Genomic DNA, 98,876 nt, shown 5'->3' on the forward strand with positions numbered 1-98,876 from the left:
GAGTTGAAGCTGTTCTTGATTCGTTCCAGCGCCTCGATCAGGTCCGGGTGCCCCACCGCCAGACCGACTCGCAGCCCGGCCAGCGAACGCGACTTGGACAGGGTCTGGGTGACCAGCAGGTTGGGGAAGCGATCCACCAGCGCAATGGCCGTGTCACCGCCGAAATCAATGTAGGCCTCGTCGACCACCACCACCGAGTCCGGGCTATTGGTCAGCAGTTGCTCCACCGCCTCCAGGGTCAACAGGCAACCGGTAGGGGCATTGGGATTGGGAAAAATGATCCCTGCATTGGGCCGCGCGTAATCTTCGACACGAATCTGGAACTGCTCGTCCAGCGGCACCGCTTCGAAAGGAATGCCGTAGAGACCGCAGTACACCGGATAAAAACTGTAGCTGATGTCCGGGAACAGCAGCGGCTGGTCGTGCTGGAACAAGCCGTGGAATATGTGCGCCAGCACTTCATCCGAGCCGTTGCCCAGAAACACCTGGCGCGTCTGCACGCCATAATATTCGGCGACCGCGTGCTTGAGCAGGTCGCTGTTGGGGTCCGGGTACAGCCGCAGGCTGTCACCCAGCTCGGCACGCATGGCCTCGACGGCCTTGGGCGACGGGCCGTAGGGGTTTTCGTTGGTGTTGAGCTTGACCAGGTTGGCCAGCTTGGGCTGTTCGCCCGGCACGTAGGGCACCAGGTCCTTGACGAAGTCGCTCCAGAATTTGCTCATGTCAGTCTCCTTGTTGTTCGTCGAGGATGCGGTATTCTGCGCTGCGCGCGTGAGCGCTCAGGGATTCGCCACGGGCCAGCACCGACGCAGTCTTGCCCAGCACCGAGGCGCCCTGCGGCGAGCAGAAAATGATGGAAGAGCGTTTCTGGAAGTCATACACCCCCAGTGGCGACGAGAACCGTGCGGTGCCCGAGGTTGGCAGCACGTGGTTGGGCCCGGCGCAATAATCACCCAGTGCTTCACTGGTGTGGCGGCCCATGAAGATCGCACCGGCATGGCGGATCTGCGGCAGCCAGGCCTGGGGGTCGGCCACCGACAGCTCTAGGTGCTCCGGAGCAATGCGGTTGGCCACTTCGATGGCTTGTTCCATGTCGCGAACCTTGATCAAGGCGCCACGACCGTTGATGGACGTTTCAATGATGGTGGCGCGATCCATGGTCGGCAGCAGCTTGCTGATGCTCGCGGCGACCTTGTCGAGGAATTCGGCATCCGGGCTGACCAGAATGGCCTGGGCGTCCTCGTCATGCTCGGCCTGGGAGAACAGGTCCATGGCAATCCAGTCCGGGTCGGTGCCCCCGTCGCATACCACGAGGATTTCCGACGGCCCGGCGATCATGTCGATGCCGACCTGGCCAAACACGTGGCGCTTGGCCGTGGCGACGTAGATGTTGCCAGGACCTACCACCTTGTCCACTTTCGGCACGCTTTCGGTGCCGTAAGCCAAGGCAGCCACGGCCTGAGCACCGCCGATGGTGAACACCCGATCAACACCGGCAATGCACGCGGCAGCCAGCACCAGCTCATTGATTTCACCACGGGGCGTGGGTACCACCATGACCACCTCGGTGACGCCGGCGACCTTGGCAGGGATCGCGTTCATCAGCACTGATGACGGGTAGGACGCCTTGCCACCCGGCACATAAAGCCCCGCACGGTCCAGCGGCGTGACCTTCTGCCCCAGCACGGTGCCATCGGCTTCGGTGTAGCTCCAGGAATCCTGTTTTTGTTTCTCGTGATAGCTGCGCACGCGCTCGGCAGCCGTTTCCAGGGCCTGACGCTGCTCGGTGGTGATACGGGTCAACGCCAGTTCCAGCCGCTCGCGGGGCAGGATCAGGTCCGCCATGGAAGCCACTTCCAGGCCATCGAAGCGCTGGGTGAACTCCACCACAGCGGCATCACCGCGCTCGCGCACGGCCTTGATGATGTCGAGCACCCGCTGATTGACCGAATCGTCGGACACGCTTTCCCAGCTCAACAGATGATCCAGATGTTTCGCGAAGTCCGGGTCTGTGGCGTCGAGTCGGCGAATTGCAGTGGGAGCGGTCATAGCGGGGCCTCTAAATGGATGGCAAGTGCTCAGGCGCCCTAAATTACTACGCTATCCGCGCGGGCACCTGAGAATCTGGCTATGACACGGATAGAGGACGAGGTCTGCGCGGGCGATGCCGCGCAGGGGAGATCAGCCGCGGTGTCGGGATTCGACGGCCTGGCGCAGGGTGTCGATCAGGGACTGGATGCGCGCGTGCTGCATTTTCATCGACGCCTTGTTGACCACCAGACGCGAGCTGATCATGGCGATCAACTCCTGAGGTTCGAGGCCGTTGGCACGCAAGGTGTTGCCGGTATCGACGACGTCAATGATCTTGTCGGCCAGACCCACCAATGGCGCCAGCTCCATGGAGCCATAAAGCTTGATGATGTCGACCTGACGCCCTTGTTCGGCATAGTAACGCTTGGCCACGTTGACGAACTTGGTGGCCACGCGCAGACGGCCCTTGGGCTCTGGCACACCGACGGCGCCGGCGGTCATCAGCTTGCACTGAGCGATCTGCAGATCCAGCGGCTCGTACAGGCCCTGACCGCTGTATTCCATCAGCACGTCTTTGCCGGCCACGCCCAGGTCAGCAGCGCCATGCTCCACATAGGTCGGCACATCGGTCGCACGCACGATCAGCAAGCGTACATCGTGCTGAGTCGTGGGGATGATCAGCTTGCGGCTCTTGTCGGGATTCTCGGTCGGTACGATGCCTGCCTCTGCCAGCAACGGCAGGGTGTCATCGAGTATTCGTCCCTTGGACAACGCAATGGTCAGCATGGAAAACATCAACCCTTAAAAATAGAGCGCATCGCTGCGCTCATCAAGTCCTAGCCCGGTACGCGACGGATTTTCGCGCCCAACTGCTGGAGTTTTTCTTCGATGCACTCGTAGCCACGGTCGATGTGGTAAATGCGATCGATCAGCGTGTCGCCTTCCGCCACAAGAGCAGCAATCACCAGGCTCGCCGACGCTCGCAGATCGGTCGCCATGACAGGAGCGCCCTTGAGCTGGGCAGCGCCGGTCACCACGGCAGTGTTGCCCTCGACCAGAATCTGCGCGCCCATGCGAACCATTTCGTAGACGTGCATGAAACGGTTTTCGAACACCGTCTCGATGACCGCGCCCGTGCCCTCGGCGATGGCGTTGAGGGACACGAACTGTGCCTGCATGTCGGTCGGGAAGGCTGGATACGGTGCGGTGCGCAGGTTCACCGCCTTGGGCCGCTTGCCGTGCATGTTCAGCTCGATCCAGTCGTCACCCGAGGTGATCTCGGCGCCGGCTTCACGCAGTTTGTCGAGGACGGCCTCGAGGATGGTCGGATCGGTGTCTTTCAGCTTGACCCGACCGCCAGTAGCGGCCGCCGCCACCAGATAGGTGCCAGTCTCGATGCGGTCAGGCATGACCTTGTAGTGGGCCGAACCCAGACGCTTCACACCGTCAATGGTGATGGTGTCGGTACCGGCGCCTTGAATCTTCGCCCCCATGGCGATCAGGAAGTTGGCCAGATCGACCACTTCCGGCTCGCGCGCGGCGTTCTGCAGTACGCTGCGGCCGTTGGCCAGCGCAGCGGCCATCATGATGTTTTCGGTGCCGGTCACGCTGACGGTGTCAAAAAAGAAGTGCGCGCCACGAAGGCCACCTTCAGGTGCCTTGGCCTTGATGTAGCCAGCTTCGACATCGATTTTCGCGCCCATCGCTTCCAGGCCACGGATATGCAGATCGACCGGGCGCGAACCGATGGCGCAGCCACCGGGCAAGGCCACTTCGGCCTCGCCGAACCGCGCGACCATGGGGCCCAATACCAGGATCGAGGCACGCATGGTCTTGACCAACTCGTAGGGAGCGATCAGGGTCTTGATGGTCCGCGGGTCGATCTCCACGGCCAGCTTTTCGTCGATCACAGGCTCGATGCCCATGCGTCCGAACAGCTCGATCATCGTGGTGATGTCATGCAGGTGCGGCAGGTTGGCGACGGTGACAGGACCATCAGCCAGCAGGGTTGCCGCCAGAATCGGCAGGGCGGAGTTCTTCGCCCCGGAAATGCGGATTTCGCCATCAAGACGAATGCCGCCAGTAATAATCAGTTTATCCATAGGAATCTCGACGCCAATTGGCTCAGGAACGCTCAGCCCAGGCTGCGCTGCTGAAGAATTTCATGGTGACCGCGTGAATACTGCCATCGGCAATCCACGGGTTCAGGTGAGCATAGATCTGTTGTTGACGCTTGACCGGGCTCAGTGCAACCAGTGCGTCATCGATCACGTTCAGCTGAAAATTACAGCCTTCGCCTTCAACTTCCACCAGGGTTCCTGGCAGCTTTTCTTCAAGGAAGCTTTTAACTTCTAGGGCCTGCATGCTCAACCTCGATCGGCGCCCAGTGCGCGCGGGTCGGCCATCATACAAAAAAAGCCCCGCGCCTGCGAACCCGGCTTGCGGTGTTCCGACGTGGGGCCATGTTATCGGCGAACGATCATGCCTGGCCGAACAGATCGGTCACGCCACAGACCTGCGCGATCTTGCGCATGTCCTGAGGCAACGCGCGTACCTGTAGGGTCTTGCCGGCGGCCTGCGCATCCCGGGTGAAAGCCAACAGCAGCGAAACGCCTACGCTGCTGGACTTCTCCACAGCTGAGCAGTCCAGAACGACGGCCTGCGCCGAGGTCGCGGCAATCAGCGCCTTGCCCTGTTTGCGCAAAGCCGCCCCTGAACGGTAGTCGATCACCCCGCTCAAACGCAGTTCGCCCGGAGTGGCCTCTTGCACGGCTGCCTCCGTCATTGCGCAGCCTTGGTGCCGTTGTCGGTGGCATCCTTGGCCTTGGCGACTTCGCCAGCCCAACCGTCGATGGTTTTCTGCAAGTCGTTGCCGTTGCGCTGCATGGCGTCGGCGAACTGGTCACGGAACAACTTGCCCAGGTTGATGCCATTGATGATCACGTTACGAACTTTCCATTCGTTGTCGATCTTGGCCAGGGTGTAGGACACCGGATAAACCGCGCCGCCATTGCCTTTGACGGTCATGTCGACTGTTGTGCGGTCGCCACTTTCATCCTTGGGCGGGGAAACCGTGATGCCCTGGTTGTTGTATTCCAGCAAGGCGTTGCCGTAGAACTGGAACAGCCCGCGCTTGAAGTTATCCTGGAACTGGCTGATCTGTGCCGGGGTGGCGTTACGCGAATACTTGACGGTCATGACGCTCTTGGAAATGCCCTCTGCATCCACCACCGGCCCGACAATGCGGTTCAGCGAATCATAGAACGCGCCAGGGTCCGTCTTGTACTGATCCTTGTGGGCGGCCAGGTCGGCGAGCAACTCCTTGGTGGTGGTGTCGACCACATCGTGAGCAGAAGTCCCTGGCGCCGGCGCGGCATTGGCCCACAGGGGAACCGCGGCCAGAAGGACCAGCAGACTGCGTCGCAGAATCGTCATCATGTAACCGTTCCTCACTTGCTGTCTTTATTGACGGAGTTGAGCATGAACTTGCCGATCAGGTCTTCAAGCACCAGCGACGACTGGGTGTCGTGGATGGTGCCGCCATTGGTCAGGACCTTGTCGTCGCCGCCAACGCTCAGACCGATGTATTTCTCGCCCAGCAGACCGGCGGTGAGGATGGAAGCGGTGGAGTCAACGGGCAGGTTGTTGACTTTCTTGTCTACCACCATCGTCACCCGACCGGTGAAGTGGTCGTGATCCAGATCGATTGCCGTGACCTTGCCGATGGTGACACCGGCCATTGTTACCTTCGCTCTGACCGTCAAACCGGCGATATTGTCGAAGTAGGCGTAAAGCTTGTAAGTATCGGTCTGGGTGCTGGTGGACAACCCGCTGACGCGCAGAGCCAGCAGCAGCAGTGCCAGGATCCCGGCCAGAAGAAACAGGCCGACACCGACCTCAAGGGAGCGGTTTTGCATCAGAAATCTCCAAACATCAAGGCGGTCAGAATAAAGTCCAGGCCCAGTACGGCCAGTGAGGCGTACACCACGGTCTTGGTGGTGGCGCGACTGATGCCCTCGGAAGTGGGCTCGCAGTCATACCCCTGGAAAACGGCGATCCAAGTGACGACAAAAGCGAACACGACGCTCTTGATGACACCGTTGAGCACGTCTTCGTTGAAATTGACACTGTTCTGCATGTTGGACCAGAAAGAACCCTGGTACACACCCAGCCAGTCGATTGCGACCCAGGAGCCGCCCCAGATCCCTACCACACTGAAGATGATTGCCAGCAGCGGCAGGGAAATGAAACCGGCCCACAGGCGTGGCGAGACAATGTACTTGAGCGGGTCGACCCCGATCATTTCCAGGCTCGACAGCTGCTCGGTGGACTTCATGTTGCCGATTTCAGCGGTCAGCGCCGACCCGGCGCGCCCGGCGAACAACAAGGCGGTGACCACCGGTCCCAGCTCGCGCAGCAGCGTCAGCGCCACCATCTGGCCGGTCGCCTGTTCGGAGCCGTACTTGGCAAGAATGCTGAACCCCTGCAGGGCCAGCACCATCCCGATGAACATGCCGGAAACCACGACGATCAGCAGGGACATGACCCCGACCGAGTAAAGCTGTTTCACCAGCAGCGAAAAGCTGCCTTTGGTCGAACCACGGCCTAACAGGGCATGCACCAGGAACAACCCGGAGCGCCCCAGTACGCTGACCGTGTCGATCGCAGCGCGACCGAACAGGCGAATGCGTTCAGTAATGGATTTTCGGCGCATCAACGCGTCCCCAGCAGATCGGCGCGGAAATCGGGCGCAGGATAATGGAAAGGCACCGGTCCGTCCGGGTCGCCCTTCATGAATTGGCGGATACGCGGGTTGTCCGAACCCATCAGCTCGGCCGGCGTACCCTGCCCCAGCACCTGACCATCCCCCACGACATAGAGATAGTCGGCGATACTGGCCGTCTCCGACAAATCGTGGGACACGACGATGCTGGTAATGCCCAGCGCATCGTTGAGCAGACGGATCAGGCGCACCAGCACGCCCATGGCGATCGGGTCCTGGCCCACGAAGGGTTCATCGTACATGAGGATCTGCGGGTCCATGGCGATGGCACGCGCCAGGGCCACGCGACGCTTCATCCCGCCGGAAAGTTCGTCGGGCATCAGTTCGATGGCGCCCCGCAGGCCGACGGCCTGAAGCTTGAGCAGGACGATGTCGCGGATCATCTCTTCCGGGAGGTCGGTGTGCACCCGCAACGGGAAGGCCACGTTCTCGAACACATCCAGGTCGGTGAACAGGGCCCCGCTCTGAAACAGCACGCCCATGTGCTTGCGCGCATCGAACAGATCGCTCCGCGACAAGGCCGGCAGATTCTGGCCGTTGACCCACACTTCACCCTGGGTCGGTCGAAGCTGTGCGCCCATCAAACGCAGCAATGTGGTCTTGCCGCTTCCTGAAGGCCCCATGATCCCGGTGACCTTGCCCCGTGGAATGCGGATGTCGACGTTTTTGAAGATGCTCCGCGAACCGCGCTGGAAGGACACCCCTTTCAACTCGACCGCGTAGTCGTTCTCGGCACTCATTGGAACTCCTTGCAATACGGCCCCTTCACTCCGACAGCGCCCTCTGGAAAAGGGTTCGCTAACCAAGCGGGCCGAACGAGCCGCGCACTATATCACCGCAGGTACAGGCGGCCCAAGGACGATAAACAGCTTGTTACGCATCCAGACAGGTAAGTAGACGATGAATGCAGTGTGAGGCTTCATCGCTTTACCGCTATAATCGCCGCCTTTTCGTCAGGCAACCCGATTTTGTCCATGAGCCAGTCCAGCGAGTTGATCCAGTCCGCGCAACGCACCATCCGCTTCGAGATCGAAGCGGTTGAGGGTTTGCTCGCGCACATCAATGCCGATTTCGTGCGCGCCTGCGAGGTCATTCTCGCCAGCACTGGCCGCGTCGTGGTCCTGGGCATGGGCAAGTCAGGGCACATCGGCAACAAGATCGCCGCCACCCTGGCCAGTACCGGCACACCCTCGTTCTTCGTGCACCCGGCCGAGGCCAGCCACGGCGACATGGGCATGATCACCCGCGACGACATCATCCTCGCCCTGTCCAACTCGGGCTCGACAGCGGAAATCGTTACCTTGCTGCCGCTGATCAAGCGCATGGGTATCAAGCTGATCAGCCTGACCGGCAATCCGGATTCGCCGCTGGCCCAGGCGGCGGACGTCAATCTCGATGCCCGAGTGGCCCAGGAGGCCTGCCCGCTGAATCTGGCCCCCACCTCATCGACCACCGCCGCGCTGGTGATGGGCGATGCACTGGCCATTGCGCTGCTGGAGGCCCGCGGCTTCACCGCCGAGGATTTCGCCTTCTCGCATCCGGGCGGTGCCCTGGGCCGGCGCCTGTTGCTTAAAGTGGAAAACGTCATGCACAGCGGCGGCGCCCTGCCGCAGGTGCAGCGAGGTACCCTGCTGCGCGATGCGCTGATGGAGATGACCCGTAAAGGTCTGGGCATGACCGCCATTGTCGAAACCGACGGACGTCTGGCCGGGATCTTCACGGACGGCGACCTGCGCCGCACCCTGGACCGCGAACTGGATATCCGCAGCGCCACCATTGACGAGGTGATGACCCGGCATGGCAAGACCGCACGCCCGGAAATGCTGGCGGCCGAAGCGTTGAAAATCATGGAAGACCACAAGATCGGCGCGCTGATCGTGGTCGACGAGGCAGACCGCCCCATCGGCGCTTTCAACCTCGGCGATCTGCTGCGCGCGGGAGTAATGTAAATGAGCCTGTCCGCGGTCAATGACCACCTGCTGCAACGCGCCCTGAACGTCAAGCTGGCGATATTCGACGTCGACGGCGTGCTCACCGACGGCCGCCTGTACTTCCTGGAAGACGGCAGCGAGATCAAGACCTTCAGCACCTTGGATGGCCAAGGCATCAAGATGCTGATCAATTCCGGCGTCAGCACGGCGATCATCACCGGGCGCTCGTCGGTCATGGTCCAGCGCCGCGCCAAGAGCCTGGGCATCGCCCACCTCTATCAAGGCCGAGAAGACAAGCTGGCCGTGCTCGATGAGCTGCTGGCGCAACTGGGTCTGGGCTATGAAGAGGTCGCCTACCTCGGTGATGATCTGCCCGACCTGCCCGTGATCCGTCGTGTCGCGCTGGGCATGGCGGTGGCCAATGCCAACCATTTCGTCAAGCAGCATGCCGCCGGCGTGACCGCTGCCCGCGGCGGCGAAGGGGCCGCCCGCGAGTTCTGCGAACTGATTCTGTGCGCCCAAGGCAACCTCGATGCTGCCCTGGCTGCCTACCTCTAGAGTTGAAACATGTCGACCAAGAAACTTCGCAATATCCTGCTGCTGGCCGTGCTCGCCGCGCTGTTCGCGGCAGTGGGTTACTGGAACATCAGCCCCGAACGCTTCCAGGCGCGCCCTCCGGTGGTCATCGACCCGACGGCTGTGGACTACTACGCCATCAATGCGCACGCCAAGCAGTTCCTGCCTGACGGCGGCATCCAGTACGACCTGGTCGCCGATGAAGTCCATCACCTGCAGGCCAGCCAGGTCTCGTTGCTGACCAACCCGGACATGAACCTTTACCGCGGCACCGTCTACCCTTGGCACGTGACCAGCAAGCGTGGCGAAGTGAACCCCGACGGCACTCAGGTCGAGCTGATCGACTCGGTTCGCGTGGCCCGCACCGACCAGAAAGATCGCCCGACCGTGATTACCTCGTCGCGCATGACGGTATTCCCGCAGAAGCAATATGCGCAGACCGATCAAGACGCTAGAATCGACGGCGCCGGCGGGACTTCCACCGGTAAAGGCATGAAAGCGTACCTAAAAGAGAGCAAGATTTTCTTGTTGTCCAACGTAAGAGGACTGTATGAGGCTCGTTAAAACCCTCCCCTATTTGCTCAGCCTGGGCGCAGCACTGGGAAGCGCGAGCGCCTGGGCATTGCCGACCGACCGCGATCAGCCTATCCACATCCAGTCCGACGATGCTCAACTCGATGACAAGCAAGGTGTCGCTACCTACAGAGGTAACGTGATCATGACCCAGGGCACGATGAAGATCACCGGTAACACGGTGACCATCACGCGCAACGCCCAGGGCGACATCGACACCTTCACGTCGGTGGGCAACCTGGCCTACTACGAACAGAAACCGGCGATCGACAAGCCGATCGTGCAGGGTTGGGGGGTGACCATCCAGTATTTCGCCGCCCAGAACCGCATCATTCTGATCGACCAGGCCAAAGTGGTGAACGACGGCAACACCTCACAGGGCGAGAAGATCGTCTATGACACCGTCAAGCAAGTGGTCAACGCTGGCCGTGCCAATGGCACCAAGATCACCGCACCTCGTCCGCGGATCGACATGGTGATCCAGCCGAAAAGCAAAACAGACGCACAGAAGGCTCAGTAATGGCAATTCTCAAGGCACAGCACCTGGCCAAGGCCTACAAGGGCCGACAGGTGGTGCGCGACGTCAGCCTGTCGATCGAAAGCGGGCAGATCGTCGGCCTGCTGGGGCCTAACGGCGCCGGCAAGACCACCTGCTTCTACATGATCGTGGGGTTGGTGCAAGCCGATCAGGGCCGTGTCCTGATCGATGACCTGGATGTGAGCTACCAGCCGATGCACGGCCGGGCCAAATCGGGTATCGGCTACTTGCCCCAGGAAGCCTCGATCTTCCGCAAGCTGTCGGTGTCGGACAACATCATGGCCATCCTCGAGACCCGCAAGGAGCTCGACGCAGCCGCGCGCCGCAAGGAACTGGAGGGGCTGTTGCAGGAATTCCACATCACCCATATCCGCGACAACCTGGGTATGAGCCTGTCAGGGGGGGAGCGTCGCCGGGTAGAAATTGCCCGAGCGCTGGCGACTTCGCCCAAGTTCATCCTGCTCGACGAGCCGTTTGCCGGTGTCGACCCGATCTCCGTCGGCGACATCAAGCAGATCATCCACCACCTCAAGGCCAAGGGCATTGGCGTGCTGATCACGGACCACAACGTCCGGGAAACCCTGGACATCTGTGAAACCGCCTACATCGTCAGCGATGGTCGGCTGATTGCAGAGGGTGATTCGGCCACCATTCTTGCCAACGAACTGGTGAAAGAGGTTTACCTCGGCCATGAGTTCCGTCTGTAAGAGCGAATTGGACTGCCGTTGGGTGTAATTAATCCTACGCAGGTCTAGGCAAACGCTCGGGTTTCAGGCATATAATTTGCTTACGACATAAGTGTGGCGCTCCGGCGCCCCGTAGTGGATGGCGCATCGCGCCGGCGAACAAGGTGTTAAGCCCCTGCCATGAAACCATCGCTAGTCCTGAGAATGGGCCAGCAACTGACGATGACTCCTCAGTTGCAACAGGCCATCCGTCTACTCCAGCTGTCGACCCTGGACCTTCAACAGGAAATCCAGGAAGCGCTGGAATCCAATCCTATGCTCGAGCGTCAGGAAGAAGGCGACGACTTCGACAACAGTGATCCGCTGGCTGACAACATCGAGCACAAGGCTGCTCCCGAAGTTCAGGAGCCCAGCTTCCAGGAATCATCCGCCCCTACGGTGGACAACCTCGAAGAAGGAGATTGGAACGAACGCATTCCCAACGAGCTACCGGTCGATACCGCCTGGGAAGACATCTACCCGACCAGTGCCAGCAGCCTGCCCAGCAACGACGATGATGAGTGGGACTTCACTACCCGCACCTCCGCCGGCGAAAGCCTGCAGAGCCACCTGCTGTGGCAACTGAACCTCGCGCCGATGTCCGATACCGATCGACTGATTGCCGTGACGATCATCGACTGCATCAACAATCAAGGCTACCTGGACGAGACCCTGCAGGAAATCTGCGACTCTTTCGACCCCGAGTTGGATATCGAGCTGGACGAAGTCGAAGCCGTACTGCGCCGGGTCCAGCAATTCGAGCCGGCCGGGATTGGCGCCCGCGATTTGAGCGAGTGCCTGGTCCTGCAACTGCGGCAGATGCCGCCCAAGACCCGCTGGCTGGCCGAAGCCCAGCGCCTGGTGCGCGAGTTCATCGACCTGCTCGGCGCGCGCGACTACAGCCAGCTGATGCGACGCATGAAGCTCAAGGAAGACGAGCTGCGCCAGGTCATCGAGCTGGTCCAAAGCCTCAACCCGCGCCCGGGCTCGCAGATCGAGTCCAGCGAGCCGGAATACGTGATTCCCGATGTCATCGTGCGCAAGGACAACGAGCGCTGGCTGGTGGAGCTTAACCAGGAGTCGGTGCCGCGTCTGCGGGTCAACCCGCAATATGCCGGTTTTGTCCGTCGCGCCGACACCAGCGCCGACAATACCTTCATGCGCAACCAGTTGCAGGAGGCCCGCTGGTTCATCAAGAGCCTGCAAAGCCGCAATGAAACCCTGATGAAGGTGGCCACGCAGATCGTCGAGCACCAGCGCGGCTTTCTCGACTATGGTGACGAGGCCATGAAGCCGCTGGTGTTGCATGACATCGCCGAAGCTGTGGGGATGCACGAATCGACGATCTCCCGGGTCACCACCCAGAAATACATGCACACCCCCCGTGGCATATACGAGCTGAAATACTTTTTTTCCAGCCACGTCAGCACGGCCGAAGGCGGTGAATGCTCGTCTACAGCCATCCGCGCGATCATCAAGAAACTGGTCGCTGCCGAAAATCAGAAAAAGCCGTTGAGTGACAGCAAGATCGCTGGTTTACTGGAGGCACAAGGCATCCAGGTAGCCCGTCGCACCGTCGCCAAGTACCGCGAGTCCCTCGGGATTGCACCGTCCAGCGAGCGCAAGCGATTGATGTAAGCAGGCTCACCTTGATGCCATCACCAGCGTTCCAGTGGCAGGTTTCACCTGCCTCTTTATGCACTGGCAATAAGGAGAAGCGGTATGCAAGTCAACATCAGTGGGCACCAACTGGATGTGACCGACGCCATGCGTGACTACGTCGGGGAGAAACTCGCCCGACTCGAGCGGCATTTCGACAAGATTACCAATGTTCAGGTCATCATGGAGGTCGAAAAGCTCAAACAGAAGATCGAAGCCACCTTGCGTGTACCGGGTGGTGAGGTCGTCGCAAATGCCGAGCACGATGACATGTATGCCGCTATTGACCTGCTCACCGACAAGCTAGACCGACAATTGCTCAAACATAAGGAAAAACAGCAGAGCCACCTTCAAGGTGCTGCTGCTCGCTGACACTCCCCTCTCATGATCCGACTCGAAAATATCCTGACCCCCGGCCGTTCCCTGGTGAACGTGCCGGGCGACAGTAAACGACACGTACTCGAACAGATTGCCCAGCTCATTGGCCGAGAAGTGCCCGAACTGGACAAGGACAAAGTGTTCGAAGCTCTGCTCGCCCGGGAAAAACTGGGCTCGACAGGGTTCGGCAACGGTATTGCCATTCCTCATTGTCGCCTGACCGGTTGCATGTCGCCGATCAGCGCACTGCTGCACCTGGCGCATCCGGTGGATTTCGATGCCATCGACGGCGCGCCTGTAGATCTGCTGTTCCTGCTGCTGGTTCCGGAAGCAGCCACTGATGCACATCTGGAGCTGCTTCGTCAAATTGCGAGCATGCTCGACCGCAAGGATGTACGCGACAGCCTGCGTTCGGCCAGCAGCAACGAAGCGCTTTATCAAGTCGTTTTGGACGTGCAAAAAGGGCATTGAGATCATGCGCTTGATCATTGTCAGTGGACGCTCCGGCTCCGGTAAAAGCACCGCCCTGGATGTGCTGGAAGACAACGGGTTTTATTGCATCGACAATCTGCCGGCCGGTTTGCTGCCTGAGCTTGCCGAACGCGCCTTGATCCACACCGAACTGGCTCAGCCTTTGGTGGCGGTGTCCATTGATGCACGCAATCTGCCCAGCCACCTGTCACGTTTCCCGCAATTGCTGGAAGAAGTGCGCAGCCGTCATATCCAATGCGATGTGCTGTTTCTGGATGCCGATGAAGCCACCCTGCTCAAGCGCTTTTCAGAAACCCGACGCCGCCATCCACTGAGCAGCACCAGCCGCTCGCTGGCCGAAGCCATTCGGGTCGAGAGCGTATTGCTGGGACCGATCACTGATCTGGCCGATCTGAAAATCAACACCACTCACCTCAACCTGTACCAGCTGCGCGACACCCTCAAGCTGCGGCTGCTCAACAAACCCGAACCGGGAACCGCTTTTCTGGTCGAATCCTTCGGGTTCAAGCGCGGGATGCCCGTTGACGCCGACCTGGTGTTCGACGTGCGGTGCCTGCCCAACCCCTACTGGAAGCCGGACCTGCGCGACCAGTCCGGGCTGGACCAGCCGGTGGTCGACTATCTGGCATCACAACCTGATGTCGAAGAAATGTTCCAGGATATCTCGGGCTACCTGCTCAAGTGGCTGCCACGCTTCGCCGCCAGCAATCGCGCCTATGTCACTATCGCCATCGGTTGCACCGGCGGCCACCACCGCTCCGTCTACCTGACGGAGCGCCTGGGCCAACTACTGCAACAGACACTCAAGAACGTTCAGGTCCGTCATCGCGACCTCAGTTGAAAGGATCATCCGCGCAATGCCCGCTTTGGAAATCACAATTATCAACAAGCTCGGTCTGCATGCGCGCGCCGCCGCCAAATTCGTTGGTGTGGCCGGCCGTTTCCCCTGTCAGGTCAGGATCGGCCGCTCACCGGAAACCCTGGTGGACGGCAAAAGTATCATGGCCGTCATGATGCTGGCGGCGGGCAAAGGGACGCTGGTGCACCTGAAGACCGAGGGTGACCAGGAGCAGGACGCGTTGAATGCCATCGTCGAGTTGATCAACAATCGCTTTGACGAAGGCGAGTAGCCCTGTCCTATGCAGCAGGACAAGGCGTTATGGCGAGGTGCCTACCAGGCATGCTCGGCAAACCGAACCAGCAGCAACGCCAGCCCGGTGACCAGCACCAGAGCACCCACCCTCTTGCGCAACCACCGAGCGGAAAGCTGTGAGGCCATGACCGCCTCTATCAAGCCAGCGCAGCTTGGTAGCGACGCTCAACCTCGGCCCAGTTCACAACGTTGTAGAAAGCGTTGATATATTCCGGGCGACGATTCTGGTATTTCAGATAGTAGGCATGCTCCCAGACGTCCAGCCCGAGGATTGGGGTGTTGCCGTTCATCAACGGGCTGTCCTGATTGCCACTGCTTTCCACCACCAGCTTTTTCGCCTTGGTCACGCTCAACCAGGCCCAGCCACTGCCAAAGCGGCTCAGTGCAGCCTTGGTGAAGGCCTCCTTGAAAGCACCGAAACCGCCCAACTGCTCTTCAATGGCCGCAGCTGTCGCACCTTGGGGCAGACCACCGCCCTGAGGCGACATCACCTCCCAAAACAGCGAATGGTTGGCGTGACCGCCACCTTGATTGACAACAGCAGCCTGCAGGTTTTCCGGTAGCTGTTTGACACTGCCTACCAGTTTCTCGATCGGCCAAGCGGCATATTCGGTGCCTTCCACGGCGGCGTTCAGGTTGTTGATGTACGTCTGGTGATGCTTGGTGTGGTGAATTTCCATGGTCGCGGCATCAATATGCGGCTCGAGCGCATCGTAGGCATAGGTCAACGCGGGCAGAGTAAAAGGCATCACGATCTCCTGAAGACGGGCAAATGATACTCATTATTAATTGATATTGAGAATCATGACAACAGGAGATGTGTACTGTCAGGACCCGGTGCAGGCATCAGCTGCCGGCGACGGTCATCCGCTCGATCAAGACAGAGCCCGTACGGATGTTGCTGCGCAGCTCAAGGTCATTGCCCACGGCAACAATCTGCTTGAACATGTCACGCATGTTCCCGGCAATAGTCACTTCCTGCACCGGGAACTGGATCTCCCCATTTTCGACCCAGAAACCCGCAGCGCCTCGGGAATAATCCCCGGTGACCATGTTCAGGCCCTGCCCCATCAGCTCGGTGACCAGCAGCCCGCGGCCCATCTGTTTGAGCAACGCAGCCTGATTTTGGTCGCCGTGGCTGACAAAGAGGTTATGCACCCCGCCCGCATTTGCGGTGCTGGGCAAGCCCATCTTGCGACCGGAATAAGTGCTCAGGATGTAGGACACCAATACACCGTCCTTGATGAAGGGTTTGGCGTAAGTGGCCAGGCCGTCACCGTCGAACGCCGAACTGCCCATGGCATGTTGCAGATGGGGGCGCTCGTCCAGGGTCAGCCACTCGGGGAAGAGGGTCTGACCCATGGAGCCTTCCAGAAACGACGACTTGCGATACAGGTTGCCGCCGGAAATCGCGCCCAGGAAGCTGCCGAAGAGCCCCCCGGCCAATTCGGCGGAAAACAGCACAGGCACTTCGCAGGTCGGTACCGGGCGGGCACCCAGGCGGCTCGCAGCACGCTCGGCGGCGCGCTTGCCGATCGCCACCGGATCGGCCAGCAGCTCGCCTTTACGGTTGACGTCATACCAGTAATCGCGCTGCATCTGCCCCTCGCCCTCGGCGATCATCACGCAGCTGAGGCTGTGGCGAGTCGATGCGTAGCCACCAATGAAACCATGGCTGTTGCCGTACACCCGGCAGCCCTGATGGGTGTTCAGGGTCGTGCCATCGGCATTCTTGATCCTGGCGTCGGCGTCAAAGGCCGCAGCCTCGCATAGCAGGGCTTTTTCCACGGCCTGCTCGGGGCTGATGCTCCACGCGTGGTAGAGGTCGAAGTCGGGCTGCTCGCGGGCCATCAATGCCGCGTCGGCCAGGCCCGAGCAATCGTCTTCGGATGTGTGCTCGGCAATCGCCAGAGCAGCCGCGACCGTTTCGCGGATCGCGTCGGCGCCACTGGCCGAGGTGCTGGCCGAGCCCTTGCGCTGGCCCACGTACAAGGTAATGCCAAAGCCCTGGTCGCGGTTGAACTCGACGGTTTCAACCTCACGCTGACGCACCGAGGTGGACAGCCCCTGTTCCAGTGACACGGCCACTTCGCAGGCACTGGCGCCCTGACGCCGGGCTTCGGCGATGATCTGCTCGACTTGTTCCTGCAGGGCGGGCAACGCCTCTGGGCCGACGCTCTGAGCTGCGTTCATGCTGTTCTCCACTCAAAATCTGCTTTCGGCAAGGGGTCGATCTACGACCGGGCCGGACAAGTGGCCCCCGACTGGTTATCATGGCGGCGATTATTTTCGGACTGCCCCCATGGTTGATTCTTACGACGACTCCCTCGGCGAGGGAAAAAGCAAAACTCAGGTCAAGCGCGAGCTGCATGCGCTGGTGGATCTGGGCGAGCGCCTGACAACGCTCAAGGCCGACATGCTGGCCAAGCTGCCACTCACCGATGCGCTGCGCAAGGCGCTGGCCGATGCACCCAAGCACACTGCGAACATCGCCCGCAAACGGCACATCCTGTTCATCGGCAAGCTGATGCGCGACCAGGACACCGACGCGATTCTGGTGTTGCTCGACCAGCTCGACGCCTCCACCCGGCAATACAACGAACGCTTCCATAACCTGGAACGCTGGCGTGATCGCCTGGTGACAGGCACCGATGCGGTCCTGGACGCATTCGTCATCGAATACCCGGATGCCGACCGTCAGCAACTGCGCTCGCTGATCCGCCAGGCGCAGCACGAAACGGCGCACAACAAGCCGCCGGCCACCACTCGCAAGATCTTCAAGTACATCCGCGAGTTGGACGAGACCCAGCGCGGTCTGCGCTAAGTCCGCCGGTTGCGCCCGGGTGCCGATCACGCGCCCGTGCCACCGACCGTGATGGCATCGATCTTCAAGGTCGGCTGACCGACCCCCACCGGCACTGACTGACCGTCCTTGCCGCAGGTGCCGACCCCGCTGTCCAGCGACAGATCGTTGCCGACCATCGACACCTTGCTCATCGCCTCGGGACCGTTGCCGATCAAGGTCGCCCCCTTCACAGGTACGGTGATCTTGCCGTCCTCGATCAAGTAGGCTTCGCTGGTGGAGAAAACGAACTTGCCGCTGGTAATGTCTACCTGCCCACCACCCAGGTTGGCGCAGTAGATGCCCTTCTTCACGGACGCGATGATCTCGGCCGGGTCACTCTCGCCAGCCAGCATGTAGGTGTTGGTCATGCGCGGCATCGGCAGGTGCGCGTAGGACTCGCGGCGGCCGTTGCCCGTGCAGGCGACGCCCATGAGGCGGGCGTTGAGCTTGTCCTGCATGTAACCCTTGAGCACGCCGTTCTCGATCAAGGTGGTGCATTCGGTCTTGGTGCCTTCGTCGTCGACGCTCAAAGAGCCGCGACGGCCGCTGAGGGTGCCGTCATCGACGATGGTGCACAGGCTCGACGCGACCCTATCGCCGATGCGACCGCTGTAGGCCGAACTGCCCTTGCGGTTGAAGTCGCCTTCCAGGCCATGGCCCACCGCTTCGTGCAGCAGCACGCCGGACCAGCCGGAACCGAGCACCACGGGCAAGGTGCCCGCCGGGGCCGGGATCGCTTCGAGGTTGACCAGCGCCTGACGCAAGGCTTCACGGGCATAACCCATGGCGCGGTCATCTGAAAGGAAATAGCGGTAATCGGTACGCCCACCACCGCCATGGCCACCGCGTTCGCGGCGGCCGTTCTGCTCAACGATCACACTGACATTGAAGCGCACCAGCGGCCGCACATCGGCGGCCAGGCTGCCATCGGCAGCCGCCACAAGGATGCGTTCCCAGACGCCGGCCATGCTCACCGAAACTTGCTGGATACGCGGATCAAGCAAGCGGGTGGCGGCATCGACACGTTTGAGCAGGTCGACCTTCTCGGCGCGGGTCAGCACTTCGAGCGGGTTGTCCGGGCCATACAACTGAGTCACGTCGGTGCTGCGAAACGCCTGCACTCGCCCATTCTGGCCGGCGCGGGAAATCGAACGGGCCGCCCGCGCCGCTTGCAGCAAGGCGTCTTCGGTGATGGCATTGCTGTAGGCAAAACCGGTTTTTTCACCCGACTGGGCTCGTACGCCTACGCCTTGATCGAGGTTGAAGCTGCCTTCCTTGACGATGCCGTCTTCCAACGCCCAGGACTCGGAGATCTGCCCCTGGAAATACAGGTCGGCGGCGTCGATACCGGGGCCGGCCAGGTCGCCCAGCACGGACTGCAGACTGTCGAGGGTCAAACCGCCCGGCGCCAGCAGGTGTTCACTGACTGTGGATAACAACTCGCTCATGTGTACTCCAGGTTATTCGCAGGCCGCTGTCCACAAGCCATAACGGGCTCGATACAACGGCACTCAATACTGCTGTTCAATAAACAACCAGATCGCTGGCAAAGCGCCGATGACTGGCCACTGGCATCCGCGCCCGGATGGACGCCTGTTCGCTGCTGTCTCGCTCGGCCAGCAACACCGCCTCCCCTTGTTCCTGTTGTGCCAAGATCCCGCCCCAGGGATCGACAATCGCCCCATGCCCCCAGGTTTCCCGAGGCCCCGGATGCGTGCCGCCTTGAGCGGCTGCCAGCACGTAGCACTGGGTCTCCAGGGCGCGCGCACGGATCAGCAGATCCCAGTGGGCGGCGCCGGTCACTGCCGTGAACGCCGAGGGTGCGGTGATCAATTCGGCACCGGCATCGCGCAAGGCGGTGTACAGCTCGGGAAAGCGCAGGTCGTAACACACGCTCAAACCCAGCCGCCCGACGGGCGTATCCGCCACCACCACGGCCTGCCCATGAGCATAGTCGTCTGATTCACGATAACGCCCGCGAGCATCCGCCACATCGACGTCGAACAGATGCAGCTTGTCGTAACGCGCCACCGTCTGACCCTGAGCGTCGACCAACATTGAGCAGGCCCGAACCTTTTCATCGGGGCGGCCTTCGGGTGGCAAGGCGATCGTGCCGGCCACAATCCATAAGTTGAGGTCACGGGCGGTCTGTTTCAACCATGGCAGGATCGGACCTTCGCCCAATGCCTCAGCCCGGCCAATGGCCGCGGCATCCTTACGGCCCATGGCGGCGAAATTTTCCGGCAACACGGCCAGCTGCGCGCCGCTTTCGGCGGCCGTGGCGAGTAATCGCCCGGCCCGGTCAAGGTTGGCGAAAACATCGCTCTGACTGACCATCTGTATCACGGCAAAGGACATTGGCGGCTCCCGGTGACAGCGCTACTGGCGCGTTGGATCGGCAGGTTTATCGAAGGGTTTGTCGAAGGTGATCTTCGGCTCCTTGATCGGCCCTTCTACACGGTACTGTACACTGGCCAGTCGCGCGACCCGGTCACCCAGTAGTTTGTCGACGATGAACAAGGCGCCACCGATGGCCGGAGCGCCCACCAACAAGGCCGCAATCGGCAAATTGGTGGTCAGTGGCAAGGTCACCCGCAGCTTGGCATCCACCCGGTCACCCGCCATGTCAACGGTGCCGTTGAGGTCAAAGTTGCTCGACGGGCCGGTCATGGTGATGGGTTCACGGGTCACATACACGCCGTTGCTGGCCACCAGCAATCCCTTCACTTGATCGTAGCCCAGGCCTTTGCCCAACAGGTCGGAAAAGTCCAGGCGCAGACGTCGGCCGATGGAATTGAAATTGAGCAAGCCAAACACCCGCAGCGCCTGAGCACCGCCATCCACTTCAACCAGCTGGCCGTGCTCCATGCTGGCGTCGAAGCTGCCCGAGTAGCGTTTGAGCGATACCCAGGCCGGGGAGCCTGGCCAGCGCCCATCGGCATCCAGATCGAATGTCTGACTGGTCACCGTCGGGGCGAAATTCCACGCTTTGAGCACATCGCCCAGGTTCTTGCCGGACAGGTGGCCCTTGAACCAGCTGGTGCTGGCACCCGGGGTGCCCTCCCAACTGCCCATGCCTTGCAGCTGCAAGCCTTTGAGTCCCATGTCGATGTCACTGAAAGCCAACCCCTTGGGCGTGGGGCGCAGCTTGAGCGACCAGGTGCCAACGGGGTCGTCGCCCTGGGTGACCTGAGCGATCTTGACGTTCACCGCCGGGATCTTGGTCGGGTCGACTGTGGCCAGCGGGTCAGGATTGTCCGGCGGGTTCTCCACGGTCACGGCCTTGGGGTCGGCCGGCGGCAGACGCAGAGTCTGCAGATTGATATCGATGGGCGCAACCTTGTCATCGGGCACAGCCACAGTGCCGGTCATCTGCTGGCTGGTAATGCCCAGATTCCAGGCACTGGCCGCGCGTTGCAACTGCACGCGGACCTGGTCCAGATCGAGCCCGAAGCCCTTGAGATGGCCGACCTTGAGATCGACACCGCTAATGATCTGTCTGGCGCTGCCGCCTGGGTCGCCACCGGCATACTGATCCACCTGCTGCTTCCAGGGGCCCAGGTCCAGTTGGTCAAGCTCGCCACGCACCCGCAGGCCCTTGCTGTCAGGCAGTTGCACCGTCGCATTGCCCAGCAGCAACTCGCCGCTGCCGTCGGCCAGGTTGGTGGCCGGCGCACTCCACACCAGCCGGGCCAGGTCGGCATAGCTGACATCGACTCGCCGTTGCGGCCCTGACAGGCCCATGCTGAACGTGGTATTGCGGGTATCGTCGGCGGCTTTGCCATAGGGCGCCGGCAGATTGACCACCAGCCCTTTAAGGTCGGAGTCGACAGACAGGCGCGCATCACTGCCCAGCGACACCTGCAACTGATAGGGAATGTCGCCCGTGGCCGGCAAAGTCTGCTTGATCTGCAGCCAGTCGGTCAGGCTCTTGAGGGCGATCTTGCTCTTGGCGGTGATCCGGGTCAGTGGCGTGCCAGGCTTGCCTTCGGCAAATATCTGCGCCGCCACCGGCTGACCGAATGCCTGGGCCGTGACCGCCGGGCTGCTCAAGCCCTTGTCGTAGTCAAAGCGCATGGCGGCCTTGAGCTGAGTCAGTTCCAGTACCGGATTGCTCAGCTTGAGCCGGGCATTCTCGGTGTTGAAGTCCACCACCACCTTGGGTTGATCGCCTTTGACCAGCGGGATGTCCAGCTTCAAGTGCCCGATCAGTGGCCCCTCGCCTTCCCAGCCGGCAAAGATCGGACCCGTGCCGATGGGCGCTTGCTGCAGGATCTTGAAGCCGTCGCCCAGGCTGCCGGTAAATTGACCGTCCACCAACAGATGGCTGTGCTCGCCCTCGGTCACCCGCGGCACATCCACGTCAACGTCATGCACCTGGGTGTCGAGCATCTGCCCCTTGTCGGCCAACACCCGCACACCGCTGTCATCCACATAGACGCGCCCATCGATCGCCGACAGCGAAGGCCAACCGGGCTGGAAGTTCAGTTGCGCATCGCGCACCTTGAAAAACAGGCTGATGTTGCGACTGTGGTCGGGGGCTGCATGGGCCAGGGACCCCTGGTACTGGAAATAGCCTTCATCGACCTTGCCGGCAACGATCGCGGTGCGCAGCCAATGGTCCAGCGACGGACTGAGTACCGCCGGCAGGTACTTGCCGGTGTAGCTGCCATCGCCTTCGGTCATGCCGACCCGAAGGTCCATGTAGGGCTCGACCGTGGGATCGAACGGCAGACGGATCAGAAAGTCCGCCGCCACTTTGCCTTCATCCCCCAACACCTTGATGTAGGGTGCCACCAGGGTGAAAGCGTCCTTGTTCAGGGTCCAGGTCAAACGGGCGTTGGCCTGCTTGTAATACCAGGGGTTGGCGAAGATCGGGTCCAGATGCAGCATGAAATCCTGTGTGGCCAAGCGCAGCTCGCCATGTCCCAGGTCACCGCTGATGGCGCCGCTGACATTGGCCGCAGCCGGGGCACCGTGGAAAGCGCTGAACGCCACCTTGTCGAGGTTGGCGGCGAAACTGACGCGCTGATCACCTTCGGTCTGCGGGCGCACTTGCAGCTGCAGGTTATGCAGGCTGCCCTTGGCTTGCAGGTGATCGAGAGTGCTCGCCAGGCCGGCCGGCAGTGGCGCCAGGGCATCGAGCAGCGGCGTGATCGGATTCAGGTCCAGGCGGTCGGCCGAAATGTTCCACGTCAACGGTCGGTCGCCACCGGGCAACTGCTGGCGCGCAGTGAGCCGGGTTTCCCAGCGCCGTTTTGCATAGGTAAACGCCAGCGAGTCGGCCGTGATCTCCAGACCGTCATCATGGCGTTGCAGCCAGGTATTGACGGCGACATCTTCCAGCGTCGCGGCGGGCTTGTCGGCATAGTGGGCCGTCACGCCCGGGGCGTTCAAACGCAACGCGGCGCTCTGCACCATGCCCTGGCGCCAATCGAGCCACGCTTCGCCGCCGGCCAGGACCTTGTTCAGGTGCCACTGCCCGGTCAGGCTGGGAGGCAGCCACCGAGCCCAGTCGCTCTGGGGCAGGCTGAGGTAGATGTGCGCACTGGCATCACGCCATTTATCCGGGGTGGCACGGGCCAAGGCACTGACGGCCACCAGCTGCCCGTCGGGGAGGGTCAGACGCAAGTCCAGGCGCTGGCGCCCAGCGATATTGCGCAGGCTGATCTGGGCATAAGTGAACGTCAGCGGCGCGTGATTCTGCGGTTCGAGGGTGAGCTGGCTATCCAGCACCGTCAGGTGTTGAACTTGTTGCAGCTGACGCAGGGTCTGCTCGGGATCGAACGGCTGGTCATCCTTGCTCGGCAGGCCCTTCAGCTGCCAATGGCCTTGCGCGTCCTCGGCCAGGCTCAGTTGGACGCCATCCAGTTCCACATGGGCCAGACGCACACGGCGGGCCATGAGGCTGTCCCAGAGCGCAGGCACCACGCGCACCTGATCCAGGCGCAAGACGCTGCTGCCCTTGCCGACCATCACATCATGGGCCAGCAGAATCGGCGCCAGACCGCTCCAGCGGCCTTCCAGGCTGCCGATGCTCAGCGGCAGACCGAGGGCTTGTTCGGCCTGCTGTTCGACCTCGGCACGGTATTCGGCGATCAACGGGGTCAATTCGCGCCCCAGGCTGACGTACAGGGCGAGCAGAATCAGCAACAGCGCGCAGAGACCGAAGCCCCAGCGCGTCACAATGGACAGCAAGCGTTGAATGGGCTGATTCAGAGGAGCACCACGTCATATTGTTCCTGGGAATACATGGACTCGACCTGAAAGCGAATGGTTCGCCCGATAAAGGCTTCCAGCTCGGCGACATTGCCCGACTCTTCGTCAAGCAACCGATCGACCACTTTCTGATTGGCCAGCACACGATACCCCAAGGCCTGATAGGCGCGGGCCTCTCGCAGGATTTCACGGAAAATTTCATAACACACCGTTTCGGCGGTCTTCAGCTTGCCGCGCCCCTGGCAGCAGGCGCACGGCTCGCACAGGACCTGTTCGAGGCTCTCGCGGGTGCGCTTGCGGGTCATCTGCACCAGGCCCAGTTCGGTGATGCCAATGATGTTGGTCTTGGCGTGGTCCCGCTCCAGCTGTTTCTCCAGCGTGCGCAGGACCTGGCGCTGGTGCTCCTCGTCTTCCATGTCGATGAAGTCGATGATGATGATGCCGCCGATGTTGCGCAGGCGCAGTTGCCGGGCAATGGCGGTGGCGGCCTCCAGATTGGTCTTGAAGATGGTCTCTTCAAGGTTGCGGTGGCCGACGAACGCACCGGTGTTGACGTCGATGGTGGTCATCGCCTCGGCCGGGTCCACCACCAGATAGCCGCCCGACTTGAGCAGGACCTTGCGGTCCAGCGCGCGCTGGATCTCGTCTTCCACCCCGTAAAGATCAAAGATGGGCCGCTCGCCAGGGTAGTGTTCGAGGCGGTCGGCAATCTCAGGCATCAGCTCACCGACAAATTGCGTGGTTCGCTGGAAGGTCTCCCGGGAATCGATGCGGATCTTCTCTATCTTCGGGTTGACCAGGTCACGCAGAGTGCGCAGGGCCAGGCCGAGGTCTTCGTAAATCTCGGTGGGCGCGCCCACGGTCTTGATCTGTGCGGCGATCTGGTCCCACAGACGCCGCAGGTAGCGAATGTCCATGAGAATCTCTTCGGACCGCGCGCCCTCGGCAGCCGTGCGCAGGATAAAACCACCGGACTCGGTGATCCCTTCGGCCGCCACGCAGTCACTGACGACCTTCTTCAGGCGCTCGCGCTCGGCTTCGTCTTCGATCTTGAGGGAGATACCCACGTGCCGGGTGCGCGGCATGTACACCAGATAGCGCGAAGGGATCGACAACTGCGTGGTCAGGCGCGCGCCCTTGGTGCCGATCGGGTCCTTGGTCACCTGCACCACCAGGCTCTGGCCTTCGTGGACCAGCGCACTGATGGTCTCCACCGCCGAGCCCTCGCGCAGCGAGATCTCCGAGGCGTGGATGAAGGCCGCGCGTTCCAGACCGATGTCGATGAACGCCGCCTGCATGCCCGGCAGCACGCGGACCACCTTGCCCTTGTAGATGTTGCCGACGATGCCGCGGCGCTGGGTGCGTTCGACATGCACTTCCTGCAGTACCCCGTTTTCAACCACCGCCACCCGCGATTCCATCGGGGTGATATTGATCAGGATCTCTTCGCTCATGGCTGGGTCTCGTCAAGGGTGGCGGGGATGTGGGAAAGCGTCTGGGACCATCTTGTCAGCCACACGGGGCGACGTCACGCCTGCCAGCAGGGTATGCCGAAATCGCCCAACAGTTCTGCTGTTTCACACAGCGGCAAGCCGACCACGGCCGAATAGCTGCCAGTCACGCGTTGCACGAACACCGCGCCCAGCCCTTGAATGGCATAGCCGCCGGCTTTGTCCCGGGGTTCACCACTGGCCCAATAAGCGCGAATTTCACCCTCGGACAGCGGGCGAAAAGTCACCTGGCTGCTGACGCTGAGGACTTGCCGACGTTCGCCGTCCACCAGCGCCACCGCCGTGAGCACTTGATGCTCGCGGCCGGACAGTGCTGCCAGGGTCGCGGCCGAATCGGCCTGATCCAGCGGCTTGCCGAGGATCCGGCCGTCCAGGATGACCGCCGTGTCAGCGCCCAACACGACGCCAGCGCCTGTCAGCGAACGGGCACCCGCTTGCGCCTTGCCCAGGGCAAGACGTTCGACATAGGCACGAGGGCTTTCATCGGGTAAAGGGGTTTCGTCGATGGGGGCCGCGATCACGCTGAAAGCGACGCCGATCTGTTCCAGCAATTCACGCCGGCGGGGCGACCCGGAGGCCAGGTAGAGCGGATTCATCGGACGTCTCCTTGTCGTCGACACGCGCCTGGCGGCGCGCACCGTCAATTGATTTTCAAACGCACGATCAAGCCGCGCAGCCCGTAGCTGACCCACGGCCACAACAAGGCACTGACCAGTGCCGGGAGCAACAGGGCAAGGGTCGGCTGACGGTTGCCGGTCAGCGCGCTGAGCCACAATTGCACCAATTGTGACAGGCCCAACACCACCAGAATCACCAGGCTCTGCTGCCACATCGGGAAACTGCGGACCCGTGGGGCCAGGGTAAGGATCAGGAACGTCACCAGGCTCAGCACCAAGGCGTTCTGGCCCAGCAGTGTGCCATACAGCACATCTTCAGCCAGCCCGAGAATGAACGCCGTGGTCATGCCGATCCGGTTCGGCAGGCTCAAGGCCCAGAATGACATGAGCAAGCCCAGCCACAGCGGCCGCAGGATTTCCATGAACTGAGGGAGGGGCGAAACGCTGAGCAACAGCCCGGCGACAAAGGTGGCCCAGACCACCCAGCCATAGTTGCGGGTACGAATACTTACCATCGGCGCTCACTCCGGGAACCGGGCATCAGTGCTGCTCCTTCGGTTTGGCAGGTGTTGCCGGGTGCGTCGTGGCCGGGTGCGCAGCACCACCGGCTGGCGCGGCGGCGGCTGGTGTGGTGTGGGTGGTGCTGGCCGGATGACCATTACCGGCTGCATGAGCCGGGCTGGCTTTGGCCGGCGCGGCGTTGGCCGGCGCTGGCGAGGTGGGCGCCACCGGGGCGGCCGCTGCCGGGGTCGCAGGGGCCGCCTGGCCTTTGAGGTCGGCCGCCTCCTGGGCCTGAGCGGCGTCCGTGGCACGCTGCTCGGGGGTGCGGCTGTCGGTAAACACCAGCAACAGGTAGCGGCTGCGATTAAGGGCCGCGGTCGGCACGGCGCGCACCACGGCAAAAGGCTGACCCGAATCATGGATCACTTCCTTGACCGTGGCCACTGGATAGCCCGCCGGGAAGCGTTGGCCAAGCCCTGAGCTGACCAGCAGATCGCCTTCCTTGATGTCGGCGGTGTCCGCGACATGTCGCAATTCCAGCCACTCCGGGTTGCCCGTGCCACTGGCAATGGCGCGCAGGCCATTGCGATTGACCTGCACCGGAATGCTGTGGGTCGAGTCAGTGAGCAGAAGTACCCGCGAGGTATAAGGCATCAACTCGACGACCTGGCCCATGAGCCCGCGCGCATCAAGAACAGGTTGCCCCAACACGACGCCGTCACGCTCGCCCTTGTTGATCAGGATGCGCTGGGTAAAGGGGTTGGGGTCCATGCCGATCAGCTCGGCCACCTCGACTTTCTCGTTGACCAGCGCCGAAGAGTTCAGCAGCTCGCGCAGCCGCACATTCTGCTCGGTCAAGGCGGCCAGCTTCTGCAGACGACCTTGCAACAACAGGGCTTCGGTCTTGAGTTTTTCGTTTTCGGCGACCAGCTCGGTGCGGCTGCCAAACTGGCTGGCAACACCTTGCCACAAGCGTTGCGGCAGGTCGGTGATCCAGTAGGACTGCATCAGGACGAGGGACATTTCGCTGCGTACAGGCTTGAGCAGCGTGAAGCGAGCGTCGACCACCATCAGGGTGACCGACATCACGACCAGCACCAGCAGACGTACGCCCAGCGAAGGGCCCTTGGCGAAAAGCGGTTTAATAAGCCGCTCCTCCCAGGCAAATGTTCAAGAGGTCATTCATCGGACAGCAACCGGCTGAAATAGACAGAACGCATACAGGTAGCACCCTGAGTGCTACCTGTAAACGCCTTTGCAGACAACTCGTGGCGAGGTTATTCGCTCGAGAGCAGGTCCATGGTGTGCTTGTCCATCATCTCCAGGGCGCGGCCGCCGCCGCGAGCGACGCAAGTCAGCGGATCTTCGGCGACGATGACCGGCAGGCCGGTCTCCTGGGCCAGCAGCTTGTCGAGGTCGCGCAGCAAGGCACCACCGCCGGTCAACACCAGACCGCGCTCGGCTATGTCGGAAGCCAACTCGGGCGGCGACTGCTCCAGCGCGCTCTTGACCGCCTGGACGATGGTCGCCAGGGATTCCTGCAAGGCTTCCAGAACTTCGTTGGAGTTCAGGGTAAAGGCCCGTGGCACGCCTTCGGCCAGGTTGCGGCCGCGCACGTCGACCTCACGCACTTCACCGCCCGGATAGGCCGTGCCGATTTCCTGCTTGATGCGCTCGGCGGTGGACTCGCCGATCAGGCTGCCGTAGTTGCGCCGCACGTAGGTCACGATCGCTTCGTCGAAACGGTCGCCGCCGACACGCACGGATTCGGCATAGACCACACCGTTGAGGGAAATCAGGGCAATTTCAGTGGTACCACCACCGATATCCACCACCATCGAACCGCGCGCCTCTTCCACCGGCAAGCCGGCACCGATCGCAGCGGCCATCGGCTCTTCGATCAGGAACACTTCACGGGCACCGGCACCGAGGGCCGACTCACGAATGGCACGACGCTCCACCTGGGTGGATTTGCAAGGCACACAGATCAGCACGCGCGGGCTGGGCTGCAGAAAGCTGTTCTCGTGCACCTTGTTGATAAAATATTGCAGCATCTTTTCGCAGACGCTGAAGTCGGCGATGACGCCGTCCTTCATCGGACGGATGGCGGCGATGTTGCCGGGAGTACGGCCCAGCATGCGCTTGGCTTCGGTACCGACCGCCACGACACTTTTCTGATTTCCGTGGGTCCGAATCGCCACAACCGATGGCTCATTCAGGACGATACCGCGCTCACGCACGTAAATAAGGGTGTTGGCAGTGCCCAGGTCGATGGAAAGATCGCTGGAAAACATGCCACGCAGTTTCTTGAACATGGGAAAAGGACCCTAGGGAACGCGTGGGTAAAAAAGTGCGGCAAACTCTAACAACGGCGGGGATTTTGGGCAAGGCGCCAATATGCTAAATTGGCTGTTTTTCCGAACGCCTCCTCGCCGGTTCGCGGCCATCTGACCGTAGAATCGCTGAAGTGTTCCGCAGCCTAACACACGGACAGCCTCCGTTTTTGTCTTCCACTGGAGATACCCATGGCGCTTGATCGCTCCGACGTGGAAAAAATCGCTCATCTGGCCCGCCTCGGGTTGAATGAAGCCGATCTGCCACGCACCACCGATGCACTCAACAGTATTCTGGGCCTGGTCGACCTGATGCAGGCGGTCGACACTACCGGCATCGAACCGCTGGCGCACCCGCTGGAAGCCAGCCAGCGCCTGCGCATCGACCAGGTCACCGAGCACAATCAACGCGACACCTATCAGGCCATCGCCCCCGCGGTCGAGAACGGCCTGTACCTGGTTCCGAAAGTCATCGAGTAAGGGAATAGAGCCTGCCATGCATGAATTGACCCTGGCCGAGATCGCCCGCGGACTCGCCGACAAGAAATTTTCCTCCGAAGAGCTGACCCGCGCACTGCTGGCCCGTATCCATCAGCTCGATCCGCAGATCAACAGCTTCATCAGCATCACCGACGACCTCGCCATCGAGCAGGCCAAGGCCGCCGACGCACGCCGCGCACAAGGTGAAGTCAACCCGTTGCTGGGTGCCCCGTTGGGCCACAAAGACCTGTTCTGCACCCAGGGCATTCGCACCAGCTGCGGCTCGAAGATGCTCGACAACTTCAAGGCGCCCTACGACGCCACCGTGGTTTCCCGCTTGGCTGCCGCCGGCGCCGTGACCTTGGGCAAGACCAACATGGACGAATTCGCCATGGGTTCGGCCAACGAGAGCAGCTGGTACGGCGCGGTGAAGAACCCGTGGAATCTGGCGCACGTGCCCGGCGGATCGTCGGGGGGCTCGGCCGCCGCCGTGGCCGCGCGCCTGCTGCCGGTCGCCACCGCCACCGACACTGGCGGCTCGATCCGCCAGCCTGCCGCATTCACCAACCTCACGGGGCTGAAGCCGACCTATGGCCGGGTGTCGCGCTGGGGCATGATCGCCTATGCCTCCAGCCTTGATCAGGGTGGCGTGCTGGCCCGTACGGCTGAAGACTGCGCGCTGATGCTGCAAGGCATGGCTGGTTTCGACCCGCTGGACTCCACCAGCATCGACGAGCCCGTGCCGAACTACCGCGCCAGCCTCGAGGGCTCGCTGCAGGGTCTGCGCATCGGCTTGCCCAGAGAGTATTTCAGCGCCGGCCTGGACCCCCGCATCGCCGAGCTGATCCACACCAGCGTCAAGGAACTGGAAAAGCTCGGCGCCGTGGTCAAGGAAATCAGCCTGCCGAACATGCAGCACGCGATTCCAGCCTACTACGTCATCGCCCCGGCGGAAGCCTCTTCCAACCTGTCGCGTTTCGACGGCGTGCGCTTCGGTCATCGCTGCGAAGACCCGAAAGACCTCACCGACCTGTACAAGCGCTCCCGCGCCGAAGGCTTCGGGCCTGAAGTGCAACGCCGTATCCTGGTCGGCGCCTACGCGCTGTCGGCCGGGTACTACGACGCCTACTACCTGCAAGCGCAGAAAATCCGGCGCCTGATCAAGAACGACTTCGTCGCAGCGTTCCAGGACGTGGATGTGATTCTCGGCCCGACCACGCCGAACCCGGCCTGGAAACTCGGCGCCAAGAACAACGACCCGGTCGCTGCATACCTCGAAGACGTCTACACCATTACCGCCAACCTCGCGGGCCTGCCGGGCCTGTCGATGCCGGCCGGTTTCGTCGACGGTCTGCCGGTGGGCGTGCAGTTGCTGGCGCCGTACTTCCAGGAAGGTCGCCTGCTGAACGTAGCCCACCGCTACCAGCAAGTAACTGACTGGCACACCCGCACCCCGGTCGGTTTCTAAGGAGAAAATGCAATGAAATGGGAAGTCGTCATCGGGCTGGAAATTCACACCCAGCTCAGCACCCAGTCGAAGATTTTCTCCGGCAGCTCCACCACCTTCGGTTCCGAGCCCAACACCCAGGCCAGCCTGGTCGACCTGGGCATGCCCGGCGTGTTGCCCGTGCTCAACCAGGAAGCCGTGCGCATGGCCGTGATGTTCGGTCTGGCGATTGATGCCGAGATCGGCCAGCACAACGTGTTCGCGCGCAAGAACTACTTCTATCCCGACCTGCCCAAGGGCTACCAGATCAGCCAGATGGAACTGCCGATCGTCGGCAAGGGCCACCTGGACATCACTCTGGAGGACGGCACGGTCAAGCGCATCGGCGTGACCCGCGCGCACCTGGAAGAAGATGCTGGCAAGAGCCTGCACGAAGATTTCAGTGGCAGCACCGGTATCGACCTCAACCGTGCCGGGACGCCGCTGTTGGAAATCGTTTCCGAGCCGGACATGCGCAGCGCCAAGGAGGCCGTGGCCTACGTCAAGGCCATGCACTCGCTGGTGCGTTATCTGGGCATCTGCGACGGCAACATGGCCGAGGGTTCGCTGCGCTGCGACTGCAACGTCTCGATCCGCCCGGTCGGCCAGAAAGAATTCGGTACCCGCTGCGAGATCAAGAACGTCAACTCGTTCCGCTTCATCGAACGGGCCATCAACAGCGAAGTGGCGCGCCAGATCGAACTGATCGAGGACGGTGGCAAGGTCATTCAGCAGACCCGCCTCTATGATCCGAACAAGGACGAGACCCGCGCCATGCGCAGCAAGGAGGAGGCCAACGACTACCGTTACTTCCCCGATCCGGACCTGCTGCCCGTGGTCATCGAGAACGCCTTTCTCGACGCCACCCGCGCCACCCTGCCGGAACTGCCGCCGCAGAAACGCGAACGCTTCCAGAGCCAGTTCGGCCTGTCGGTGTATGACGCCAGCGTGCTGGCCTCCAGCCGCGAACAAGCCGACTATTTCGAACAGGTGGTGTCCATCGGCGGCGACGCCAAGCTGGCGGCCAACTGGGTGATGGTGGAGCTGGGCAGCCTGCTCAACAAGCTCGGACTGGAGATCGATCAGGCACCGGTCAGTGCCGAACAATTGGGTGGCATGTTGTTGCGCATCAAGGACAACACCATCTCCGGCAAGATCGCCAAGATGGTCTTTGAGGCCATGGCCAATGGTGAAGGCAACGCCGACCAGATCATCGAAGCACGCGGGCTCAAGCAAGTGACTGACAGCGGCGCCATCGAGAAGGTGCTGGACGAAGTGCTGGCAGCCAACGCCGAGCAGGTCGAACAATACCGTGCGGCGGATGAAGCCAAGCGCGGCAAGATGTTCGGCTTTTTCGTCGGCCAGGCCATGAAAGCCTCCAAGGGCAAGGCCAACCCCGGGCAGGTCAACGAATTGCTGAAGAGCAAGCTCGAAGGCTGATGGGTCCTCGCGGACAGGCCCTGTGGGAGCAGGGCGTGCCCGCGATGGCATCGGCGCGGGCTCCTGCAGACCGCGTCGCCTGCATCGCGGCCAAGGCCCGCTCCGACAAAGCCAGCCCATGCCCACAACACTCCTTGAATTTTCTGCTGCTTTGTACAGGCTTTCATTGCATGAACATCCGAAACCTGTGGCATCCGATTTCGCTTTTTCTGCTCTTCGCCCTCCTCGCCGGCTGCGCTGGTCAGGAAGCAACCATTGACCCACGCGGTTACAACGAAACCGGCACCGCCTCCTTCTATGGCGCCCAGCATCAGGGCAAACGCACCGCCAGTGGCGAGCGCTTCGACCAGGCCGATCTGACCGCCGCCCATCGACGCCTGCCGTTCGGCACGCGGGTTCAGGTGACCAATCTGGGCAACGGCCGTTCGGTGGTGGTCCGGGTCAACGACCGCGGCCCGCACACCCGCTCGCGCCTGATCGACGTCTCCCGTGCTGCCGCTGAACAACTGGGCATGATCGGTAGCGGAACGGCGCAAGTCCGGGTACAAAGTCTCTCCGACTGATCAGCCAGGGCATTAGATCATCTTCCAGCTTGCCACTTCTCTCGCACCCGGCCTGATGCAATGGGCTGCCGGCTTGCTGCTGCTTGTGGGCGGCGCTGACCTGCTGGTGCGCGCCGCCGTTTCGCTGGCCGGGCGCTGGCGGGTGCGCCCCTTGATCATCGGCCTGACCATGGTTGCCTTCGGCAGCAGCGCCCCGCAGCTCGTCGTCAGCTTGCAAGCGGCCTTCACCGGTGCGCCGGACATTGCGGTCGGCAGCGTGTTCGGCAGCAATGTCTTCAACATCCTGATGACCCTGGGCCTCAGCGCTCTGCTGGTGCCCCTGCGGGTATCGCGTCAGGTTGTCCGCCTGGACATTCCGCTGATGATCGCCGCCAGCCTGCTGGTGTGGCTGCTTTCGCTCAATCAGCAGTTGGGGCGGCTGGAGGGTGTGCTGCTGCTGGCCGGGCTGGCGGCCTACCTGTACTTGATCAAGCGTCAGGCGCATCACCCTATCCGGCCCTTGCCGGAGACACTCAGGGCTTCCAGCAAGCACACCTGGGCACTGGCGCTGACACTCCTGGCGGGACTGGGGTTGTTGGTCGCTGGCGGCCATCTGTTACTGGATGCGGCAATCGATGTGGCCCAGGACTATGGTCTGTCAGACCGCATCATCGGCCTGACCATTGTCGCGGTGGGCACCTGCATGCCTGAGCTGGCCACTTCGCTGATTGCCGCGCTGCGCGGCCAGCGGGACATGGCTGTGGGCAACGTGATCGGCAGCAGCCTGTTCAACCTGCTGGGTGTGCTGGGCTTCACGGCGGTGGTCGCCCCCGAACCGCTGACCATCTCGCCCAACGCCTTGACCTTCGACCTGCCGGTGATGGTGGCTGTGGCCGCGCTGTGCTTGCCGCTGTTTCACTCCAACTATCGCCTGACCCGCGCCGAAGGCCTGGCACTGATCGGCTTGTACCTGACCTACGGCGCACATGTCCTGGCCTTCAGCACCGGGCTGGCATTGGCCACTCGGCTGGAGCACTGGATGCTGTTCTATGGCTTGCCCGTGCTGGCGATGACCTGGGTCATCGCCAGACTGCGCAGTTGGCGTCGCCGTCAGTGACGGGCGCGCTTGCGCTTGAGCACGAAGGCCACGCCCAGGACTGCCAGCCACAGCGGGATCAGGATCACTGAAATGCGAATACCCGGCGTCATGTACATGATCACCAGAATGCCCGCCAGGAAGGCCAGGCACAGGTAATTGGTCAGCGGGTAGCCCCAGCTCTGGAAGAACGTGACATGCCCTTCACGGTGCTTGGCGGCGCGAAACTTCAGATGGGTGATGCTGATGATGCACCAGTTCAACACCAGCGCCGACACCACCAGCGCCATCAACAGGCCAAGGGCTTCGCCCGGGATCAGGTAGTTGATCACCACGCACAGGCCAGTCGCCAAGGCCGAAATACCCAGCGCCGCCAAAGGCACGCCGCGACGGTTGACCTTGAGCATGGATTTGGGCGCGTCGCCTTGGCGAGCGAGGCCGAACAGCATGCGGCTGTTGCAGTACACGCAGCTGTTGTACACCGACAACGCTGCCGTCAGCACCACAAGATTGAGCACGGTAGCCACCACATTGCTGTCCAGCGCGTGGAAAATCAGTACGAACGGACTGCCCCCCTGCACCACTTTCTGCCACGGGTACAGCGACAACAGAATGGCCAGAGCACCCACATAGAACAGCAGAATGCGGTAGATCACCTGATTGGTCGCCCGCGGGATGCTGCGCTTGGGGTCATCGGCTTCGGCCGCGGTGATGCCCACCAGTTCCAGGCCGCCGAAGGAAAACATGATCACGGCCATGGCCATGGTCAGACCGCCTATCCCGTTGGGGAAAAAGCCGCCGTACTGCCACAGGTTTGCGACACTGGCATCCGGCCCGCCGCTGCCGCTGAGCAGCAACCAGGCACCGAAGGCGATCATGCTGACGATGGCCACGACCTTGATCAGGGAAAACCAGAACTCCATCTCGCCGTAGACTTTCACCTGGGTCAGGTTGATCAGGTTGATGAGGACGAAGAAGACAGCAGCCGATGCCCAGGTCGGCACATGGGGCCACCAGTACTGGATATAGATGCCCACGGCCGTGAGTTCGGCCATGCCCACCAGGACATACAGCACCCAATAGTTCCAACCGGACATGAAACCGGCAAACTCGCCCCAGTAACGATGGGCAAAGTGGCTGAAAGTCCCGGCTACCGGTTCTTCGACCACCATCTCGCCCAGTTGGCGCATGATGAAAAACGCGATGATGCCAGCGATGGCATAGCCGAGAATGACCGCAGGGCCAGCCATGGCGATAGTCTGGGCAATGCCCAGAAAGAGCCCCGTGCCGATGGCGCCGCCCAGAGCGATCAGCTGGATGTGGCGATTTTTCAGGCCGCGGTGCAGGCCCGAGGGCGCCGATTGGTCAACCATGGACGGGTCCTTCGTTAAGATCAGGGGCGCACAGGATCTAGATCCAGCCGCCCCACTGCAAGAGGAAAATGCCGATATTGGTGGTCACGGCAGCGGCCACGGTGGTGATGACGATAATTGCGGCGGCCAGCTGATGATTACCGTTGGCCGCGCGGGCCATGACATAGCTGGCTGCGGCGGTGGGCGCACCGATGTACAGAAACAGAATGCCCAATTCCGCGTGACGAAACCCCAGCAGCCAGGCAATGAAGGTGAAGATCAGCGGCAGCCAGACCATTTTCACCAGGCTGGCGTCGATGGCCATCATGCCGCTCTCGCGCAAGGCGGCCAGTGACAAGGTGCCACCAATGCAGATCAGCGCCAGCGGCAGGGTCATCTGCGCGACATAATCACCCGAAGAAAGAATCCAGTTGGGCAGCGGCACCTGCCAGATGGCCATGGGGGTCGCGGCAATCACACTGATGATCAACGGGTTGGCCACTACGCTTTTGGCGATGCTCCAGGGGTCGGACTTGATTACCGGGCTGTAGATCGCCAGCACCACGGTGGACAGCGAGTTGTACAGCACGATCACCAGGCCGGCGAGGATGGCGCCCAGCGAGATTCCGTAATCACCGTACATGCTCGCCGCCAGCGCCAGACCGATCACACCGTTGTTGCCGCGAAACGCCCCCTGCGTGTAGATGCCGCGATCGGCCAGCGGTGCGCGCCAGATGGCCATGCCCCAGCTGATGGCGAAACTGGCGACGGTGGCGAACACGAAATAGAGCAGCAAGCCCGGCTTGATCGCGGCACGCAGGTCGGCGTGATAGATGCCCAGAAACAGCAGCGCCGGCATGCACACGTTGAACACCAGCGCCGAGGCGGTGTGGATGAAGTTGTCGTTGATCCAGTGGATGCGTTTCAGAAACACACCGAGGAACAACATGGCAAACACCGGTGCGGTGATATTCAGCGTCTGCAGGAAAATCGCCAGCATGCCGGTGGCATCCTTGTGGTCAGGCTTGGCCCTGGGCTTCTTCGTGAGCCTGACGCAAGCGCTCGCGGCTGTTGGTCAAGTGCAGGCGCATGGCGGCGCGGGCGGCATCGGGGTCTTGACGAGCGATAGCCTCGTAGATTTCCTCGTGCTCGCGGCTCAGGCGGTTCATGTAGTGCTGCTGGTCATCATGGGCCAGACGCGCCGAGTTCAGCCGCGTGCGCGGAATGATGCTGGTGCCCAGGTGGGTCATGATGTCGGTGAAATAGCGGTTGCCGGTGGAGTAGGCGATCTGCAGGTGGAACTGAAAGTCCGAGGAAACCGCGTCCGTGGCATGCGCCGCGCTTTCCTGCAGCGCATCGAGGGCAGCGCGCATGGCAGCCAGCTGTTCGGGTGAACGGCGCTGGGCCGCCAGCCCGGCAGACTCGACCTCCAGGCTGATGCGCAATTCGAGCACCGCCAGGACTTCACGCAAGGTGACGATGGTGGCCGGGTCGATACGAAAGCCGCTGGGGCTCGGTGTGTCCAGCACAAAGGTGCCGATGCCGTGACGAGTTTCCACCTGCCCGGCTGCCTGTAACCGCGAAATGGCCTCGCGGACCACCGTGCGGCTGACGCCCTGCTCTTCCATGATGGCCGACTCGGTGGGCAATTTGTCACCACGCTTGAGTTGGCCGCTGACAATGCGTTCAGTCAAAACCGTGACCAGTTCCTGGGCAAGGCTGCGGGGCTTTCTGCGCGCGCGAGGCGGTGCGCTCTGGTTTTCCATATCGGACATCGATCTCGGTCTGACGGTTATAGGGTCATCATAGCGCAAGGCAGTTGTACGATCACTACGTTGCGACTGTCTCGGGCAGCGCTAGCAACCGGCCATCCTCGATCCGCACCTGACGGGTGTGGAAACGCTTGAGGCTGCTGCGGTGGCCGACGCTGAGCATGGTCAGGCCCGGCAAACGGTCGATCAGGGCTTGGTACAGGACTGCTTCGTCTTCTTCGTCCATGGCCGAAGTGGCTTCGTCCATGTACAGCCATTTAGGTGCGAACAACAGGGCGCGGGCGAAGGCCAGGCGTTGTTGCTCGCCAGGGGAGAGCAGCCGTTGCCAGTGATTGCTTTCGTCGAGGCGCTCGATCAGCGCATCCAGACGGCAAGCGTGCAATACGTCTTCATAGCGTTCGGCACTGTACGTATCGCCCGGCTGTGGATAACTCAAGGCTTCGCGCAGCGAGCCTATGGGCAGATAGGGCTTCTGCGGCAGGAACAGCGTACGTTGCGCCGGCACCTGGATGTCGCCCTTTCCCGCCGGCCAGAGATTGCCCAATGCGCGCAACAGTGTACTTTTTCCCGATCCGGAGCGGCCACTGAGCAAGACTCGCTCACCACTGGCGACGTCCAGCGCGGCACCGCTGAGCAGACTCTGACCGCTGGCCAGGTTCAAGCTCAAATCCGCTACTTTGAGCGCTTGGCCTTGCTGTACGACTGTCACACCGCCGACGCGCTCTTCGTTACGGTCCATGACCGCACGGAAACTCAACAGACGATCACACGTGGCGCGCCAACTGGCGAGGCTCACGTAAGCATCAATGAACCAGCTGAGGCTTTCCTGCACATTGCCGAAGGCCTGGGAGATCTGCATCAGGCTGCCCAGGTCGATCTTGCCGGAGAAATAGCGCGGCGCGGCAACAATGAACGGAAACACGTTGGCGATCTGCGAGTAGCCACTGGTGAAGAAACTCATGCGCTTCTGCACGCGCATCATGTCCCAGTAGTTGTTCCAGACTCGCCCAAAGCGCTGGCTCAGACGCTGGTTCTCATTGTCCTCGCCATCGAACAGGGCGATGCTCTCGGCGTTTTCGCGCACGCGGACCAGGCTGAAACGCAGGTCCGCTTCAAAACGTTGTTGCTGGTTGCTCAGGCCGATCAGGCGGCGGCCGATCACATGGGTGATCCAGCTGCCCACCAGCGCATAGAACAATGCAGCCCAGAACATGTAGCCGGGAATGCTGATGCCCAATACCTCGATCGACCCGGACACCCCCCAGAGGATCACCGAAAACGACACCAGGCTCACCAGGTTGCGTATAAAGCCCAGGCCCAGGGACAGCGTGTCCGAAGTGAAGCTATTGAGGTCCTCGGAAAGACGCTGATCGGGGTTGTCCGTGGTGCCGCGCTGTTCGAGCTGGTAATAGTTCTTGTGGGCGAGCCACTTGGCAAAGTGCTTCTCGGTCAGCCAGCGCCGCCAGCGGATGGTCAGCATCTGTGTCAGATAGGTGCGAAAAACGCCAGCAATGATGGCCACCACGGCGATGCCGCAGAAGTAGAGGATCAGATGCACGAAGGCATCGTAGTTCTTGTGCTCGAGCGCATTGTAGAAGTCACGATTCCAGCTGTTGAACCACACCGACATCGCGACGCTGATCAGCGACAGGCCGATCACGGTCAGCAACAGCGCCCAGGCCCCGACTTTCTCCTCACTGCGCCAATAAGGCGTAATCAGCTTCCACACCCGCGACAGGAAGCGATCGTGCACGGCATCGTTGACCGCGGAATTTTCAGCGTTCTGATTCATCGTTCAGGCTCAATGGTGGCAAGCGCGCCCAGGGACAATCCCGCTCCCGGGCGCGACGAAAAAGACGAATGGCCGGCGCTCAGCGTCGAACCGGGCGCTTTTGCAGCTTGCGCTGCAAGGTGCGGCGGTGCATGCCCAGGGCACGGGCGGTGGCCGAAATGTTGCCTTCATGCTCGGTCAGCACGCGCTGGATGTGCTCCCACTGCAGGCGGTCAACCGACATCGGGTTTTCCGGCACCAGGGTGTCCAGGTCCGCGTGCTCGGAGAGCAACGCCGCCAGCACATCGTCGGCGTCGGCGGGTTTGCACAGGTAGTTGCAGGCGCCTCGCTTGATCGCCTCGACCGCCGTGGCGATGCTGGAGTAACCGGTGAGGATCACCACGCGCATTTCCGGGTCCAGTTCGAGCAGCTTGGGCAGCAGCACCAGCCCCGAATCGCCTTCCATTTTCAGGTCCAGCGCAGCGAAGTCCGGCAGGTCCTGTTGCGCCAGCGCCAGCCCTTCGTCGGCCGAGGCCGCCGTGCTGACGCGAAAGCCGCGGCGGGACATGGCGCGGGCCATCACCCGGGTGAAGGTTGCATCGTCATCCACCAGCAACAGGTGGGGCAGGTCTTCGCTTTCGACCTGGGTTTCGTCACTCATGTCCGTCTCCTCGGGCGTCACGGGGCAAGCGCAGCTCGGTGAGCGTGCCGCCATCCTCATGACTATAGAGTTTCACCGAGCCGCCGGCACGTGTCACGCTGGCCTTGCTCAGAAACAGGCCCAGGCCGAAGCCTTTGCCTTTGGTGGTAATAAAGGGCTTGCCGATCTGTTCGGCGATAGCCAAGGGTACACCCGGACCGTGATCGCGGATGCTGATGAAAATATTTTCAGTGTTCCAGTCAACCTGAACTTCCAGCCCTTCCGGGCAGGCATCGGCCGCATTGTTGAGCAGATTGAGCAGTGCCTGGGTCAGATCCGGCGGCGGCGCCAGCCATGGCACGCTGCCGGGGCTCAGGCACTCGAAGCGGTAGGTGCTTTCCGGGCGCATCAGGTGCCAGCGGTCCAGTGCCTCGGAAAGCCAGTCGGTCACCTCGCGGTTGACCACGGCCATGCGCCGGTTGGCCTCGGCTGCGCGCACCAACTGCTGCAGGGTTTCCTTGCACAGCTTGACCTGGTCCTGAAGGATCCCCAGGTCTTCCTGCAACGCAGGGTCGGTGTGGTCCTGGCGCATTTCCTTGAGCAACACGCTCATGGTCGCCAGCGGCGTACCCAGTTCATGGGCCGCACCCGCGGCCTCGGTGGCCACGGCGAGCAGTTGCTGATCACGCAAACCTTCTTCACGCCGCTCGGCCCGCAGTTGCTCCTGACGGCGCAGCTCTTCAGCCATGCGCGCGGCAAAGAAGGTGATGACGCCGGCCGCCAGGGCAAAGCTCAGCCACATGCCGTAGATCTGCATGTTTTCCCGGGCGATGATCGGGAAGGTGTCCAGTGGGTAGAAGCGCACCAGCAAGGTGGTGTAGCACACCAGGGCCAGGCCCGAGAGTGCCACCGAATACACCCAGGGCAAGGTCACCGCGGCAATCGTCAATGGCACCAGGTAATAGGAAACGAAGGGGTTGGTCGAGCCGCCCGAGTAATACAGCAGCACGCTGTGGATCAGCAGATCGCAGGCCAGCTGCAAGGCATATTCAAGCTCGGTGACCGGCAGCGAGGCACGCAGGCGCATCGAGGTGATTGCACACAGCACCCCCGAACAGGCCAAGGTAATGCTCAGGGGCAGCCATGGTAGCGGCAGCAGGTGGGTCAGGTAGGCGAAGCCCACCGAACCGGCCTGGGCGGCCAGCACAAGGATACGAACGAGGGTCAGGCGCCAGAGGTTCTGGCGAGTCGCGGAAACGGGCAATACCGAGGCGAGCATGAGCTCTCCAGTTGGGCGCAACGGACGGATCGTCGCAAGTATACGCAAATGTTGTGGAAAACCGCCAAATCTGCGGCAAAGGGCCACAGCCGGAGAGGTCGAGCCATCGGGCCATAAAAGTGATTCATGGTTTTTCCAACCAACCCGAGACCCCCTACCACCCGCTACAGTCTGAGTCAGCGCCACAAACGTCGTCCCTCAAGGAGCCTCACATGCCCCGCCTCAGTCGCAGCGCCCTGTTCCTTTTCGCTGCCGGCACTCTCGCCAGCCTGCCCGTGCTTGCCGATGAAACCCGCTACAACCAGATATCCCTGCGCACGGAGGTGAGCCAGGAAGTCCCGCGCGACCTGATGATGGTCACCCTCTACACCGAGGCTCAGGACAGCGACCCGGCCAAGCTTGCCGCGCAGATCAGCGACACGGTCAACAAGGCGCTGAGCCAGGCGCGCCAGGCTCAGGGCGTGACCCTGCGCCAGGGCACGCGCAACAGCTACCCGGTGTACGACGACAAAGGCCAGAAAATCACCGGATGGCGCGAGCGGGCGGAAATCCGCCTGGAAAGCCCGGATTTCGCGACGCTGTCGACACTGACCGGCGAACTGCTGCAAAGCCTGAAAATGGGCAGCCTGGACTTCACCATCTCGCCCGCTTCACGCAAGCTCAATGAAGATGCCCTGCTCAAGGAAGCGGTGGGCGCCTTCAAGGGCCGCGCGGCGCTGGTCACAGAGGCCATGGGCGGCAAGAGTTACAAGGTGGTCAACCTGAATCTCAATACGTCGGGCTTCAACCCTGGCTTTGCGCGCGCACCGATGATGATGAAGGCGGCCCGCGCCGACAGCGCACCGGTGACGCCGGACGTGGAAGCCGGGACCAGCGCGGTGAGCATCACGGCGGACGGAACCATTGAGGTGATAATGCCGTAGGGGCTGCGTCGTGCTTGCTCGCGATGGCCGTAACGCGGTACACCTGCCGGGCTGCATGATCTCAACTGCCCAGAGGCCCCCATGGATCGATCCGCCTTCAAACCTTTGCTGCTGGCTGCCCTGCTCTGCACGACACCGCTGGCCCAGGCGGCCAGCACCCTGGTCTACTGCTCGGAAGCCAGCCCCGCCGGCTTCGACCCCAGTCAGTACACCAGCGGGACCGACTTCGATGCTTCGGCTGAAACCGTCTTCAATCGCCTGACCCAGTTCAAGCGTGGCGGCACCGAAGTCGAGCCGGGGCTCGCCACCGCCTGGGATGTCTCCAGCGACGGCCTGACCTACACCTTTCACCTGCGCCAGGGCGTGAAGTTTCACACCACCGACTACTTCAAGCCGACCCGCGACTTCGACGCCGACGACGTGCTGTTCACCTTCCAGCGTCTTCTGGACAAGGACATGCCGTTCCGCAAGGCCTACCCTTCCGAGTCGCCGTACTTCACCGACATGGGCCTGGACAGCACGATCAAGTCCGTGAGCAAGACCGACCAGCAGACCGTGGTGTTCCAGCTCAACAACGTCGACGCTGCATTCGTGCAGAACCTGGCCATGAGCTTCGCCTCGGTACAATCCGCCGAATACGCCGCCCAGTTGCTCAAGGAAGGCAAGGCGGCCGATTTGAACCAGTTGCCCATCGGCACTGGCCCCTTCGTGTTCAAGCGCTACCAGAAAGATGCCCAGATCCGCTTCGTCGCCAACAAGGCCTACTGGAAGCCCGAAGACGTCAAGATCGACAACCTGATCTTCGCCATCACCCCCGATGCCGCCGTGCGCTTGCAGAAACTCAAGCGTAACGAGTGCCAGGTCAGCGGCTACCCGAGGCCTGAGGACATCGAAGTGGCCAAAGAGGACCCGGACCTCAAGGTGCTCAGCCAGCCCGGTTTCAACCTGGGCTTTCTCGCCTATAACGTGACCCACAAGCCCCTTGACCAACTCAAGGTACGTCAGGCGCTGGACATGGCCATCGACAAGCCGGCCATCATCAAGGCGGTGTACCAGAGCGCAGGGCAACTGGCCCAGAACGCATTGCCGCCAGGCCAGTGGTCATTCGATCCGAGCATCAAGGACGCCCCCTACGACCCGACCAAGGCGCGCCAGTTGCTCAAGGAGGCCGGCGTAAAAGAGGGCACCGAGCTCAACCTCTGGGCCATGACCGTGCAGCGCGCGTCCAACCCCAATGCCCGCATGTCGGCACAGATGATTCAGAACGACTGGGCCAAGGTCGGCATCAAGGCCAATATCGTCAGCTACGAATGGGGCGAATACATCAAGCGCGCCAAGCAAGGCGAGCACGATGTGATGATCTACGGCTGGACCGGCGACAATGGTGACCCCGACAACTGGCTGGGTGTGCTCTACAGCTGCGCAGCCGTCAAGGGCAGCAACTATGCCAAGTGGTGCGACCCCGCCTACGACAAGCTGATCCAGCAGGCCAAGCTCTCCAGCAACCGCGACGAGCGCGTGAAACTGTACCAGCAGGCGCAGAAGATATTGAAGGAACAGGTGCCTATCACCCCGATCGCCAACTCCACGGTGTTCCAGCCGATGAGGAAGGAAGTCCAGGACTTCAAGATCAGCCCCTTCGGCCTCACGCCGTTCTACGGTGTCAGCCTGAGCAAGTGATACCGAGCGCCCCAATCGAGTGCGCATATTCACTCGATTCGGGGGTTGTGGTGCGCCCTCTGCACTGAAATATTCAGTAGCAAACGTTCAAATGAAGGATTTTTTATATCCATGCGACATTTTTGGACGCGCGTACCACTCTGTCGCTAGCTATTTTCTCCAGAACCTTGATTTGGGTATGCGGCCTGCATAAGTATCGGCAGGTCGACTCACGAGGTCGTCCTCAATTCAAAATGACAACAATGAGGCCACCATGCTCAAACACGCAGTCATTCCGTTTCTGGTAGGAGCAAGCTTGCTGGCCAGCGCCCCCTTTGCGCACGCGGCCAGCAATCTGGTGTTCTGCTCCGAAGGCAGCCCGGCGGGTTTCGACCCGGCCCAGTACACCACCGGAACCGACTTCGATGCTTCGGCTGAAACCATTTTCAACCGTCTGACCCAATTCCAGCGCGGCGGCACTACGGTCATTCCAGGCCTGGCGACCAGCTGGGACGTTTCCCCCGACGGCCTGACCTACGTTTTTCACCTGCGTGACGGCGTCAAGTTCCACACTACCGACTACTTCAAGCCGACCCGCACGTTCAACGCCGACGACGTGCTGTTCACCTTCGACCGCATGCTCGACAAGAACATGCCGTTCCGCAAGGCGTACCCCACCGAATTCCCTTACTTCACCGACATGGGCATGGACACCAACATTGCCAAGGTGGAGAAAGTCGACGACCACACCGTCAAGTTCACCTTGAACGGCGTCGATGCGGCGTTCATCCAGGACATGGCCATGAGCTTCGCGTCGATCCAGTCGGCTGAATACGCAGCCCAGCTGCTCAAGGAAGGCAAGCCCGAGGACATCAACCAGAAGCCCATCGGCACCGGCCCGTTCATTTTCAGCAAGTATCAGAAAGATGCGCAGATTCGCTACAAGGGTAACAAGGACTACTGGAACCCTGATGACGTCAAGATCGACAACCTGATCTTCGCCATCACCACCGACGCCTCGGTGCGCATGCAGAAGCTCAAGAAGAACGAGTGCCAGGTCACTGCCTACCCGCGCCCGGCCGACATCAAGCCGCTGAGCGAAGACAAGAACCTGCAGATGCCTAATCAGGCGGGCTTCAACCTCGGTTACATTTCGTACAACGTCACCCACAAGCCACTGGACAACGTCAATGTCCGTCGCGCCCTGGACATGGCGGTGAACAAGCAGCAGATCATCGATGCGGTGTACCAGGGCGCGGGCCAACTGGCGGTCAACGCCATGCCGCCGACCCAATGGTCGTATGACACCACCATCAAGGATGCCGGCTACAACCCCGAGAAAGCCAAGGAGCTGCTCAAGGCTGCCGGCGTCGCCGACGGTACCGAGATCCAGCTGTGGGCCATGCCGGTCCAGCGCCCGTACAACCCCAATGCCAAGCTGATGGCTGAAATGCTGCAATCGGACTGGGCCAAGGTCGGAATCAAGGCCAAGATCGTTACCTACGAGTGGGGCGAGTACATCAAGCGCGCGAAGGCGGGCGAGACGGACGCCATGCTCATTGGCTGGAGCGGCGACAACGGTGACCCGGATAACTGGCTGGGTACCCTGTTTGGCTGCGATGCCATCAACGGCAACAACTTTGCCAAGTGGTGCAATGCCGACTACGACAAGCTGATCAAGGCCGGCAAAGGCACTTCCGATCAGGCCAAGCGCACCGAGTTCTACAAGCAGGCGCAACATATGCTCAAGGACCAGGTACCGCTGACGCCGATCGCACACTCCACGGTGTATCAGCCCATGCGCGCCAATGTAGTGGACTTCAAGATCAGCCCGCTGGGCCTGAACTCCTTCTACGGCGTAGGCATCAAGTAAGGCTTTCTGTGGCGGTGCTTTCGAGCGCCGCCACGGCGGCTGTCGCAACACCTGGAAATAGAAGATCGTCTCCTACGGCATGGATCAGCCTACCGGGCGCACTTTCGGAAATTTCCTTCACACAATTCGGAACTCGTCGTCTGTACGGGCATGACCTGAAGCTTTAGCTTCGGGCTTGTCACGGCCACGCGTATTCGACGCCGATCAACCCCAGGCACGCTGGAGCAGGCATTTCGCCAGCTGTGGCTACGCTCGCGCCGCTTTCACCGAAAGGGGCGCGCCCCTCCCGCTGCAAACACTTGCAGCGGCCCACTGCAACACAGGCAACACCACAATTAAGCAGGCTCACTCGATGGGATCTGCGAAAACAAGGAGCTTCAAATGAGCATCAAAAAGACGTTGTTGGCACTTTCCATAGGCAGCATCAGCGGCCTGGCGAACGCGGAAATTGTCAGTCAGGAATTCATCTCCACCAAGCGCGCCGGCACCAGTGCCCAGGCCAACGCCAAAGGTTTCATTGAAGGGCAGACACTGGGAGGCAGCACGCGTACCTGGTACTCCAACGAAATGACACGCCGAGACTTGCGCTTCAGCTACAACAAGGACGGTACACAGGTGCCCACTTCGCGAGCGATTCAAGCCGTGCAGGGCACCATCCTCACCTACGGCTCCGGTTACACCCAAGGTACTGTCGGCGTGAGCACCGAGATGGCGCTGTATAACGCGGTCGCTCTGGACCGTAGCCGGCGTGACCTTGCCGGCGGACGCTTCAACCGCACCCTGGTCGATAACAGCGGCGATGCTGTGGGCCAATGGAGCAAGCTGGGGCTGGGCAACATCAAGTTCCGCGTGTCCAACACCACGTTGACCGCAGGCCGCCAGAACATGGATACGCCCATGGTCTCCACCATCGGCAACCGCGCCTTGCCTTCCAGCTTCCAGGGCCTGGCCATCAACAGTGCCGAGTTCAACAACCTGTCCTTCGACCTTGCCACCTTCGACCGCCTCTCGCCTCGCAGCGAACAAGGCCTGAGAAAGTTCGTTTCCGAGTACGGCAGCCGCGCAGTCAGTGCCGATCACGTGCACACCGCCGGCCTCAACTATCAGCCGCTCGAGAGTCTGTCCACCAGCCTGTACGCCACTCAGGCGCAGGACCTGTGGAACCAGTACTACCTGGGCGCCAAGCATGAATTGGGCGACCCCCAAGTGCTCGGCCTGACCACCAACCTGAACTACTACAAGACCAAGAACACCGGCAAGAACCTGCTGGGCGCGATCGACAACAACACCTACAGCCTGGCATTCACCGCGACCCACAAGGCCCACAGCCTGACCCTTGCCTATCAGGAGAACTCGGGCAACGAGTACTTCGACTACCTGAACGAAACCAACGGCATCTTCCTGGCCAACTCCCTGATGTCGGATTTCAACGGACCGAACGAGAAATCCCTTCAAGTGGCCTATGGCCTGAACATGGCCGAGTACGGCGTGCCCGGCCTGAAGTTCAGCCTGTATCAAGCGCGTGGCTGGGGCATCGACGGTACCCACTACAAGGGCACAGGCTACAGCGGCCTGAACGCGATGAAAGGCGAGCACCACTACGAATACGGCGTGGGCACCTCCTATGACGTGCAGACCGGGCCGCTCAAGAACAGCGTGGTTCGCGCCACGTACTCTGCCCACCGCGCCAGCGCCAACCAGATCGACGGCAGCCTCAACGAGTTCCGCCTGGTGACCACGATTCCATTCACCCTCTTGTAATGCCGTAAACCAACGCCATGGCCGGTTCGAAGAATCGGTCATGGCAATCCCGCTCACTAGACCGCAGAGGTGCCTGATGAAAACGCTAAAACTCGCTGCATTGGCCGCAGCCTTGCTCGGAGCCAGCATCGGCGTTCAAGCCAAACCGCTGGTGGTCTGTACAGAAGCCAGCCCGGAGGGTTTCGATATTGTGCAGTACACCACTGCCACCACCGCCGACGCTGCTTCGGAAACCATCTTCAACCGCCTCGTGGATTTCACCCCCGGGACTACCGACACCCAACCGGGCCTGGCCGAACGCTGGGAAATCAGCCCGGACGGCACCCAATACACGTTTCATCTGCGCCACGGGGTGAAGTTTCAGACCACCGACTACTTCAAGCCGACCCGCGAGATGAACGCCGACGATGTGCTGTGGAGTTTTCAGCGCCAACTGGACCCCAGGCATCCGTGGCACGACAAGGCCCCGCTGGGCTTCCCCTATTTTGAATCCATGGGCCTGCAGAACCTGATCACGGCCATCGACAAGCTCGACGACTACACCGTGCGCTTCACCCTCAAGCGCGCCGAAGCGCCGTTCCTGCGCGACATGGCGATGGGCTTCGCCTCGATCTACTCCAGCGAATACGCCGATCAATTGCTCAAGGCCGGCAAAACCGACGAGATCAACAGCAAGCCCGTGGGCACTGGGCCATTCATCCTGGTGCGTTATTCCAAGGATGCGCAAGTGCGCTACAAGGCCAACCCCGACTACTACAAAGGCAAGCCGCCCGCCGACCCGCTGGTGTTTGCCATCACCACGGACAGCAACGTGCGCCTGCAAAAACTGCGCGCCAACGAATGCCAGGTGATGGTCTATCCCAAGCCCGAAGACGTCGCCAGCATCAAAGCCGACCCGAACCTGCACCTGGATCAAATGGATGCGCTGATGACCAGCTTCGTGGCCATCAATACCCAGCACAAATGGTTGAGCGACGTACGCGTGCGCCGAGCCCTGCAGATGGCGCTGGACAAACCCAACCTGGTCAACAACCTGTTCGGCAAAGACAACGCTACCTTGGCCACCAACCCCTACCCTGCGACGCTGCTGGGCTATGACAAAAGCATTGTCGATACACCTCATGACCCGGCCAAGGCTCGGGAGCTGCTAAAGGAAGCCGGCGTACCGGAAGGCACCACGTTCACCATCTTCACCCGCAATGGTGGTGGCGCGACCAATCCCAATCCCACCTTGGCGGCGCAATTGTTGCAAGCGGATCTGGCCAAGGTCGGCCTCAACGGCGATATCCGAGTCTTCGAATGGGGCGAGCTGAACAAACGTGCCAAGTCGGGCGAACATGACCTGCTGTTTTATGGCTGGGCAGGGGATAATGGCGACCCGGACAACTTTCTCACGCCCAACCTCAGTTGCGACGCTGCCATCACCGGAGAAAACTCCGCACGCTGGTGCAACAAGGACTTCGACGCCTTGATTACCAAGGCGCGCGGCGAAAGTGAACCGGCCGCCCGTGCGGCGCTCTACCAACAGGCTCAGGTGGTGTTCCACGACCAACAGCCATGGCTCAGCCTGGCCCACCCGAAACTGTTCAGTGCAACACGCAAGAATGTCGAAGGCTTCCACACCAGCCCGATGACCAATAATAACTTCGCTACCACCCAGGTGAAGTAAAACAACGTCCGCCCCAGTGCCTGAACCGGCACGGGAGGCGGGCTTGCCTAACCGGCTGATGAACCGAGGTACTCCCCAGGATGTTTAGCTTTATTGCCCGCCGATTGGGATTGTTGATCCCTACCTTCTTCGGCATCACCTTGTTGACCTTTGCGTTGATACGCCTCATTCCCGGCGACCCTGTGGAAGTGATGATGGGCGAGCGCCGGGTAGACCCCGAAATGCATGCACAGGCCATGGAACGACTGGGCCTGAACAAACCGCTCTACGCGCAGTACATCGATTACGTGGGCAACCTCGCCCACGGCAATCTGGGCGAGTCGCTGCGCACCCGTACCAGTGTCTGGACGGAATTTACCACCCTCTTCCCGGCGACCCTGGAGTTGTCCATCGCAGCACTGATCTTCGCCGGCATCTTCGGCCTGCTGGCCGGGGTGATCGCAGCGCTCAAGCGAGGATCACTGTTCGACCATGGGGTCATGGGCATCTCCCTGGCGGGGTATTCGATGCCGATCTTCTGGTGGGGCCTGATCCTGATCATGTTCTTCTCGGTCAAGCTGGGCTGGACCCCTGTGTCCGGGCGCATCGACCTGCTCTACGACATCGAGCCGAAAACCGGCTTCATGCTGATCGACACCCTGCTCAGCGACCAGGAAGGCTCGTTCCTCGACGCCCTGCGCCACCTGATTCTGCCGGCCATCGTACTGGGTACCATTCCCCTGGCGGTCATCGCCCGCATGACCCGCTCCTCCATGCTCGAAGTGCTGCGTGAAGACTATGTGCGCACCGCCCGGGCCAAAGGCCTGTCGCCGGCCCGGGTGGTCTTCGTGCACGGCCTGCGCAACGCGCTGATCCCGGTGTTGACGGTGTTCGGCCTGCAAGTGGGCACGCTGCTGGCTGGCGCAGTCCTGACCGAAACCATTTTCTCGTGGCCGGGCGTCGGCAAGTGGCTGATCGAAGCCATTGGCGCGCGCGACTACCCCGTCGTGCAGAACGGCATCCTGTTGATCGCCTGCCTGGTGATCCTGGTCAACTTCGTGGTGGACATCCTCTACGGCCTGGCCAACCCACGCATCCGCCATCAGCGCTGAGGATCGATCGATGAGTACCCCTACCCCCGCTGTGGCCGTTGATCAAAGCCTGCTGTATCCGTCCCCCTACAAGGAATTCTGGCAAGCCTTTGCCAAGAACAAGGGTGCCGTTGCCGGCCTGGCCTTCATGCTGTTGATCGTCTTCTGCGCGTTGTTTGCCCCCTGGGTGGCGCCCCACGACCCTGCCGAACAGTTTCGTGATTTCACCCTGACGCCGCCAGTGTGGCTGGAAGGCGGCCAGTGGAAATTCCTGCTGGGCACCGACGAACTCGGCCGGGACCTGCTGTCACGCCTCATCCAGGGCTCGCGGCTGTCGCTGCTGATCGGCCTGTCGTCGGTGGTCATGTCGTTGATTCCGGGCATCCTGATGGGCCTGCTGGCCGGTTTCTTCCCCAGGGTGCTCGGCCCCTCGATCATGCGCCTGATGGACGTGATGCTGGCGCTGCCCTCGCTGCTGCTGGCCGTGGCCATCGTCGCCATCCTTGGCCCTGGGCTGATCAACACCGTGATTGCCATCGCCATCGTCTCCCTGCCGTCCTATGTGCGCCTGACCCGTGCAGCCGTCATGGGTGAACTGAACCGCGATTACGTGACCGCCGCACGCCTGGCCGGTGCCTCGCTGCCGCGCCTGATGTTCGTCACCGTACTGCCCAACTGCATGGCACCGTTGATCGTGCAGGCTACCTTGAGTTTCTCCTCGGCCATCCTCGACGCGGCGGCATTGGGCTTCCTCGGTCTGGGTGTGCAACCGCCCACGCCTGAGTGGGGCACCATGCTGGCCTCGGCGCGTGACTACATCGAGCGTGCCTGGTGGGTCGTCAGCCTGCCCGGCCTGACCATTTTGCTCAGCGTGCTGGCAATCAACCTGATGGGTGACGGCCTGCGCGATGCGCTGGACCCGAAACTCAAGAACGCCGCCTGAGGAGATTCCCATGTCACTGCTTGAAATCAAGAATCTCAACGTTCGCTTCGGCGACAGCAAGGCCGTCCCTGTGGTCGACGGCCTGGACTTGAGCGTGGAAAAAGGCGAAGTGCTGGCCATCGTCGGCGAGTCAGGCTCTGGCAAATCCGTGACCATGATGGCGCTGATGGGCCTGATCGATGCCCCCGGCATCGTCACCGCCGACGCGCTGCAGTTCGATGGGCACGACATGCTCAAGCTCAATGCCCGACAACGACGCAAGGTAGTGGGCAAGGACCTGGCGATGATTTTTCAGGACCCCATGACCGCCCTCAACCCCAGCTACACCGTGGGCTTCCAGATCGAAGAAGTGCTGCGCCAGCACCTGGACATGTCCCGCAAGGCCGCCCGTCAACGCGCCCTTGAGCTGCTGAAAAAAGTCGAAATCCCGGGAGCCGAGAGCCGTCTGGATGCCTACCCCCATCAACTGTCCGGCGGCATGAGCCAGCGTGTGGCCATCGCGATGGCCATCGCCGGGGAACCCAAGCTGCTGATCGCCGACGAGCCGACTACCGCCCTGGACGTGACCATTCAGGCACAGATCATGGAATTGCTGCTCAGCCTGCAGCAGGAACAGAACATGGGCCTGATCCTGATCACCCACGACCTCGCCGTGGTTGCCGAAACCGCCCAGCGCGTCTGCGTGATGTATGCCGGGCAAGCGGTGGAGGTCGGGCACGTGCCGCAACTGTTCGACGTCCCGGCCCACCCCTACAGCGAAGCGCTGCTGATGGCGATCCCCGAGCACAGCGAGGGCGCCGAGCGCCTGGCCACGCTGCCCGGCATCGTTCCTGGCCGTTATGATCGACCGCAGGGTTGCCTGCTGTCGCCGCGCTGCCCGTACGTACGTGAAGACTGCCGCAGCCAGCGCCCGGCCCTGGACCCCAAAGCGCAGAGCCTCGCGCGCTGCTTCTACCCGTTGAATCAGGAGGTGGCGTAATGAGCGTCGTTCTGACCGCCCGCGACCTTACCCGTCACTATGAAGTTTCCCGTGGCCTGTTCAAGGGCCACGCCCTGGTGCGCGCCTTGAATGGCGTGTCGTTCGAACTGGAGGCCGGCAAGACCCTGGCCGTGGTCGGTGAGTCCGGCTGCGGCAAGTCAACGCTGGCCCGCGCCTTGACCCTCATCGAGGAACCTTCCTCCGGTTCGCTGAAAATTGCCGGCCAGGAAGTGGCGGGGGCCAGCAAAGATGAGCGCAAGCAACTGCGTCGCGACGTACAGATGGTCTTCCAGAGCCCCTACGCCTCCCTCAACCCGCGGCAGAAGATCGGCGATCAACTGGGCGAGCCCTTGTTGATCAACACCACCCTGTCCAAGGCCGAGCGCCGAGCCAAGGTGCAGGCGATGATGCAGCAGGTGGGGCTGCGCCCGGAGCATTACCAGCGCTACCCGCACATGTTCTCCGGCGGCCAGCGCCAGCGTATCGCCCTGGCACGGGCCATGATGCTGCAGCCCAAGGTGCTGGTGGCGGACGAGCCGACCTCGGCGCTGGACGTGTCGATCCAGGCGCAGGTGTTGAACCTGTTCATGGACCTGCAACAGGAATTCAACACGGCCTATGTGTTCATTTCCCACAACCTGGCGGTGGTGCGCCATGTGGCGGACGATGTGTTGGTGATGTACCTCGGTCGCCCAGCGGAAATGGGGCCCAAGGAGGACCTCTATACGCGCCCGCTGCACCCTTACACCCAAGCGCTGCTGTCGGCCACGCCGACCCTGAAGCCCGACCCGCTGAAGCCGAAGATCAAGATCGTCGGCGAGCTGCCCAACCCGCTCGATCCGCCCAGCGGCTGCGCCTTCCACAAGCGCTGCCCCTATGCGACCGAGCGCTGCGCCACGGAGATACCGGCACTGCGACGAGTGGATACGCGACAAGTGGCTTGTCACTATGCAGAGCAGTTTTTGTAAGGTTCTGAATGGAGGGAGCCCGTTCCCGAGCACGCTCGGTCCAGAAGCAGTACGTAGGGCCGTGCTTGCTCGGGAACCGCTCGATACCGTAGATTTCAGCGTTCTGATCCCGCTGTTCAGGAAGTCTCGAATGCCCCGTCGGCTCCTCGCTGCGCTATTGCTGGCCCCCTGCCTCGGCCAGGCTGCTGAAACGGTCAAGATCTATAACTGGAACCAATATATCGCCCCCGACACGCTGGCCAACTTCCAGCGTGACACCGGCGTTCACCCCACTTATGAGACCTACGACACCAACCACACCCTGGACGTGCGGCTGCGCACCCATGCCAGCGGCGACGACGTGGTTTTTCCGTCCATCCACTTCATGACCCGACAGATTCAACGCAAAGACCTGCAACCTCTGGACAGGCAGCAGTTGCCCAACTGGAAATACCTCAATCCGCTGCTCCTGCATGTGCTGGAAAAAAACGATCCGGGTAATCGCTATGGTTTTCCCTATCTCTGGGGCAGTACCGGGATCGGCTATGACCGCACCAAGGTTCGCGCCGTTTTGGGCGAGGAGGCGCCAGTGGATTCCTGGGACCTGATCTTCAAACCGCAATACCTGAGCCGACTCAAGCAATGCGGCGTCGGCGTCATCGACAGCGCGGCGGCGATGATTCCCTCGGCACTGAGCTACTTGGGCCTGTCGCCCAACAGCACCGACCCCGAGGACTACGCCAAGGCCCAGGCGCTATGGCTCAAGGCACGGCCCTATATCCGCTACTTCGACTCAGGCAAATACACCACGGACCTGGCCAACGGCCGGATCTGCGTCGCGATCGGTTATTCCGGTGATGTGTTGCAGGCGCGAGCCACGGCCGGCGCCCAGCACAATGGCATCGACATCGGCTACTCGGTGCCACGGGAAGGCTCCAGCCTGTGGTTCGACATGGTGGCCATGCCAGTCAATGCCCCGGACCCCAAGGCAGCCTATGCCTACATGAACTACCTGCTGCAACCCAAGGTGATCGCCGACATCACCAACCATGTCGAATACGCCAACGGCAACGAAGGCGCCGACGAGTGGGTCAAGCCGGCGATCAAGGATGATCCCACCATCTATCCGAATAACCAGTTGATGGGCAAGCTGTTCACCCTCGATCCTTTGCCACAGGACATCGATCAACTGCGCAACAGCGTATGGCAGAAGGTCCGCAACGGCGGCTAATCGCCTCCACGGCCCAACACCAGCGTCACCCGCAGGCCTCCTTCGCGCAGGTTCTGCAGGGTCACTTCGCCGCCATGGCTGTGAGCGATGTTGCGCGCGATGCCCAGCCCCAGGCCGTAGCCCTGCTGTTGCCCAGCCAGGCGAAAGTGCGGCTCGAACACCTGTTCCTGGCGTTGCTCCGGCACACCGGGCCCTTCGTCATCCACATGCAGCACGAAGGCATGGCGGTTGTCCTCCACGAACAGGTGCGCGGTGTTGCCATACTTGAGCGCATTGTCCACCAGATTGCCGATACAACGCTTGAGGGCCAGCGGCTTGCCGGGATAAAGGCGTCGCGCATCGCCGTGCAATGTGACGCGACCGCTGGCCAGGAACGGCTCGATCAAGTGGTGCATGAGCTGGTTAAGGTCCACCGGTTCGATGTTCTCGTGGATATCGGTGTCCTTGACGCACTGCAAGGCGCCTTTGACCAGCAATTCGAGTTCGTCCAGGTCGCGACTGAACTTGGCCTGCACCTCTTCATCCTCAAGCAGTTCCACACGCAGGCGCAGGCGAGTGATCGGCGTGCGCAGGTCATGGGAAATGGCGCTGAACAACTGGCTGCGCTCGGTCAGGTAACGACTGATGCGCGCGCGCATGGCGTTGAACGCCCGGCCCACTTCCACCACTTCGCTACCACCCCCCTGTACCACCGGCTCCTCCACCACCGCGCCAAGGGACATGTCCCGGGCGGCTCGGGCCAGACGCTTGAGCGGCCGGCTTTGCCAGTGCACCAGCAAGCCGATGAACAGCAACAGGAATGCACTGGTGATGATCAGAAAACCGACCTGTTGTGCCGGCAGTCCGCCCTCTTCCAGGGTGGTGTAGGGATCCGGCAACAGGGACGCGATGTACAGCCATTCGCCCGGCGCCAGCTGGATCTGCGTGACCAGCACCGGTGGGTTGACGGGTTCCAGGGTCAACGCATAGTGCGCCCAGGAGCGCGGCAGCTCGTCCAGCTTCAGGCCACTGTTGAAAATCCGCAGGTCATCGGGGCTGACGAAGGTCACCAGGATGTCCATGTCCACGCCCAGCTTCTCGCGCAGCACCTGCTCCACCGCCTGGGTGACTGCGTGCTTGCGCGGCGTGTCCGGCAACGCGGGCATGCCCAGCGGCTTGTCGTTCAACGACACGAAAAAGCGCGTACCGCCCATGCTGCGCAACTGGTCGAGCACCAAAGGCCGATAGGCCAGTGGCAGGGAGCGGAAATAGCTGACGCTGGCCCCCATGGAATGGGCCAGGCTGCGGGCGCTGGTGACCAGCCCCTCCAACTGAGTGGCACGCAACTGTGATACCCAGATCACACTGGAGAGGCTCTGGGCCAGGGTCACCACCAGCAACGTCAGCAGCAGCATGCGCCCGAGCAGCGAGCGCGGCATCGGCAGGCGTCTAGGCAGGCGCAACATGGGCGGCCAACAGGTAACCGCTGCCACGCACGGTGCGTATCAGACGTGGAGGTTTATCGGTGTCGCGCAGGCGCTGGCGCAGGCGACTGACGGCCATGTCGACGATACGGTCCAGCGGCATGGGTTCACGGCCGCGGGTGGCATTGCCGATAGTGTCACGGTCGAGGATCTGTTGCGGATGGTCGAGAAACAGTTTGAGCAGGGCAAAGTCGGCCCCCGAGAGAAACACCTCTTCACCGTCAGTGTGAAACAGCCGATGGCTGACGATGTCCAGCCGCCACTCTTCAAAGGCCATGATTTCAGTGGCGCTGCGCTCCTGACCGAACTGCGCGCGGCGTAACAAGGCCTTGATCCTGGCCTGCAATTCACGCGGACTGAACGGCTTGCCCAGATAATCATCGGCGCCCAGTTCCAGGCCGATGACGCGGTCTGCCTCGTCGGAACTGGCGGTGAGCATGATGATCGGCACCTGGGCCAGGCGCGGATGCTGGCGCACCCAACGGCACAGGCTGAAGCCATCTTCATCGGGCAGCATGACATCGAGAATCACCAGATCGGGGGATTCTTCGTTGAGGGCTTCGCGAAACTCACGACCATCCCCGGTGGTGCGGACGGCAAAGCCGGCTCGCGTCAGGTAGGCCTGCAGCAGTTCGCGAATTTCCTGGTCGTCGTCGACCAGCAGAATCGACTTACCCGCGGTGCTCATTGGCGTCCTTTATTGTTCTAGGTTCGAAGGCCGTACCTGCATGCGCAAGGCCCGGCCGTTTCAAACGCAGATTAGACGCCTACCGAGCCCCTTGCTGCAAGGCGACACCCGCACCCAGCAGGCCGGAAAACTCGGCGGTGACCACCCAGACCGGAATACCGCTGAAATAATGGCTCATGCAGCCCTTGTCGCCGAAGCTTTCGGAAAAGCCGCTTTGCAGGAACAATTCGAGAAAGTGCGGAATGACCCCACCGACGATGTACACACCGCCACGCCCGCCCACGGTCAACACGTTGTTGCCCGCCACGCGTCCCAGGAAGCGGCAGAACTGGTCGATCACGGCCCGTGCCAGCGGGTCACCGGCAAGGCCGGCCTTGGTGATGTCGGCCTGGTTCTGCAAGGTCGGTGTGTGGCCATCCAGCTTGCAGAAGGCGTGGTACAGACGCAGCAGGCCGCCGCCGCTGAGGATGGTCTCGGCACTGACATGGCCGATCTCGTCGGCCACGCATTGACGAAGTTGCGCCTCGCGCGCAGTGCCGACGGGCAGGTCGACATGGCCGCCTTCGCCTGGCAGCGCCATCCATTGCGCCTCGCCCAGGCGCAGCAGCGTGCCCACGCCAAGGCCGGTGCCAGGGCCGATCACCACGGCCGGCCGGGTCAGGTCGGGCTCGCCTGGGCAGACGGTCTGAAATTCACCGTCCTGCAAGCGCGTCATGCCCAGCGCCATGGCCGTGAAATCGTTGATCAGCAGCAGTTCATCGACCTTCAGCGTGGCGCAAAACGCCTTGCGGCCAAGGCGCCAGTGGCTATTGGTAAAGCGAAACTCGTCACCGTCCACCGGCCCGGCCACGGCCAGGCACACCGAACCGATATCGCCGAGTACCAGCCCCAGGTCATGCAGGTAGATCGCGATGGCCTGCTCCGGGCTGCTGTAGTCCGCCGTGGGGAAGACCCGCACCGAGTGCAGGTTCTCCTCTTCCCAGAGCGCGAAGCGCGCATTGGTGCCACCGATATCACCGACCAGCGCCAGTTTCATTTGAGTCCCTCGAGTGCGGAAGTAAAGGCGCTGGCGCCCTGCTCCGCCGAGCTGAAGGCCACGCGCATGAAACCGAACAGCTCGCGACCACAGCCAACGCCGTTGGCCAACGTGCCAATGGCGGGGGTGCGCGCGTTCAATTCAGCGGCATCGACGAGCACCTCGAGGGTGCCATTGATGCCGTCGACGCGGATGATATCGCCATTTTGCAGCAATGCCAGTGGTCCGCCGCTATGGGCCTCGGGATTGACGTGAATGGCCGCAGGAATTTTCCCCGACGCACCGGACATGCGCCCGTCGGTAATCAACGCCACTTTGAAGCCGCGATCCTGCAGAACACCCAGAAACGGAGTCATTTTGTGCAGCTCGGGCATGCCGTTGGAACGCGGGCCCTGGAAGCGCATTACCGCCACGAAGTCACGCTCCAGTTCGCCGGCCTTGAAAGCATCGGCCAGTTGCTGCTGGTCTTCGAAGACAATCGCCGGGGCCTCGACCACGCGGTGCTGTTCGGCCACGGCCGAAACCTTCATCACGCCACGGCCCAGGTTGCCTTCCATCACGCGCAAGCCGCCTTCGCTGGAGAACGGGCGAGCGACCGGGCGCAGGATGGTCTCATCCAGACTTTCGGTGGGGCCGTCGCGCCAGACCAGCTTGCCGTCCACCAGGAACGGCTCCTGGGTGTAGCGGCTCAGGCCACGGCCGGCCACGGTGTTGACGTCTTCATGGAGCAGGCCGGCTTCCAGCAGTTCGCGGATCAGGAACGACATGCCGCCCGAGGCCTGAAAGTGGTTGATGTCAGCCTTGCCGTTGGGATAGACATTGGACAGGGTCGGCACCACCTCGGAGAGGTCGGCCATGTCCTGCCAGGTGAGGATGATGCCCGCCGCCATGGCGATGGCCGGCATATGCAAGGTATGGTTGGTCGAGCCGCCAGTGGCATGCAGGGCCACGATGGAGTTGACCAGCGACTTCTCGTCGACGATTTCACCGATGGGGGTGAAGTTTTCGCCGCTGACCTTGGTCAGGCGGGTGATCTGATACGCGGCTTCGCGGGTCAGGGCGTCACGCAGCGGGGTGTTGGGGTTGACGAACGAGGCGCCGGGCAGGTGCAGGCCCATGACTTCCATCAGCAGCTGGTTGGTGTTGGCCGTGCCGTAAAAGGTGCAAGTGCCCGGGCTGTGGTAGGACTTCATCTCCGATTCCAGCAACTCGTGGCGAGTGGCCTTGCCTTCGGCATATTTCTGCCGTACGTCGGCTTTTTCCTTGTTGGAAATGCCCGATGGCATCGGGCCGCCCGGGACAAAAATCATCGGCAGGTGGCCAAACCGCAGGGCGCCCATCATCAAGCCAGGGACGATCTTGTCGCAGATACCCAGCATCAGGGCGCCATCGAACATGTTGTGGGACAAGGCCACGGCGGTCGACAGCGCGATCACCTCACGGCTGGCCAGGCTCAACTCCATGCCCGCTTCACCTTGGGTCACGCCATCGCACATGGCCGGCGCGCCACCGGCGAACTGCCCGACCGAACCGATCTCGCGCAGGGCCTGCTTGAGCTGTTCCGGGTAGGTTTCGTAGGGCTGGTGCGCGGAGAGCATGTCGTTGTAAGTCGAGACGATCGCCACGTTGGCGGCGTTCATCATGCGCAGACTGTGCTTGTCTTCGGTGCCACAGCCGGCAACAGCATGGGCGAAGTTGGCACATTGCAGCTTGCCGCGCGTCGGGCCATCGCTGGCGGCGTCACGGATCAGTTGCAGATATCGCTGACGCGTGGCGCGACTACGGGCAATCAGTCGCTCGGTGACCTCAAGGACGCGGGGGTGCATGGCAAAACTCCAGGCTATGGGGGGCGACCTCTGCGTCTATGCTCAATCTGCCGTTCGGCGCTCCGTTTGAACAGGGGGGCGTCTTGAGACTCGACAAATTGACGACGTACCGGTCGCTCGTTGTAGATAAAACAAAATATTGCCACTAAAAAGGCTTGTTTTCTATTTCTATGCGAATAATCTTGTAATTCCAACAACAAAACAGATTCCGTGACCGCCATGTCCTGACCTCGACACCACGAGGACATCACATAATCTGACAGCAGGTACTGCTCATGACGCTTCGCATCGCAATCAACGGCTTCGGTCGGATCGGCCGTAACGTACTCCGTGCACTGTATACCCAAGGCTATCGCCAGGACCTGCAGGTCGTCGCCATCAACGACCTCGGTGACAGTGCCATCAATGCCCATCTGCTCAAGTACGACAGCGTCCACGGCATTTTCGACGCCACCGTGGACCACGATCAGGAAGGCCTGATCGTCAATAATGACCGTATCACTGTTACCGCTATTCGCAACCCGGCCGAACTGCCCTGGAAAGATCAGCAGATTGACGTGGTGTTCGAATGCACCGGTCTGTTCACCGACCGCGAGAAGGCCAGCGCCCACATCAAGGCCGGCGCGCGCAAAGTCATCATCTCCGCACCGGCCAAGGGCGCTGATGCCACTGTGGTGTATGGCGTCAACCACGACGTGCTGCGCCAGTCCCACGAGATCATCTCCAACGCCTCGTGCACCACCAACTGCCTGGCGCCGGTGGCTCAGGTCCTGCATCGTGAATTGGGTATCGAACAAGGTCTGATGACCACGATCCATGCCTACACCAACGACCAGGTGCTGACCGACATGTACCACAGCGACCCATTCCGGGCGCGCTCGGCCACTCAGTCGATGATTCCGAGCAAGACCGGTGCCGCCGAGGCCGTGGGCCTGGTGCTGCCGGAACTGGCGGGCAAGCTGACCGGCATGGCGGTCCGGGTCCCGGTGATCAACGTATCGCTGGTGGACCTGACCCTCAACGTCAGCAAGGAAGTCAGCGCGGCCGAGGTCAATGCCCTGCTCAAGGCTGCCAGCGAAGGTTCCAAGGTGCTGGGCTACAACACCCTGCCGCTGGTGTCGATCGACTTCAACCACAACCCGCTGTCGTCGATCTTCGATGCAAACCACACCAAGACCAACGGCAAGATGCTCAAGGTCATGGCCTGGTATGACAACGAATGGGGCTTCTCCAACCGCATGCTGGACAACTGCCTCGCGCTGGTGAACGCCAGCTGATCCGGCGGATATTTGCCTGCTCCTGCGGGGCAGGCAAATATCTTGGAACACTCCTTTCGAGAAAGTAGCAAACGAGAAACATTACCATCGGCATTCTCCTCTGCCGGTTGTTTCCCGTGGTTCGCCCAGCTTTCGACGCCCTGTTCATCCGCCATCGCCGCCCCCTGCTGCGCACACTGCAACGCATGGTCGGCAACCCCAGCACGGCCGAAGACCTGTTGCAGGACACCTGGCTGCGGGTGACTCGGGCCTTGGCCCGAAGCCCTATCGAACATCTCGAGCCCTTCCTCTTCCAGACTGCGCGCAATCTGGCACGGGATCACCTGCGTGCACGCCGTCTGCGCGAGCACACCTTGATCGAGGATGTGCCCGACACCGTCTTGCATGACATCGCCCAATCCGGGAGCACCCTGGACCAGGCTGCACATGCCGAGCGCCTGCTCCTGCGCTTGAGTGCGGACATCGCCCGACTGTCCAGGCGCCAGCAACAGGTGTTCTCCCTCAGTCGCCTGCACGGCCATAGCTGCGGGGACATTGCCGAGTATCTGGAGGTCTCGACCAGTACGGTGCAGAAAGAGTTGAAGTTGATCACCGAGGTCTGTGCCCAGATAGCACAACGTCTGAACCAGTGAACCCTTTCCGGGGTTATTTTTACGCGTTCTGCTTTCTGATCCGTCTAGTCATAGCAAACGCAAGTAATTCCCGTTTGGTAATAGCTTGCAATAATATGATTTGCCGTCAGGGAGCGTCTATCGATGCCTTACGCCTTACCCCGCCCGAACACCCCTTATGCCCTGTCCCTACTGGCCGGAGCCATGCTGTGCACGCTGCCTGCGGAGGAGGCGCTGGCGACAGAAGCGACCGAGCGCAAGACGAGTCCGGCCCTCGACCTGCAACCCATCAGCATCACCGCCACGCGCCAGGCCGAGGCGGTGGATAAAGTGCCCAGCACCGTCACTGTCACCGAGCGCAGCGAGCTGGACCGGGATAACGTCAACTCCATCCAGGACCTGGTGCGTCATGAACCCGGCGTCTCGGTAGGTGGTACGGGCCAGCGAAGCGGTCTGAGCGGTTTCAACATCCGTGGCATCGACGGCGATCGCATCCTGACCCAGGTCGATGGGGTCGAAGTGCCCAACAGCTTCTTCAACGGGCCCTATGCGCAAAGCTCGCGCAACTACGTCGACCCGGAAATCATCAAACGCGTGGAAATACTGCGTGGTCCGGCTTCGGTGCTGTATGGCAGCAACGCCATCGGCGGCGCGGTGAGCTATTTCACCCTTGACCCTGGTGACATCCTCAAGCCCGGGCAGGACGTCGGGGCACGCCTGAAGACCGGCTACAGCTCCCAGGACCGCAGTTGGCTGAACTCCGCGACCCTGGCCGGTCGCCACGGCGACTTCGATGCCCTGCTGCATGTGAGCCAGCGCAACGGACGGCAGACCGAATCCTACGGCGAGACCGGCGGCACCGGTCTTAACCGCAGCGCCGCCAACCCGGAGGAGGTGCGCACGACTAATATTCTGGCCAAGACCGGCTGGGATTACGCCGATGACGGTCGCCTCTCCCTGACCTATGAAAACTACAGAGACCGGCGCCAATCAGACCAGAAAAGCGCTGTCGGTGGCCCATTCGGCGCCGGGGTCGGTCGTAACATGTATGAGGCCCGTGAAGCCTGGGACACCATCAGTCGCGAGCGCTTCGGCATCGCCCATGACTTCACGCTGCTGAGCCCCTTGGCTGATCATGTGACGTGGCAGCTCAACTACCAGATTGCCAAGACCGACCAGCACACCGAAGAACACTATGTCGTTCCACGCACCCGCGACGTGCTGCGGATACGCGACACCCAATACCAAGAGCGCCAGTGGATATTCGATACCCAACTGGACAAGGCCTTTGCCATCGGGGACACCGAGCACCTGCTGACCTACGGCGCCACCTTCAAACGCCAGCAAGTGACCGGTGCCCGCAGCGGCTATGGCACCTGCCTCAACGCTGGACGCAACTGTGTTGGAGTGGGCGCCGACAGCCCGGATGATCGCCTGCTCAAATCCAGCGACTTCCCCGACCCCACGGTGTACACCGCCAGCCTTTTCGCCCAGAACCAGATCAGCTGGAACCACTGGACTTTCCTGCCTGGTGCCCGCTACGACTACACGCGGATGAACCCGCGCATCACTGAGGAGTTTCTGCGTACGGTCGACAAGGAGGGCGGTGCCACCGTCAACGATGACAGCAAGGTCTGGCATCGTTTTACCCCGCGCCTGGGTGTGACCTACGCCTTCGACGAGCATTACACCGGCTACGGCCAGTACAGCCAGGGCTTCCGCACCCCGACGGCGAAAATGCTCTACGGCCGTTATACCAATGACGGCGCAGGCGTCAGCGTCGAACCCAACCCCGACCTGAAACCGGAACGCAGCCAGAGCTACGAGACCGGCCTGCGCGGTCATTTCGATGCCGGCCACTTCGACCTCGCACTGTTCTACAGCCAGTACCGTGACCTGATCAACGAAGACGCCGTGGCCCCCGGTTCCGACATGGTCACCTTCAAGACTCACAACATCGCCCGGGCGACGATCTTCGGCACCGAGCTCAAGGGCCGCTTGAACCTCGACCACTTCGGTGCGGCCGAAGGCCTGTACGGCCGTGGCTCCCTGGCCTGGCTTAGCGGTCGCAACGACGACAGCGGCCAGCCGCTCAACAGCGTCAACCCGCTGACCGCAGTATTGGGCCTGGGCTACGAGCAGCGCCAGTACGGCGGCTTGCTGAGCTGGACCCTGGTGCAGAAAAAGAACCGCGTCGACGACACCACCTTCTTCGCCCCCGACGGTACCAGCAAACAGTTCAAGACGCCCGGATATGGCGTTCTCGATCTGACCGGCTTTTATAAAGTCCGCGATGACATTACCCTCAACGTCGGGCTATACAACCTGGCCGATAAAAAGTACTGGCAATGGGACAGTGTCCGCGGCTACGACGGCGTCGGCGAGGCCGGCGTACTCGCCCCCGCCAACCTGGACCGCCTGACCCAGCCGGGCCGCAACTTTTCGCTCAACGTGGTCTGGGACATCTGACCCGCGCCCCTTTCCATTGGCTTTTCCAGGAACCGACAATGACCAGCAACAACACCCCGCAGCCTCGCTCCGCCCGCCTGCGCACCATCAGCCAGAGCCTGCATGACAGCCTCGAACAGACCGTCGGCGCCCATGCCCCGTTCGAAAGTCGTGAAAGCTACGGGCGTTTCGTGCAGATGCAATACCTTTTTCAGTCCGAGTTGAAGGGCCTGTACCAGCATCCCGAATGGGTCGCACTGTTTCCGGATTTGCCCGAACGTTGCCGCAGCGAGGCCGCCGCCGCCGACCTCGCCGACCTTGGCGTGCCCGTGCCTTCGGCCGTCGCCGGAGCACCGAGCGGACTGAACCGCGCTCAGGCACTGACCTGGATCCGCGTCTCGGAAGGCTCAAAGCTCGGCGCCGCGATTCTGATCAAGCGCGCCAACGCCATGGGTTTCGATGAGCATTTCGGCGGCCGCCATCTGGCCGAACCTGAAGGCGGCCGCATGCCGGCCTGGCGGGCATTCAACGCGATTTTCGATGCATTGTCCTTCAGCCCGGAGGAAGAGGCTCAGGCCGACCAGGCCGTCATCGATGCCTTTTCACGCTTGCAGGTACTCTTGCAAGACACCTACGCCGGTTAGCCTGAAATGGCCTGATCCTCTTTCACCCGGCGGCCGAGCGCCGCCGGATGAAGTTCATCACCGCAGTGAAACCATGGACATTCAACCTCCACAACGCTCCCGGACTGCCCGGCTACTGTATGCCGCACTGGCTTACACCAGCCTGGCAATCGGTCTGGTGGCCATTGTCATCCCCGGCCTGCCGACCACCGAGTTCATCCTCCTCGCGGCCTGGGCGGCGACCCGCAGCTCACCGGCCCTGAGCGCCTGGCTGGAAAACCACAAACTATTCGGCCCCATGATCCGTAACTGGCGCAACGGCAAAGTGATCACCCGCAAAGCCAAGCTCAGCGCGACCCTCAGCATGCTGGTGTGCTCGGTGGTGATGTGGCTGACCCTGCCTCATCATTGGTTCATCTATGCGGCCATCGGCGGCATGGTGCTGGTCAACCTGTGGATCTGGTCCCGGCCCGAGCAGGTCGCCGTCACGGATTGACACTTAGATGAAAGTCCCGACATAAAGGGATCGCTGCCGTCCTGCGACGGTCTACCCCAGATCGTCAACCATCCGGAGCGCTCCCCATGTTCGAACCTGGCCACCTGCACATCACTCACAGCGCCATCTCCAAGCCCGACGTGAGTTACCGCATCGACCTGCGTTACGAAACCTGCACCGATCCGGCTGAAGGCAGCTGCATGCTCTTCAAGCTGGCAGGCGACATTGCCGGCAAAAACTTTGAAGACCAATTCCAGCTGACCCGCGACAGCGCATTCAACTTCGCCAGCAAGGTCGACCGTATCGCGCGCAAGCACGGCCTGCCCGCCAGTCAGGCGCTGCCGTTGATCGAACACCATCAGTACGATGCCATGTTTGCCGATATCCGCCAGCAGCTGAACCTGCACAGTGGTGAACCGATGCAGCCGGAGCATATTCGCTGAGTCGAAGCATCCAGATGGGGATCAATATTCAATTTGATCCAGAACCAGGATGCGTCGTCGACATTGCTGATGTGTGTCGATGTCTGGACGGAGTAAGGGACGGGCACAGAATGCCTGGCAGCGTTTCGCTCCTGCTGTGAGCCTCCCGGTGTGGGGGGCACACGGGCGCTCGCGATGGAAGGGTAAAACCCTGAGGATCTAACAGGCCATGAAAATCCAGCCACGTCATGGGTCACAGCGGGACTTGCAGGCCGAAGCGATTTCGTCAACCTCCGTACCAAGGCATACTGCGCGCCTCCATTGCCCGGAACCTCTTCACGCCCCATGCGCATCCACGTCAGCTTTATCGACCGAGTCGGTATCACCCAGGAAGTCCTGGCGTTGCTCGGTGCTCGCAACCTGAACCTGGACGCGGTGGAGATGGTGCCACCCAACGTTTACATCGATGCGCCGGAGCTGAGCTCGCAGGTGCTCGACGAGTTGCGCGGTGCGCTGCTGGGGATTCGCGGTGTGCAGGCGGTGACCGTGGTGGATATCCTGCCGGGGCAACGGCGACATCTGCAATTGGAGGCTTTGCTGGCCGCCATGACCGATCCGGTACTGGCCCTGGACAGCGCTGGGCATGTGTTGCTGGCCAACCCGGCTTTGGTGGCGCTGTATGGCCACCAGCCGGAAGGGCAATCGGTGGCCGAGCTGTTTGCCGAGCCCGCGTTGCTCGACGCCCTGCTGGAACACGGTTTTCGCCTGCCCCTGCGCGAGGTCACACTGGACGGCCAGACCTTGCTGCTGGACGCCACCCCGATCACCGATGCCGGCGCGTTGCTGACGCTGTATCCGCCCAACCGAATGGGCGAACGCCTGGCCGCCTTGCACCATGACCACGCCGAAGGCTTCGACTCGCTGCTGGGCGAATCGCCCGCCATCCGCCATCTCAAGGCCCGCGCCCAACGCGTCGCAACACTGGATGCGCCGCTGCTGATCCAGGGCGAAACCGGGACCGGCAAGGAATTGGTGGCACGGGCCTGTCATGCCATCAGCAGTCGTCACAACGCTCCCTTCCTGGCACTCAACTGCGCGGCGCTGCCGGAAAACCTCGCCGAGAGCGAGCTGTTCGGCTACGCCCCTGGCGCCTTCACCGGTGCACAGCGTGGTGGCAAACCTGGGTTGATGGAGCTGGCCAACCAGGGCACGGTGTTTCTTGACGAGATCGGCGAGATGTCACCCTACCTGCAGGCCAAGCTGCTGCGTTTTCTCAACGATGGCAGCTTCCGGCGGGTGGGCGGCGATCGCGAGGTCAAGGTCAACGTGCGCATTCTCAGCGCCACTCATCGCAACCTGGAGACCATGGTCACGGAGGGCAGCTTTCGCGAAGACCTGTTCTATCGCCTCAACGTGCTGAACCTCGACGTGCCGCCTTTGCGCGAGCGCGGTCAGGACATCCTGTTACTGGCCCGTTACTTCATGCAGCAGGCCTGTGCGCAGATCCAGCGACCCGTGTGCCGTCTGGCACCGGGAACCTACCCGGCGCTGCTAGGCAATCGCTGGCCAGGGAACGTTCGGCAACTGCAGAATGTCATCTTTCGCGCCGCTGCCATCTGTGACAGCAGCCTGGTGGACATCGGCGACCTCGACATCGCGGGCACCTCCGTGGCGCGGCAGAGCGAGGGCGAGATCCTCAGCCTGGAACAGGCGGTGGACGGCTTCGAACGCGAACTGCTGGAAAAACTGTACGTGAACTACCCCTCCAGTCGACAACTGGCCGCGCGGCTGCAGACGTCCCATACCGCCATCGCCAATCGGCTGCGCAAATACGGCATTCCCGGCGAACGCTAGCGGGCATGCAAGCCTGCTGCGCATTGCGCCATAATGCCGGCTCGATCCTTATCGGCTGTCCCCATGAAACAAATTACCCGTGACGCCCTTTCCGACCTCGCCGCCAAGGCCCAGCAGTCCCCTCGCCTGCGCGCCAACCTCAACCTGCACGAAGAATTGAGCGACCCGATCCAGCGCCTGGCCATCGCCATGGAGCCTGGCACCTACATCCGTGCGCAGTTTCACGCACACACCTGGGAGTTGCTGTTTGCCTTGAGTGGTCGTTTCGTGGTGCTGATCTTCGACGACGCTGGCGTGGTCATCCGACGCACAGTGCTCGGCGAGGAAAGCACGGTGGTGGAAATTCCGGCCGACTGCTGGCACGCCGTGCTGTCCCTGGATGCGGGCGGCGTGATCTTCGAGGTCAAGCATGGCCCTTACCTGCCGATCCCGGAAGGCAACTATGCCGACTGGACTGTGCCAGAAAATGCACTGGGCACCGCCGAGCTGATGGCCTGGTATTCCGTGGCGCAGGTCGGTGACTGCTACCGGCAAGCCTGAACCGATTGACTGCTTTTAATGATGGGCGCAATGTAAAAGACCACTTGCCCATCATTCGAAGCCGATCAGCTTGACCCTGCCGGGAATTACCGGCGCAGTCGTTGTCGTAGAAGGATGGGCCAGCAACGCGACGATTTTGCGCCCGGCTCGATACCTTCAGGAGGACTGCATGACTTATCCGATCACAGCACAACGCATCGTGCTCGCCGCACGCCCCGACGGCGAACCGACTGCGCAGGACTTTCGCCAGGAAAGCCTGGCGCTCCAGGCGCCCCAAGCGGGCCAGATGCTCCTCAAGACCTTGTACCTGTCCCTGGACCCTTACATGCGTGGGCGCATGAATGACAGCAAATCCTATAGCCCGCCGGTGCAGCTCGGCGAAACCATGGTCGGCGAAGTGGTTGCCCAGGTCGTGGACTCGAAGGTGGAAGGCTTTAACGCCGGCGATATCGTCCTGGCCCACAGCGGCTGGACCAGCCATGGGCTGTCCAACGGCGAAGGCGTGCGCAAGATCGATCCGGCCACGGCTCCCATCGAGACGCGCTTGGGCGTACTCGGGATGCCGGGCTTCACCGCCTACGCGGGCTTGCGGGAAATCGGCAAGCCCCGAGCCGGCGAGACCGTGGTGGTGGCCGCCGCCAGTGGGCCGGTAGGCTCGCTGGTCGGGCAGCTGGCACAACGGGCCGGCGCCAGGGCCGTCGGTATCGCCGGTGGCGTCGAGAAGTGCGCCTTCGTCAAGGACGTGCTGGGCTTTGACGTGGTCATCGACCACCGCGCCGAAGACTTCGTTGACCAACTGGCCACTGCCTGCCCGGACGGCATCGACGTCTATTTCGAAAACGTCGGCGGGCCGATCTGGCAGGCCGTGTTTCCCCTGCTCAATCAATTCGCCCGAGTGCCAGTGTGCGGCCTGATTGCCGACTACAACGGCACATCGACAACGGACGCAGGCCTGAGCGTTGCCGGCCTGATGCGCGGCATCCTGACCCGAAGCATCACCCTGCGCGGGTTCATCAACTACGACCTCAACCACTGTTTTCCAGACTTTATTCGCGAGATCGCGCCCGCCATCAAGAACGGCGAAATCAAGCACCTGGAAGACGTGGTCGACGGTCTGGAAAACAGCCCCCAGACCTTTATCGGCATGCTCAAGGGGCGAAACTTCGGCAAGGTGCTGATCAAGGTGGCGGATGCCTTTCGCTGACCTCGAACCAGCCTTCAGGCCCGCTTGGTGGACGGCAACAGTACCGTGAGAACGCCGAACAGCGGCAGAAACGAGCAGAGGGTGTAGACGTATTCGATCCCGCGGATATCGGCCACGTGCCCCAGCAGCGCTGCGCCGATGCCGCCGAAGCCGAACATCAGGCCAAAGAACACCCCGGCGATCATGCCGACGTTGCCGGGTACCAGTTCCTGGGCAAACACCACGATGGCCGAAAATGCCGAGGCCAGGATGAAACCGATGATCACGCTCAATACGGTCGTCCAGAACAGATCCACATAGGGCAGCGCCAGAGTGAACGGCGCGACGCCGAGGATCGAGAACCAGATGACGGCCTTGCGCCCGATGCGGTCGCCGATCGGGCCACCGAAGAAGGTACCGGCCGCTACCGCACCGAGAAACAGAAACAGATGCAGCTGCGAACTGGCCACCGACAGGTGGAATTTTTCGATCAGGTAGAACGTGAAGTAACTGGTGAAACTCGACATGTAGAAGTATTTCGAAAACACCAGCAGCGCCAGCACCACCAGTGCCCAGGTGACGCGACGCCTGGACAGACCATGGGTCGCTTCGCGGCCACCCTTGAGCTTGAACAGGTTGAGGTGTTCGCGGTACCAGCGGCTGATACCGTATTGCACGCCAATGGCGAACAGGGCCACGACACCGAACCAGGCTACGTGGGTCTGCCCGAAGGGAATGATGATTGCCGCCGCCAGCAATGGGCCGAACGCCGAACCGGCATTGCCGCCGACCTGGAAGGTTGATTGCGCCAGACCGTAGCGGCCGCCGGAGGCCAGTCGCGCCACCCGAGAGGTTTCAGGGTGGAAGGTAGAGGAACCGATGCCGATCAATGCAGAGGCCAGCAGAATCATCGGGAAGCTGCCCACCACCGACAGCATCAAGATGCCCACCAGTGTGCAGACCATGCCCAGCGGCAACAACGCCGGCTTGGGATGGCGGTCGGTATAGAAGCCGATCCAGGGCTGCAGCAGCGAGGCGGTGATCTGGAACGTCAGGGTGATCAGGCCGACCTGGGTGAAGCTCAGGCCGTAGTTGGCCTTGAGCATCGGGTAAATCGACGGCAGGACCGACTGGATCAGGTCATTGATCAGGTGCGCCAGAGCACAGGCGCCGATGATGCGCATCACCAGCGGGCTGGTCTGAGGGGCGGTCGGAGTGGGCGCGGTGGCGCTTGGAGCGGTGCTGGACATGGGCAGTTCCGAACGGTTCGTTTTTGTACGTGGGCCGCCAATGTGCCATTTTTTTCGAGGGCAGCGCCATTGTCTTGCGGGATTCCGGCGGTGCCGTCCGATACAACCACGTTTCTGCACGCACATTGCGCAGGCGATCCAGCCTTTAACGCCTCAAAACAGTGCATAAAAACCCTCGGCAAGCCCCCGTGCACCGCCTGCATGACACAGCCTGCTTGGCCTGTCGAACGTTGGCCCACATCCTGCTAAGCGCATCAGGACAAAATTGACCGAGCGGTTAGTTTCTACGCCCGTCGAGTTCAATTACGCCGCACGCCGGACCTTCATTTCAGGGCGCCATGCGCCAACGGGGAGCACCATGCTGGACTCGCTATTCAAACTCAGGGTGCACAACACCAACGTGCGCACGGAAATACTCGCCGGGGTCACCACCTTCCTGGCCATGGCCTACATCCTGTTCGTCAATCCGAGCATTCTCGGCGACACGGGCATGGACAAGGGCGCACTGTTCGTCGCTACCTGCCTGGCCGCCGCCATTGGTTCGGCCATCATGGGCATGATCGCCAACTACCCGATTGCCTTGGCACCCGGCATGGGCTTGAATGCCTTCTTCACCTACACCGTCGTGCTGCACATGGGCCACACCTGGCAGGTGGCGCTGGGCGCGGTGTTCATTTCGGCGGTGTGTTTCTTCCTGTTGTCGATCCTGCGGATCCGCGAATGGATCATCAACAGCATCCCCTTGCCGCTACGCTCGGCCATTGCCGCGGGTATCGGCCTGTTTCTGGCCCTGATCGCCTTGCACAACGCCGGTATCGTCGTGGCCAACCCGGCCACGCTGATAGGCCTGGGCGATCTGCGCCAACCGGCGCCGGTGCTGGCCACGCTGGGCTTCGTGCTGATCGTCGCACTGGAAGCCCTGAAGGTTCGCGGCTCGGTACTGATCGGCATCCTCGCCGTCACCGTGATCTCCATTGTGCTGGGCTTCACGCCGTTCGGCGGCGTAGTGTCGATGCCCCCGTCTCTGGCGCCAACCTTCCTGCAGCTGGACATCGCCGGGGCGTTCAATGTCGGCATGGTCAGCGTGATCTTCGCGTTCCTCTTCGTCGATCTGTTCGATAACTCCGGCACCCTGATCGGCGTCGCCAAACGCGCCGGCCTGATGGACAAGACCGGCCACATGCCGAAAATGGGGCGCGCGCTGATTGCCGACAGCACGGCGGCGCTGGCCGGCTCCCTGCTGGGGACGTCCACCACCACCAGCTACATCGAGTCGGCCGCCGGTGTGAGTGCCGGGGGACGCACGGGCCTGACAGCCATGGTGGTCGCCGTGCTGTTTCTGCTGTCGCTGTTTTTCGCTCCCCTGGCCGGCAGCGTGCCCGCCTTTGCCACGGCACCGGCCTTGATGTTCGTGGCGGTGCTGATGGCCTCGGGCCTGGCTGAAATCAACTGGGAGGATGTGACCGAAGCGGCGCCCGTGCTGATCACGGCGCTGATCATGCCGTTTACCTACTCCATCGCCAACGGCATCGCGTTTGGCTTTATCAGTTGGACCCTGATCAAGCTGATATCGGGCAAATGGCGCGAGCTGAATGTACCGCTGGTGGTACTGTCGATCCTGTTCGTGATCAAGCTGGGCTGGTTCAACAGCTAACCTTTTGATCATGTGCAGTATTTTTTTGAAAAGGCGCTTGACACATTATCGTTACCGGCGAATAATGCGCGCCACTTGGCTACATAGCTCAGTTGGTTAGAGCATAGCATTCATAATGCTGGGGTCCGGGGTTCAAGTCCCTGTGTAGCCACCAAGTACCGGTTTACAGATGTCTACAGCAGTCTATAAACCACCTCAAGAAGCCCGCCCTGTGCGGGCTTTCTTGTTTCTGGCTGTATCACCTTATCTCCCCCTATATCTTCCCTCCGTGTATCCCTTCGTGTACCTTGGCTAGAAATTGAAACTGGGGGATACAAGGAAAATGAAGCGCAGCGACATAAAACGCCGCCCTTTGGCTGATACCGTGCTCGCCACCCTTGAGCCAGAGGCCAAGGAGTACCGCGAATTGGACGGCAATGCCTTGTATCTCCGCGTGCGCCCTGACGGCAGCAAATCGTGGCAACTGCGCTACAAGAAGCCTGACGGCAAGTGGTCATGGCTTGGCCTGGGCGGCTACGGCAACGGCGACCATCAGTTGACCGGATCACAGGCCAGGCAAAAGGCTGCCCTGTTGCGAGAGGACGCGGCCAAGGGTGGCAACCCACTCGCCACCAAGCGAGCCAGGAAGGCGGCAGAGATCGAGGCGACCAACAACACATTCGAGCATCTGGCCCGGGAGTGGCACGCAGCCAAACGCAAGAGCTGGACTGAAGGAACGGCCACCCGGACCATCGGAGCCTTGGAACTTCACGTATTCCCCGTGTTTGGTAAGCGCATCTATACCGAGATCCTGCCCATGGAGTGGATGGAATTCCTTCGCGGCATGGAGCAAACGGGCATCATCGAGCAGACGAGCCGGGTACGTGCTCGATGCCAAGAGATCTACGACCTCGCCCGCGTCACCGGCCGGGCCACCCACAACCCGCTGGAAGGTCTCCACAAGTTCCTCCAGACCAAGCCCTCTGAAAACTACGCCCATGTGCCTGTGGATGAGCTGCCGCCACTGCTGCGCGCCATCCGTGCCTACCCGAGCGCCATAGACGTTCGGATCGGCCTCCACCTGCTCTCCATGCTGGCCTGCCGCCCTTCAGAGATAAGAGAAGCGCGCTGGGATGAGTTCGATTTAGATAAAGCGCTGTGGACCATCCCCGCCGAGCGGATGAAGCGCCGTCGCGAACACTTGGTGCCCCTGCCACGCCAGGCCGTAGAGTTGCTGAGCGAACTGCGCAACCTCACCGGTCGGTATCCGCTGCTGTTCCCTGGGCGCAGCGACACTACCAAACCGCGCAGCAACACCGTGTTTCTGATGGCCCTGCGCCGCTTGGGTTATGAGGGCCGGCAGACGGGCCACGGATTCCGCCACATCGCGTCTACGGTCCTCAACGAGCATGGCTTTGATGAAAACCACATCGAGGCGCAGCTATCGCACGTCAAGGAAGGCGTGGCCGGCATCTACAACAAAGCCCAGTACCTGACCCAGCGCGCCACCATGATGCAATGGTATGCGGACCACCAAGACACCTTGGCCAAGGGCAATGTGGTGTCGATCAAGAGGGCCTGACGCGCCCCTTCCAATGCTCACATAGACGGATATAGACTGGAAACCATTACTGTTCGGATACCCAGTGTCCGGACGGACAGCGGTTTTGGCTGGCCTAGCTCGACGGAGCGAAAAGCGGACTTCCCATCTGCCTGGCTGGCCGATCTATTCAAGTGGGACGCCTGGGAGGGCGTGGATGTGAAAACAGTTCCTTCACCAGAACAGTTCGAACGGCTTTCGCAGGCAGCAGAAATCTACACCTCGGATTTTTCCGCCTACTTAGACGAAATTGTCCGTGGCTTTCCTGAGGGCAAGATTCCTTTGAGCGAAGCGCCTAGGCTGATCAAGCTTGCAGTGGAAGGAGTTGAGGTTTTCGGAAAGTCGGCATTAGGAGAGGACGGCGCAGCGTGTCTCGAATGGCTGGCAAGCGAACCTGCATATGCCATGGCGATCAAGGAGGTTGGCTTCTACATGGTGGAACCTGGGCACTGGGCCGGAGTGTTCGAAAAGACCATTTCGAACTGGATTCGCAGTGGCGCACGGACAACCGCTCTCCCCTACAGATTGGCTCGAAACTCGAATAAATTTATGGCTTATGTGTCGAGGATCGGCGGCGCTATTCACAGTTATATGACGGGAATCGGGCATCGTGCTGCAATCGACGGCCCCGCAACAATCGCCAAGCTAAGACAGCTGTTGTTAGAGTTTGAGCAGCTCGCGGGTGTGGACTGGATGCCAGCTGAAGCAAAGAAGCGACTCGCATATATGGTAAAGACGCAAGCTGCGCTTCGATTTCTGGACAGCGATATTTTGGCTCAACCAGTAAGCAAAAGGAATGATGTAGATCTACCTGCTCGACTGCTCGCTTCTGAGCTGCTTCGTCTGAACTACAGTACTTACCGCAACCACCATAAACGCGCAGTGTTCCATCTGATGGGGCTTTCCATCATTGAGAGGCCTCTTGAAATGCGAACCATTGAGAGACTGGCCAAAATCGAGCTCGACGCAGAACGAAAGCATATAGCAAAAGAAATTGCCGACAGAAAAGGCCTCGAATACGGAGACGTTCTGACGACACTAAAAACGAACAAAAGCCTTACCTTGCCGCGCGAGAATATCGACTGAAATAGTGGCGCTTTGTCGTGATCAAAGAGCCAGCGAATTGCGAACCTGTCTCCCGTCATCTACTACGGGATACGCCAATATGCACACCACCCCAGATCACTTGCAGTCAGTCGCTGCGACCATCCACCAGTTCGACCCCTCTACCTTCATCATCCGCATACCCGAGCTGTGCGCTATCACCGGTCTCGCCAGGCCGACCGTCTACAAGCGTCTCAAAGACGATCTGACTTTCCCTAAGCCGGTGCCGCTGAGCGACAGCAAGTCGCGCGGCGCGCCTGTCGGGTGGGTTCTGGCCGAGGTGCAAGCCTGGGTGCGACAGCGCATCGCATTGCGCGAGGTGGCTTAAATGAAAAAGAGCCAGCCCCAAAGTAAGCAGGCCAGCCCGTCGCAAGGGGATATTACCACCGGCAAAGCCCCGAGCAAGATTGCCCGGGTTCTGCAACACATGCTGTATGACGGCAGCCTCATCCGTTTCGAAGCCGAGCGCCTGGGCGACCATTGCTTGCACTCCACCATCAGCAGCTTGGCCAACAGCTACGGCCTTAAATTCCAGCGCCAGCTTGAGCGCGTGCCGAACCACTGGGGCGAGCCTTGCACCGTGACCCGCTACACCCTCCCACCAAGTGAACACCGCCGCGCCCGTAACGTGCTGTCAATGCTCTGCAAGCCTATCAGCCAGCGCCAGCAGGTGGTGGCATGAGCGCCCGCATCGTTCCACTCGACTACGAAGGCCAGGCCGTGCGGTTCAGCGGTGACGGCTGGATCAATGCCACCGAGGCAGCGGCGCGGTTCGGCAAGGTGCCGCATGACTGGCTGCGCCTGCCCGAAACTATTGCTTACCTGGAGGCCATGGCTAAATACGGGAAAATCCCGCAATTAGTAAAAACCCAACGTGGGCGCAACGGCGGCACCTGGCTCCACCCCAAGCTAATCGTGGCCTTTGCCCGGTGGCTGGATGTGAGCTTCGCCGTCTGGTGCGATGAGCAGATTGACGCCCTGCTGCGCGGCGATTCGAAACCCTGGGCCAGCGCCCGGCGCGAGGCAGCAATCGGCCACAAGGCCGTTTGCGATGCCGTCGCGCTCAACTGCGAGGCCCAAGGCAAAACACCGAAGCCCCACCACTTCATCAATGAGGCCCGGCTGATCAATCAAGTCATCACCGGATCGTTTGCCGGCCGGGACCGTGACCAGTTGGATACGGCTGAGCTAGAGATCGTCACCCTGGCCGAGCTGCGCGACTCAGGGTTGCTCTGCGCGGGTATGACCTATGCCGAGCGCAAGGCAAACCTGGTCGCCTACGTCACCAAGCTGCAAGGCAAGCACAAGCGGAGGATTGCCGCATGATGGCCTTGTGCAATCACGATGAGCGGCAGATACTTCCGCTTGCTCGCAGTCGTTATCGCGGTTATCGTGCCCACCTCTCTGTAAATCCAGAGAGCGGGCGTAGGAACCCGATGAGAAATTGGCGCAACAGCGCCCAGATCACAACTGCCGGCGTTTTTTTTCGTCTGCGGTTCAGTGTTATGGCGGCTGTGTGCGGGCAGGCTTCGGCCTGGTCGGGTTCCAATTTCCCCGGCATTCCTACCCCGCGCACGGCTGCCACCCAATCCCGTAGGAAGGATCGTGGCAGCTCCAAACTGAAATTGGAGTTCACCATGACCGCCCTCAATCCGTCCGCAATTTCCCCCGAGCTGCAAAAAGAGTATTGCGCCCGCCTGCTCAAGGTCCTCATGCGCTACTCCGAACCCTCGGATATTTGCCGCATCATGCGCGCCATCGAGGCCGAGGTATCTACCACCCTCGCCACGCGGTTCTGCCCTGGTCTCAACGACGCCAGCTACAGCGTTTTTCGCAGCTACTGGCTCAAAGGGGGTGCCGTATGACCGCCCTTTCTCGCTCAATTCGCGCACTGGCTCACCGCCGTATGGCCCTGAGCGCCCTCCGCGCAAACTCGTCCCTTTCCGTTCGCCTTGCCCGCTACAACGCCCACATGGCGGTCGTGCGCACCCTCGAAACCGCTGGGGGTGCCGTATGAACCTCCCTGCCCAGTTCACCCCATTGAGCGCAGATGACCAGATCCAACACCTGCGCGATGTTCAAGACGTCCTCACCCTGCTCAGCGTGGCGCTGGCCATCATTGCCGCGCCCCACACGTCGCTTATGGTCGCTCGCGTTACCGCAGTGGTCGCGCAGCACACGGCCATGGCCTGGGCGGAACTGCTCGGCGGTTTCATCGCGGAGCATGGGGGTGCGCAATGAATATCGCCATCGATCCCAACTCCTTTTTCATCATCCAGGTGTGGGACGGGCGCGGAGCTTTTGGCTTTCAAATCTGCCTAACTGACGACTGCTTAGCCCGGCAACTTTTGGAGACATTTGGCCGCGACCTGCTCGGCCGGCGCATCGCCCTTTACAGCTTGGATGAGCCGCCGGTGGACGCAGATAAGCTCGCCGCATTCAGATCGATGACAAAGCGCATGGGGCAGATTCTGGAGCGCTGCCAGAGCGAGCCTTCGCCAGGGCGGGCGTTCTTGGTTGCGTACGTCGAACAGTGGCGCGAACAGACCCCGCTGAGCGTGATCGCTTCATTTCTGGAGCACGCCAAGTATGAGCCAGACCATGACGAGTTCGACTATGTCCCGCTCCACCAGTCTGCTATCGGGAGGGCCTATCCATGAGCAACGGCCTCGCAACTTTTGATGCTAACGCTATCCAGGGCGAAATGGTTTCAGACAATGCCATGCTCGATGGCCGAGCTATGTGCTCGATGAACTTCGCCCGCCAAGAGCACGACAAGCTGGCGAAAATACTGCTCACATTCGTCATTCCGGCGATGGGTGGCTACGCCAACGAGCTGGCTGCAGACATCGCGCGTCACCTGGAGCAGATCCAAATATTCAGCGGCAATTACTGCTGGCGCCACCGGCACGTTGGCGCAGCGTGGGGTGAAGTCGGCAAGCGCCCCGGGGTAGACGACTAAAAAGACATTGGCAGTAGTTCTGCTAGAGACGCCCGCCCCAGGCCCGTCCCCCGAATTAACTGATACTTGGTAAAGGCTTAGAAGATGAAACTTATTCAAAACGACGCATTAGCGCCGACGGGATCGGCTTGCCCGGAAAAAGCCACAGATCTGTTTTACGTGACCCACCACGCCGCGCCATGGGATCTGTCAGGCCCGTACCTGACAGAGGGAGACGCTGAGCTTTCCCTGGCGTCCACCCTGTGCCCAGGGGCCGTGGTGAGCCGCCGAGCCGTCGAAGCGCTGGACGAGCGCACCCATGCTCTGGCTGTACGCAACGGAACCGTGGTTCGGGCCTTCGCATCAGGCAGATGCCAGGAGCCTGACCATGAATAACGTGGCCACCCTCAGACGGAAAGGGCGCGGCGGCCCTCCACCGGCCGCTGCCTATATCGACGGTGCCAGCTATGTGCTGCTGTTGGAAATTACGGCCGGCTATCTGGCCCTGGGCAAGGCATCCGAAGGCGCCAGCCAGCAGCCGGGCGAGCTGTTACGTCTCAACGGCGAACTCCAGGCCCTGACTGAGCGGTTCACGCCACCACAGGGGGCCGCATGACAGATCCCTCGATCCTGTTTCGCGAGGCTCTCCAGGCCGCCTATGGGCCGCTGGACTGGCTGCCCGTGGCTGATGGCGACATTCACCGCTTCCACGTCCCTGGCGACAAGTCCGGCACGCTGAATGGCTGGTACACCCTGTACGCGGACGGCATTGCATCCGGCGCCTTTGGTAGCTGGAAGGCTGGTGGTACCAACACTTGGTGTAGCCGTGAGCCGGCCGACTATCGCGAGGCCGAGCAGGTGCGCCAGCACATCGAGCAGGCCAGGCGCCAGCGGGAAGCCGAGCAGCAGCGACGCCAGCACAAGGCGGCGACTCTTGCCCAACGGTGGTGGAAGGCCGCCCGTCGCGCAGATCCCGCCCACGCCTATCTGGTGGCCAAGGGTGTTCGCTCCCACAGTCTGCGCCAGCACGGTGACGAACTTCTGGTGCCGCTGTATGCCGGGGGCGTACTGGTCAACCTGCAACGGATCGCCCAGGACGGCGGAAAGCGGTTCCTGTTCGGGGGGCGCATCAAGGGCGCCTATTCCCCGCTGGGCCACATCACAGCCGGCAAGCCGCTGTGCGTCTGCGAGGGCTGGGCCACGGGCGCCACGCTCCACGAAAGCGGCTACACCGTCGCCTGCGCCATGAACGCCGGCAACCTCAAGCCGGTGGCGCTGGCGCTCCACGGTGGCCACCCCACCACTGGAATCATCATCGCGGGCGATGACGACCGCCAGACCGATGGCAACCCGGGCCGGACCGCCGCGAATGCTGCCGCTGTCGCAGTGGGCGGCCTGGTCACGTTCCCCGAATGGCCACCCGGCGCCCCAGAATCGCTTTCCGACTTTAACGACCTCGCCACCTGGAGCCGCGACCATGCGCACGCCTGACAACAACGTCATCAATCTGCGCCCCGAAGCCCCCATGGTCGAGCCTGAGCGTCCTTGCTGGGGTGTGTACGAAACCTGGGTGACCAATGAGAAAGGCCGCCGGCTGCGCCCGGGCGTGTACTGGCATGGATTTAAGCGCAGCGCCGCCGACGATGACAGCGACGACGACAAATCCGACCGCCCGATCACTGATGAGTGGATCGCCACCCCTGTGACCGTGGCCGCACGCACCACCAACAGCGACGACGGCAGCGAGGGGCGTTTCCTGCGCCTGATCACCGAGGGCGGCATCAAGGAATGGATCATCCCCATGGAGGTGTTCGGCGGTAGTGGCGAGGACGCCAGGCGCACGCTGTTCGGGATGGGCGTCATCATCGCGCTCAAGAAGCGCGGCCAGTTCATGGAGTACCTCCTGGAGCAGCACCCCGCCGAGGTGTTCGCCACCACCTGCCGCCCGGGCTGGCACGAATCGGGCGCCTTTGTGCTCCCCGGGCGCACGCTGGGCAGTGACAAGGTGCGGTATCAGGCCAGCGCCAAGGGGCAGAACCTATTCCGCGTGCGCGGGAGCCTGGAGGGATGGCGGGCCGAAGTAGCGGCCAAGTGCCAGGGTAACCCTGTGCTGACCCTGGCTATCGGTTGCGCCCTCGCCGGCCCGCTGCTGAGCCTGGTGGGCGTGCTGGGCGGTGGTGTTCACCTGGTGGGCGACAGCTCAAGCGGCAAGTCGCTGGCGCAGTTGATCGGATCGTCCGTGTGGGGCGACCCCGGCATCTTCGCGGCGAGCTGGGATATGACCAAGGGCGGCCTGGAGATCGAAGCATCGAGCCGCAATGACACCATGCTGCCGTTGGACGAGATCAAGCGGGCCGACCCCAAGCGCGTTCAAGAGATGGCCTATTCCCTCGCTAACGGCCAGGGCAAGGGCACCATGACCCGCGACCGGGAGGCACGGGGCAAACTGAGCTGGCGCCTGCTGGCGCTCTCCAGCGGCGAGCGCTCGCTCTCCGAACACGCGGCCATCAGTGGCAACGCCGCCCACTCTGGCGCTGAGCTGCGCATGGTGGACGTAAACGCCGGCACACGCACACACCGAGCCTTTGACGAGTTGCATGGCATGGAGGGGGCCGACTTCCACCGCCAGCTCACCGTCGCGGTGGGCGCGCACCACGGGCACATCGGCCCAGCGTTCGTGGAAAAGCTGCTGGCGGACCATGACCGCCCCGGCCTGCTGGAAGACTTCGCCGGCATCCGTGCCCAGTTCACCGAGGACAACGCCCAGGCCGGGCGCGTGGCGGATCGGTTCGCTGTGATCGCCCTGGCCGGCGAGATGGCCATTGCCTATGGTCTGCTGCCGTGGGAGCCGGGCACCGCCCTGGCCGACTGCCAGCTCCTGTATGGCGAGTGGCTCAGCCGTGTGGGCAGCGGCAATGCCGAGGATCGCCAGATCCTGTCGGGGATTCTGGACTTCATCGACAAGCACGGCAGCAGCCGATTTTCGGACGTGAATGACCAGACGCCCGACACCAAGGTATTCAACCGGGCCGGGTACTGGAAGCTGTCTGGGGGCAAGCAGTTGTACCTGTTCAACAAGTCAGCGCTGATCGAGGCGGCGCACGGGTATGGCCTGAGCCGCATCATCAAGGCGCTGGAGGGCGCGGGCGCCATTGCCGAGCGCGGTGCTGATCGAAAACGACATGCCAAGAAGTACCGCGTCCCTGGTGGCGGCTCCCCATGGCTGTATGTGATCGACGCTGACGCCGTGGACGGTGAAGGCGGTGCGGTATGACCCCCACAACTCCAAAAAGTGATTGCCCATATCCACAGGAACCTAGAATCGGTGGGAACAGTGGGAACAGTGGGAACAACCAGGCGGGCCGGGGCTTTCAGGCGTTCCCACCTAATAAAAAGAGTGGGAACAAGTGGGAACACACAATCGCTTTCCAATATAAGTGGGCGGCACGTCTGCCTGTTTCAGTTATCACTGTTCCCACAAAATCCGGTGTGGGAACAGAATGGGAACAGAAAAACGCCTCTGGGAGCCCCGGTTTATATGGGTTGTTCCCACTGTTCCCACTGTTCCCACCGTTTTTGAATTCACAGGAACATTTGGTAGGTAGCTTTCAGAGCGTGGTGGCGCCATGAGCCTGCTCTCGGATCTGCTCAATCACATGCCGCCGACCGTCGCCAACTCTGAAATCCCGGGCCGCACAGAGCGCGCCCCCGACCACCCACGGCTGGGGTTGGTCAAGCGCCCCGCCGCCAAGCCGGCCACCTATACCAACGCCGCCAGCGCCACGCCGGAGTGGCGTCAGGCTCGGGACCAATACATCAACCACGTCATGGCGTGCCCGGGCTGCCACGCGCCCACCGCTCGCCACTGCGCGGCTGGCGCTGGCCTGCGCACCACCTACGACAACACCCCCATGGAGAATCGGCCATGACGCCTACCGTGACCACGCGCCTGTGCAACATCGCAATGAAGCCCGGCGTAAGCGCCAGCACGAACCTCATCACCACTCGCCGCATCCTGCGCAGAGTCGTGGAGCAACTCGACTCGATCAACGCCGAGCGCCGCGCCCTACGCCGCCAGGCGGCCAAGCTCAAAGCGTTTCTGCCGTTCACCCAGCAGACCATCGAAAGCCTGGAACAGCAGGCGCAGGAGCACCGCGAGGACGCCCGCAGCGGGGCAAGAACAGTGCTGGCCGGGTTCGGGCAGTCCGTGATGTTCGACCGTGACGGCTTGGCCGCCGCCCTGGGGTTCGACCGTATGTGCGACCTGATGAGCGTGAACCCGGTACACCGCCAGCAAGCGCACGAAGACGGGGATACATCCCTTCGCGGGCTTGCCTACATCTCCCGGCTGGAGGACAGCGCCGCCGGCTACGGCGATGACTGGGGCGCCGGCGGCCCGCTATTTCGCGCCTGCCATGCCGCGATGATTCAGTTCATCAAGGAATGCCCCGAGGACCAGTTGCCAGATCCATTCGCGCCTGGAGAGGTGCTCGGGCCGAAGCCGCCACCAGTTCTACGGATCGTGACCCAGTAACTGCCAGCCCCGCGCCACATTTCGGCAGCCCGCAAATCGTGGCGCGGCCCGGGCATCCGTTAACCCTCACAGCAAACGGGAAAAACCATGACAGCGCTCTATGGCCGCTACTACGAATTGACGCTCTACTCAGCGACGGGTAGCCAAACCCTGTCGATCAAGGCACCCGTGCAAATCCAATTCAGGGTGACTTATTACGCGGGCAGCGGTGCCATCAAGGGCACCGCCGAAATCACGATCTATGGGCTGAACCTCGCCTCTATGGACCAGATCATCAATAAATACGACCGCATCAAGCTGGTGGCGGGCTATGTCGGGGGCTCCGAAGCCATCTTCGACGGAGCAATCTTCACACCGAGCAAGGGGAAGGCTGGCATGGAGCAGTACCTAGCGCTGTATTGCACCATCATGGGCAAAGACGAGAGCCAAGCCACGATCAACAACACTTGGGGCAACGGCACGCGGGTGTGCGACATCGTGAAAGAGATCGCTTCCAACCTTGGCGTCCCTGTCACGTTTCTGCCGGCCATCGATGCCCCAGATAGCACATTCTGGTCAGACCTGGGCCGTGTGCGCACGCTTTCGCTTTCGACCAAGGCATACACCGCGCTAGATGACCTGGGCCGCTCCTACGGGTTCGTTGTGTATCGCCTGCTGGACAAAGTGCTAATCCTGCCCCGCACGGCGGTGGGCAGCGGCACGTCTCATGTGATTTCCGCTGATACTGGCATGGAAGGATCACCGCTATTCAGCGCCGGCCCCACGGTGAATGTCGTAACCCGGCTGAATCCCAAGATCATGCCTGGTGATGAGATCTTGGTAAAAACCCGTTACAGCCTGGTGGTACCCGACATTTCGTCCAACTTCAATGATCAGACCCGGTTCACCCAGGCCAAATCGGGCAGGTATTTCGCCAGCTCGATCATCCACTATGGCGACTTCTACTCCGACACCTGGTCAACCTCGATCCAAGGTTACGCACTGGGCGTCGATCACGATCCGATCACTACTGGGGATTACCTCTACTGACGGACCAGATGCGGGCCGATGCGAGACAGACCAAAACGTCCCACTGAGACTGTATCGTCTGTCCCGCCGAGGGAGCACCGCACCCCGGGAGTCGATATGGCAGGTAACCATCAAGACCATCTGCGCAAGCTATGGCGTCAACACCACGAGGCCTACGAAGCCATGAGCAAGAAATGGGCGGAACGGAGCTACCAACACCCTCCGCCAGCCTTCCCATCCCTACCTGACGAATTGCACGGCTTAACCTGTGGCGCGAAGACCCGGGCGGGAGAGCCATGCAAGCGACGTGACCTGTACATCTCCGGGCGGTGCAAATTGCATGGAGGGCTGTCTACCGGGCCGAAAGGGGACGGCCAAAGCCCGGAGGCGGTCTCCCTGAAAACCTAACCCCATGAGAGGTTGATAAAACCTTACATTGGCGCTGCTTCCGGGCGGCCATGCCCGTGGGCTCCCAGGGCCTGTGGGGGCAGTGCCTGTAATCTGTGCCCTGGTATCCACGCTGGTATCCACGGTTTCACGGGGTGCGATGACTGGTTACCACGCGCTGGTTACCACTGTGGTTAACACGGTTTCGCGCAGCACCTGGCGCAGAGCTGGCGCCAGCAATAGGCGTTACAAGTCGGCCTGTAACAGGGGCTGTAACAGCGAAATCCGATATTTTCGCGCAGTGTTTCACGCAGTGATTTCACGCATTGGAAGTGCGCGGAACCCGCCAAGTGCGCAGTCAGGTACGCACGAAAAGTACGCGCGGGGCTCGCGGGCAAGACAGGTTCGCACTAGGGGTTCGCACGTCTGGTTCGCACGTAGAAGCGCGAACCTTGATCGCAGTGACCAGCCAAGTGACCACCTGTGGTGACCGGCACGCATGGTTTCCAAACGTAGGTTTCCACCATGGTTGCCACGGTTTGGCAGTGTTTTTCACTGGAAACCTTTTGACGATCAAAAGATTTCAATCGACCTCGCCATCTGTGGGCAATCCATTGATGGAAGCTCTGGACTGCTACGCTCATCAGGACAAGAAAAAATGCCAGATGGGAGTTACTGATGAATCGATCTGCTTGGGCACTCACTATGATTCTCCTGAGCGCTTGCGCTGCGCAGCCTAGCGTCCACCAGTCCTCGGGCGCACTTCCGCTTGCCATTTCCCAGCTCACCTATCAAACAGACCCCGCCACCGGCCAGGTGGATATTAACCTCACGATCAAGAGCGAGTATCGAGAGCCGTTGAAAACGGTTCGGGTTGAAGTGGCCGCCTACGATGCCAATGGGCAAAAGCTCAGCGCCAGTGATGAAAGCATTGAAGTCCTTGGGCCGATAGTGCGAGGCCAGAGCATTGGCCCCCTAGACAAGGTGATCGGCATCCAAAATGCAACTGTTGCTTGCATCGAGGTCGTGCGTGTCCAGATCGTCAAACTGGATTACACCTTGGATTCCGTATGGGGTAAGGAGGCTCAAGGCTTGGTCAGCGGCGGGCATCCGCAGTGTCACAAGTAGCTTCGCCTCAGGACGACCCCGAGGCTGTGATCAGTTCAAGCGTGTTGAAAACGCCACACTGTGTTGGAATCTACACGGTGGCGGTCACTCAAACCTCGCCTCGACTACTCCCAATCAGGTAGAGCGTCGAGCGGGTCGAGACAGGATCTCCCACGCAATTCGTTTACAGCCGAAAGAACGACAGCCCTGAATACCTCATGACAGTCCCTCTGGTAAACAGCGATGGTCCGTTGTGCCATTGCGGACGAAGAACCATCAATCACCAAAAGGGAGATATTGCTACCGGACTGAGTCAGGTCATGCGTAGCGGAAGGAGTCAAGCCAGCTAGGACCTGGGCTAAAGTGGCCATGATATTCCGGCGCTAACCGTCATCCATTTCTCACCAGCGATCCGCCTGACGCAGTACCCTCCCTGGGCGTCGCGAACGATCTCGACGAAGGCTCGGTAACTGGTACGATGAGGAGGCAGGTACTCATCTATCAGAAACTGAGAATTTTTCCTCCCTCTCTCGCTGAGGAAGATGGTGATTACACCCTGCGAATTGACCTCACACTTGCAAGTCGTAGGTAAAAAGGTTGCCTCAATCAGATTCTGCATTTCCCGGGCGGAAAGCATTAGCGGCTCCACGATCCTGGCCGGGGCGGCCAAGACTGCGCTATTGCTGCGCAGAGCACTAACCATAGTCCTGTCTGACCTCGGCACCACCGATGGATGCTTAACTTGGTCAACCGAATCGCAATATCGGAGTGCCGTAAGCTGCTATTTAGGAGCAGTGCACATCCGCATCTCGCCTAATCAGAGCTGCTATCAAATCCCGGCCACCCCTAACAAGCTCAACTCCATGACGCCCCGTTTAATGGCAGCAAAGTTTTCATCCAAGGTTTCAAGTGCGCTACGCACGTTCCCGGCCACTTCTTCAGCTCCGCGCTGCTCCACCCACACCGTGAGCTCCTCGACAGCCGCGCCCAGGGCGAGCTGGTTTTCATTGAGCCTGTTGAGCAGGCCCGCAATCAGAGCATTACTCATCGTGTCTCTCCCATGGTCGAGCGGACAGAGTAGCAAGGCCTGGCCATCTCCACGGCCGGCGAGCCATTCTTGCCGACCCCTGCCATACCGAAACGGGAACCTTGGTGGGGGTGGGGTAGCCGATCCGCGAAAGTGTCGCGACCTAGAGGATTATTGACCTCTGATCGGATAGATTTTGACCCTCAAAGCACCGACCGGTCATACGTCCCGCACCGATAAAATTACCCCAGCACCGAGCACCTTGTATCCCCTGGTGTATCCCTAACCAAAATACCCCCAATAAAACCGTTTAAAAACAATATATTGATGGACCAGTTCAAGGGACTGTGTAGCCACCAAGTACCGGTTTACAGATGTCTACAGCAGTCTGTGACCCACCTCAACAAAGCCCGCCTTGTGCGGGCTTTGTTGTTTCTGGCTTTCGGTGAACGGCCTTTGCATCCCGTCAAAATTATGAAACCTTGCCTCAAAGCCGTGTTCTAGAGCTTTCAACGTGTTCTCATATGCGTCCTTTTGACACATGGAGCCCCCGATGCGAAATCTTTCTCTGCTCACAGGATTGGGCATCAGCCTACTCATGTCCGGTGTCGCCGCTCACGCCGCCGGGCTCACTCAGCAACGCAGTGATTTCGGCAAATTGACCGATGGCACGCCTATCGAGAAGTACACCCTGAGCAACAGCCACGGGATGCACGTCAGCGTCATCACCTACGGTGCGGTGCTGCAATCGGTGATCGTGCCGGACAAGCACGGCAAGGCCGACGATGTGCTGCTGGGGTTCGATGACCCGCAGAGCTACCAGAAAAATGCCGATCCGCATTTCGGCGCCACCATCGGCCGCTACGGGAACCGCATTGCCAATGGCACCTTCTCGCTGGATGGCCAAGTCTACAAGATTCCGCTGAACGCTGGCCCCAATGCCATGCATGGCGGCCCGAAAGGCTTTGATACCCATGTCTGGAAAGCCACACCGACCCAGAGCAAAGGCTCGGTGGGCGTGACCTTGAGCTACGTCAGCCCCGATGGCGAGATGGGCTTCCCCGGCACCTTGAAGACCGAGGTGACCTACAGCCTCAACGAACGCAACGAGCTGCGCATCCACTACCACGCCACCACCGACAAGCCAACCGTGTTGAACCTGACCAACCACGGTTATTACAACCTGGCAGGCGCCGGCAACGGCACGGTGCTCGACCAGGTCGCCACACTGCATGCCAGCCACTACACGCCGGTGTCGGCCAAGCTGATCCCCACCGGCGAGCTGGCGGCAGTGGCCGGCACGCCGATGGACTTCCTCAAGCCCACGGTCATCGGCACTCATATCAAGGATGACAATCAGCAGCTCAAGTATGCGGAGCCGGCCAAGGGCGGTTTCGACTTCAACTATGTGCTGGACACCAAGGGCGACTTGAGCAAAACCGCCGTGGAGATCAGCGATCCGGTGTCGGGACGGCATCTGCAGTTGTTCACCACCCAACCGGCGGTGCAGCTCTATACCTCGAACTCGCTGGACGGGACGATCACCGGCAAGGGCGGCAAGGTCTATCAGCATTGGGGGGCCGTGGCCCTGGAGGCCGAGCATTTTCCTGACTCGCCTAACCAACCGGCCTTCCCCACCACGCGTCTGAACCCAGGCCAGGTGTACGCGCAAACCACGGTACTGAAGTTCAGTCACGACTGAGCACGGAGAGGCGCGGCGGCTAATTGATCGCCGCGCCTTGTCGCCGCCGTACAGGGTTATCTAAGCTAATGGCAGGCCTGAGAGCCGAAATCCAATAGCCTGGAGCCATCATGCAAGCTGCCGACCCTGCTTTCTCTGTTGATGTCGACCCCGGCAACATCAAGATCAATAAGCTCTTCATCACGCCCTTGGCCGAAATCGTTCATCCCGAAGCCGAGACGCTGAACACGGCCTTGAAAGCCATCATTCAAGCGCGACGCGCGGCTGACCAGAGCGGCCTGCAACGCAGCAACGAAGGCGGCTGGCAATCCACACCCGACTTTGCCGAGTGGGCCGGCGAGCCCGGGCAGGCGTTGTTGAAATTCGCCATGGCCTTTGCCACCCAACTGACCGCCCAGCACAGCAACGAGCGGGGCCTGTTCGAACCGGAATTCACCTGGCAATACAACGCCTGGGCCAACGTCAATGAAGCCGGCGCCAGCAATGCCTTGCACGGACATGCAGGCGCGTATTGGTCGGCGGTGTACTGGGTGGACGACGGCGGTCGCAGCGACGACCCCAGCGTGGGCGGCGACCTGGAATTTCCCGACCCCCGCGGCATGATTGCATCGGTGTACAACCCGGCCCTGCGCATGCGCATCGAGGGTTGTGTCGCCGCCGGCTATAGCAGCACCGTGGCGGCGCGCAGCGGAACCTTGATCATGTTCCCATCGTGGCTGTTGCACTCGGTGCGGCGCTTTGAGGGCAAGCGGCCGCGGATTTCCATTGCTTTCAATTTCGGCGTGGCGAATCTGTAACATTTCGGTCATCTGCGCTTGCTAGCGTCCCCTGATTCAAACGTTACCGACAGGACGCCGTGATGACTGGCAAGCGCGAAGACGATCAGCCCCAAGCCCCGACCGAACTACCTGCCAACAGTGACCGGCGGCGCTTCCTCGGCGGTGTCGCAGTATTGGGCGCCGCGGCCACCCTGGCCGGCCACTCCGGGGCCAGCGAAGCAGCGCCCGCGCAAAAGGAACGCCACCTGACACCCGCCGAACTGGACAAGGCGCTGGACGAGCACGTGAAGACGGTGGTGGTGATCTACGCCGAAAACCGCAGCTTCAACAATCTGTTTGCCGACTTCCCCGGCCTGCAACAGCCCATGGCGTCGCTCAAGCCCGAGCAATTCCAGCAGCGTGATCGCGATGGCAGCGTACTCAAGAGCCTGCCACCCGCCTGGGGTGGCGTATTGCAGGCCGGTCCTCAGACCGTCGATGGCGTCACCTACGCGGCCGGCGTGCAATACCAGGAAAACCTGCCCAACGCCCCCTATCCGCTCAGGGGACCGAGCCAGGAAGACCTGCCCCTGAGCCTGGTGACCCGTGACCTGTGGCACGTGTTCTACCAGAACCAGATGCAGATCAACGGCGGCAAGAATGATCAATTCGTCGCCTGGGCCGACTCCGGCGGCCTGACCATGGGGTATTACGCCCAGACCCAGTACTCCCTGCGGCTGTGGGACGTCGCCCGGGAGTTCGTCCTGTGTGACAACTTCTTCCAAGGGGCTTTTGGCGGCTCGTTCCTCAATCACCACTACCTGATTTCAGCGCGCCCCCCCTTCTATCCGGACGCCGCCACTTCGGTGGCCAAGGATCAGATCGCCCAACTGCAGAGCGACGACCCCGCCGACCCGCGACTCAAACCGCTGGAAAAATCACCGGCCAGCGCCATGACTGGCGCGCCACAATTCGGCCCCAGCGCCCTGACCCCCGACGGCTATGGGGTCAACACCCTGGCCCCGCCCTACTGGCCAACCTGGATTCGCGACCCTGAGCGCCCAGACTACTCCAAGCCCGACCTGCCCAACGTGCTAGTGCCTCAGAGCCATGAACACATCGGCGACAAGCTGTCGAAAAAGCACATCGACTGGGCCTGGTACGCGGGCGCCTGGCAGGCCACCCTGGACCAGTTCAAGGATTCGGGCGGAATTCCGAAAATCCCCAATTTTCAATATCACCATCAGCCCTTCAACTACTTCAAGCAACAAGGGCCGGAGAACCCGCAGGAACGCCGGCGGCGCTTGCGCGACGGCGGTCTGGGAGACGAATCGAGCACCAACCACTTCCTGGCCGACGCCCAAGCCGGCAAGTTGCCAGCGGTGACCTTCTACAAACCCCAGGGCAACCTGAACATGCACGCCGGTTACGCCGATGTGGCCTCGGGGGACCGCCATATCGTTCGCGCGCTCAAGGTGCTGCAAGCCAGCCCTCAGTGGAAGAACATGGTAGTGGTGGTCACGGTGGACGAGAACGGCGGCTGGTGGGACCACGTGGCCCCGCCAATGGGCGATCGCTGGGGCCCGGGGACGCGGATACCGGCACTGATCGTATCGCCTTTCGCCCGCAAGGGCAGCGTCGACCACACGGTGTATGACACCGCCTCGATCCTGCGTCTGATCACGCGGGTGTTCAAGCTCGAGACCTTGGAGGGTCTCAAGCAGCGCGACGACGCCATGCGCGCCCGTGGCCAGGTGCCCATGGGCGACCTGACTAACGCATTGCGGTTCTGAGTCGGCGCGCCCGACGTCGATTCAGCCCCTGCCCGATGCCCAGCACCAGCAGTGCTCCGGCGCTGCTGGCGACGTAGTGGAGCCAGGCGCCCGACGGCATCCAGTCGTCCAACGCATTGTCGGTGACCGCCATCCCCCCCGCGATCCAGCCGATCAACGCGCCACCCAAGGTTACCAATGCCGGGAAACGGTCCATGGCCTTGAGCACCAGCTTGCTGCCCAGCACGATGATGGGAATGCTCACCAACACCCCCACAGCTACCAGATAGAGGTTGCCGCCCCCGGCACCGGCGACCGCCAGTACGTTGTCCAGCGACATCACCACATCGGCAACGACAATCGTGCGGATGGCCTGCCACAGATGGCTGCTGGCCTTGATCTCGGTCGGTGCCTCGTCGTCGTGGATCACCAGCTTGATGCCGACCCATAGCAGCAGGAGGGAACCGGTCAGCTTCAGGTAAGGAAGGTCCAACAAGCGCATGGCAAAAAACAGCAGGACGATGCGCACTGCAATGGCCCCGGCCATCCCGCCCCAGATGGCCTTGGGCCGCTGGGCGAGCGGCAGACGGCGACAGGCCAGGGCAATTACCACGGCATTGTCACCGCCCAGCAGCAGGTCGATGGCGATGATTTGCAGCAAGGCGGTCCAGATGGCCGGATCGGTTAACCAGGGCATGGCGATTCTCGTAAGGCAAAGGCAGCGCTAAGATGCCCCATTAAACCCATTCGTTCCACTCGGAGAACTGCATGAGCGCCACCGTCCTGGTCCTGGTCGAAGCCGTTAACGACTATCTGCCGATTCTCGAACACATGGGCTTTACCTTGATCCGCGCGCCCTCCCCGGCCTTGCGCGCCCAGGCCATTGCCGCGCACGCGGACCAGATAGACGCGGTACTGACCCGGGGCCCGCTGGGTTTTTACGCCGAAGAAATGGCCGCCTTGCCCAAGCTGAAGATCATCTGCGTGATCGGCGCCGGCTACGAGCATGTCGACCTGGTGGCCGCCAAGACCCATGGCTTGACCGTGACCAACGGTGCCGGGGTCAACGCCTCCTCGGTGGCCGATCACGCCATGGCCCTGCTGCTGGCGCTGGTGCGTGATATCCCCCGGGCTGACGCCTCGGTACGCCGTGGCGAGTGGGCCAAGATTTCGCGCCCGACCCTGAGCGGCAAACGCCTGGGTATCCTCGGCCTGGGGGCGGTGGGCGAAGCCATCGCCAAGCGCGGCTCGCTGGGGTTTGACATGTCGGTGAGTTATCACAATCGTCGCCCTCGCGCAGATTTGCCTTATGCCTACTGCAGCAGCCCGCTGGAATTGGCCAAGGCCAGCGATTTTCTGGTCGTGGCCACGCCGGGCGGGGCGCAGACCCGTCATGTGATCGACGCGCAGGTATTGGCCGCGCTGGGGCCTGAGGGTTTTGTCGTGAACATCGCCCGGGCCAGCGTGGTGGACACCGTAGCGCTGGTGGAGGCCTTGCAGAACCAGCAGATCGCCGGTGCCGCACTGGATGTCTTCGATGAGGAACCGCAGGTGCCCGATGCGCTGAAAGCGCTGGACAATGTGGTGCTGACACCCCATGTAGCGGGGTTGTCGCCGCAAGCCAGTGAAGCCACGGTGCGCATGGTCGGCAACAACCTGACCGCGTTTTTCAGCGGCCAGCCTGTCTTGACCCCTGTGGCGCTTTAAATCACTCCGCACGCCACCCGCGCACCGCCACCGCCCAAGGGCATCGGCATGTCGGAGTGGTTGTCGCCGCCGGCATGCACCATCAGCGCGTGGCCGGTGATTTCACTGATTTTCTTGATGCGCGGCGCCAGCACCGGATAGGTGGCGGTGCCGTCGGCGTTGACGTAGATCGCCGGCAGATCGCCCAAGTGACCGTTGCCGTAAGGGCCAAGGTGCTTGCCGGTTTTCTGCGGGTCAAAATGGCCGCCTGCTGCTTCGGCGGGTGACATTTTGCCGTCTTTCATGGCCGCATCGCAGCTGCCGTTCTGGTGCACATGGAAACCATGCACACCCGGCGGCAGGGATTTGAGCGCTGGGGTGAACACCAACCCGTATTGGGTTTCCTCGATGGTGACCGTACCGATAGGTTGCGGCGCACCGCTGGCACTGACCAGGTTGATCGTCACTTCCTTGCTGGCGGCCTGAGCACTGCCCACAACCGCCAACGCCACCAAAGCAAACCAGCCATAGGCTCTCATTCGCACTTCCTCGCTCTTCGATTGAACAGCAAGGGTAGGCCAATTTCAGCGTGATCAGTCGATGGCGCGCAAACGATACTGTGGCGGCAGTTGTTCAAAGCCGCTGATGGTGGCGTTGAGGCTCTTCCAGCGACCGTCCTTGATCCCGTAGATGCAACCGTGGATCGACAGGTTCTGCCCGCGATGCCAGGCGTTCTGCACGATGCTGGTATGCCCGACGTTGGCCACCTGCTGGATGACGTTCAACTCGCACAGACGGTCCACCCGTTCTTCTTCGGTGGGCAGCTCGGCCAGTTCGTGACGCTTTTCGTAATACAGATCACGAATCGACCGTAACCAGCCATCGATCAGGCCCAGTTGCCGATCCTGCATCGAAGCGCGCACGCCACCGCAGCCATAGTGACCGGTGACGAGGATGTGTTTGACCTTGAGCACGTCCACGGCGTACTGAATCACCGACAGGCAATTGAGGTCGGTGTGCAGCACCACGTTGGCCACATTGCGGTGGACGAACAGGTCACCGGGTAACATGCCGACGATTTCGTTCGCCGGCACACGGGCATCCGAACAGCCGATCCAGAGGTATTCCGGGGTCTGTTGGCGCGCCAGCTTGGCGAAGAACTCCGGGTCTTCCTGCTTGATCGCCTCCGCCCAGCGCGCGTTGTTATCAATCAGTTCCTGTAAATCGTGCATATGCTCAGCCTCTTGAAGTTGCGAGGGTATGACTGGCCATTGGTCCGCCGGGTCACAGCGGCGGATTATTGAATCTTTGCTCGGTGCGGCCGGTCCACCCTTCATGCCCTACAGCAAGGAGACGGATCATGACACAGCCACAACGCCCCATGAATGCACCGCAACCGGAAGAGATCGACGACATTGAGGACCGCATGGGCTCGATGGAAGAATTGCACCTGGACGAAGACCAGCCCACTGCGAAAATCGGCGACGAGATGCCCGAGGATGAGCTGGCCCATGACCTGCCGCCGGAGCGCGTGCGCGAAGCGGGCATGACCGGCGCCTCGACCGACGATCATGAACCGACCGATGATGACATGAGCCCGGAAACGTTGATCCATGAAGACGGTGCCCGATCGGCCCGTGAAGGAGGCGCCGACGACGCCATGGATGGCGAACTGACCGTAGTGGATGAAGATGACATCGGTGGTGGCAACGGGTTGGACGAGGCTGAACTGGCCCGGCGCGACCCGCTGGATGGCAAGCGCTGAACCATCCTGCTCCCGAGCAGCAGAGCGGGCTACCCGAGCGCCTGCTCGGGCAGTGTTACTCGAAAAGTGTACAAGCCATCACGATCGCATCCTCGCGGCCACCCACCACCGGATAGTAATCGCGCCGACGGCCAATCTCGTTGAAGCCGAAGCGTTCGTAGAGTCGATACGCCGACCGATTGCTGTCGCGCACTTCCAGAAAACATTCCCGGCCGTTCATCGCATAGGCTTCGGTCATCAGGTGCTCCAACAGCTTCAAGCCCAGCCCGCGGCCCTGGCTCTCCGGCTTGACCGTGATGTTCAACAGATGCGCCTCGTCGATGATGACATTGATCACCCCATGCCCCACCTGCTGGCTGCCGACGAACATCAGCCAGATGGCGTAGGACTTCATGCCGTCGGCAAAGATACCCCGGGTCCAGGGATGACTGTAGGCCGCGTATTCGATCTTGAGAACGGCGTCGAGGTCCGCCTCGGCCATCAAGCGGAAAGTTACTGCATCACTCATTTCGTTTTCACTCTTCTCGATGCTTCCAGCGCGGCATCAATCGGCGCATGGCTCGCCATAGGCTGGCCTTGCGCTGGGGCTCGTCCATCAACAGTTCCAGGCTCGGCAGCGCCCAGGCATTGCCCAGGCTCTCGACCTGCAGCTCGCAGTCATAATCCTCGGCATTGCCCTCACCGGCAAAGCGTACGGCAGGCAGCCCCACCAGCCACAGACACAGGCACGGCGCCAGTTCCAGCTGGGCCTGAACGAAGCCTTGAACGAAATCCCGAGCGGCGTCCGGGCCCTGGTCCAGATTGCCGCGTTGCAGCAATGGCCAGCGCACCGGCTCACCGATGATCTGGGGGCTGTCGGGCAGGCCGGCGGCGCGCAGCAGGTCCTTGAGCAACAAGTAGCTGGGGTCGCGGCTCTGGAACGGCTGGCCGGTAGGCAGTTCGGCCAGGATCAGGCAGACCCCGGCACGCAGCAGCTGCAGGGCAAAGCGCGGCGCGGGAACGGCCGGGGCCTTTTCCACCACAATGGCTCCGACCACCGGCTCGGCGACCGACTTGGGCGTGGGGCGCGGCACCTCGATCCTGGACCGCTCCACGGTGCGAGCAGTGCCCGGCGCAGGTACCGCAGGCAGGGCAGGCGCGCTCGGCAACGCCGTCTCGGGTTGCACGAGCGGCTCGAGCAACCAGGCGCGGGACGGGGCCGCAAATGGCAATTCGGTGCGTGGCAACCAGGGCACCACTTGCATGGCATCCAGGTAGGCGCGTCGGCGGGGCTCGTTCAGCAAGGGGCGGCCATCTGTGGGGGTGGGGAAAGGCGCAATTCTACCGCTGTTCTTGCGCCTGCGCCGCCCCTGATCGCGACAAAAGCACAGACGCGCGATGACAGGGCCGATAGGGCAGCGAATGATGCAGTACAATCGGCGCTTTTCCTTGGCAATCAAGTCGGCCATCCAATGATCGAACCCAAGCGCGTGTTGCGCGCCCTCGCCGAACACTGGGCATTACTCGAACCGCTGTGCGAGCACTTCGACCAAGGCACGCTGAGCCTTGGCGAGCTGCGCTTGCAACTGGCAGCCCGACAAGCGGACAGCACGCCGCAGGACATCACCCACCTGCTGGACGTGTGGATTCGCCTGGACATCCTCGTGCCCGTGGCCAAAAGCCCGAACCGCTTCGAGTTCAACGCCCAGATCCATGATTTTCTCGCCTACCTGCGCCGCGAACACCGTCTCGGTCTGTGCCTGGAGATCGAAGCCTACCTGCGGCACCTGGAGCGTCTGGCCGGGCATATTCAGGAAGCCTTCGATATCCGCGACGGCGCTGATCTGGCGCGGCAACTGCGGCTGCTGGACATACGCGTACGCGATGTCCTGAAAAAGCTCGCCAATGACGAGCAGGCCTTGCAAGGCGTAGCCGAACGGGCCAAGACCAGCGACCGGCAGATCCCCTTGCGCCAGCGCTATGCCGAGGTGCTGGCCACCTGGGATGAGTACGTCGAGCCGATGATCCAGCTGGTCAACGCCGACGGCGCGTTCGAACAGGGCGTGCGCAAGGTCGAAGTGGTGCTGCTGCGCCTGCTGAGCGAGCAACAGCGGCTCGGCCACCTGGTGGATGACGACATGCTGCTGCGCACCCATGCGCGCATCCTCGAAATGCAGACCAGCGCGCAATTGACCCTGCGACATGCCCGCGAACTGCTGTTGCCCTTGCGCGAAGAAGCGCGGCGCCACAACGCCGTGACCCGCGGCGCCGCTCTGGCCTTGTCGGCCATCCGGCGCAAGGGTCTGGATGCCGTCCCCCATGCCGCTCTGCCCTTGTTTACCCGACCGCAAAGCACTTTTCTGGGCAGTGCCAGTCAGGTGGAAGCCTATGTCTACGCGCTGGCCCGCTTCGAATCGCGGCCGGCGCAGTTTCCAAAGTCGCACAAGCAGCAACGCAGCGAACCAGGCCGTGCGCCACGCACGGTCAAGGAAATGCTCGAGCGTTGCGAGGACGCCCTGCCTCTGCCCGACCTGATGGTCTGGCTACTGGAGCAGGAACCCGACGGCGCCACCGACGAATTGCTCTACTGGTTCTCGCGCCTGTCCCGGGACAAGCGCTTTGCCCGCGAGCGTCTGGAACGCCGCGACTATCACACCCGCGAGCATCAGGTCAGCCTGCGCTCCTTCGCCCTGCTTTCCGGTGCTGCCGAGGCCATCGCCCCGGACCTGGAACCCTCTGCGAGCACGTCCCATGCATCTTGATCTATCCGAACTGTCGCAACTGGCGCCGATCTTTCGCGAGTTGTTCAAAGGTTTCCACATCAGCCGCCGTGACCCTGAGTTGTATGCGCAGCTGTCCAACTTCCAGGACACCTATCGCGGCCTGTTCAAGGCCCTGGGCTTCGAGCTGGTGTGCGATACCCGTGGCTTCTATTACTTCGTCCCCGAGCTGGCGGCCGCGCAGGTCAACAAGACCGCTCAGCGCCTGTCGCTGTTCACCTTCATCCTGGTCGAGCACCTTGCCGATCAGGGCCGTGACCCGATCGCCGTGCTGGATGGTGGCAGTCTGGGCCGCGACGAGCTGCCGTCACTGCTGGACAAGTACAAGGACCTGTTTCTGCAGGCTGAAGTACAGACCCAGGACGAGCTAGAGGAGAAAATTCTGCGCCGTATGACCCAGCTGGGTTTTGCCGGAGAAGAAAACGGTATTTATCGCTTCCTGCCGCCCATGCACCGCTTCCTCGATGTTTGCCTCTCGGTACAACAGGACCGCGACCTGGCGGCCAGCCTGCACAGTGCCTTGCCGTTGCCGACGCCCGTACTGATCGACGAAGACAGCGACGACAAGCTGCTGCAGACCGATGATCCACTGGATCTGACGCCCTTTGAAGAATCCGAAGCAGAGGCCTTGGCCCGCGCCATTGCCGCCGAACAGCAGGAAATCGACGCATGAGCCAGGAACGCTACGGTATTCGTCGCTTCGCCCTGTTGAACACCGCAGGTTACAGCCTCGGCCTGTTTCCGTTGGAGCATCCGTTGTCGGTGTACGGCGCCAACAACCTGGGCAAGAGTGCCTCGATCAACGCGCTGCAGTTTCCGATCCTGGCCCGCATGTCCGACATGAGCTTCGGCAAGTACAGCCTGGAGCAGTCGCGGCGCTTCTATTTTGCCAGCGATACCAGCTACATCCTCTGCGAAGTGTCGCTGCCCCATGGTCGTCATGTGATCGGCGTGGTCGGTCGCGGCCCGGGCGGTGGTTTCGGCCACCAGTTCTTCGCCTATGCCGGCGACCTGGATCTGGCCCACTACCAGAAGGAGGGTACCTGTCTGCGACAGAAGGAGCTGTTCAGCAACCTGGAGCGCAACGGCCTCAAGGCCTACGAACTCAAGCCTGATGAACTGCGGCGTCTGCTGGTGGGCGGGCACACGTCCATTCCGCTGGACCTGACACTGATCCCGCTGCGGTCCACGAGCGAACAGAGCCTGAAAACATTCCGTGCCTTGTTCATCAATTTGTTGCACATGCGCGAGATCACGGCGGCCAAGCTCAAGCAACTGTTTCTCGACGCCTTTGAACATAGCCTGCGCTCGGGCAGCGTCGATTACATTGCCGCCTGCGAGGAAGCCTTCCGTGACGTGCGGCGCATGGAGCAGGACTATAACTCGCTGGTGGCCGCCGGGCCTCTGGTGGAGGCACTGGCCAATGGCGTAAAAACCCGCGATATCCTGCGGGGGAAGTTGCATCGCCTGTCGCCATTGCTCGACTCGCTGTTGGGCACTTGGCAGGACTACGCCGGGGCGCGTCGGGAAGAGCTGGTTATCCAGGCCGAGCATTACCGAGGCGAACAGGATTCGCTGCAAAACGACCAGCGCGGCGGCACGCAGGAGTTGATGCGACTGGAGCGGGAAATTTCCGGTATCCAGCGCTGGCTGGGCGAGTTGTCAGTACTCAAGCACCGCTTTGCGCTAGTGACCGACGTCAAGGTACTGGAGCAGCAGTTGCTGGCGGCAAAAGATGCTCACGATGAACTGGCCGGTGCCCTGGCACAGTCGCGCCAGTTCAGCGCCGAGGATCTTGACGAGCGCCTGCGGGATCTGGAGAAGCGCGTGAAGACGGTGCGTCAGCAGCTCGACCATGCCGACAACAACAGTTATGCGCGATTGCGTGAGGAGTTCTCGCAGCCAGACGTCGAGCGCCTGATGCGCCTGTTCAACAGTGCGCTGTTCAGCTTGCCGCTGGGCGAGAACGGCATCGCGCTGGACGATGGCGATGCCTGGGTCAAATCTCTGGAAGCGATCCTCGATGGCTTCAAGGGCGAGCGTTTCGAAGTCCCCGGCCTGTCCATTGACTTGTCCCATATCGAGCCACCGGCCCTGCAGGCGCTGGCCGACCGGGCGGCATTGCGTGATCAGAAAGAGCGTCTGGAGAAAGAGCTCAAGCAGCTCAAGACCCAGCAGGCCGTAGCCGCCGACCGTGCGGCCAGCAAGCACCAGAGCGAAGCGTTGTACCAGCAGGTGCTGGATGCGCAGAAGGCGCTGGAAGACTTCCGTCGCTGCCAGACCTTGGGTGCCGAGGAAGAGGACAAGCTGGAGCAGTTGGCCCAGATGGAAGCGGCACAGGATGAGCTCAAACGCTCCAGTGACGCCTTCACCGAGCGGGTCCAGCAACTGTCGGCCAAGCTACAATTAGTGGGCCGTCAGCTCTCGGACCTCGAAGCCAAACAGCGCACCCTCGATGACGCCCTGCGCCGTCGGCAACTGCTGCCGGCTGATCTGGGCTTCGGTACGCCATTCATGGACCCGGTCGACGACTCGATGGACAACTTGCTGCCGTTGCTCAACGATTACCAGGACAGCTGGCAGGGCCTGTTGCGCGCCGACGGTCAGATCGAGGCGCTGTATGCTCAGGTGCGCCTCAAGGGTGTGGCCAAGTTCGACAGTGAGGACGATATGGAGCGGCGTTTGCAATTGCTGATCAACGCCTATGCGCACCGTACCGACGAGGCACTGACTCTGGGCAAGGCACGCCGCGCGGCGGTGACCGACATTGCGCGAACCTTGCGCAACATCCGCAGCGACTATGACAGCCTCGAGCATCAACTGGCGTTGTTCAACCGCGAGATCAACAAGCGTCAGGTCTCAAACTTGCAGAGCTTTCGCATTGTGCTGGCGCCGAACAAGGAGGCGCTCAAGCACATCGATCAGATCATCCACAGCGCCGGGCAATACGAGGAGGGTGAGACCCTTTCGGTGTTTGACCTGAGTCAGAGTGCTGATCAGGATAATCGCAACGAAGAAGCGAAAGAGTATCTCGCACGCCTGGTGGCCGCCAACCACAACCAGTTGGGGCTCAAGGATCTCTTCGAGCTGGCCTTCGAGATCACCAAGGTCAACGGGCAGCCGGTGATTCACACCGATATCGACGGGGCGGCCTCCAACGGTACGACCATGACCATCAAGGCACTGACCAACATGTACCTGTTGCTGCACTTGATGGACCGTGACCTGGCCGGGCGTATTCGCTTGCCTTACTACCTGGACGAAGCGGCCGACATCGACGAGCGCAATCAGGCAGCATTGCTTGAAACCAGCTTGCAACTGGGCTTTGTGCCGATTCTGGCGAGTGTGAAGCCGCAGGTGTCGGCACGGGTAGCTATCGACCTGGAAGGTGGTAGCGGGCCTGAAGGGATCTATATCGATGAGGCGGACTGGAAGATCATCCGTCGGCATGACGAGATGACCCAGGCAGTCGAGAAGCTGGAAGCTGAGGTAAGCTGATAGTGACGTGCGAAAAAGCCGCGACTGGATCGCGGCTTTTTTTTGCGCTGGGCATGTCAGAAATTCGTGGCGGTAAAATGCTGGAGATTTTATTTGCGCC

The 98,876-nt window shown here is 61.5% G+C and carries 97 protein-coding genes, 1 tRNA gene and 1 pseudogene (1 of these 99 only partly in view); 62 read left to right on the forward strand and 37 right to left on the reverse strand.

Annotated elements, in window-relative coordinates:
- From hisC to HB675_RS15210, 10 genes are all read right to left on the reverse strand, one after another.
- A protein-coding gene (gene hisC, locus HB675_RS15165) for a histidinol-phosphate transaminase (RefSeq protein ID WP_213879147.1) crosses the window boundary here: on the reverse strand, positions 1 to 722 show its 5' portion. Its footprint begins 322 nt before the window's first position; the window shows 722 of its 1,044 coding nt (coding positions 1-722); the start codon lies at positions 720 to 722; its stop codon lies beyond the left edge, outside the window.
- Position 723: 1 nt separating this feature from the next.
- Entirely contained in the window at positions 724 to 2,049 is a 1,326-nt protein-coding gene (gene hisD / locus HB675_RS15170; RefSeq protein WP_213879148.1) for a histidinol dehydrogenase, read from the reverse strand.
- 132 nt (positions 2,050 to 2,181) lie between these two features.
- Positions 2,182 to 2,817, reverse strand: a complete 636-nt coding sequence (gene hisG, locus HB675_RS15175) for an ATP phosphoribosyltransferase (protein ID WP_213879149.1) — start codon at positions 2,815 to 2,817, stop codon at positions 2,182 to 2,184.
- A 50-nt stretch (positions 2,818 to 2,867) separates the two neighbouring features.
- Positions 2,868 to 4,133: a UDP-N-acetylglucosamine 1-carboxyvinyltransferase gene (gene murA, locus HB675_RS15180; protein ID WP_213879150.1), complete on the reverse strand. Its 1,266-nt coding sequence runs from the start codon at positions 4,131 to 4,133 to the stop codon at positions 2,868 to 2,870.
- A 22-nt stretch (positions 4,134 to 4,155) separates the two neighbouring features.
- Entirely contained in the window at positions 4,156 to 4,395 is a 240-nt protein-coding gene (locus HB675_RS15185) for a BolA family protein (protein WP_213879151.1), read from the reverse strand.
- Between the two features lie 115 nt (positions 4,396 to 4,510).
- Positions 4,511 to 4,816: an STAS domain-containing protein gene (locus tag HB675_RS15190; RefSeq protein ID WP_213879152.1), complete on the reverse strand. Its 306-nt coding sequence runs from the start codon at positions 4,814 to 4,816 to the stop codon at positions 4,511 to 4,513.
- Positions 4,813 to 5,469 (reverse strand): ABC transporter substrate-binding protein, encoded by a 657-nt coding sequence (locus HB675_RS15195; protein WP_213879153.1) that lies wholly within the window; start codon positions 5,467 to 5,469, stop codon positions 4,813 to 4,815. The genes HB675_RS15190 and HB675_RS15195 overlap by 4 nt, the downstream gene beginning before the upstream one ends.
- Positions 5,470 to 5,480: 11 nt before the next feature.
- Positions 5,481 to 5,948, reverse strand: coding sequence for an outer membrane lipid asymmetry maintenance protein MlaD (mlaD, locus tag HB675_RS15200; protein WP_213879154.1), 468 nt, complete (start codon positions 5,946 to 5,948; stop codon positions 5,481 to 5,483).
- Positions 5,948 to 6,745, reverse strand: coding sequence for a lipid asymmetry maintenance ABC transporter permease subunit MlaE (mlaE, locus tag HB675_RS15205; protein WP_213879155.1), 798 nt, complete (start codon positions 6,743 to 6,745; stop codon positions 5,948 to 5,950). Before mlaE ends, mlaD begins: the two co-directional genes overlap by 1 nt.
- Complete coding sequence (locus tag HB675_RS15210) at positions 6,745 to 7,554, reverse strand: ATP-binding cassette domain-containing protein (RefSeq protein ID WP_213879156.1); 810 nt, start codon at positions 7,552 to 7,554, stop codon at positions 6,745 to 6,747. Before HB675_RS15210 ends, mlaE begins: the two co-directional genes overlap by 1 nt.
- Positions 7,555 to 7,788: 234 nt before the next feature.
- Here HB675_RS15210 and HB675_RS15215 point away from each other — a divergent pair, with 234 nt between their 5' ends.
- From HB675_RS15215 to HB675_RS15260, 10 genes are all read left to right on the forward strand, one after another.
- Positions 7,789 to 8,763, forward strand: a complete 975-nt coding sequence (locus HB675_RS15215; RefSeq protein WP_213879157.1) for a KpsF/GutQ family sugar-phosphate isomerase — start codon at positions 7,789 to 7,791, stop codon at positions 8,761 to 8,763.
- Positions 8,764 to 9,303, forward strand: coding sequence for an HAD family hydrolase (locus tag HB675_RS15220; protein ID WP_213879158.1), 540 nt, complete (start codon positions 8,764 to 8,766; stop codon positions 9,301 to 9,303).
- 9 nt (positions 9,304 to 9,312) lie between these two features.
- Positions 9,313 to 9,885, forward strand: coding sequence for an LPS export ABC transporter periplasmic protein LptC (gene lptC, locus HB675_RS15225; RefSeq protein ID WP_213879159.1), 573 nt, complete (start codon positions 9,313 to 9,315; stop codon positions 9,883 to 9,885).
- The gene (gene lptA / locus HB675_RS15230) at positions 9,872 to 10,414 is read left to right on the forward strand and encodes a lipopolysaccharide transport periplasmic protein LptA (RefSeq protein WP_213879160.1); all 543 of its coding nucleotides are present in this window, start codon (positions 9,872 to 9,874) and stop codon (positions 10,412 to 10,414) included. The genes lptC and lptA overlap by 14 nt, the downstream gene beginning before the upstream one ends.
- The gene (gene lptB / locus HB675_RS15235; protein ID WP_213879161.1) at positions 10,414 to 11,139 is read left to right on the forward strand and encodes an LPS export ABC transporter ATP-binding protein; all 726 of its coding nucleotides are present in this window, start codon (positions 10,414 to 10,416) and stop codon (positions 11,137 to 11,139) included. The genes lptA and lptB overlap by 1 nt, the downstream gene beginning before the upstream one ends.
- 159 nt (positions 11,140 to 11,298) lie before the next feature.
- A complete protein-coding gene (locus tag HB675_RS15240) occupies positions 11,299 to 12,795 on the forward strand; it encodes an RNA polymerase factor sigma-54 (RefSeq protein ID WP_213879162.1) in 1,497 nt (498 codons plus the stop codon).
- 84 nt (positions 12,796 to 12,879) lie between these two features.
- Positions 12,880 to 13,188, forward strand: coding sequence for a ribosome-associated translation inhibitor RaiA (gene raiA, locus HB675_RS15245; RefSeq protein WP_213879163.1), 309 nt, complete (start codon positions 12,880 to 12,882; stop codon positions 13,186 to 13,188).
- 12 nt (positions 13,189 to 13,200) lie between these two features.
- Complete coding sequence (gene ptsN / locus HB675_RS15250; RefSeq protein WP_213879164.1) at positions 13,201 to 13,665, forward strand: PTS IIA-like nitrogen regulatory protein PtsN; 465 nt, start codon at positions 13,201 to 13,203, stop codon at positions 13,663 to 13,665.
- Between the two features lie 4 nt (positions 13,666 to 13,669).
- Complete coding sequence (gene rapZ / locus HB675_RS15255) at positions 13,670 to 14,527, forward strand: RNase adapter RapZ (protein ID WP_213879165.1); 858 nt, start codon at positions 13,670 to 13,672, stop codon at positions 14,525 to 14,527.
- A 16-nt stretch (positions 14,528 to 14,543) separates the two neighbouring features.
- The gene (locus HB675_RS15260) at positions 14,544 to 14,816 is read left to right on the forward strand and encodes an HPr family phosphocarrier protein (protein ID WP_213879166.1); all 273 of its coding nucleotides are present in this window, start codon (positions 14,544 to 14,546) and stop codon (positions 14,814 to 14,816) included.
- A 160-nt stretch (positions 14,817 to 14,976) separates the two neighbouring features.
- Here the strand turns inward: HB675_RS15260 and HB675_RS15265 are convergent, their stop codons facing one another.
- Together HB675_RS15265 and pmbA are read right to left on the reverse strand one after the other, a co-directional pair.
- Positions 14,977 to 15,588 (reverse strand): superoxide dismutase, encoded by a 612-nt coding sequence (locus tag HB675_RS15265; protein WP_213879167.1) that lies wholly within the window; start codon positions 15,586 to 15,588, stop codon positions 14,977 to 14,979.
- Between the two features lie 97 nt (positions 15,589 to 15,685).
- Positions 15,686 to 17,032, reverse strand: a complete 1,347-nt coding sequence (gene pmbA / locus HB675_RS15270) for a metalloprotease PmbA (RefSeq protein ID WP_213879168.1) — start codon at positions 17,030 to 17,032, stop codon at positions 15,686 to 15,688.
- Positions 17,033 to 17,141: 109 nt separating this feature from the next.
- Here pmbA and yjgA point away from each other — a divergent pair, with 109 nt between their 5' ends.
- On the forward strand, positions 17,142 to 17,663 hold the full coding sequence (gene yjgA / locus HB675_RS15275) for a ribosome biogenesis factor YjgA (RefSeq protein WP_213879169.1): 522 nt from the start codon (positions 17,142 to 17,144) through the stop codon (positions 17,661 to 17,663).
- 26 nt (positions 17,664 to 17,689) lie between these two features.
- Here the strand turns inward: yjgA and tldD are convergent, their stop codons facing one another.
- From tldD to mreB, 8 genes are all read right to left on the reverse strand, one after another.
- Positions 17,690 to 19,132, reverse strand: coding sequence for a metalloprotease TldD (gene tldD / locus HB675_RS15280; RefSeq protein WP_213879170.1), 1,443 nt, complete (start codon positions 19,130 to 19,132; stop codon positions 17,690 to 17,692).
- A 76-nt stretch (positions 19,133 to 19,208) separates the two neighbouring features.
- Entirely contained in the window at positions 19,209 to 20,042 is an 834-nt protein-coding gene (locus tag HB675_RS15285) for a carbon-nitrogen hydrolase family protein (protein WP_213879171.1), read from the reverse strand.
- A gap of 21 nt (positions 20,043 to 20,063) precedes the next feature.
- On the reverse strand, positions 20,064 to 23,891 hold the full coding sequence (locus HB675_RS15290) for a YhdP family protein (RefSeq protein WP_213879245.1): 3,828 nt from the start codon (positions 23,889 to 23,891) through the stop codon (positions 20,064 to 20,066).
- 8 nt (positions 23,892 to 23,899) lie between these two features.
- Positions 23,900 to 25,357: a ribonuclease G gene (rng, locus tag HB675_RS15295; RefSeq protein ID WP_213879172.1), complete on the reverse strand. Its 1,458-nt coding sequence runs from the start codon at positions 25,355 to 25,357 to the stop codon at positions 23,900 to 23,902.
- A 74-nt stretch (positions 25,358 to 25,431) separates the two neighbouring features.
- A complete protein-coding gene (locus tag HB675_RS15300; protein WP_213879173.1) occupies positions 25,432 to 26,010 on the reverse strand; it encodes a nucleoside triphosphate pyrophosphatase in 579 nt (192 codons plus the stop codon).
- 44 nt (positions 26,011 to 26,054) lie between these two features.
- Complete coding sequence (mreD, locus tag HB675_RS15305; RefSeq protein ID WP_213879174.1) at positions 26,055 to 26,546, reverse strand: rod shape-determining protein MreD; 492 nt, start codon at positions 26,544 to 26,546, stop codon at positions 26,055 to 26,057.
- A 25-nt stretch (positions 26,547 to 26,571) separates the two neighbouring features.
- Positions 26,572 to 27,678: a rod shape-determining protein MreC gene (gene mreC, locus HB675_RS15310; protein WP_213879246.1), complete on the reverse strand. Its 1,107-nt coding sequence runs from the start codon at positions 27,676 to 27,678 to the stop codon at positions 26,572 to 26,574.
- A gap of 131 nt (positions 27,679 to 27,809) precedes the next feature.
- Positions 27,810 to 28,847, reverse strand: coding sequence for a rod shape-determining protein MreB (mreB, locus tag HB675_RS15315; protein ID WP_008371426.1), 1,038 nt, complete (start codon positions 28,845 to 28,847; stop codon positions 27,810 to 27,812).
- A 210-nt stretch (positions 28,848 to 29,057) separates the two neighbouring features.
- On the opposite strand from mreB, the gene gatC reads away from it, so the two are divergent.
- The 5 genes from gatC (at position 29,058) to HB675_RS15340 (ending at position 33,930) form a co-directional block, all read left to right on the forward strand.
- Positions 29,058 to 29,345 carry an Asp-tRNA(Asn)/Glu-tRNA(Gln) amidotransferase subunit GatC gene (gatC, locus tag HB675_RS15320; RefSeq protein ID WP_213879175.1) on the forward strand — a complete coding sequence of 96 codons (288 nt, stop codon included), beginning with the start codon at positions 29,058 to 29,060 and terminating at the stop codon, positions 29,343 to 29,345.
- Positions 29,346 to 29,361: 16 nt separating this feature from the next.
- The gene (gene gatA, locus HB675_RS15325) at positions 29,362 to 30,813 is read left to right on the forward strand and encodes an Asp-tRNA(Asn)/Glu-tRNA(Gln) amidotransferase subunit GatA (RefSeq protein WP_213879176.1); all 1,452 of its coding nucleotides are present in this window, start codon (positions 29,362 to 29,364) and stop codon (positions 30,811 to 30,813) included.
- A gap of 12 nt (positions 30,814 to 30,825) precedes the next feature.
- Positions 30,826 to 32,271, forward strand: a complete 1,446-nt coding sequence (gene gatB / locus HB675_RS15330) for an Asp-tRNA(Asn)/Glu-tRNA(Gln) amidotransferase subunit GatB (RefSeq protein ID WP_213879177.1) — start codon at positions 30,826 to 30,828, stop codon at positions 32,269 to 32,271.
- Positions 32,272 to 32,441: 170 nt separating this feature from the next.
- The gene (locus HB675_RS15335; RefSeq protein ID WP_213879178.1) at positions 32,442 to 32,834 is read left to right on the forward strand and encodes a septal ring lytic transglycosylase RlpA family protein; all 393 of its coding nucleotides are present in this window, start codon (positions 32,442 to 32,444) and stop codon (positions 32,832 to 32,834) included.
- 55 nt (positions 32,835 to 32,889) lie between these two features.
- Complete coding sequence (locus tag HB675_RS15340) at positions 32,890 to 33,930, forward strand: calcium/sodium antiporter (RefSeq protein ID WP_213879179.1); 1,041 nt, start codon at positions 32,890 to 32,892, stop codon at positions 33,928 to 33,930.
- Here HB675_RS15340 and HB675_RS15345 read toward each other — a convergent pair.
- From HB675_RS15345 to HB675_RS15370, 6 genes are all read right to left on the reverse strand, one after another.
- Positions 33,924 to 35,282, reverse strand: a complete 1,359-nt coding sequence (locus tag HB675_RS15345; protein ID WP_213879180.1) for an amino acid permease — start codon at positions 35,280 to 35,282, stop codon at positions 33,924 to 33,926. The two genes, HB675_RS15340 and HB675_RS15345, sit on opposite strands and share 7 nt — an antisense overlap.
- Before the next feature lie 37 nt (positions 35,283 to 35,319).
- On the reverse strand, positions 35,320 to 36,261 hold the full coding sequence (locus HB675_RS15350) for an AEC family transporter (protein WP_213879181.1): 942 nt from the start codon (positions 36,259 to 36,261) through the stop codon (positions 35,320 to 35,322).
- A 19-nt stretch (positions 36,262 to 36,280) separates the two neighbouring features.
- A complete protein-coding gene (locus HB675_RS15355; protein ID WP_213879247.1) occupies positions 36,281 to 37,027 on the reverse strand; it encodes a FadR/GntR family transcriptional regulator in 747 nt (248 codons plus the stop codon).
- Between the two features lie 64 nt (positions 37,028 to 37,091).
- Positions 37,092 to 38,825: an ABC transporter ATP-binding protein/permease gene (locus HB675_RS15360; RefSeq protein ID WP_213879182.1), complete on the reverse strand. Its 1,734-nt coding sequence runs from the start codon at positions 38,823 to 38,825 to the stop codon at positions 37,092 to 37,094.
- Positions 38,826 to 38,904: 79 nt separating this feature from the next.
- On the reverse strand, positions 38,905 to 39,465 hold the full coding sequence (locus HB675_RS15365; protein ID WP_213879183.1) for a response regulator transcription factor: 561 nt from the start codon (positions 39,463 to 39,465) through the stop codon (positions 38,905 to 38,907).
- Entirely contained in the window at positions 39,458 to 40,723 is a 1,266-nt protein-coding gene (locus HB675_RS15370) for an ATP-binding protein (RefSeq protein WP_213879184.1), read from the reverse strand. The genes HB675_RS15365 and HB675_RS15370 overlap by 8 nt, the downstream gene beginning before the upstream one ends.
- A 212-nt stretch (positions 40,724 to 40,935) precedes the next feature.
- Here HB675_RS15370 and HB675_RS15375 point away from each other — a divergent pair, with 212 nt between their 5' ends.
- The 10 genes from HB675_RS15375 (at position 40,936) to HB675_RS15420 (ending at position 53,778) form a co-directional block, all read left to right on the forward strand.
- Complete coding sequence (locus tag HB675_RS15375; protein WP_213879185.1) at positions 40,936 to 41,646, forward strand: SIMPL domain-containing protein; 711 nt, start codon at positions 40,936 to 40,938, stop codon at positions 41,644 to 41,646.
- An 81-nt stretch (positions 41,647 to 41,727) separates the two neighbouring features.
- The gene (locus tag HB675_RS15380; protein WP_213879186.1) at positions 41,728 to 43,326 is read left to right on the forward strand and encodes an ABC transporter substrate-binding protein; all 1,599 of its coding nucleotides are present in this window, start codon (positions 41,728 to 41,730) and stop codon (positions 43,324 to 43,326) included.
- Positions 43,327 to 43,579: 253 nt separating this feature from the next.
- On the forward strand, positions 43,580 to 45,178 hold the full coding sequence (locus HB675_RS15385) for an ABC transporter substrate-binding protein (RefSeq protein ID WP_213879187.1): 1,599 nt from the start codon (positions 43,580 to 43,582) through the stop codon (positions 45,176 to 45,178).
- Between the two features lie 381 nt (positions 45,179 to 45,559).
- Positions 45,560 to 46,939 (forward strand): OprD family outer membrane porin, encoded by a 1,380-nt coding sequence (locus tag HB675_RS15390; RefSeq protein WP_213879188.1) that lies wholly within the window; start codon positions 45,560 to 45,562, stop codon positions 46,937 to 46,939.
- Positions 46,940 to 47,015: 76 nt separating this feature from the next.
- The gene (locus tag HB675_RS15395) at positions 47,016 to 48,608 is read left to right on the forward strand and encodes an ABC transporter substrate-binding protein (protein ID WP_213879189.1); all 1,593 of its coding nucleotides are present in this window, start codon (positions 47,016 to 47,018) and stop codon (positions 48,606 to 48,608) included.
- An 80-nt stretch (positions 48,609 to 48,688) separates the two neighbouring features.
- Positions 48,689 to 49,699 (forward strand): ABC transporter permease subunit, encoded by a 1,011-nt coding sequence (locus tag HB675_RS15400; protein ID WP_213879190.1) that lies wholly within the window; start codon positions 48,689 to 48,691, stop codon positions 49,697 to 49,699.
- A 10-nt stretch (positions 49,700 to 49,709) separates the two neighbouring features.
- On the forward strand, positions 49,710 to 50,621 hold the full coding sequence (locus tag HB675_RS15405) for an ABC transporter permease subunit (RefSeq protein WP_213879191.1): 912 nt from the start codon (positions 49,710 to 49,712) through the stop codon (positions 50,619 to 50,621).
- Positions 50,622 to 50,631: 10 nt separating this feature from the next.
- Positions 50,632 to 51,600, forward strand: coding sequence for an oligopeptide/dipeptide ABC transporter ATP-binding protein (locus tag HB675_RS15410; RefSeq protein ID WP_213879192.1), 969 nt, complete (start codon positions 50,632 to 50,634; stop codon positions 51,598 to 51,600).
- Positions 51,600 to 52,568, forward strand: coding sequence for a peptide ABC transporter ATP-binding protein (locus HB675_RS15415; protein ID WP_213879193.1), 969 nt, complete (start codon positions 51,600 to 51,602; stop codon positions 52,566 to 52,568). The genes HB675_RS15410 and HB675_RS15415 overlap by 1 nt, the downstream gene beginning before the upstream one ends.
- Before the next feature lie 130 nt (positions 52,569 to 52,698).
- Positions 52,699 to 53,778: a polyamine ABC transporter substrate-binding protein gene (locus HB675_RS15420; protein ID WP_213879194.1), complete on the forward strand. Its 1,080-nt coding sequence runs from the start codon at positions 52,699 to 52,701 to the stop codon at positions 53,776 to 53,778.
- On the opposite strand, the gene HB675_RS15425 is transcribed toward HB675_RS15420, so the two are convergent.
- The 4 genes from HB675_RS15425 to edd form a co-directional block, all read right to left on the reverse strand.
- Positions 53,775 to 55,223 carry an ATP-binding protein gene (locus HB675_RS15425; RefSeq protein WP_275957928.1) on the reverse strand — a complete coding sequence of 483 codons (1,449 nt, stop codon included), beginning with the start codon at positions 55,221 to 55,223 and terminating at the stop codon, positions 53,775 to 53,777. The genes HB675_RS15420 and HB675_RS15425 overlap by 4 nt on opposite strands.
- The gene (locus HB675_RS15430) at positions 55,207 to 55,929 is read right to left on the reverse strand and encodes a response regulator transcription factor (RefSeq protein WP_213879195.1); all 723 of its coding nucleotides are present in this window, start codon (positions 55,927 to 55,929) and stop codon (positions 55,207 to 55,209) included. The genes HB675_RS15425 and HB675_RS15430 overlap by 17 nt, the downstream gene beginning before the upstream one ends.
- 79 nt (positions 55,930 to 56,008) lie before the next feature.
- A complete protein-coding gene (locus HB675_RS15435) occupies positions 56,009 to 56,965 on the reverse strand; it encodes a glucokinase (protein ID WP_213879196.1) in 957 nt (318 codons plus the stop codon).
- On the reverse strand, positions 56,962 to 58,791 hold the full coding sequence (gene edd, locus HB675_RS15440) for a phosphogluconate dehydratase (protein ID WP_213879197.1): 1,830 nt from the start codon (positions 58,789 to 58,791) through the stop codon (positions 56,962 to 56,964). Before edd ends, HB675_RS15435 begins: the two co-directional genes overlap by 4 nt.
- Before the next feature lie 275 nt (positions 58,792 to 59,066).
- Here edd and gap point away from each other — a divergent pair, with 275 nt between their 5' ends.
- The 9 genes and pseudogenes from gap to HB675_RS15485 all read left to right on the forward strand — a co-directional run bounded on the left by gap (position 59,067) and on the right by HB675_RS15485 (position 68,266).
- Positions 59,067 to 60,068: a type I glyceraldehyde-3-phosphate dehydrogenase gene (gene gap, locus HB675_RS15445; RefSeq protein ID WP_213879198.1), complete on the forward strand. Its 1,002-nt coding sequence runs from the start codon at positions 59,067 to 59,069 to the stop codon at positions 60,066 to 60,068.
- A gap of 116 nt (positions 60,069 to 60,184) precedes the next feature.
- The gene (locus HB675_RS15450) at positions 60,185 to 60,700 is read left to right on the forward strand and encodes a sigma-70 family RNA polymerase sigma factor (protein WP_213879199.1); all 516 of its coding nucleotides are present in this window, start codon (positions 60,185 to 60,187) and stop codon (positions 60,698 to 60,700) included.
- A gap of 150 nt (positions 60,701 to 60,850) precedes the next feature.
- Positions 60,851 to 63,148 (forward strand): annotated as a pseudogene (locus HB675_RS15455) (TonB-dependent hemoglobin/transferrin/lactoferrin family receptor); the annotation flags it as partial.
- A gap of 38 nt (positions 63,149 to 63,186) precedes the next feature.
- Positions 63,187 to 63,771 (forward strand): biliverdin-producing heme oxygenase, encoded by a 585-nt coding sequence (locus HB675_RS15460; RefSeq protein ID WP_213879200.1) that lies wholly within the window; start codon positions 63,187 to 63,189, stop codon positions 63,769 to 63,771.
- Positions 63,772 to 63,844: 73 nt separating this feature from the next.
- Positions 63,845 to 64,246, forward strand: coding sequence for a YbaN family protein (locus HB675_RS15465; RefSeq protein WP_256737566.1), 402 nt, complete (start codon positions 63,845 to 63,847; stop codon positions 64,244 to 64,246).
- 86 nt (positions 64,247 to 64,332) lie between these two features.
- On the forward strand, positions 64,333 to 64,689 hold the full coding sequence (locus tag HB675_RS15470; RefSeq protein ID WP_213879202.1) for a DUF5064 family protein: 357 nt from the start codon (positions 64,333 to 64,335) through the stop codon (positions 64,687 to 64,689).
- A gap of 324 nt (positions 64,690 to 65,013) precedes the next feature.
- Positions 65,014 to 66,522, forward strand: coding sequence for a sigma-54-dependent transcriptional regulator (locus HB675_RS15475; protein ID WP_213879203.1), 1,509 nt, complete (start codon positions 65,014 to 65,016; stop codon positions 66,520 to 66,522).
- A 63-nt stretch (positions 66,523 to 66,585) separates the two neighbouring features.
- On the forward strand, positions 66,586 to 67,062 hold the full coding sequence (locus HB675_RS15480; protein ID WP_213879204.1) for a WbuC family cupin fold metalloprotein: 477 nt from the start codon (positions 66,586 to 66,588) through the stop codon (positions 67,060 to 67,062).
- 169 nt (positions 67,063 to 67,231) lie between these two features.
- Positions 67,232 to 68,266, forward strand: coding sequence for an NADP-dependent oxidoreductase (locus HB675_RS15485; RefSeq protein WP_213879205.1), 1,035 nt, complete (start codon positions 67,232 to 67,234; stop codon positions 68,264 to 68,266).
- Positions 68,267 to 68,280: 14 nt separating this feature from the next.
- Here HB675_RS15485 and HB675_RS15490 read toward each other — a convergent pair whose 3' ends face one another.
- Positions 68,281 to 69,495 carry an MFS transporter gene (locus HB675_RS15490; protein WP_213879206.1) on the reverse strand — a complete coding sequence of 405 codons (1,215 nt, stop codon included), beginning with the start codon at positions 69,493 to 69,495 and terminating at the stop codon, positions 68,281 to 68,283.
- A 358-nt stretch (positions 69,496 to 69,853) separates the two neighbouring features.
- Between HB675_RS15490 and HB675_RS15495 the strand changes: the two genes are divergently transcribed.
- The 19 genes from HB675_RS15495 (at position 69,854) to HB675_RS15580 (ending at position 83,830) form a co-directional block, all read left to right on the forward strand.
- Positions 69,854 to 71,149 (forward strand): NCS2 family permease, encoded by a 1,296-nt coding sequence (locus tag HB675_RS15495; protein ID WP_213879207.1) that lies wholly within the window; start codon positions 69,854 to 69,856, stop codon positions 71,147 to 71,149.
- Positions 71,150 to 71,226: 77 nt separating this feature from the next.
- Positions 71,227 to 71,303, forward strand: a tRNA-Met gene (locus HB675_RS15500).
- A 168-nt stretch (positions 71,304 to 71,471) separates the two neighbouring features.
- Positions 71,472 to 72,710 carry a tyrosine-type recombinase/integrase gene (locus tag HB675_RS15505; RefSeq protein WP_213879208.1) on the forward strand — a complete coding sequence of 413 codons (1,239 nt, stop codon included), beginning with the start codon at positions 71,472 to 71,474 and terminating at the stop codon, positions 72,708 to 72,710.
- Positions 72,711 to 72,887: 177 nt separating this feature from the next.
- Positions 72,888 to 73,814, forward strand: a complete 927-nt coding sequence (locus HB675_RS15510) for a hypothetical protein (RefSeq protein ID WP_213879209.1) — start codon at positions 72,888 to 72,890, stop codon at positions 73,812 to 73,814.
- A gap of 79 nt (positions 73,815 to 73,893) precedes the next feature.
- A complete protein-coding gene (locus HB675_RS15515; RefSeq protein ID WP_213879210.1) occupies positions 73,894 to 74,160 on the forward strand; it encodes an AlpA family phage regulatory protein in 267 nt (88 codons plus the stop codon).
- Entirely contained in the window at positions 74,161 to 74,514 is a 354-nt protein-coding gene (locus tag HB675_RS15520) for a hypothetical protein (protein WP_213879211.1), read from the forward strand. It abuts the gene before it with no gap.
- Entirely contained in the window at positions 74,511 to 75,158 is a 648-nt protein-coding gene (locus HB675_RS15525) for a KilA-N domain-containing protein (RefSeq protein ID WP_213879212.1), read from the forward strand. Before HB675_RS15520 ends, HB675_RS15525 begins: the two co-directional genes overlap by 4 nt.
- 311 nt (positions 75,159 to 75,469) lie before the next feature.
- Complete coding sequence (locus HB675_RS15530) at positions 75,470 to 75,697, forward strand: hypothetical protein (RefSeq protein ID WP_213879213.1); 228 nt, start codon at positions 75,470 to 75,472, stop codon at positions 75,695 to 75,697.
- A 148-nt stretch (positions 75,698 to 75,845) separates the two neighbouring features.
- Positions 75,846 to 76,073: a hypothetical protein gene (locus tag HB675_RS15535; protein WP_213879214.1), complete on the forward strand. Its 228-nt coding sequence runs from the start codon at positions 75,846 to 75,848 to the stop codon at positions 76,071 to 76,073.
- Positions 76,070 to 76,492, forward strand: coding sequence for a hypothetical protein (locus HB675_RS15540; protein ID WP_213879215.1), 423 nt, complete (start codon positions 76,070 to 76,072; stop codon positions 76,490 to 76,492). Before HB675_RS15535 ends, HB675_RS15540 begins: the two co-directional genes overlap by 4 nt.
- Entirely contained in the window at positions 76,489 to 76,794 is a 306-nt protein-coding gene (locus HB675_RS15545) for a hypothetical protein (protein WP_213879216.1), read from the forward strand. The genes HB675_RS15540 and HB675_RS15545 overlap by 4 nt, the downstream gene beginning before the upstream one ends.
- Before the next feature lie 367 nt (positions 76,795 to 77,161).
- Positions 77,162 to 77,389: a hypothetical protein gene (locus HB675_RS15550; protein ID WP_213879217.1), complete on the forward strand. Its 228-nt coding sequence runs from the start codon at positions 77,162 to 77,164 to the stop codon at positions 77,387 to 77,389.
- A complete protein-coding gene (locus tag HB675_RS15555) occupies positions 77,386 to 78,264 on the forward strand; it encodes a toprim domain-containing protein (protein WP_213879218.1) in 879 nt (292 codons plus the stop codon). Before HB675_RS15550 ends, HB675_RS15555 begins: the two co-directional genes overlap by 4 nt.
- Complete coding sequence (locus HB675_RS15560) at positions 78,251 to 80,047, forward strand: DUF927 domain-containing protein (RefSeq protein ID WP_213879219.1); 1,797 nt, start codon at positions 78,251 to 78,253, stop codon at positions 80,045 to 80,047. Before HB675_RS15555 ends, HB675_RS15560 begins: the two co-directional genes overlap by 14 nt.
- 352 nt (positions 80,048 to 80,399) lie before the next feature.
- Entirely contained in the window at positions 80,400 to 80,702 is a 303-nt protein-coding gene (locus tag HB675_RS15565; RefSeq protein ID WP_213879220.1) for a hypothetical protein, read from the forward strand.
- Positions 80,699 to 81,307 (forward strand): hypothetical protein, encoded by a 609-nt coding sequence (locus HB675_RS15570; protein WP_213879221.1) that lies wholly within the window; start codon positions 80,699 to 80,701, stop codon positions 81,305 to 81,307. Before HB675_RS15565 ends, HB675_RS15570 begins: the two co-directional genes overlap by 4 nt.
- Positions 81,308 to 81,394: 87 nt before the next feature.
- Complete coding sequence (locus HB675_RS15575; protein ID WP_213879222.1) at positions 81,395 to 82,336, forward strand: hypothetical protein; 942 nt, start codon at positions 81,395 to 81,397, stop codon at positions 82,334 to 82,336.
- A gap of 162 nt (positions 82,337 to 82,498) precedes the next feature.
- Positions 82,499 to 82,723 (forward strand): HGGxSTG domain-containing protein, encoded by a 225-nt coding sequence (locus tag HB675_RS26085; RefSeq protein WP_275957929.1) that lies wholly within the window; start codon positions 82,499 to 82,501, stop codon positions 82,721 to 82,723.
- A 657-nt stretch (positions 82,724 to 83,380) separates the two neighbouring features.
- Positions 83,381 to 83,830: a hypothetical protein gene (locus HB675_RS15580; protein WP_213879223.1), complete on the forward strand. Its 450-nt coding sequence runs from the start codon at positions 83,381 to 83,383 to the stop codon at positions 83,828 to 83,830.
- An 808-nt stretch (positions 83,831 to 84,638) separates the two neighbouring features.
- On the opposite strand, the gene HB675_RS15585 is transcribed toward HB675_RS15580, so the two are convergent.
- Complete coding sequence (locus HB675_RS15585; protein WP_213879224.1) at positions 84,639 to 84,857, reverse strand: hypothetical protein; 219 nt, start codon at positions 84,855 to 84,857, stop codon at positions 84,639 to 84,641.
- A 532-nt stretch (positions 84,858 to 85,389) separates the two neighbouring features.
- On the opposite strand from HB675_RS15585, the gene HB675_RS15590 reads away from it, so the two are divergent.
- The 3 genes from HB675_RS15590 to HB675_RS15600 all read left to right on the forward strand — a co-directional run bounded on the left by HB675_RS15590 (position 85,390) and on the right by HB675_RS15600 (position 89,089).
- A complete protein-coding gene (locus tag HB675_RS15590; RefSeq protein ID WP_213879225.1) occupies positions 85,390 to 86,538 on the forward strand; it encodes an aldose epimerase family protein in 1,149 nt (382 codons plus the stop codon).
- 110 nt (positions 86,539 to 86,648) lie between these two features.
- The gene (locus tag HB675_RS15595; RefSeq protein WP_213879226.1) at positions 86,649 to 87,335 is read left to right on the forward strand and encodes a TIGR02466 family protein; all 687 of its coding nucleotides are present in this window, start codon (positions 86,649 to 86,651) and stop codon (positions 87,333 to 87,335) included.
- Positions 87,336 to 87,397: 62 nt separating this feature from the next.
- Entirely contained in the window at positions 87,398 to 89,089 is a 1,692-nt protein-coding gene (locus tag HB675_RS15600) for an acid phosphatase (RefSeq protein ID WP_213879227.1), read from the forward strand.
- Here HB675_RS15600 and HB675_RS15605 read toward each other — a convergent pair.
- Complete coding sequence (locus tag HB675_RS15605) at positions 89,070 to 89,765, reverse strand: TerC family protein (RefSeq protein ID WP_213879228.1); 696 nt, start codon at positions 89,763 to 89,765, stop codon at positions 89,070 to 89,072. The genes HB675_RS15600 and HB675_RS15605 overlap by 20 nt on opposite strands.
- 71 nt (positions 89,766 to 89,836) lie before the next feature.
- On the opposite strand from HB675_RS15605, the gene HB675_RS15610 reads away from it, so the two are divergent.
- Complete coding sequence (locus HB675_RS15610) at positions 89,837 to 90,775, forward strand: 2-hydroxyacid dehydrogenase (protein WP_213879229.1); 939 nt, start codon at positions 89,837 to 89,839, stop codon at positions 90,773 to 90,775.
- On the opposite strand, the gene sodC is transcribed toward HB675_RS15610, so the two are convergent.
- Positions 90,772 to 91,293 carry a superoxide dismutase family protein gene (sodC, locus tag HB675_RS15615; protein WP_213879230.1) on the reverse strand — a complete coding sequence of 174 codons (522 nt, stop codon included), beginning with the start codon at positions 91,291 to 91,293 and terminating at the stop codon, positions 90,772 to 90,774. The two genes, HB675_RS15610 and sodC, sit on opposite strands and share 4 nt — an antisense overlap.
- 54 nt (positions 91,294 to 91,347) lie before the next feature.
- On the reverse strand, positions 91,348 to 91,986 hold the full coding sequence (gene can, locus HB675_RS15620; protein WP_213879231.1) for a carbonate dehydratase: 639 nt from the start codon (positions 91,984 to 91,986) through the stop codon (positions 91,348 to 91,350).
- 128 nt (positions 91,987 to 92,114) lie between these two features.
- Here can and HB675_RS15625 point away from each other — a divergent pair, with 128 nt between their 5' ends.
- Entirely contained in the window at positions 92,115 to 92,519 is a 405-nt protein-coding gene (locus HB675_RS15625) for a serine kinase/phosphatase (protein ID WP_213879232.1), read from the forward strand.
- A gap of 55 nt (positions 92,520 to 92,574) precedes the next feature.
- Here HB675_RS15625 and rimI read toward each other — a convergent pair whose 3' ends face one another.
- Both rimI and HB675_RS15635 read right to left on the reverse strand, forming a co-directional pair.
- The gene (gene rimI / locus HB675_RS15630; protein ID WP_213879233.1) at positions 92,575 to 93,027 is read right to left on the reverse strand and encodes a ribosomal protein S18-alanine N-acetyltransferase; all 453 of its coding nucleotides are present in this window, start codon (positions 93,025 to 93,027) and stop codon (positions 92,575 to 92,577) included.
- A 7-nt stretch (positions 93,028 to 93,034) separates the two neighbouring features.
- A complete protein-coding gene (locus tag HB675_RS15635) occupies positions 93,035 to 93,802 on the reverse strand; it encodes an energy transducer TonB (protein ID WP_213879234.1) in 768 nt (255 codons plus the stop codon).
- A gap of 168 nt (positions 93,803 to 93,970) precedes the next feature.
- Here HB675_RS15635 and mksB point away from each other — a divergent pair, with 168 nt between their 5' ends.
- The 3 genes from mksB to mksF are packed head-to-tail and all read left to right on the forward strand — an operon-like array spanning position 93,971 to position 98,776.
- Positions 93,971 to 95,260, forward strand: a complete 1,290-nt coding sequence (gene mksB / locus HB675_RS15640; RefSeq protein ID WP_213879235.1) for an Mks condensin complex protein MksB — start codon at positions 93,971 to 93,973, stop codon at positions 95,258 to 95,260.
- Positions 95,250 to 95,951 (forward strand): Mks condensin complex protein MksE, encoded by a 702-nt coding sequence (gene mksE / locus HB675_RS15645; protein WP_213879236.1) that lies wholly within the window; start codon positions 95,250 to 95,252, stop codon positions 95,949 to 95,951. The genes mksB and mksE overlap by 11 nt, the downstream gene beginning before the upstream one ends.
- On the forward strand, positions 95,948 to 98,776 hold the full coding sequence (mksF, locus tag HB675_RS15650) for an Mks condensin complex protein MksF (protein ID WP_213879237.1): 2,829 nt from the start codon (positions 95,948 to 95,950) through the stop codon (positions 98,774 to 98,776). Before mksE ends, mksF begins: the two co-directional genes overlap by 4 nt.
- Positions 98,777 to 98,876: the final 100 nt, after the last annotated feature.

Source organism: Pseudomonas sp. dw_358 (assembly GCF_018449655.1).
GTDB lineage: Bacteria > Pseudomonadota > Gammaproteobacteria > Pseudomonadales > Pseudomonadaceae > Aquipseudomonas.

Bases quoted from the DNA above. Each gene is read 5' to 3' on its own strand.
- hisD (WP_213879148.1), bottom strand. From the start codon at position 2,049: ATGACCGCTCCCACTGCAATTCGCCGACTCGACGCCACAGACCCGGAC.
- hisG (WP_213879149.1), bottom strand. From the start codon at position 2,817: ATGCTGACCATTGCGTTGTCCAAGGGACGAATACTCGATGACACCCTG.
- murA (WP_213879150.1), bottom strand. From the start codon at position 4,133: ATGGATAAACTGATTATTACTGGCGGCATTCGTCTTGATGGCGAAATC.
- HB675_RS15185 (WP_213879151.1), bottom strand. From the start codon at position 4,395: ATGCAGGCCCTAGAAGTTAAAAGCTTCCTTGAAGAAAAGCTGCCAGGA.
- HB675_RS15190 (WP_213879152.1), bottom strand. From the start codon at position 4,816: ATGACGGAGGCAGCCGTGCAAGAGGCCACTCCGGGCGAACTGCGTTTG.
- HB675_RS15195 (WP_213879153.1), bottom strand. From the start codon at position 5,469: ATGATGACGATTCTGCGACGCAGTCTGCTGGTCCTTCTGGCCGCGGTT.
- mlaD (WP_213879154.1), bottom strand. From the start codon at position 5,948: ATGCAAAACCGCTCCCTTGAGGTCGGTGTCGGCCTGTTTCTTCTGGCC.
- mlaE (WP_213879155.1), bottom strand. From the start codon at position 6,745: ATGCGCCGAAAATCCATTACTGAACGCATTCGCCTGTTCGGTCGCGCT.
- HB675_RS15210 (WP_213879156.1), bottom strand. From the start codon at position 7,554: ATGAGTGCCGAGAACGACTACGCGGTCGAGTTGAAAGGGGTGTCCTTC.
- HB675_RS15215 (WP_213879157.1), top strand. From the start codon at position 7,789: ATGAGCCAGTCCAGCGAGTTGATCCAGTCCGCGCAACGCACCATCCGC.
- HB675_RS15220 (WP_213879158.1), top strand. From the start codon at position 8,764: ATGAGCCTGTCCGCGGTCAATGACCACCTGCTGCAACGCGCCCTGAAC.
- lptC (WP_213879159.1), top strand. From the start codon at position 9,313: ATGTCGACCAAGAAACTTCGCAATATCCTGCTGCTGGCCGTGCTCGCC.
- lptA (WP_213879160.1), top strand. From the start codon at position 9,872: ATGAGGCTCGTTAAAACCCTCCCCTATTTGCTCAGCCTGGGCGCAGCA.
- lptB (WP_213879161.1), top strand. From the start codon at position 10,414: ATGGCAATTCTCAAGGCACAGCACCTGGCCAAGGCCTACAAGGGCCGA.
- HB675_RS15240 (WP_213879162.1), top strand. From the start codon at position 11,299: ATGAAACCATCGCTAGTCCTGAGAATGGGCCAGCAACTGACGATGACT.
- raiA (WP_213879163.1), top strand. From the start codon at position 12,880: ATGCAAGTCAACATCAGTGGGCACCAACTGGATGTGACCGACGCCATG.
- ptsN (WP_213879164.1), top strand. From the start codon at position 13,201: ATGATCCGACTCGAAAATATCCTGACCCCCGGCCGTTCCCTGGTGAAC.
- rapZ (WP_213879165.1), top strand. From the start codon at position 13,670: ATGCGCTTGATCATTGTCAGTGGACGCTCCGGCTCCGGTAAAAGCACC.
- HB675_RS15260 (WP_213879166.1), top strand. From the start codon at position 14,544: ATGCCCGCTTTGGAAATCACAATTATCAACAAGCTCGGTCTGCATGCG.
- HB675_RS15265 (WP_213879167.1), bottom strand. From the start codon at position 15,588: ATGCCTTTTACTCTGCCCGCGTTGACCTATGCCTACGATGCGCTCGAG.
- pmbA (WP_213879168.1), bottom strand. From the start codon at position 17,032: ATGAACGCAGCTCAGAGCGTCGGCCCAGAGGCGTTGCCCGCCCTGCAG.
- yjgA (WP_213879169.1), top strand. From the start codon at position 17,142: ATGGTTGATTCTTACGACGACTCCCTCGGCGAGGGAAAAAGCAAAACT.
- tldD (WP_213879170.1), bottom strand. From the start codon at position 19,132: ATGAGCGAGTTGTTATCCACAGTCAGTGAACACCTGCTGGCGCCGGGC.
- HB675_RS15285 (WP_213879171.1), bottom strand. From the start codon at position 20,042: ATGTCCTTTGCCGTGATACAGATGGTCAGTCAGAGCGATGTTTTCGCC.
- rng (WP_213879172.1), bottom strand. From the start codon at position 25,357: ATGAGCGAAGAGATCCTGATCAATATCACCCCGATGGAATCGCGGGTG.
- HB675_RS15300 (WP_213879173.1), bottom strand. From the start codon at position 26,010: ATGAATCCGCTCTACCTGGCCTCCGGGTCGCCCCGCCGGCGTGAATTG.
- mreD (WP_213879174.1), bottom strand. From the start codon at position 26,546: ATGGTAAGTATTCGTACCCGCAACTATGGCTGGGTGGTCTGGGCCACC.
- mreB (WP_008371426.1), bottom strand. From the start codon at position 28,847: ATGTTCAAGAAACTGCGTGGCATGTTTTCCAGCGATCTTTCCATCGAC.
- gatC (WP_213879175.1), top strand. From the start codon at position 29,058: ATGGCGCTTGATCGCTCCGACGTGGAAAAAATCGCTCATCTGGCCCGC.
- gatA (WP_213879176.1), top strand. From the start codon at position 29,362: ATGCATGAATTGACCCTGGCCGAGATCGCCCGCGGACTCGCCGACAAG.
- gatB (WP_213879177.1), top strand. From the start codon at position 30,826: ATGAAATGGGAAGTCGTCATCGGGCTGGAAATTCACACCCAGCTCAGC.
- HB675_RS15335 (WP_213879178.1), top strand. From the start codon at position 32,442: ATGAACATCCGAAACCTGTGGCATCCGATTTCGCTTTTTCTGCTCTTC.
- HB675_RS15340 (WP_213879179.1), top strand. From the start codon at position 32,890: ATGCAATGGGCTGCCGGCTTGCTGCTGCTTGTGGGCGGCGCTGACCTG.
- HB675_RS15345 (WP_213879180.1), bottom strand. From the start codon at position 35,282: ATGGTTGACCAATCGGCGCCCTCGGGCCTGCACCGCGGCCTGAAAAAT.
- HB675_RS15350 (WP_213879181.1), bottom strand. From the start codon at position 36,261: ATGCTGGCGATTTTCCTGCAGACGCTGAATATCACCGCACCGGTGTTT.
- HB675_RS15355 (WP_213879247.1), bottom strand. From the start codon at position 37,027: ATGGAAAACCAGAGCGCACCGCCTCGCGCGCGCAGAAAGCCCCGCAGC.
- HB675_RS15360 (WP_213879182.1), bottom strand. From the start codon at position 38,825: ATGAATCAGAACGCTGAAAATTCCGCGGTCAACGATGCCGTGCACGAT.
- HB675_RS15365 (WP_213879183.1), bottom strand. From the start codon at position 39,465: ATGAGTGACGAAACCCAGGTCGAAAGCGAAGACCTGCCCCACCTGTTG.
- HB675_RS15370 (WP_213879184.1), bottom strand. From the start codon at position 40,723: ATGCTCGCCTCGGTATTGCCCGTTTCCGCGACTCGCCAGAACCTCTGG.
- HB675_RS15375 (WP_213879185.1), top strand. From the start codon at position 40,936: ATGCCCCGCCTCAGTCGCAGCGCCCTGTTCCTTTTCGCTGCCGGCACT.
- HB675_RS15380 (WP_213879186.1), top strand. From the start codon at position 41,728: ATGGATCGATCCGCCTTCAAACCTTTGCTGCTGGCTGCCCTGCTCTGC.
- HB675_RS15385 (WP_213879187.1), top strand. From the start codon at position 43,580: ATGCTCAAACACGCAGTCATTCCGTTTCTGGTAGGAGCAAGCTTGCTG.
- HB675_RS15390 (WP_213879188.1), top strand. From the start codon at position 45,560: ATGAGCATCAAAAAGACGTTGTTGGCACTTTCCATAGGCAGCATCAGC.
- HB675_RS15395 (WP_213879189.1), top strand. From the start codon at position 47,016: ATGAAAACGCTAAAACTCGCTGCATTGGCCGCAGCCTTGCTCGGAGCC.
- HB675_RS15400 (WP_213879190.1), top strand. From the start codon at position 48,689: ATGTTTAGCTTTATTGCCCGCCGATTGGGATTGTTGATCCCTACCTTC.
- HB675_RS15405 (WP_213879191.1), top strand. From the start codon at position 49,710: ATGAGTACCCCTACCCCCGCTGTGGCCGTTGATCAAAGCCTGCTGTAT.
- HB675_RS15410 (WP_213879192.1), top strand. From the start codon at position 50,632: ATGTCACTGCTTGAAATCAAGAATCTCAACGTTCGCTTCGGCGACAGC.
- HB675_RS15415 (WP_213879193.1), top strand. From the start codon at position 51,600: ATGAGCGTCGTTCTGACCGCCCGCGACCTTACCCGTCACTATGAAGTT.
- HB675_RS15420 (WP_213879194.1), top strand. From the start codon at position 52,699: ATGCCCCGTCGGCTCCTCGCTGCGCTATTGCTGGCCCCCTGCCTCGGC.
- HB675_RS15425 (WP_275957928.1), bottom strand. From the start codon at position 55,223: ATGTTGCGCCTGCCTAGACGCCTGCCGATGCCGCGCTCGCTGCTCGGG.
- HB675_RS15430 (WP_213879195.1), bottom strand. From the start codon at position 55,929: ATGAGCACCGCGGGTAAGTCGATTCTGCTGGTCGACGACGACCAGGAA.
- HB675_RS15435 (WP_213879196.1), bottom strand. From the start codon at position 56,965: ATGAAACTGGCGCTGGTCGGTGATATCGGTGGCACCAATGCGCGCTTC.
- edd (WP_213879197.1), bottom strand. From the start codon at position 58,791: ATGCACCCCCGCGTCCTTGAGGTCACCGAGCGACTGATTGCCCGTAGT.
- gap (WP_213879198.1), top strand. From the start codon at position 59,067: ATGACGCTTCGCATCGCAATCAACGGCTTCGGTCGGATCGGCCGTAAC.
- HB675_RS15460 (WP_213879200.1), top strand. From the start codon at position 63,187: ATGACCAGCAACAACACCCCGCAGCCTCGCTCCGCCCGCCTGCGCACC.
- HB675_RS15465 (WP_256737566.1), top strand. From the start codon at position 63,845: ATGGACATTCAACCTCCACAACGCTCCCGGACTGCCCGGCTACTGTAT.
- HB675_RS15470 (WP_213879202.1), top strand. From the start codon at position 64,333: ATGTTCGAACCTGGCCACCTGCACATCACTCACAGCGCCATCTCCAAG.
- HB675_RS15475 (WP_213879203.1), top strand. From the start codon at position 65,014: ATGCGCATCCACGTCAGCTTTATCGACCGAGTCGGTATCACCCAGGAA.
- HB675_RS15480 (WP_213879204.1), top strand. From the start codon at position 66,586: ATGAAACAAATTACCCGTGACGCCCTTTCCGACCTCGCCGCCAAGGCC.
- HB675_RS15485 (WP_213879205.1), top strand. From the start codon at position 67,232: ATGACTTATCCGATCACAGCACAACGCATCGTGCTCGCCGCACGCCCC.
- HB675_RS15490 (WP_213879206.1), bottom strand. From the start codon at position 69,495: ATGTCCAGCACCGCTCCAAGCGCCACCGCGCCCACTCCGACCGCCCCT.
- HB675_RS15495 (WP_213879207.1), top strand. From the start codon at position 69,854: ATGCTGGACTCGCTATTCAAACTCAGGGTGCACAACACCAACGTGCGC.
- HB675_RS15505 (WP_213879208.1), top strand. From the start codon at position 71,472: ATGAAGCGCAGCGACATAAAACGCCGCCCTTTGGCTGATACCGTGCTC.
- HB675_RS15515 (WP_213879210.1), top strand. From the start codon at position 73,894: ATGCACACCACCCCAGATCACTTGCAGTCAGTCGCTGCGACCATCCAC.
- HB675_RS15520 (WP_213879211.1), top strand. From the start codon at position 74,161: ATGAAAAAGAGCCAGCCCCAAAGTAAGCAGGCCAGCCCGTCGCAAGGG.
- HB675_RS15525 (WP_213879212.1), top strand. From the start codon at position 74,511: ATGAGCGCCCGCATCGTTCCACTCGACTACGAAGGCCAGGCCGTGCGG.
- HB675_RS15530 (WP_213879213.1), top strand. From the start codon at position 75,470: ATGACCGCCCTCAATCCGTCCGCAATTTCCCCCGAGCTGCAAAAAGAG.
- HB675_RS15535 (WP_213879214.1), top strand. From the start codon at position 75,846: ATGAACCTCCCTGCCCAGTTCACCCCATTGAGCGCAGATGACCAGATC.
- HB675_RS15540 (WP_213879215.1), top strand. From the start codon at position 76,070: ATGAATATCGCCATCGATCCCAACTCCTTTTTCATCATCCAGGTGTGG.
- HB675_RS15545 (WP_213879216.1), top strand. From the start codon at position 76,489: ATGAGCAACGGCCTCGCAACTTTTGATGCTAACGCTATCCAGGGCGAA.
- HB675_RS15550 (WP_213879217.1), top strand. From the start codon at position 77,162: ATGAATAACGTGGCCACCCTCAGACGGAAAGGGCGCGGCGGCCCTCCA.
- HB675_RS15555 (WP_213879218.1), top strand. From the start codon at position 77,386: ATGACAGATCCCTCGATCCTGTTTCGCGAGGCTCTCCAGGCCGCCTAT.
- HB675_RS15560 (WP_213879219.1), top strand. From the start codon at position 78,251: ATGCGCACGCCTGACAACAACGTCATCAATCTGCGCCCCGAAGCCCCC.
- HB675_RS15565 (WP_213879220.1), top strand. From the start codon at position 80,400: ATGAGCCTGCTCTCGGATCTGCTCAATCACATGCCGCCGACCGTCGCC.
- HB675_RS15570 (WP_213879221.1), top strand. From the start codon at position 80,699: ATGACGCCTACCGTGACCACGCGCCTGTGCAACATCGCAATGAAGCCC.
- HB675_RS15575 (WP_213879222.1), top strand. From the start codon at position 81,395: ATGACAGCGCTCTATGGCCGCTACTACGAATTGACGCTCTACTCAGCG.
- HB675_RS26085 (WP_275957929.1), top strand. From the start codon at position 82,499: ATGAGCAAGAAATGGGCGGAACGGAGCTACCAACACCCTCCGCCAGCC.
- HB675_RS15580 (WP_213879223.1), top strand. From the start codon at position 83,381: ATGAATCGATCTGCTTGGGCACTCACTATGATTCTCCTGAGCGCTTGC.
- HB675_RS15585 (WP_213879224.1), bottom strand. From the start codon at position 84,857: ATGAGTAATGCTCTGATTGCGGGCCTGCTCAACAGGCTCAATGAAAAC.
- HB675_RS15590 (WP_213879225.1), top strand. From the start codon at position 85,390: ATGCGAAATCTTTCTCTGCTCACAGGATTGGGCATCAGCCTACTCATG.
- HB675_RS15595 (WP_213879226.1), top strand. From the start codon at position 86,649: ATGCAAGCTGCCGACCCTGCTTTCTCTGTTGATGTCGACCCCGGCAAC.
- HB675_RS15600 (WP_213879227.1), top strand. From the start codon at position 87,398: ATGACTGGCAAGCGCGAAGACGATCAGCCCCAAGCCCCGACCGAACTA.
- HB675_RS15605 (WP_213879228.1), bottom strand. From the start codon at position 89,765: ATGCCCTGGTTAACCGATCCGGCCATCTGGACCGCCTTGCTGCAAATC.
- HB675_RS15610 (WP_213879229.1), top strand. From the start codon at position 89,837: ATGAGCGCCACCGTCCTGGTCCTGGTCGAAGCCGTTAACGACTATCTG.
- sodC (WP_213879230.1), bottom strand. From the start codon at position 91,293: ATGAGAGCCTATGGCTGGTTTGCTTTGGTGGCGTTGGCGGTTGTGGGC.
- can (WP_213879231.1), bottom strand. From the start codon at position 91,986: ATGCACGATTTACAGGAACTGATTGATAACAACGCGCGCTGGGCGGAG.
- HB675_RS15625 (WP_213879232.1), top strand. From the start codon at position 92,115: ATGACACAGCCACAACGCCCCATGAATGCACCGCAACCGGAAGAGATC.
- rimI (WP_213879233.1), bottom strand. From the start codon at position 93,027: ATGAGTGATGCAGTAACTTTCCGCTTGATGGCCGAGGCGGACCTCGAC.
- mksB (WP_213879235.1), top strand. From the start codon at position 93,971: ATGATCGAACCCAAGCGCGTGTTGCGCGCCCTCGCCGAACACTGGGCA.
- mksE (WP_213879236.1), top strand. From the start codon at position 95,250: ATGCATCTTGATCTATCCGAACTGTCGCAACTGGCGCCGATCTTTCGC.
- mksF (WP_213879237.1), top strand. From the start codon at position 95,948: ATGAGCCAGGAACGCTACGGTATTCGTCGCTTCGCCCTGTTGAACACC.